The sequence below is a fragment of the Sutcliffiella horikoshii genome, from assembly GCF_021991925.1.
GTDB lineage: Bacteria > Bacillota > Bacilli > Bacillales > Bacillaceae_I > Sutcliffiella_A > Sutcliffiella_A horikoshii_F.
On the sequence record NZ_RXZI01000002.1, the window covers coordinates 749729 to 858856 of the forward strand.

Genomic DNA, 109128 nt, shown 5'->3' on the forward strand with positions numbered 1-109128 from the left:
GTTAACGAGGATAACGAGCTTGTCCTTACTGAAGGAAGAATCAATTACTTCGATTATGCAAAAGAATTACGTGATAAAGACTTGACTGCATTTGCTCCAGAATGGTCTCCTGCATGGTTTGCAGCAATGGATGAGCCAATCAACTACAATGCGGGATGGGAAGAAGTAGACGAGAACAGCTCTGATCAAACAGAAGTATTTGCATATGCACTACCAACTTGGGGGCTTCACAGTGTTTTGAAAACGAATACAGAAGAAACAGTTGGAGACTGGGCAGTAACAAATGGTCCAAACCCTTACTTCTGGGGCGGAACTTGGTTAGGTATTTATAAAGGTTCTGAAAACAAAGATCTTGCATGGAAGTTTGTTCAAATGATGACACATGATGAAGAGTTCTTGACTGATTGGGCTACAGAAACTGGGGATGTTCTTTCTTACTTACCAGTTACAGAAAAAATCAAGGGTGAGTTCCAAGAGCCATTCCTAGGCGGACAAAATAACTATACGTTCTTCTTAGAAGAAGCTGCAAACATCAACCCAGGTACTGTAACAAGATATGACCAACAGATTGATGGATTCTTTGGATCCATGGTTGGGGAGTATGTGGAAGGAACCAAAACGAAAGAAGAAGCAATTGAAGAGTTCTATCGTTTAGTGAAAAATGCATACCCGGATATTAAGACACCTGAATAATGCATCAAGGGATGTGGTGGGAGCTGAAATTTGGCTCCCACCCATCATTTAAAGTAAGCTCTGTTAACCGCCGCTTCGGATATACGCACTTGGCTTCGCTTATCCAGAGAGCGTGTGCTTGAGCCTCCTCGCAATGCTTCAGGAGTTTCAACCTACCGCTATCTCCCGCCGGAGTCTTCGCCATGTGCTCCAATCCAAAGCTAGATTATTTATATAACACATCATCTCTTTTATTAACAGAGTTATAAGAAAGAAGGCGATTGATTTGAAGAAAAAAGATCATTATGGATACCTGTTCATCCTCCCATTTTTTATCGTCTTTGGAATATTTAGCATTTATCCAATACTCTTAACCTTCTATTATAGTTTTACAAATTACTCCGGTATGGGAGTACCTGAGGTTGTTGGATTGGCTAACTATACAAGACTATTGACGGACAGCTACTTTCTACAGGCATTTTTTAATACTTGGTACATATGGGGAGTCAATTTCTTCTTTCAGATGCTAATTGCATTGGGGCTTGCCATTTTGTTCTCCGATATTCGCCTCAAGATGAAGGGACTAGGTTTCTTCCGTGCAGTACTTTATTTACCAAACTTGATTACCATCGCTTCGGTAGCCTTGTTGTTTGGTATTTTACTAGGATGGCATCATGGTACATTGAATCACTTATTAATGGATTTAGGACTCATTTCCAAGCCAATCAATTGGCTAAATGATCCGACGACAGCCAAGTGGTCGGTAGCACTTATAGGAGCCTGGATGTGGTTCGGTCATACGTTTATCGTTTTAATGGCTGGTATTTCAGGAATTTCGAAAGATTATTATGAAGCGGCACTTATTGATGGAGCCAATCGCTGGAAAACATTGTTCCATATTACTTTGCCTCTATTAAAGCCGATCATGTTATACATCATGATCACTTCTTTAATCGGGGGGTTGCAGATTTTCGAATTGCCGATGTTATTGACAGATGGCATGGGTGCACCGCAAGGATCTTTAAACACAATGGTTTTATATATGTATAATCAGGCATTTAAATTTAACAACTATGGATACGCCGCAGCGGTCGCATACGGATTATTCTTGATCACTTTAATTTTCTCGTTTGCAACATTTAAAGCTATGTACCGCAAAAGCATGGATTAGGAGTGAGGTAGTGTGAATAAAAGGATTTTTGTAAAAAGCATCCTATACGGGCTTTTAATATTGCTTGCGATTATTAGCTTTATCCCATTTTATATGATGATCATCAATGCAACCAGGTCTAATTCGGAAATCCTTCGTCAAGGATTTACCATGCTTCCTGGGACTTCCATCATGGAAAACTATGAGAGATTAATTAGCTTCGTCAATATTTGGCAAGGTTTCGGAAATAGTGTATTCATCGCAATTTGTGTAACGTTATTAAGTTCATACTTTTCCGCCCTGACGGCGTATGGGTTTGCAATCTATAACTTTAAAGGAAAGAATTTTCTATTCGTTTCCGTTCTAATCTTGATGATGGTACCAGGTCAGCTGGGACTGATAGGTTTTTATGACCTTAACAAAACATTAGGTACACTGGACAGCTATATTCCTTTAATCATTCCGGCAATAGCAAGTCCATTCGTTGTTTTCTTCCTACGACAATTTCTTGTCTCCACCCTGCATCCTACATTATTGGAAGCAGCCAGAATGGATGGAGCAAGTGAAATAAGAATTTTCCATACGATAGGGTTACCTATCATGATGCCTGCAGTAGCAACAATGGGTATCTTCACTTTTATCGGATCTTGGAACAACTACATTGTTCCATTGGTAGTTCTATTCAGTCCCGAAAAGTACACGTTACCTGTCATGATGGGCTTCTTGAGAGGGTCAAAGGTAGCAGAAAACCTTGGTTCCATGTATTTAGGGATTGCGATATCAGTCGTACCAATCATGATCATCTTCTTGTTCCTATCGAAATATATCATTAGCAGTATCTCAGCAGGTTCCGTAAAAGAATAACAAGTAGCAACTAGATTAATAGAAGAGGTGATCGGCATGTTAAATTTCTCAAAGGATTTTATTTTTGGAACAGCAACATCCTCCTACCAAATTGAGGGGGCGCATGATGAGGGAGGTCGTACTCCTTCCATTTGGGATACTTTTTCAAGAACACCAGGAAAAGTGTGGAATGGGGACACGGGAGATGTGGCTTGTGACCATTACCATCGTTACGAAGAAGATATCAATATCATCAAAAGCCTTGGTGTTGATTCTTATCGTCTTTCTATCGCGTGGCCGAGAATTTTCCCACAACAAGGCGTCTATAACCAAGAAGGAATGGACTTTTATAAAAAATTGGTTCAAGGATTATTGGATGCAGGCATCAAGCCGATGGTTACGCTATACCACTGGGACCTGCCAATGTGGGCGCATGAACAAGGCGGATGGGTAAACCGCGAATCTGTATCATGGTTCTTGGAGTTTGCAGAGAAGTGTTATGAAGAGTTAGATGACTTAGTTTACTCCTGGATTACGCACAATGAGCCATGGTGTGCAAGTTTCTTGAGCTACCACCTTGGCCATCATGCACCTGGACATACAAACCTTGAAGAGGGAGTAAAGGCAGCCCACCATATCCTACTTTCACATGGTGAAGCGGTAAAATTATTAAAAGGTAAATTAGGATCTTCTACACCGATTGGAATTACACTTAATCTTGCACCGGCATATGCTCCTACAGATTCAATCAATGACCAGATTGCAAGAAATAATTCTGATGGCTATGCCAATCGTTGGTTCCTAGATCCAATCTTCAAAGGCTCTTACCCGATGGATATGATCAACCTGTTTTCCAAATTGATTCATAACTTTGATTTCATTCAAAAAGGAGACTTGGAATCGATCTCAACACCATGTGACTTCTTTGGAATCAACTATTACGCAAGATCATTGGTTGAGTTTGATCCAAGCTCCCCAATGTTAAATAAAGGTGCATACTCTGATTATCCGAAAACTGGAATGGGCTGGGATATCTCTCCAAAAGAGTTCAAGGAACTGATCAGAGGACTTCGGGAGAACTATACGGACCTGCCAATCTACATTACCGAAAATGGTGCGGCATATGACGATTTGGTTGTGGATGGTTGTGTACATGATAATGAGCGTAAGGATTACGTGGAGAAGCATATCACCGCTGTGGCTGAATTGAATGAAGAAGGAATGAATATCGCAGGTTATTTCCTTTGGTCTTTATTTGATAACTTTGAATGGGCGTTTGGGTATGACAAGCGTTTCGGCATGGTATATGTGGATTTTGAAACGCAGGAGAGAATTTTGAAAGATAGCGCGAAGAGATATCAGGAGATTATTAGTTCAAGAAGTATATAATCGCGCCTTTCTCTGCGGTCAACTTGGTAACTTTTATGACTAAATCTACACACAGAACCACTCAGGATTGAGTGGTTTTTTTGAAAGGGAAATTGATTTGGCATGAACTTGGGATGATTTGGCACGAACTCGGACTGATTCGGCATCATGCCCCATTTTGGCACGAACTCAACTAAAAGGAGGTCATTTTATGAAGAATATTTCAGTTATTCAAACGAGAAAAGATGGAGATAGACCTTGGAACGAAGTAAGTGAGGTTGCTTGGAAGCAGAATGTAGATAATAACGACTCCTCGGTGGAACTTTTTCCTGAAAAACAACATCAAGAATGGTTAGGTTTCGGGGGAGCTTTTACGGAAGCGGCTGCTTATAACTGGTCGCAACTATCAGAAGCCAACAAAGATGCTATCATCAACGCCTATTTCAACAAAGAAACAGGACTTGGATATAATCTTGGTCGCACAGCGATTCACAGCAGTGATTTTGCCCTAGGGAACTATACATACGTGGAAGATGGAGATGTGACCCTGGAGTCCTTTAACATAGAGCGGGAACAAAAGTACGTTCTTCCATTTATCAAAGCAGCAGAGTCAGAAGCGAAAGAAACAATAACAATACTAGCTTCGCCTTGGAGTCCACCGGCATGGATGAAGACAAATGGGGAGATGAATAACGGCGGTAAATTATTGGACGATTACAGGGAAGCATGGGCCAATTATTATGTGAAATATGTAAAGGCAATGGAAGCGGAAGGGGTTCCGATTTGGGGGATCTCGGTGCAAAACGAACCGGAAGCAACACAAGTGTGGGATTCCTGCATTTATACAGCAGAGGAAGAACGAGATTTTGTGAAAAACTTTTTAGGTCCAATCATGGAAAAGAACGGCCTTGGCGGTAAAGAGATCATTATCTGGGACCACAACCGTGATGTGATCGTGGAGCGGGCGAAAACCGTTTTATCCGATCCTGAGGCGGCAAAATATGTGTGGGGAACAGGTAACCACTGGTATGTATCGGAGGAGTTTGAAAATTTATCAAAAGTACACGAGGCATTTCCAGACAAGCATCTATTGTTCACAGAAGGCTGTATTGAAGGTGGAGTGAAGCTTGGCGCATGGCATACAGGGGAACGTTATGCAAGGAACATCATCGGAGATATGAATAATTGGCTAGAAGGATTCATCGATTGGAATCTTGTGCTAGACACTTCAAGGTGGACCGAACCATGTAGGAAACTATTGCGATGCTCCGATAATAGCAGATACAGAAAAAGACGAGGTCCATTTTAACAGTTCTTACTATTATATTGGACATTTCAGTAAGTTCATCAAGCCAGGTGCCAAGAGGATTGCTCATGAAACGAAGCTTACAGATGTATCACTTGTGGCATTTCAAAATAAAGATGAAAGCATAGCTGTCGTTCTTTTGAATGAAACAGAAGCGACAAAAGAAACGACGATAGAGCTTGAAGGGGAGGTACTGGAGCTAGCTGTACCTGGAAGATCCATCACGACGGTTGTATTTAACTAATTACTATAGGGAGGTGATGAATTAACTCTTGAGTAAGGTAAAAAAAAATGGGGATGAGGAGGAAATAGTGTGTTAAAAAAAGGATTCACGGTCATGTTGGCAGCATACTTACTTACAACGGGATACTCTCACGTCTATTCCAATGATGCTGTAGGGGAAGGAGAGGGTAATCAAACAATGGCAGATGGAGAAAGAGATTGGCAGCTTGTGTGGGAAGATAATTTTGATGGATCTGAGTTGGATTCATCCAAGTGGTCCTATGATACCGGAAATGGATTTGTGCAGCCAGATGGCAATTACGTACCAGGCTGGGGAAATGAGGAGCTTCAATATTATCAAGAAGGTAATGTAACAATTGAGGATGGAAAGCTTGTCCTTACTGGGAAAAATGAAACGGCATCAGATGAGCGCGGAACGTACAATTACACGTCAGGCAAAGTGCATACGCAAGGTAAATTCAGTCAAAAGTACGGAAAGTTTGAGGCGAGGATCAAGCTTCCTGCGGGACAAGGCTATTGGCCTGCTTTTTGGATGATGCCAGAGAAAGACAAGTATGGCGGCTGGGCTGCATCAGGGGAAATAGATATTATGGAAGCAGCTGGTGCACGATTAAATAAAATTGGTGGTGCCATCCACTATGGTAGCCAGTGGCCTAATAATACGTACACAGCCAAGGATTACTATTTTGGCGAAGGCTCTGACATCACGGATTTTAACGTTTACTCTGTAGAGTGGGAACCTGGAGAAATCAGATGGTATGTAAATGGGGAACTATTTCAAACGTTGAATAACTGGACAAGTTTAAATGCAGAAAATGGAACGAAATTTGCTTATCCTGCACCTTTTGATCAGGAGTTCTACATTATCCTTAACCTGGCAGTTGGTGGTTGGTATGGAGGCAATCCAGATGATTCCACTGAATTTCCGGGGAAAATGGAAGTGGATTATGTAAAAGTATATGAACTGGACGAAGATCAATACCGTGAGCCTGTGGAACCTGTTTTTGAAAAAGAAGAATTACCAGATGGATCGAAGAAACCAGTGGATGGTAACTATATCTATGACACTAACTTCGAAAATGGATTTACCGAAATTAAGGATGGAACGGAAGCATTCAGTGAGGAAGGATGGAATTTTGTTCATTTGAATCAGTTTGGTGGAAATGGAAGCGCTTCAGTAGAAGATGGATTTGCCAAAATTGATATCAGTCAAGCTGGTTCCCAGCCCCATTCCATTCAGTTGATTCAGCATGTACCTGCTGGAGTAGGCAGAACGTACAAAATTAGCTTTGATGCGAAAGCTGCTTCTAACAGGAATATGAATGTTAAAGTCAGCGGTGGAGAAGCACGGGGTTGGTCACTTTATTCACCCAATTATGAAGTAGCGTTGACACCTGATCTACAAAGCTATGAATATACGTTTCAAATGCAAGCAGAGTCCGATGCCAAAGCCCGCCTGGAGTTTAATATGGGGTTGAATGCAAGTTCTGTTTCGGTTGGAAATGTGAAAGTTGAGGAAGTGGTTGCCATCGATCCATACAACGAAGACGCAGCGAAGCCACCGCTACGTAATGGCAACCATATTTATAATGGGACCTTTGACCAGGGTCGAATGGATCGGATGACATATTGGAATCTTATACTAAATGGAGCAGATGCACAAGCATATGTTGCAGAAGATACGAGAGCATTAAAAGTGGAAGTGAAAGAGAACGGATCACCTGAGTCTGTTCAACTTGTTCAAAGAGGAATTTCCATTAAAAGCAACAATGAATATACCCTTTCCTTTGATGCTAGTGCAGTGGAAGAAAGAGATATTCAGGTTGCTGTTGTAAGTAAAGATGGCAGTGAAAATTATTCCGGCTGGGAGACAATTTCCCTTTCTACATCGGGAGAGAACAAAAACTTTACTTTTCAACCAGATGCTGTAGATGATCCGGAGGCCAAGCTAGTATTCTTATTAGGCGGAAATCCTGGATCTATGACATTAGATAATGTTTCTATGTTTGCTAAGAAACTACGTGCGGATGAATTATCTTATGAAGATATTTTCCCATTGAAAAATGGAATGTTCAACTTCGGTCTTGATCATTGGAATAGCCATGTACAAGGGGTTTATGATGGACCTTCTGATGCTCAATTCGAGGTGAAAGATGGAAAAGCGGTATCAACGATTAGAAATGTAGGATGGAATCCATGGGATGTCATCTTCATGCAGGAAGGCTTGCAGATGAAGGGAGGAAATACTTATCTTGTTTCCTTTGCTGCTTCTTCCAGCTTAGAACGAAATATGGAAGTTGTTTTAGAAGACAGTTCGTATAACCGCTCTTTGTCTGAGGTGATTTCTCTTACTTCGGAGCCGACTACCCACACCTTTGAGATAACATTAGATGAAGATAAGCAACTCGGTCTTAAATATTTGCTCGGAAACGTTGCGGGGAACGAAATGGTGGATGAAGAACACCAAGTGTTCATTGATAATGTAAGAGTGGAAGTTTCAGGGGAAAGGGAGAAGCTGTTCCCTCTTAAGAATGGCGATCTTAATAAAAGCATCGAACATTGGAATTTACATGTGCAAGGTGAGTATGATGGAACTTTCAAAGCAAATGTGAAAGCGAAGGACGAACATGCCACCGTTACTGTGGAAAACCTGGGTGCTAATCCATGGGACATCATATTTTTCCAAGAAAACCTTGAGCTCTCTGGTGGTATGACTTATGAGCTACAATTGGAAACAAGATCAAATCATCCTAGAAACCTGGAAGTGGTAGTGGATAATGGAGACCCTTACTACCATAGATATTTTGAAGATGTAGTGAAAATAGGTCCAAAACCACAAACCTTTCAATTCGAATGGAAACAGCCGGAAGACGCGGAGCTGGGGCTTAAGTTCTTATTAGGAAAGATGGATGGCGTTTCTAAGAAAAAACATCACATCGACTTCCGAGAAGTGAAACTTGAAGCAAAAGGTGCCAGAGCCTTTCTTGACCAACTAGAAGGTACAGATGAATAAAAGATAACAACAAAAAGGATTACAGACACTCTGTAATCCTTTTTGTCATCCCCACCTCAAGGTGATGGTAAGATGGCAACAATCCTTCCCCTCTACTTCCGATGTCATATTAAGGTTGATACCATCTGGATTAAAACCTACTTCCACACCGGAATGCACCCCTGTTGATTCTAGTAGCTGGGCAACTTTTTCTTTATTACCTTCTTGTGCGGCGCTCATCACTTCCGAAGCGAACTCCTTGGATTCCGCTAGTTTTTGCAAGATGATGCTGGCTTCTTTCATTAATTGCTGCATGGATTCTGCCGACTCTGTGAATAGCGTGGCATCAACTTCGGGATAAACACGAACAAGGCGTCTAGGAATGATGGGGGTGTAAACCGGAAAATAAACATTTGTGGGATAATAAACAGGTCGGTGGTAAGAGCTACGATAATAAAACATGACGAACCCTCCATTTTTCAATCGGTAATGTACTATATGTACAAAGAAGGGGAATGGAGAGTTGTCATGTGAATATTTACTTTTTATCCTGACGCAATTGAGTTAGCACTATCTTCTCCCACATCTTCCAAGGCAGTATCCGTTTTGCTAATAGGGAGAGCTTCACTCCCTTACCGACCGTGTAGCGTAGGGAAGGAGTGTTTTTCATGGACGCTATCTTTAATACCAAAGCGCCCACATCGCTAGGATCTCCATAGGTTTCTCGGTCCTTTTGGAGTCTTTTATTCATGTTGGTGAAAAGCTCAAGATAGGGAGAATTATGTTTCCCTGCTTTCGAAGACATATATGTGCCTGTGGACCAAATATTGGTTTGAAAGGAGCCTGGTTCTATGAGTACCACATCTATCCCAAACTCCCTTAGTTCCAACCGAAGGCTCTCGCTGTAGCCTTCTAATGCATACTTGGAGGAAGCATAAGGGGAAAGGCCAGGAAAACCAATTAATCCACTGATCGAGCTTATATTAATGATTCTGCCCACTCCCTGTTGCCTCATTTTAGGTAGGGCCATGTTAGTGACCCTCATCACTCCAAAAAGATTTGTTTCAAGCTGATACAGGTATTCTTCATCTGTCAACTCTTCTGCAAAACCTGCTACAGCGAAACCTGCGTTGTTGATAAGCACATCAATCCGTTCGAGGGAAGGGAGGTATTGGCCGAATCTAGTCACAGACTCTTTGTCTGCAACATCCAATAGAGCAATGGATAGATGCTCTACTTCTTTTTCCGATAACCCTTCCATTAAGCCAGGCTTTTTTGCTTCATCTCTGATGGTCGCGACAACATGATACCCCGCTTTTAGGAATCTTTTGGTAAATTCTTTTCCGAAGCCCCCGGATGCTCCGGTGATAATTACAGTTTTTTTCTTCATGGGAATAAGTCTCCATTCTTCTGAGTTTAATTGGCAGCAAGTTTGCTAGTTTACCTTTTTGAAATAAAAGGAATAAAACCTATACATCGAGAATGTAATAATTATGTCTTTCTTGGGATTAGGAAGTTAAATGGGCTTCATGCAGAAAGAAGGGATCACATGGACCTGACCATTATTTTAGATATCATAAAAGATTACGGATATATAGGGTTATTTTTATGGCTTTGGTTAGGCATGTTTGGCATTCCTGTGCCGAACGAAGTGTTCGTAAGCTCCATTGGCATTGTTGCTCAGAAAGGCATCCTACAGACAACACCAGCTTTATTGACCATTTACCTTGGGGTGATAGCTAGTTTGACCACCTGTTACCTCTTGGGGCGGTGTCTCGGGGAAGGTGTGTACTCGAAACTTGAGAAGAACGAAAAGATTGAAGCCTCCTTTGCCAAAGGGGAGGAACTTTTGAATAGATATCATGTCTTTGCATTATGTATTTCCTATTTCTTGCCTGGTGTCAGAAATGTTGTCCCTTTCTTGGCCGGGTTTATGAAACTGCCATACTATCAGTTTGCCATAGCTGCCTATACTTCGGCAATTGTATGGGTCACGACGTTTTTCTTTATGGGAAGGTTGGTATGGAATCATGCACAACTCCTTGTCCTTTACAGGGTCGAACTCCTGATTAGTGCATCTATATTCCTTATCCTGTACTTTGCTTATGATTGGTATAAGAAGCAAACCGACCCAAGCTTTATTTTCCAAAAATATCGTTAACGTATATGTTAGACTGTCCCCTCATAGACTATCAATAAAAGGGTATTGGGGATGGTGGTCATCTTGCAACGAACGATGCTTGTTCAGGGAACCGCGAAGAAGGAAGTGCAACCGGATATCGCGTATCTTCAATTGGGAGTGGTGACAACCAATTCCGATGTACAACGTGCACAAGAAGAAAATAGATTGATCGCGAACAGAATGATTCAGGCACTAATCGCAGCAGGCATTCCTCAAGGAGACATTGAAACATCCTCTTATACTACTTTTCCGCGTTATGAAACAGATCCATCAGGTGAATCTGTGGTATCTGCCTATGAAGTCCGCCATATTTTCCGCATAGCAGTCAGGGATATTACAAAAGCAGGTGCCATTTTGGATGTTGCATTTGAAAATGGAGCCAATGTATCTGAGAGTGTATCTTTTGAAGTCTCCAATTATAACGAAATCTACCGTCATGTCCTGCAGCTTGCGGTTGTGGATGGTGCGAAGAAAGCACAGGCCATGGCTGTATCGCTACAAGTGTGCCTCTCTCCTGTGCCTATCAAGGTGGAAGAGGTTATTCAGCAGGTCTTTGTAGGGCCTCGTTATGCATCTTTCGCCGTTCAAGAAAAAGCGAGTACACCTATCGAGCCTCAAGAAATTACTATAACTGCGTCCGTAAATCTGGAGTATATATACTAAAAAAACAGACCGTTTCAGTTTCCATATGGGAAACAGGCGGTCTGTTTTTTACACAATGCAGTACATGAAATATTAACGGAAAATGCAACATAACTCTTCAGATAGCAGATTATCGACTTCCTTCTGATTCAACGAATAATAGCTCCACGTTCCCCGTGTTTCTTTGACGATGATTTCCGCATCCAACAAAATCTTCAGGTGGTACGAAAGTTTGGATTGGGGCATCCCGATCAGCGGAACTATATCACACACACACATGGCACCTTGCTGACATAGGATGTTCATAATGTGAAGGCGCTTCTTGTCAGCAACCGCTTTGTATTTCGATTCATATTTCTCAAACATCTTTTCCAAGGACACGTCTTGTAGAGGGACTTCTTTTTTCACTTTGTTTCACCTCTAGTACTCTCTGAAATTAATTATGTTCATTATATGCGATAGGTTAAAGGGACTCAACCAAAGAGAGTTCGCTTTCTGCAAAAAGGGGGGAAATCCATGATTAATTGGTCAGCTATGATTCCTGTTTTTATATTATTCTCTGTGTATTTTCTCTTTGCAGTAGTATTATTAAGAAATAAGCAATAAACAAGGGAGGAAATGGGAGTGGAACTAAAAGACACACTAATAGACCTACTAGGGATTGAGATTGTGGAGCTGTCAGAAGAAAGGGCGGTAGCCACGATGCCTGTGGATAAGCGGACACACCAACCATTCGGCTTGCTTCATGGTGGCGCGTCGGTTGCGCTGGCAGAGACGATTGCAAGTATCGGCACGTTCCATCTGATCGATAAGGAAACAGAAATCTGTGTAGGATTAGAAATTAACGCTAATCACTTGAAGGGTAAAAAGGAAGGAATCGTGACCGCGATTGGCACTCCGCTGCACCGTGGGAAATCGACGATGGTGTGGGACATTAAGATAGTTGATGAGGACGATGCCTTGATTTGTATTTCTCGTTGTACGATGGCAATTTTGAAGAAAAGGTAAGGGAAGAGTGACTGTATGGCTGAATGGTAGTTCCAACAAGGCATTCACCATCAATTAGGGGTACAAAGAAGAGTGCTGGGTACCCCATCTCAACTTTTTCATCAGATTGAGGTAATAATAGAGGCTTTCTATGGGACCTCTGGCTCAACAGTGGGCCTATGAAGCCGGATTTCATTGTGCTTCCAAATCTGGGACTCATAGAAGAGCTATGAACTTCGGATTTCCATACCGGCTCCACATCCGGGGCTCATAGAAAAGCTATGCCCCCGGATTTTTCTCCGGTTCCCATTCCGCGGCTCATCCGGCTTAATACTCTTGAAATAATTCCAGCTCTAACTATAACTATTCAACTTCTTCCTTTCCAAGTGTTTCAACCCTTCCCTGCGACTGAGTGGGGCCAAATCTTCCGTAGAGTTAATAAAGCGTAACACTTCCTCTGGAGCGGTTTTGGAATATTCCCTTAACGCCCAGCCAATCGCCTTCTGGATAAAAAACTCCTTAGACCCTTTTGTTGCCTCTATGTAAGAAAACAACTTCTCTTCATCTGTCTTTTCTTTGTACTTTAATTGAAAAAGAAGAGCCGATCTTTGAAGCCAGAAATTATCCGATTCTATCCATCTATCTGGATAATCGATAATACCCGTCTTCTCCCTCAGAAGGACTGCCCCGACGTGATGAGGTGCAATATGATCCACTGTGTCCCACCAGGATTTTTTAACAATCAATTCTTCCAATAAGGGAAGCCACTCAACTCCCGATTTTTTGATATGAACATCGATCATCGCTAGGGCGGAATAATGGAATTCCCGCTCAGGCTGCTCATATAGAAATGCTACTAGTGGACTGATCCATTCCAGTTCTGGTTTGCCATAGTCCCTGAAAAATTCTTTTAAGATCATTTTTCGCTTAGGGGACTTTATCCCCAAGAATGAGAAATGATTGCGCATATAATTTTCCATCGGCTTTCTGTTTGATGCATCCCCATTTGAGCGGAACAAATCCACTAACTCTTTTTGGTACCTTTCCAAGGTAATGGCTGACATACTAAAAAACCTCCCATATATCCTGTCCTTCTATTAGTAGAATACAGGATATTGGAAGGTGATGAAACCATGCCTTTTTATGATTCTGCTGTCTTCTTCGCGCTTTCCGGATGAAGGATGCTGTAAAGAAGCATTACTCCTGAGCAGAGAAAAATAAGGCTAGTGATATAAAATACGGTGGAGATCCCGTAGAATCCAGCTATTACTCCCCCCATGACCGGACCGATGACATTGCCTAAGAATCGGAAACTGACGTTGTATCCAAGTACTTCTCCTTGCATGGATAGAGGAGCGACATTCCGAATATATGCTGTCATACATGGAATCAGTCCACCCACAACCATTCCAAATAGGAACCGGAATAGAACAAGCTGCCAAAGCGAGGTGGCAAGTGCCTGTGGAATAAAGAGAATAGAGCTTGCCAACATCAAGATCACGATGACCTTATCATGGCCGATGTTATCCCCAAGTTTTCCCCAATTACGGGATGCCAATAGATTACCAAAGCCTGTGGCTGAAAAGGCGAATCCTGCAAGCAAGGCGATGTTTGCTGCAGTGCCTCCAGTCAACTCATTGACATATAAGGCAAGTAGCGGTTGGATGCTGAAATTGGCGGCTTGGATGAACATGGATAAGAACATGATCTTCAGTAACATAGGCTTTTGGATGATATATTGCAGTACTTCTTTTCGAGTGTACTGTTTTTCTTTCCTATCAGTAGAACTCTTTTTCTTTTCTTTAATACCGAATGCCACTAGAATTACTGCCAGATAAATAAGAGCTGATGTAAGGAAAAATGTGTAGGCAAAGCCGAATGAGTCTGCAAGCATCCCGCCTATCAAAGGGCCAAGGAGACCACCTGAAACCGTACCGGTCTGCAGGGTTCCTAGTGTCTTTCCTGCAATCTCTTTTGGAGCTTGTGAGGAAATCAATGCCATGGAAGTGGGAATGAAGCCGGTTGCGAGTCCCATCACCATCCGTAAAATAAACAGTCCATGAACAGAATCCACTACACTCATTAAAAGGATGCTGGTTGCAATTCCTGATCCTGTTAATAACAGGATTGGCTTATAACCATATTTATCCCCGATTCGTCCCCAGATCGGTGAAACGAAGAACGCCGTAAGGAAAGTAATTCCGAAAATGAATCCGGACCAGCGCTGTACATAGGAATCCGAGTAATTCCCAAACGTTTCAATGAATAAAGATAAGAAAGGGAGAATCATGGTAGCACTAGCAGCAACGAAAAAGTTCGCAATCCACATTATGAACAAGTTTCGTCCTGATGTTGAAATGATCGTCACCTTCTTTAAAATTTCGGATTTTAAATATTTCGTATAACTAAATAATAACCTATCCAATTAAAAAATCAACAGAACAGGCTGTATTTTTCAAAAAACGGGAAATTTGCGTGCTAAAAGTATTATTCACCATGATATAATATAGTAATAAAATTCTGAAAATTAAATAGATGAAAGGAGGGGAACGATGAAGCAAACTCCTATATACTTATTTATCGACTTTGAATTTACCATGCCGGAGAACAGAAATTACCCGAAGAATTTCTTTCCGGAAATCATCGAAGCGGGAATTGTCGTGGTGGAAAAGGATAAGATTATCGACCAATATTCGAACTACATTCGTCCCAAAGCGTTTCCGACGTTGACAAATAGATGTAAGTCCTTCTTGCATATCAGTCAAAGGGATGTTCAGGAAGGAGCATATTTCACAGAACTGATAGAGGTTTTGAACTCCTACAAGGCTCAGGAAAGAGGAACGGTTGTCACGTGGGGGAATATGGACATGAAGGTGTTGAAAAATAACTGCAAGTATCATGGGGTTTCCTTCCCGTTATCTTGTAAGCATGTTGACCTTTCCATGGAATATAAAAAATTCTTCGGTGACCAAAATCAGACTGGGTTATGGAAAGCGGTTCAAGAATATGGTAAGGAAGGAACCGGAAAACATCATCGGGCATTGGACGATGCTTTGACGACTTATAATATTTTCCGACTGGTGGAAAAGGATAAAAGTTATTTGGAAAAGCCGGAACCGACGACGATCGGGGACCGTATCGATCTTTCAAAAATAATGAATAAATACGCTCTATAAAAAGCCAAATCCCTAAGTTAGGAGATTTGGCTTTTAGTTTGCTATCAGGAAAGCTTATAGTCTCTTTTTAATGTGGAGAAGTTTTCGAGGCTTTTTTTGGCCCATAGGCTGTCATCTTCATTTAAGGCCTCTGTGGCTGCATTTATGGCCATCTTGAGTGACTCTTTATAGTCTATCACTTCTCCTGCGTAAGGTTTTACCATGTTCTTTGGAATGTTTGTTTGTTCCTGAAAGGCCAAGGCACGGCGCTCATGAAAGAGCGGAACTTCCACTTCTTTCGGTGCATGAAGGTCCCCTTGCCGAGGGTGTTTCAATACCGATTTGATTTTGACTAAATAATGCATGGGGCGGATATCCGTCACCTCCCCAATATATTTTCCAGTCTTATAAATCCCGGTTACGATGGTTCCAACCTTAATTTCCTCCATCATTAGACCCCTTTCTTCATTTATTGATGATTTTTTTTGTTATATTTAGTAATATCTTGTTAAAGCAAATAAAATAGTGGAGTGTGAAAGTTGTGAAAAAGATTATCATAATGATGATTGCGCTACTTCTTATTGTAGCAGGTTGTGGAGCAAGTACAAATGAAGAAAATGCAGGCAGTGGAAATAATGCCGGCAATGAGCAACAACAAACAGATGAAAACAATGAAGAACAGGAAAGTGAAGAGGTAGAGGTTGGCGAGTTCCAACAATTCACCAATACAAGTGAAACAATTCGTACAGTAGAAATGGAGACAACAAAAGGGAAAATTGTCATAAACCTTTATCCTGATGCTGCTCCCAAAGCAGTAGAGAATTTCATCACGCATGCAGAAAACGGTTATTATGATGGGTTGATCTTTCACCGTGTCATCGAAGATTTTATGATACAAGGCGGTGATCCGGAAGGGACAGGCAGAGGTGGAGAGAGCATTTGGGGGCAACCTTTTGAAGATGAGTTCAGTCGTGAAATGCTTCATTTCAAAGGTGCTCTTTCTATGGCAAATTCAGGTGCAAACACGAACGGCAGCCAGTTCTTCATCGTCCATGCAGATGAAGTGGCAGAGGATATGATGGAATCCATGATGAAGTCAGGTTACCCTGAGGAAGTAATTGAAATGTATGAGCAACATGGAGGGACGCCTTTCCTGGACTTCCGCCATACTGTGTTCGGACAAGTGGTGGAAGGGATGGATGTAGTGGATGCCATCGCAACAGTAGAAACTGAAAAACCCGGGGAATTAGACAAACCGGTGGAGGATGTTGTCATTGAAAAGATAACCGTAGTAAAATAAGGAAACGGACGTTAGGATTGGTCTGTGCCATGAACTTTTGTTATAATAGACAGGTTCATAACATGCGAAAGGTCGTGTGGATACGATGCTTACATCCTTTATGCTACAACTATTCTTATATTTTCCTGAAGATAAGACAGAATACATTCCAGCTGGTATTACGTTTGCGATTTTCTTCATAGCAGCCATATTCGTTTTTCGATATATATTGAAAATTTCCAAAAGAGAAAGCCAAAAGGCAAAGGCACTTGAAGAACAGCTTAGAAGAGACAAGGTAATTGAAGATTAAGCTATTTGTTTATGTTAAGGCTTGCTTGCCATTATTGGCGGGTAAGCCTATTTGTTTTGGCACCCCTTGAGGACCGCTGTTGATTTCCACCATAAAACTCTGTGATATCAACAATATCCTTTTCTCTAACATATTCCCTCCCACTTTCGGAAAAACTTTAGAAAAACGAACATATGGAGGAGTATGAGCACATGAGATTTTCCAAAACATTATCTTTTATGAGCATCCTTACTTGCCTAATGCTGGCTGGATGCTTGGAGAAGGAGATCACCGGACTTGATGTGGAAATCTTCAATGCAACTGGTGATAGCCTTGGAGTAGCCAAAGTTTCCGAAGAGCCTGACGGTGTCATGGTCAAGTTAAATCTTGAAGGGTTGCCACCCGGGGAACATGGGGTTCATATACACGAAAAAGGAGTATGTGACGCGCCGGACTTTAAGACAGCGGGTAATCACTTTAATCCAGATGACAAGCAGCATGGGCTGATGCATCCTGAAGGAGCGCATGTTGGAGATCTCCCGAATATCATCGTGGAAGATGATGGGACCGTTATAGCTGAACTGATGGCGCCTCAGGCAACGTTGGAAGATGGCAAGACCTCTCTGTTCGGTAAAGACGGGACAGCGATAATCATAACAGAAAGCTTGGATGATGGGATGACACAACCTGCTGGGGACTCAGGTGAGAGAATCGCATGTGGAGCAATTACAAAGGAAGTTGCGGAAAAAGGGAAAGTCGTAGAAGAGCCTGTGGATGAGGAAGAAAAGGAATAGAATAGGCTTTTAGGCTAGGGGCTGTCCAAAGGGATGTTGGATAGCCTTTTTTTATTGATTCTTAAAAAAACACTGTATTATTTTAGAAATATTCGTAATCATATTGACATAGTTTGTACTTTTAAGATAATTTTAAATTTATAGATAAATGAGGGGGTTGCATCTTTGGAGATACTATTAATTCGACATGGTCAGTCGGAAGCGGATATCCTCCATGTTCATGAGGGGAGAGCGGACTATCCTTTGACAGACCTGGGAAGGGAACAGGCAAAAAGGTTGGCATGTCGGTTGAATGAACATTGTCCTCCGGATATTATTTGGACGAGTACGTTAAAAAGGGCATCTGAAACGGCAACAATATTAGCGGAAGAAGTTGGATGCATGCTAATGAAGGAGCCAAACTTGATGGAATTCAATAATGGTGTTTTAGCCGGGCTTCCAAGGGAAGTCGCAGCGACCAAGTATCCATTGCCGCCTGGTGGGAGAAAGCCACATGAAAGGATTCAAAATGGAGAATCAGAAATAGAGTTCCGGATGAGGGTGGAAATGGCATTATCGAAAATCTTAGCGGAAAGCTCCGCAGTGGTCCGAATTGCGATTGTATCACACGGTGGCACGATTTCCAATTTGTTACGGGCCATATTGCAGTTGCCTGTACCTACTGATGTGAAATTTGCGACTGGTGATACAGGTATGCATATAGTAAGGAAAAATGATAATGGATTACAAATTATATCTTTGAATAATACAGAGCACTTATACAATCAATAAAGGGGCTATGCAGCAGAAATGTGCATAACCCTTATTTTTTTATTGAAGGGCCTTTTTCAGGCGCTCTAGGCCTTCCTGCAAGGTTGCCCTCGTACAGGCAACATTCATACGTACGAAACCATCCGCTTCTTTCCCAAACTTTTTTCCGGAGTCGAGGGCAAGCTTTCCTTTATGAAGAAGGCGTCGTGTCAATTCCTCATCTTCCAACCCCAGTTTCCTGCAATCAATCCAGAGGAGATAAGTTCCCTCGGGTTTAAAGGCGATAACTTCCGGAATTTCATTTTGTATGAAGGAAACGGCGATATCCATGTTTTCCTCGATATATTCCATCACTTCTTCCAGCCATTGCCCTCCATGGCGATAAGCAGCTTCCATGGCCGAAATGCCGAAAATGTTTAAGGTGAAGTGCCCTTGTCTTTTCATAAAAAACTGCAACTTTTCCCGCATGATTTGATTTGGAGTTACCATGACGGATGCTTGTAAACCAGCGATGTTAAAGGTTTTGGTAGGTGCAAGACATGTGACGGTCTGTAGGGCAATTTCTTCTGATATGGAGGCAAAGGGGGTATAGCTATTCCCTTTTAAAACGAGGTCTGCATGTATTTCATCAGCTACCACGATTATGCCATGCTCTACGCAGATTTCACCAAGTTGTTTAAGCTCTTCTTGCGTCCAAACCGTTCCACCAGGGTTATGAGGATTGCACAAAAGCAGCATCTTCACTGTACCGTCCAGCTGGGACTCAAAGTGTGCCAAATCCATATGGTAGCGGCCATCCTTATACTGCATGGGGCTAATAAGAACCTTTCGATCATTATGCTTGATCATGTCGTAAAACGGGTAATAGACGGGAGAAAAGAGGATAATCTTATCACCGGGATCAGAAAAGGCTTGAATGGTAGCACTCAGTGCCGGCACCACTCCTGAAATATAAGTGAACCATTCAGTGTTCAAGTCCCATCCGTGCCGGCCCAGAAACCAACTTTTTACTGCATCGTCCACAGAAGTAGAGATGGTCGTATAACCATAAATTCCGTGTTTTGCCTTTTCCATTATTGCCTGGGTGACTTCAATAGGTGCCTGAAAGTCCATATCGGCCACCCACATTGGTAACACATCTCCTCTACCGAAAATGTGAACCGTTTCATCCCACTTTACACTTGATGTATTCTTTCTGTTTATGTATTCATCAAAATTATAGGTTTTCATTTGTCCACTACTCCTCCATAAAGTATTCTCATCCAACACTAAACAATCTAAAGGAAACAAGGTATAATATGCAGTAATAGTTTTTGAAAGCAAGGTGATTTTTTCCATGATAAAAGCAAGTGTAAATGTCAGGTTGATGGAAAACCTATTGCAATGGGACCCGCTAGGGTATGGTGTTGACGCTTATGATACGGAATGTGTCGATGTGGTGCAAGCGGTACATGAACTTGACGATAGTAATAAGTTAGCGAAAAAAATCCAGGATATCTATGAGTTTTCCTTTGAAGAATTCATTCCTCTTACCAAATGTAAAGAGAAGGCTCTCGAGCTTATGGTCATAAAAAATTCAGAGGATTCTTGTTCTTTATAATAAGCTTCTTAGACAAAAATGTCATGAAAGAAATCTCAACACGAAAAGAGAAAAGCTATCCCGAGCTTTTCTCTTTTATTTGGATTGCGCACACCTGCTTTTTCCTATCCGCTATTTATGGAGATGTTTGCAAAAAGTCGAGGATATTGTCATGAACGTGTTGTGGCTTTTCCTCAGGTAAAAGGTGTCCGGTCTTTTTATAAGTAATTAAACTTGAGTTTGGTAAGTCTTTATGAAGGCGCCGCCCGATTTCAACCGGTACCACTTTGTCCTCTTCTCCCCATATCAAAAGACTTGGAGTTTCAATTTCCCTTAATATCTCTGCTGCCAAGTCACCTTCCCGATCACGGATCATTCTCGTTAACGCGACAAAAATTTGATCATCATAGAATGGCTCTGTATACCCTGCAATCATCTCATCATCTATCAAGGAATGGTCATATACGACATTCAACAAGTTTTTTATGGGTCCCTGTCTTGCCAGCCAATATTTTAACCATAAGTAGAAGTAGGGAATCCTTGATGAGTAGATGATGGAACGGTGCATCCTTTTCAAGTACCCGGAACTGCAAAGCAATACGACTTTTTCAACAAGTTCTGGTTTTTGATGGCTGATATTCAAGGAAATCTGGCCGCCCATGGAATGACCAACAAGCACCGTGCGATGGACTCTAAGCTTTTCTAAAAGAGCGATGACCACTTTGGCCATATTCTCATAAGAATACACAAATTTCTTCGATTTTTCGCTTTTCCCAAATGGAGGAAGATCTATTGCCAAAACCGTATATTCCTTTGTAAGTAATGGAATTAGCCGGCGAAAGCTGAAAGAAGATGAAAGAAATCCATGAATGAGTACTAGGGTGGGTTTATTGGCAAAAGGAGAATGAGAGTCATGATGAAATTCATAAAACACATTGATTCCGGCTATGTTGGCAGTGAATTGATTTGTTTTCATCCTTAATCTTATCCTCCTCATTTTATTGGTTATAGGTATTTTATCCTCTCCTTGCCATTTCAAACCTGTGTATTTTTAAGAATGTGTTCTGTAAAATAATCGTAATACTTTTCGGTTGAATTTTTGCTATAATGAGTCAATGTTTAAAATGAAGGAGTTGTCAGAAAGCGTATGCAATTAACTGAAAAAGAATTGGACTTGCTACAAATTATTGAAGAAAACGGAAGAATGGAGATAGATGTCCTATCTAAAATGGTAGAACTGTCTGCATCAGAAACAGAGAAGATCCTCCAGCAGTTGGAGGAACAACGAATCATTGTGGAATACGGTGCCGTCATTGACTGGCGCAAGGTCGACAATTTTGAGGGTGTGACGGCCATGATTGATGTAAAAGTGACGCCAAAGCGCGAAGTGGGCTTTGATGAAATTGCAAAGAACATCTATAGATTTCCAGAGGTCAAATCTGTGTATCTTATGTCTGGGGCCTATGATTTATCTGTGGTAGTGGAAGGCAGATCGCTTTCACAGGTAGCCAACTTTGTTTCAGAGAAGCTATCTACCCTGGATTCAGTGATTTCCACGACCACCCACTTCATCATGAAAAAATACAAACATGACGGGACCATTTTTGATCAGGGAGAAGATGACCGCCGCATAGTGGTGTCTCCATGAGAAATAGAATAGCTGATCATGTACAAAAACTTCAGCCTTCCGGTATTCGCCGTTTTTTCGATTTGGCGGCAAATATGGAAGGAGTCATTTCCCTTGGAGTGGGGGAACCCGACTTTGTAACATCTTGGGGAGTCAGGGAAGCGTGCATAGCATCCCTGCATAACGGTCATACCTCCTATACAGCAAATGCTGGTTTGATGGAACTTCGGAAGGAAATAAGCCGCTATTTGGCTCAGGAGTTTGAAGTCGAATATAGTGCAGCAAGTGACATCATCGTGACAGTCGGAGCCAGTCAGGCCCTGGATCTTTCCATCCGTGCTATCGTTGACCCTGGTGATGAAGTGATTGTAATTGAACCGAGCTTCGTTTCCTATGCCCCGTTGGTTGAACTGGTAGGGGGAACAGCAGTCAGAGTGGGTGCAGATGCGGAAAGAGGGTTCAGCATTAATTTTTCTGACCTGGAAGCAGCCATTACAGAAAGAACAAAGGCGATCCTTCTTTGTTTCCCAAATAACCCGACAGGTACGATGCTAACCAAGGATGAACTTATCCAAGTAAGCCGATTGGTAGAAAAGCATGACCTGCTTGTATTGTCCGATGAAATTTACGCAGAGCTTTCCTTTGACGAAAAGTTCACAAGCTTTCCTACTCTGCCCAATATGAAGGACAGAACCATTCTGATTTCCGGCTTTTCAAAAGGTTTTGCGATGACAGGCTGGAGATTGGGGTTTGTGGCTGGACCGACAGATATTATTGAAGCGATGCTGAAAATCCATCAGTATGCCATGATGTGTGCCTCCACCATGGCACAGTACGGTGCAATAGAAGCGTTGAAAAACGGCAGGCAGGATATTGAAGCGATGAAAAAGAGCTATAAAAGACGCCGTAACTATTTTGTTGCATCTCTTAATGAAATAGGATTGCCTTGTCATAACCCAGGAGGAGCCTTTTATGCCTTCCCATCTATAAAACAAACAGGTCTTAGCTCCCAGGAATTTGCGGAGAGGCTATTACTGGAGGAGAAAGTGGCAGTGGTCCCAGGGGATGTGTTTGGTGAGACAGGTGAGGGATATGTTAGGTGTTCTTATGCATCCTCCCTTGAGCAGTTGCAGGAAGCTATAAAAAGGATGGAGCGGTTTGTAAAGCAGTTCAGATGATGATAGCAAAGCCTTTACAAAGCCTAGATAAAAAAAGAGGACCAAATCCACCGTGGATTTGGTCCTAACAAAAGGGGGAATACTAGAAAGCCTTGATGGTATAGGTATTCCCATGATTTTTACTTTTAAAACCTAATTTAGAAAATTCTTTTTATTGAGCGCTATATTTTTTTTCGTACAACACTTGCATTACATTCAGGAAGTCTTCATCGGTATATTCTTTGGCTTTGCGCAGGATTAATTTTGCTCTTTTTACCCCTACTTCTTCAATCAATTGTTCGAGTTCCGGATCTAACCCTGTGGAATTACCTGTGGAAGTGACGGATTCCAATAGCTCAGAAGCTGGAACGTCCAAAACAGTTGAGATTTTTAGGATCGTCTGCATGTCAGGATTTTGAAGCCCTGCTTCATATTTTTCAATCGTACCTGTACCAACTCGGATCTTTAACGCAAGCTCAGCGGCGGTAAGTTTTGCACGCTCCCTGTAAAAGCGGATGTTTTCCCCGATTTTTCTCATCCCAATAACCTCCAATGTAAGCATTTTCTTACTATTATCATACCATGATTAAGTATAAAAAAGTTTGAACATATTTTTACTTTTTCCGTGATTCTAAAATATTTCCCATATTGGGATATAAAAGGTAGAAAGCACAAATAATAGATCCGACATAGTTATAGAAGAAAAAGTATTTTTGATTAATTAGCGGATATGTGGTATAATCTTTTATTGCGTTCAATGTGTATAAAAATTAAATTATTTAGGAGTGTTTTCATGTCTGATAAATTCGAAATCGGTAGTGTTTTAACAGGTAAAGTCACAGGTATCCAACCTTATGGAGCGTTCGTTGCGCTTGACGAAGAAACGCAAGGTTTGGTTCATATTTCCGAAATTACTCACGGTTACGTGAAAGATGTTAATGAACATTTAAAAATGGGCGATGAGGTTCAAGTAAAGGTTCTGTCTGTTGACGAAAAGTCTAACAAAATCAGCTTGTCCATCAAAGCGACTCAAGAAGCTCCTGCTGAAGCTCCAGCAGCTGCACCAAGAAAGCCTAAAAAGCGTCAAGCGACTGTAGTGAAAAACCACACAGAAGCAGCACCAGGCGGATTCAACACATTAAAAGACAAATTAGAAGAGTGGATCGAGCAATCCAACCGTAACGACCTAATCAAGAAGTAATCTTGATGAAGGGAGAGAGAGGCATCCTGTGAGGGGTGTCTTTTTTTATGGATGAGAGGATAATTCTTTTGATTTCCATTCCATGGGCTTCGCTTTCCTACAGGCGGTCCGTGAGCCTCCATACCCTGTTGCGGCTTTTCGCCTGTCCTTTCCTCCGGCGGAAAGCAAAGCCATTTGCGGAAAGTGCCGAACAACCAAGTTTTTCTTTCGGGTGCCGAATTATCACAATAACTTATGTAAAAGTCACAATCAAAGCCGAATTAGTTACAATACCAAGCTAATTAGTTACAATCGACCTCCGAAAAGTCACAATCCACTCACCTACATCAAATTTTCCCCTAAAAAAAGAAACCGCCTCTTTTAGTGAGGCGGTTCCAGACCGTAGAAAAACCCTAATTACTTAGATTTGCATTTAACAGTTGATCTTCATTCCAGGCGCTTAGCTTTCCTGCGGGCGGTCCGGAAGCCTCCTCGGGCTGCGCCCTGCGGGGTCTTCCCTGTCCCTTCCTCCCGCGGAAGTCTTCGCGCCTTCCACTACGATCAACTTGAAAATTGCTATGAAATTTACTTTGTCTACAAGCTGAAACCGCCTCTTTTAGTGAGGCGGTTCCCCTGTTACTTATCGAGTTGTTCTTGGTTCTACTTCTCTTTCATGCTGTTCAGATGGGACAAAAAGAAGCCCAAGGTTGATTAGACCGGCAATTCCTACAAGACCGTAGATAATGCGGGATAAAGCTGCGCTTTGGCCGCCGAATATAGCTGCTACAAGATCAAATTGGAAGAAACCAATTAATCCCCAGTTAATAGCTCCAACAATAGTCAGTACTAACGCAATACGTTGTATAGTGCTCATAACATTCCCTCCTTGAGAATATAAGTGCTTTCCTCCATATAATTTGTTACAGAGCGAAAATTATTCATCGTTAAAAAAATTTTCAGGAAGCATGATATAAGGGTACTAACTTTTAACCAAGCTAATTCTTTGCAAGCAATAAAAAAATAATCCATAATCGATGCAAAAGGGAGGTAAGGGAAAATGGACAATTTTATATTCTATAATCCAACAAAGTTGATTTTTGGGAAAGGGCAACTTGAAACACTGCCACAGGAAATGGAGGCATATGGTAAGAACGTGCTTCTTGTATATGGTGGTGGAAGCATCAAGAGAAGTGGACTTTATGACGATGTGGTGAATACTTTACATAAAGCGGGTGCAACAGTAACCGAGCTAGCAGGAGTAGAGCCAAATCCGAGATTATCCACTGTGAGAAAAGGAATCGAACTTTGCAAGGAAAATAACATCGATTTTCTGTTGGCGGTTGGTGGCGGAAGTGTCATTGACTGTACAAAAGCAATCGCTGCAGGAGCTAAGTATGATGGCGATGTATGGGATATTGTTCTTAAAAAGCATATTGCCACAGAAGCCTTGCCATTCGGTACAGTGTTGACACTGGCTGCTACGGGTTCAGAAATGAATGCGGGATCTGTCATCACAAATTGGGAAACTAATGAGAAGTATGGTTGGGGTAGCCCGGTGACATACCCTAAATTCTCTATCCTCGATCCTGTGAACACCTTCACGGTTCCAAAGGACCATACGGTATATGGGATTGTTGATATGATGTCACATGTGTTGGAACAATACTTCCACCAAACAAGCAACACGCCACTTCAAGATCGCATGTGTGAGGCTGTTTTGACCACCGTGATGGAAACGGCACCTCAATTGTTGGAAAACCTGGAAAGCTATGAGCATCGCGAGACAATCCTATACAACGGTACGATTGCGCTAAACGGTATGCTGCAAATGGGCTATCGTGGCGATTGGGCGACACACGGCATTGAGCATGCGGTTTCGGCAATCTACGATATTCCTCATGCAGGTGGACTGGCTATTCTATTCCCGAATTGGATGGAACATGTCTTGGATGCGAATGTTGGACGCTTCAAGCAACTTGCAGTCCGTGTGTTTGGAGTGCAGGATAAAGGTTCTTCAGACAGGGAAGTTGCCCTTGAAGGTATCCGAAGACTTCGCGAGTTCTGGACTAGTCTGGGAGCACCGACTCGATTAGCAGACTATGACATTGATGCTAAGAATATTGATAAAATGGCGGAGCACGTCATGTCACACGGAGCGGTTGGTAATTTTAAGTCGTTATCCTATGATGATGTGGTTTCGATCTTAAAAGCATCCTTATAAACGAAAAAACAGTTGACGGATTTTACCCCGTCAGCTGTTTTTCATTTCACGTACCGTTTCCGGTTTTTCTTTTGTTTTCAAATCATCCTGTACGGAATTTTCCCATAAAGGCACATCTGTATAATAGGCCGCACGTGTAATAAGATGACCTGCCACGGGAGCAGTTACGAAGACGAATATGATTCCAAGGACCAATCTGGCACTGAAATAACCATCTTCAAACCAAAAATGCAAAAGTGCAGCAATCAATATGAATAACACACCAAGTGTGGCGCTCTTGGAGGCTGCGTGACTGCGGCAATACACATCAGGAAGCCTGATTAGCCCGATGGTCGTTACTAAGCTTAGAAGAGAACCTAGTAGGACGACAACGCCGATAAAAATACTAATTGTCTCTGTCATACTCGATTATCTCTCCTTTTTGCAGAAACTTGGAAAATGCGACTGTACCTACAAATGCAATGACCCCAATTAAAAGAATGACTTCCAGGAAAGCGTCGGTTCTTAAAATGATGGAAGTGATCGCGGTAATGGCAATTAAATTGATTCCGATAGAATCTAGTGCCATGACTCTGTCAGGAATAGAGGGACCTTTAATAACACGATAGACGAGCCCCAAGGTCGAGACGGATATGATGAATAAGCTGATGGCCAACAAGGCATCGAATGTACTCTCAAACTCTAACACGTTATCTGGTCACCTCCATGATCGCTTTTTCAAAGGTATTCTTAATTTCAGCTACTGCCTGGTCGGAATCAGGAATGTTCATGGCATGGATGTAAAGCACTTTATTGTCATCTGAAACATCCATGACCAGCGTCCCAGGAGTCAAACTGATGAGAAGGGAGAGTAAAGTGATCTCCCATTCACTCTCAAGTTCCGTAGGCATGGCGAAAATGCCGGGTTCTATTTTTAGTTTTGGACGAAGGATGTCACGAATCACTTGGACATTTGCCAATACCAGCTCTCGTAAGAAAAGGAATAACAGTTTACCAGCAGCCAAAACCCTTTCAAAATAGAAGCGTCCGGGAATGAAGCGGCGCATGGTGAAAATGATCACGAGCCCCCAGAAATACCCTACAAAAAAGTCAGCAAAGGCCCATTCGTTCTTCAGAAACATCCAACTGAATGCAATGATTAAATTAATTAAAATTTGAAAAGCCATGAGAAACTACTCCTTTAAAACTGCTTGGATATAGATGGATGGGTCCATCAATGTTTCTGCCGCCTCGTATATATACGGATATACGAATTCTGCCCCTAAACCGAGAAATGCAGAAATGGCGATAAGTACGACGCTTGGATATATCAATCCTTTTGTGGAACCTTTTTCTTCTTCCACTGTTAATACCTCTTCTCTAAAGAAGCAATTCATAAATATCTTCATAACAGAATACAGTACCAACAAGCTGGAAAAGAGCATGACCCCTACAAACACATAATGTCCTGTATCCAGACCACCTTGAACCAATAGAACCTTTCCAACAAATCCACTTAGTGGCGGAATTCCAGCCAGGGCCAGACAAGCTGCAAAGAACATCCAACCAAGAAGTGGATGGCGTTTAATAAGGCCGCCCATTTTTTTGATATTATCTGTACCAGTGATGGTGAACATAGCACCTGCCAACAGGAACAATGCCCCTTTGATTACCATATCGTGAACCAGATAATAGATTCCACCGGCATAACCAGTTTCAGTAGCGATGGCAACTCCGTAAATGATGACGCCCACTGCGGTTACAATGTTATAAATCAAGATTTTCTTAACATCCCAGTAAGCGATTGCCCCGATTGCCCCGATCAGGATGGTGATCCCAGCGAGTACCGCAATGATCTGATGGGTAATTTGAGGCTCATGATAGAAAATGAGACTGAATGTACGATAGATGGCATAGATCCCAACTTTCGTTAACAATGCTCCAAACAGGGCAGTTACGGCATATGGAGGTGCCTGGTAGGATCCAGGTAACCAAAAGTATAGTGGGAAAATCCCACCTTTCAGACCAAACACTACTAAGAACAAGATAGCTACTACAGTAAGAATATCCTGTTGACCAGCTTGGGCAATTTTATTAGAGACGTCTGCCATATTCAATGTTCCGACCAACCCGTATAAATAAGCCAAGGCTATAACGAATAGGGCAGATGAGATTACATTGACCAAAACATACTTCAAGGATTCCCGCAATTGCACTTTTGTGCCGCCGATCACAATCAGCACGTAGGAAGCCATTAGGAAAACCTCAAAGAATACAAACAGGTTGAATAGGTCACCTGTCAAAAATGCCCCCATAACACCAGCGATGAGGAACTGGGTAAACGCATAGTAGTAAAAGTTTTCGCGATCCTTTCCGATAGAACGGAAGGCAAAAAGTATACAAGTGAAGCTGACGATGACGCCTGTCAATACAAGGAGTGCGGCGAACATATCTGCAACCAATACGATCCCAAATGGAGGACGCCAGCTTCCAACCTCCAATGTTTGAATTCCCTCTGTATAGACCACATGTACAAGCACGGCAGAGGCAATGGTTGTAAGCGTTAAACTGATGACACTAATCACTTTCTGTAGCTTTATCTTCTTTGGTATCAATAATAAAAGTGTAGCTGCAATTAAAGGGATCAGTATCGGTATTATAACTAAGTTATTCATGATTTTCATTTCCCCTTAATTTATCCATATCGTCTGTCTTCAGCTCCTGATATGCTCTATATGCCAGAACCAGGAAGAAGGAGGTCACCCCGAAGCTGATAACAATCGCTGTTAAAATCAATGCTTGGGGAAGCGGGTCTGTATAAGCTTCCGCTTCTTGACCAAGAAGCGGTGCCATCCCTCTCTTTAACCCGCCCATCGTCAGAAGCAGTAGGTGGGCACCATGTGCGAGGAGACCTGTTCCAACAATGATACGTAAAATACTCTTAGATAATATTAGGTAGGTGGCACAAGCGATAAGCACACCTGCTACAATCGTCATAATTATTTCCATTATTCACTCTCTCCTATCGTTTGAATAATGGTCATCGCAATACCGACAACAACTAGATAAACACCTAAATCAAATATCAATGTGGAGGCAAGGGCCGTTTCACCAAGAATCGGCAGTTCCACATAATCAAAGGTATGTGTCAAATATGGAACATCAAAGAACAATGCCCCGACTCCAGTAAGGACGGAAATCAACAGTCCAGCTGCCGCAACCGTCATGAAATTGAACGGGAAAATGGTATTGATCGTTTTTATATCAAATGCAAGCAATAATAGTACAAGTGCTGCGGAAGTCATCAACCCCCCGATAAATCCTCCACCTGGTGTATAGTGCCCGGCAAAGAAGAGGTACACGGAAAAGATGATGATGATAAAAGATAAAAGGGTGGTAACAGTCTGTAAAATCAAATCATTAACTTTCACCTTTTACCCCTCCCTTCTTATCGGTAAGGCGCAGCTTGATCATGGCATAGATACCAAAGGCTGCGATAGTCAGAACCGCAATTTCAAACAGGGTGTCTAGTCCTCGGAAGTCGACAAGGATAACGTTAACCATGTTCTTTCCTCCGGCCTCTTCATAGGATGCCGCTTCAAAATAGCTTGAAATGGACTCAAACAGTCGTGAACTATTTACGGAAAGGCCGATAAAGATGACAATCAACCCTATACTTACCGAAATGATGAAGTTGGTCAAACGGAAACGTAATTTCCCGATTTCTTTTGACAACTCTGGTAAGTGATAGAAGCATAGAAGGAACAATGCCACCGAAACAGTTTCGACTATCAACTGAGTGAGTGCAAGATCTGGAGCACGGAACAGGACAAAGAACAATGCCATGGAATATCCGACTACTCCAAGAGAGATAATCGCTGTAAGCCTGGATTTGGTAAACAGGATGGTAAGGGCGGAAACGACCATTACCAATGCAAGGATGACTTCATAAATCCCCACTTCCTCCACATTTGTCAAGTTGACTTTAAATGCTCCTGTGGAGAACAATACTAACCCTAACAAGAACACCATAAATGCAAAGATCATGACAAGATAATCGCGGATGAATCCAGTCATATGTGACTTTGTAAACGCGGAAGAACCACGGTCCAGTGCCACAAGCCCACCATCGTACAGTTTGTTGAGAGTAAGCCTTTGTGGGAACCACTCGTAGATTTTCCCCCATTTTGCCACCGTTAAATATAATAGGACCCCAGCAAGGATAACCCCTATTGTCATAAACAATTCGGTGTTGAACCCATGCCAGTGATATATCTTCACTTCCACCGATAGGACATTGGATGGAAGGATGGAATAGAGGGCAGGTTCTATCACACCTTTTAATAACATCGGGAAGAACCCGAAAATGACAACCAAAGAAGCTAGAATGATTGGAGGAATCAACATCCCAATCGGTGCTTCATGCGGTTTTTTATCAAGTTTTTCAGGTTGATACTTCCCTGTAAAGGTCTTGAAAACAAGGATCATGCTGTAGATGAACGTGAACACACTAGCCACCCAAGCAAGAACAGGAAAGATCATACCGAGCGTTTCCATATTCCATGCGCTGATCTCTGTCGCCTGCAACATTCCGGTAAAGAACATCTCCTTACTCAAGAATCCGTTAAAAGGAGGTAAACCTGCCATGGAAAATGCTCCAATGATGGCTAAGGTAAAGGTAATGGGCATAAGGTTCATCAGACCGCCGAGTTTTCTGATATCTCTTGTGCCAGTTTCGTGATCGACAATCCCGACTACCATGAACAGGCTTCCTTTGAAGGTCGCATGGTTAATCAGGTGGAACACAGCTGCAAGTGTTGCGATCGTATATGCATTTTCATCGATGTAATCATAATAGGCCGCAGCACTACCAACACCTAGTAAGGACATGATCAATCCCAGTTGACTGACTGTGGAGAAAGCCAGTATTGATTTTAGGTCCGTTTGCTTTACGGCAGAGAATGACCCCCAGAATAATGTCACGATACCGAATCCTGATACAAGCCAGAACCATTCCGGTGCACCTGCAAAAACAGGACTCATGCGTGCCACCAAGTAAATACCAGCTTTAACCATGGTTGCGGAGTGGAGGTAGGCACTGACAGGTGTCGGAGCTTCCATCGCATCCGGTAACCAAATATGGAAAGGGAATTGAGCAGATTTTGTAAAAGCACCAAGTAAAAATAAAAGAAGTGCAGGAACAAAAAACTCATGACTTGTTACTATATCGACATTCGCGATGGTTTCACGAACGCTGAAGGTACCGGTGATCAAGTAAAGGAGGATGATACCCGCAAGCATGGCCAATCCACCAAACACTGTAATCAACATGGACTTTTGTGCACCATAGCGGGATTTTTCCCGGTGGTACCAATAGCTAATCAGCAAGAAAGAAGAGATACTTGTCAATTCCCAGAAGGAATACATAACAAGAAGGTTGTCCGAAAGCACAACCCCAAGCATCGCACCCATAAACATAAGTAGATAAACATAGAACGTATTAAGCGCTTCTTTCTCTTTAGATAGGTAATAAATGGAGTAAAGAACGACTAAGGCACCAATACCTGTTATCAACAGGGCAAAGAGCAGTCCTAGTCCATCCAGATAAACGACAAAATCTATCCCAATGGAAGGAATCCATTTCATGGTGCTAGTGTACGTTTCCCCGCTCATGGTGGTGCTCAAGAATTGGAGAAAGTAAATGAACAAAACGAGTGGCAATACGAAAACAAACCACCCTGTATGTATGCTTTTGAAATACTTATGCGCAAAAGGCACAAGAATCGCCAACAAGAAAGGCGATAAAATCACTAAATGAATCAGTGACAAGACACAAACCTCCTCTGTTTCTTCTATAAATAATAGTATTCCCTTATAAACATAAGAAAACAACGCCAAATACCATTTTTTTCTAGTGGTTATACTCTAACCGGTTTGGTACCTGCCTTGTTACATGTAAAAGGAATAATTATTTGTAAAGAAAAATTACTAAATCAAATTATATACTAAATCATAACCGCTTGCATCCTTGCTGTTTGTTAGTATGGACCGATTTTGTCCTGCATATTAAATATGATAGAAACTAGTCAAAAAGCCTCTGAAAAAAATTTTTCCAGTTGCATAAAATGTCGAATATTTAGCCATGCTAGTCATAGGTGGTGGTAAATATGGTGAAAAGAAAAGCAGCTGTTGCCCTATCCATATTTTCTACTTTATTTGCTGGAGCATGGTGGTTAAATGTGGAGCAAAAAAGGGATTATGTGGAGCATTACCATAATGAGGATTCCTCCATTGTGTTAATCGGTTCCAATCAAGGCAATATAGATGTCATCCAGCCATTTAAGCCACGTGAATATATACGGATAGTAGTGGCGAAAAAGGAAAAAGAAGAAGAAGTGGAACCAACCTGATAGAGGGTTGATTTGGAAAAAAGAAAACGGTTATACACTACGTATAGCCGTTTTCTTATGGAAGTAAGCCGAATTTAAATATTTTTTACAAGAATACGCTTTCATAAGTGGGCCGTCCTTGAATTATCGAACAGGATTCTGTAAAGTGAAAATTGGCATGCAAATATGTTTTTGGAGGTTATCATATGACACATATTCGCTTCGATTATAGCAAAGCACTATCGTTTTTCGGCGAACATGAAATTACATACTTACGAGATGCGGTGAAGGTTGCCCATCATTCCTTACATGAAAAAACAGGTGCAGGAAATGATTATCTTGGTTGGATCGACCTGCCTACCGATTATGACAAAGAAGAATTTGCGCGTATTGTTAAAAGCGCAGAAAAAATTAAAAATGATTCCGACATCCTTTTAGTAGTAGGAATCGGTGGTTCTTACCTAGGTGCCCGTGCGGCTCTTGAGATGTTGAATCATTCCTTCTACAATGCTTTAACAAAGGAGCAACGAAAAACTCCTCAAGTGGTTTTTGTTGGGAACAACATCAGTTCTACGTACATGAGAGATTTAATGGATCTTTTAGAAGGTAAGGATTTCTCCATCAATGTGATTTCAAAGTCAGGGACTACTACAGAACCTGCCCTTGCATTCCGCATTTTCCGTAAGCTTCTAGAAGAAAAGTACGGAAAAGAAGAAGCGCGCAAACGTATCTATGCTACTACGGACAAAGCGCGTGGCGCATTAAAAACACTAGCTACGGAAGAAGGCTATGAGTCCTTTATCATTCCTGATGATGTTGGTGGCCGTTATTCTGTTCTAACTGCAGTGGGATTATTGCCGATTGCTGTGTCTGGAGCGGACATTGAAGCGATGATGAAAGGTGCGGCTGATGCGAGTCGTGACTTCTCCAAGTCAGAATTGGAAGAAAATCCAGCCTATCAATATGCGGCTGTTCGAAATCTCCTTTATAATAAAGGAAAAACAATTGAAATGCTGATCAACTATGAACCAGGACTTCAATACTTCTCTGAATGGTGGAAGCAACTATTCGGTGAAAGTGAAGGGAAGGACCAGAAAGGAATCTTCCCTGCGTCTGCCAATTTCTCAACAGATTTACACTCCATGGGCCAATATGTGCAAGAAGGACGCCGTGATTTGTTTGAAACAATCATCAAAGTGGAAACGCCTCGCCATGAACTGAAAGTGGAAGAAGAAGCATCCGATCTTGATGGATTAAACTATCTTGCAGGTGAGACAGTGGACTTTGTCAATACGAAAGCTTACGAAGGAACACTTCTTGCTCATACAGATGGAGGAGTGCCGAACCTTGTGGTCAACATTCCTGCGATGGATGCATACACGTTCGGGTACCTTGTGTACTTCTTTGAAAAAGCATGTGCGATGAGCGGATACCTTCTTGGGGTAAATCCATTTGACCAACCTGGAGTGGAAGCATACAAAGTGAATATGTTCGCTCTTCTGGGCAAACCAGGATTTGAAGAAATCAAAGCGGAATTAGAGAAACGATTGAAGTAAATGACACTCGCGCGGAAATTGGTGCAGAATAAGTACCGATGCCGTGGATAATAAAGATATGCATACCACGCTTTTTTGAGTAGTGGGTGCATATCTTTTTTATAGCGGCGGAAAATGGGCATAGGTTAATGGTAGAAGCATTTCAATGATTCGGACATCTTGGGGGGGGGCGAAAGCTCTGTATTCCGTATATGTCCGAACGAAAATTTGAAATGTCCAAACATCGTAAGATATTGTCCAAACACCCCCGGTCTTTTGTCCGAGCACCCGCGCAAATGCTTCCTGAAATGTCCAAACCAAATAGAAACATGTCCGAATAGATTTGAACCCACCAAAAAATCGTTAATTTCCCCCTTTCTTATTAAAATGGTCGACATTTTAAACACTACCTTGTCGTCCATTTCATTTTGGAGGAAACCAACTGTGGCGTCTTCAGCATCCAAACATAAAGAGTTCCTTCGACCCCAAGGTTGGAGGGGACAATACCTTTTTCATCATGCATGAAAAGCCCTCCTCAGGGAAACCTACCCTTATAAAAGGAGGGATTGCCATGATTCCTATTCCTTCAAAAATAGAAGGTGCGGAGTTTCAGTTATATAAACTAGAACAAGAACTTAAAGCCATCGGTTATTCCATCGGAGGGAACTGGGACTATGACCACGGCTATTTTGATTACAAAATAGATGACAAAGTGGGATACCAATTCTTAAGGGTGCCTTTTCAATCTGTGGACGGTCAGTTGGATTCACAAGGGACAACCGTAGAGCTTGGAAGACCGTTCCTGTTATCCCACAAGTATCAAGTAGGGTTAGACGACCATGTCCATGTCTGGAACAAAACGGCGTCCATTAATCAGTTCTCGGAACCGGAAGACCCGGATGCATCGTTTCCAAAGGAGTTCCTGGAGCTTGGGCATACTCTTGTTCACGAACTTGAAGCGGTACTTGGAAGGGATTAGTCTTTTATTACTAGTAGACAATCATCTTCTTGTATAAGTGTGTAAAGGGGAGGATTGACCATGGTGTCCCCTCTCCTTTTTACTCCAATCAATAGAATTTTATTTTGCAGCAGCTGGTTACTAATCTTTTCAAATGTTTCTCCTATATAGCCCTTTTCCGCCTCTAAATACTTTAATTTGCTCCCTTTCAATTGGTCCAACATACTCAACAATGTACTAGACATCCCATTGGACATCATGCTATTAGTCATCACATAGCTTGTAAACATGTTTGTCTGGATTACTTCATCAGCACCTGCCCGCTTGGCATTCTTCACTTGCAAAGAAGTAAGAATTTCTACAATGGTATAGACATCTGGATTCAATCCTTTAACAGCAAGCAGTGTTAGAACTGAGTTCATGTCTGCTTGCACTTCTGTTTTACTTTGATCCGCAGAAATGACTACAAAGGCCGCAACCTTTACATTTGCTGCCAATAACGTTTGGTCATAACACGGGTTCCCTTTAATGAAATGAACGTTCTGATCATGAAGTGGATTCTTTTCCAGTGTTTGATCAATTAAAACAATAGACAAGGGTTTATTGCTCATGGAGTTAATCTGTCTCAACGTTTCCCTGACCCGCTCATTCCAGCCTATAACGATGATATGTTCTGATCCTTTATAATCCACTTTGCCCTCCAAGTAATTACTTTGTGTTGCAATGGCGCTTGCTGCCAAAGATACAAAATATGTAGTAACAAAACCTGTTCCAAATAGAATCAGTACTATGCCCAATAATCTCCCTGTTACAGTGACCGGCACAAAATCTCCATATCCAAGAGTTGCAGTTGTGACGATTGCCCACCAGACACCATCAAAGAATGTAGGAAACTCATCGGGTTCAATGAAATGTATCAGCATACCAAATGTAATATTAATAATGAAAATGATGATGAGAATCCTGGCAATTAGTGGCCAGTGTACAAATTTGAAAACAAGGGAGGTTTGTTCTTTTATCTTTTCCATTTACTTTTCATCCTCAGTTGAAATGAAAGTAAGGACTTCTTTTACGATGGCGTTAATTTTATTATTCAGTGCCTCTTCCCCAAATTTATCCTTCCCGGCTTCAATCAGTTTAATGACTTCATCATGGAACGATATGATGGGCTTGTCGTCTTCAGACTCATTATAAAATTCAATAAAACGATCTAAGCTTTCGTTCATTTTATCGATTGCATCACTAAGTTGCTCTTTTTCTTCCTGCCTTAACTTCATGTCGTTCACCTCTTCTCCCATTGTTGACAAAATAGTGTAAAGGTTAAACTTCCAAAGGAATAAAATGGCTTCTATAAGGGAAAATAATTGAGAATGTGTGAGGAAGTATCATTATGAGATCAGGAGTGACAAACATGGAAGAAAGACGTGCTAGACAAATATTATCCTCATCTGCAACGATTGAGGTCACCTTTGAAGGAACAAAAGTATGGATTGATTCATTAAGTGAGGACGGTAAGACTGCCACGGTTCACCTTCGTGGACCTGGTGAAGAACGTACGCAAGTAGCTGTTTCCGATTTAGTGGAAACAGGAGAATAATGGTAGTGGAGGGAGGCTCATTAGTGGGTCTTCTTTTTTTGGGAGGAGACATTCAATGTGCTCCATCTGGTTTGCTACCCATAAAAGGCGGGTATCACCTACTATCAATAAGTGAGGTGATGAGAAATGACATCCTTTAATGAAACTGCCATTATTTCTTATGTGGAGTCCAGAATAAAAGAGTATTGCAAGGAGATGGAGCAAAGCCCTACAGGAAGCCTTGACCATGATATTTTACTAGGGAAAATTGAAGCATTTAATGAATTCCTTGAACAGTTTGGATATGATAGAATGCACTGTACAGTAAGCGGAAACTAATAAAGGTGGCCATAATAGGCCACCTTAGACTTTTGACAAACACAACATATTTTTAGAATTGCATATAATTGTTGATCTACGTTTCAGAGGCTTCGCTTTCCGCGGGCAGTCCGGAAGCCTCCTGGGGCTACGCCCAGGCCACTGAAAAAGTTCATGATTTTAGTAATCTGTTTCCATACCGCTGTTGATTTCCGCAATCGGCTTCGCTTTCCGCGGGGCGACCTTGAGCCTCCTCGGGCATACGCCCTGCGGGGTCTCAAGAATGTCGCTATCCCCCCGCAGGAGTCTTCGCCTATTGCTCCAATCAACAGCTAGGAATCGCAATAATGATAAGTTATCGGGTTTTTCAGTGGCCTTGGCTACGGCCTGCGGGGTCTCCCATGTCCCTTCCTCCCGCATGAGTCTGCGCGTCTTCCACTACAATCAACAGGGTTATTGCATACCTTGAAGATTAAATAACTTTGTCTACACACCAAAGGTGGCCATATAGGCCACCTTTATTATCTAGATTGAGTTAGTTTGTCTACCGCATTTGCAATAGCACCGTCACCAGTTACATTGCAGGCTGTACCGAAGCTGTCTTGCGCCAAGTACAGGGCGATCATCAAGGAAACCATCGTGGAATCGAAGCCCAGCATGGTTTGTAAAAGCCCGATCGCAGCCATTACTGCCCCACCAGGTACACCAGGTGCAGCGATCATTGTCACTCCAAGCATCATGATGAAAGGCAGGACGATTAAGAAGGAATAATCCATGCCATTGATGAACATGATGGCCATCGCACAGGAAACAATTGTGATCGTACTTCCAGATAGATGGATGTTCGCAAGCAATGGAACGGTGAAGTCAGCCGTTTTCTCCCTCACTCCCATGTTTTTTGTACGTTGAAGAGTAACAGGGATCGTAGAAGCGGAAGATTGTGTCCCAAGAGCTGTGAAGTAGGCAGCCATCATGGATTTTAGCATCGTAAACGGGTTCTTTTTCGATAAAGCTCCGCTTGCAGAGTATTGTAAAAGTAACATGGTAATGTGTAAAAGTATGATAAGGACAAAAACTTTGGCAAAAACACTGATAATTGTCTGGACTTGTCCACCGTATGTCATATTCGCAAAAATCCCCAAAATATGAATAGGTAGAAGTGGAATGATAACTTTAGAAATAACCAGTTCGATGATACTTCTGAACTCTATCATTGCTGTCTTTAATGTCTCGCCTTTAATCACCGACATTCCAAGTCCTAGAGTGAAAGCGATGATAAGTGCGGTCATCACCTCAAATGGTGCAGGAATTTGAAGCTCCAGGAAGGGGTTCAGCAAAGCTTCCTCTGGATTGTCCATCGCACCAGAAAGGCTGGCATTTTTTAAAAGCGATGGATATAAGGAACTTGCCGCAAAGTAGGCCAATGCTCCTGCTGCGATTGTAGAAAGGTAGGCAATGGAAGCGGTGAGACCTAAAAATTTCCCTGCTCCCTTCCCGATTTCCCCAATACCAGGTGCAATGAATGCAATAATGATAAGCGGTATGGCGAATCCTAAGAAGTTACCGAATATCTCATTAAAGGTGACAAATATTCTTACAAACCAATCAGGGGCAAAACTCCCGATTGCCACTCCTAATAGAATGGCTACAATAATCCTTGGTAAAAGTCCGAATTTCCTCATGGTGTCCTCCCTATAAATACAGTTGTCTATACTATGTTGAATATTGTACTATCTTACATAATCCCCAGGTAAAAAGAAAGATAAAATTGTCCTCATTTTAAAAAACTTTTTTCCAATAACTTTTTTCGTGGGGGAGAGTTTTGATCATACAAGTATAAAAAAATGATGGATGGGTACAATACTACAGAAATTCACCATCGTTGCAGCAAATCTTATAAGTCTTCACCCGTAACAAGTATGACTTTTCAAATGGAAGTTACTAGCAAAACCAAATAAGACTTGATTTTTCGTTACATAACCTCTATGATTAAGTTAATTGTTTTTGTTCGGTAAGGCTGATAGAAGGAATTTACTTCAATGTTTTTCGTCTTGAAAGATTATGCAGAGCAAGAATGGTAATACAATTGTGGAATGTTCCACTGTAGGAGGAAACATAATGTTAGAAGGTAAAGTAAAATGGTTCAACGCTGAAAAAGGTTTCGGTTTCATCGAAGTAGAAGGACAAGACGATGTATTCGTACACTTCTCTGCTATCCAAGGCGAAGGTTTCAAATCTTTAGAAGAAGGTCAAACAGTAACTTTTGAAATCGAGCAAGGCGCTCGTGGACCTCAAGCAACTAACGTTCAAAAGTAATTTTTGACGTCAGGTAAAAAGGCTCTCCATCTGGAGGGCCTTTTTTGCGTTGTTTTTTGATCGAATAGTTATAAGTAGCAACCCAACTCTTCCATATATCAATCAAGTTTGAAAAATATCAAATAAGTCCTTAATATAATCTCCTAACTTCCACAACACCTCTTCATACATAGTACAAACTTCCGCCTCCACTAATTCATCAATTTAGACACCTCTACAGTGCTTCTCTACTATACTATATGGAATCTATTAAATATTACTAGTTTTGTATTGGAAAGACGCAAAACATCAGAGGGGGAACAAAAATGGAAGTAAGGGACTTATTCAATCTGGAAAATAAAACAGCCATTGTGACAGGTGGAGGCAAAGGGCTTGGTGCTCAGATAGCGACGGCACTTGCTGAGGCGGGAGCGAATGTCATTGTATGCTCGCGTGATTTGGCCTCCTGCCAAAAAGTCAGTGAGGAGTTGAGAAAGAAGGGTGTTAAGTCGATGGCTTTTGCCTGCGATGTTACCGAAGAAGAAGAGATTCAGCATGTTATCGACGAAACGGTGAAGCAATTTGGTTCTTTGGATATCCTAGTGAACAACAGTGGAACATCGTGGATGGCTCCGACACTGGATTTACCGTCAGACAAGTGGGATAAAGTCATGAATGTGAACCTTAAGGGGCTTTTTTTATTCAGCCAAAAGGCAGCAAGAGTCATGGTGAAACAAGGTGGAGGCAAAATAGTCAATATTGCTTCCGTTTCAGGGCTTGGAGGGACAGACCCAAGTTTAATGGACACCATTGCGTACAATACGAGCAAAGGGGGAGTCATCACCTTTACGAAAGACCTTGCAGTGAAGCTTGCTCCACATAACATTCAAGTGAATGCCATTGCCCCGGGGATGTTCCCAACAAAAATCACTAAAAGCATCATTGAACATTCCGCTCCAACATTGAAAGAACAAATTCCCGCAAAACGATTTGGAGGAGAACACGACTTGAAGGGGGCGGCTGTATTCTTGTCTTCTGGAGCATCGGATTATTGTGTAGGGCACATTTTAATTGTGGATGGAGGGATGACCAGCTTAATTTAGTTAAAGAAGTCAAAATTGAAAAGGATGAAAGGGTGAACCAACCATGTTGGGTTCCAATGAAAATAGAAAAGAAAGGAACAAAAGATTAAAAGTCAAAGCAATTCAACTGGAAAACCAATTGAATCAGATGATAAAAGATGGGCTCAATCGCGAGTCAATTTTGCCTATCCTTGAGATGGAAAGTGAGTGGAAAGCTGAAAAAATACGCAGGATTAGAGAGGAAGTAGAAGTCCTGTCTTTGCAATATAATTTCCCTACTAAAAATGATGTGGCAAACATAGCGAGATTGCTTATTCAAATAGAAGAAAAAATTGATCGTTTGGAAGAGAATATGCAAAAGTCGAATTACCAAGTAGTTCAATCGGAAGTACAGAGCCCAAAGCCCAAGAAAAATATGGTGAAAGTAATAGTGGAAGACATGATGCAACGTCAAGCGATTGTATCCCAGCGCCCAGGAATCAATGAGAAAGTTGTCCGCCCGAAAGACGGTGAGCGCATTGAGTGACTATAAGATGGATACTTGGAAGAAGAAAATGATTCATTATAACGAGACGCCTTATAAGGATGGAGTTACCCCAAGAGAGTCCATTTGGAAAAAGAATAAAGCGACCCTTTGGTATTACAAGGCACCCGAAAAAAAATACAACATCCCCATTTTTATCATCTACTCCTTGATCAACCAACCCTTTATACTAGATCTGCAAACTGGCGGCAGTACCATTGAAGCACTTGTCCAGAGTGGGTTTGAAGTCTATATGATTGATTATGGCAAGCCGGGTTTAGAGGATAAGGATATGACCCTTAGTGACTATATTACCTATTATATACAGCCAGGCATGAAAGTGGCGCTCAATCACTCCAGAGCAAACGAGATGACGATTATGGGGTACTGCTTGGGGGGGACGCTTGCAGCAATCTATGCCTCTGTTGCGGAAGAACCAATAAAAAATCTTATCTTGTTTGTTACACCAATGGACTTCGAAACCCCTGCATACCTTGACAAATGGGTAAAAGCTTTACGAGAAGGAGAAGTTGATAGGTTCAAATATGTGGAGGAACTAGGGGTCATCCCTGCTTCTCATGTAGAAGCTGGAATAAGAGTGATCACTTCTCCTATATATCTCACTCCATACCTTTCGCTCCTTTTAAATCGGCAAGATAAAGCATACGTGGATAAATGGCTACGCTTCAATACATGGACAAAAGGGCATATTCCCTTAACAAGCGGGGTTGCCAAGCAGATAACGGAGGACTTGACAAAAGAAAACAAGGTCATTAGAAACCTTATGGAAGTGGACGGAAAAAAGGCAAGGCTTTCTAATATTACTGCGAATTTATTGGTGGTTGGCACGGAAGGCGACCGTCTTGTTCCACTTGATCACATACTGCCAATTATGGAAAAGGTATCTAGTGTGGATAAGCAAACTCATATTCTCAAGGGGGGGCATACTGGAACTTCTGTACGTAATGGCAAACTTCCAGCCTATTTGGATCACTGGTTAGATGAACGTTCAAGTCCCATAGAACAAAAGTAAGGGAGGAGTCAAAATGGATTTTTTATATCAGAATACAAAATTGGAATTGGATCCTTATGTGGAATACATGGGCATAGGAGCTACGGTTTTTAAGATGTTTCTAACTTATTTAAAAGAAAACCAATAGATAAGCTTTTTTAAGCTTCTCTCAGACTGTATACAAACCATGCATAATTATTAGACAGTATGTACTGTTGATCCTCGTTACAGCCGATCCGTTTTCGGCGGGAGGTGCGGGAGTCTTCGCTTCCAATTTCGATCAACAGCTGAATAATAATTAACATCACTATACAATGAGAGAAGCTTTTTGAAGCATTTTACTGCTTGTAATATTCTTTTAACAAGGTAAATAATGTTAAGTTTGAAGGGGTCAAACATTATTCCAGTAAAGGAGTAAAGATTTTGCCTCGTATTATTAAAAAGTAGTAAAAAGCTTGTGAAATAAGGGTGTTTAGGCTTGAAAAGAGGAAAATCGCTACATGAAAAGTTTGGTTTTGGGTGGTTGTTCAATAGTGTTTAGTTGTAAAATAGCAAAGCATACATATGGAGTATAAGAAACAGACGGTTCAAATAATCGATTATAAAAGCTATAATGCTTATAGTACAAGTATCAATGTGCTATCTTTACAAAAAAGTTCACGCATGTACGGCCATATAACATCACCTACCTTTTACTTTTTCTTATTATTAGGTAAGTCATGCATGATACGAGGAATTACTTGTCTCTTATATGATGATTATGAAATACATCCTTTGATAAGTGAAGGGAAGGGGTTGAAGATAATCGGTATAAATAGTTTGCCTACCTTAAAAACTGATGCTGAAAAAGCACTGGATATAACTAAAGGGTTTATCTTGTTTGATTCTGACCTAAAAGTCAGTTCGATTGATAATGGTGCCAAGCAAATCCTTGGACTATCCAATCAAGCTGTAATAGGTCATTTTCTTCCTAATTTATTAGATAAAGATGTATTCGAGATATTACTTAATAATATATACAGTGTAATACAAGAAGATCTATTTGTACAACAGGATTTTAAAGTTTCAGATCATCCAGTTCAATGGTACAACACAACCATTTTCCCTATTTCTAAAAATCGCTATTCGATCCTATTAGTGGATAACACCAAGCAAAAAATAATGGAAAAATCGCATATAAACAACAATGAAAAGCTGAAAGTTCTTTATGATACAGCTTCAAAGCTGACCACGATGAAGAATCCGAAGGAATTGCTCGATTCATTATTTGATAGCTTAGCACAAGTATTGGACTTGGATATTTATATCAATTATATATGGGATAAAGAGCAGGAACGCCTTGAATTGGCAAACCACAAAGGTATCTGTAATGAGAAAACCGAATACATGCGTTTTATTGAAAAAGGTTCTGCTGTCTGTGGGACTGTTGCACAGAATATGAAGAAAATGGTTGTGGAGAATGTAGAATACTGCCCTAACCCCAAAGTTGATCTCATTCGTTCTTTTGGAATAAAGGCATATGTGTGCGAGCCGTTAATATCATTTGGAGAGCTTGTCGGGACGATTTCTTTCGGTTCCAAGAAACGCACCACTTTTAAATCAGAAGAACTTGATTTAATTCATTCCATTTGTCATCAGGTTACCATCGTATTGGACCGCATGACAAAGGTGGAAGAATTGACTCAAAATACGGAAACGTTGGAAGTGGCAAATCTGCATCTGATGAAAAATGAGAGAAAGTTCCGGGATATCTTTGAAGGAGCTCAGGTTGGAATCCTCATTATTGATAATGATGGGAAAATCATCGAGTTGAACCCTGCTGCTGGATACATTTTAGGGGTTCATAGTGAAAGGCTCAATGGGGTAAAGGTCACCACTTTCGTCAGTGAAACGAACAAAGTTTCCTTGAGGGAACACGGGGCTCATCTTCTTAAATACGGGAAAGCGCAAGACAATGAATACATAATCATCAGACCAGATGAGTCAGAGCGGATCATCAGTTTTTCTGCTTCAAAGAATATTTCTTATGGGCATCACCTTATCATATTCCATGATTTGACGCTGCAAAAAAATATTCAAAACTCCCTGATTATAGAGAGAAATGAAGCGGAAAGGGCCAGTAAAACGAAGACGAATTTCCTGGCAATGATTGGTCATGAGTTAAGAACACCTCTCAATTCCATTATAGGTTTTAGTCAGGTGCTTGAAGAAGATCAGAAGGATCCGCTGACAGAAAAGCAAAAAAAACGGCTTGCAAAAATTTTATCTTCAAGCAGGCATCTGTTGCAATTAATCAACAATATCCTTGAGTTGATCAGAATAGATACAAAGCCCGAAACCATTAAAGCAAATGTAAAGACGGTACGTATAAAAAACGCGATATGGGATTGTTTACAGGCCAATAAAAATAATGCAGCTGATAATGGAGTGACTCTTCATATTGAAAAAGATGTAGAGGATATTTCCATAAAAATTGATCCGATACGTTTTCAACAGGTATTGGTCAATCTTTTAAATAACGCCATCAAGTACAATAAGAAAAATGGAACGGTCACTCTGTATTGGAGAGTTGATGGTAGTTATCTAGCCATTTTTGTAAAGGATACAGGAATTGGTATACCAGTGGAACACCAAGAAAACATTTTTGAACCATTTTATCGAATCAATCATCCTGCATATCATATTGAAGGTACAGGAATAGGTTTAACTCTAGTTAAACAGAACGTATTCGAAATGAAAGGGACCGTAGGCGTTTCAAGTATAGAGGGAACAGGGAGTACCTTTTGGATAAAGGTACCGCTATAATACATCGAAAGAAAGGGGTTTTCTTCGATTGAAACCAATAAATGTTGTTATTGTTGATGACAATCAAGATTCTCTTGAAATACTAGAATTTTTTATCGGAGAGCTTAAGGAATTTACTATAGTCGATACGTGCAGGACCGGTGAAGAGCTGATTGATAGTGTGATGAAAAATGAGGTGGCTCTTGTCATTGCAGACATTAATATGCCGGGGAAAAATGGTATGGTTGCAATTAAAGAGTGTCTCGAGTTCTCACCTAGTTTAAAGTTCATTTTTGTTACAGGGTATAATGAATTTGCGGTGGAGGCTTTCGCTATTTCAGCAGTGGATTATATTGTAAAGCCCATAGAGAAAATAAGGTTATACAAAGCATTGGAGAGAGCGAAAACACAGCTGGTCAGCGACAGGATGGAATCAGAGGAAAAGTCTTCAAACAAAAGATTATCTGTCCGTTCAAACAGCTCCTTCTACTATATACCTTTTGAGGATATCATTTTCATCGAAAAGTCGGGCAAAAAATGTATTATCTACACAACCAGCCAAGCAGTTGAAACCTATGAAAATATCAGTGATATCTTTGAGCAGTTAGATCAAACTTTTTACCGAACTCACCGCTCCTATATAGTGAATTTACGAATGATATCACATATCACACCAAAAAATGAAACGTATTTCGCCTATTTTAGTAATTTAGAGAAATATGCACATATCTCCAAATTGAAGATTAATGAAGTACAGGAACTATTAGCTCAAATCACGAAAACTTAAATCATTCGTGGTTTGAGTTTTTCTTCTTTCAATAGAATCGAGGGGAAAATACGAATTTTCATAATAATTCCAATAATGTTCTATAATGCAGTTATTATACAGTTGAAATGACAGTGTGGAGCATTGAAAAGCAATAATATTCAGCTAAAAGGTCCGGTGAACATTGGACAAAAACAGGGGATGTTCGTTAGAATACTTATTATAGAGAGAGTGTAATAGAATATTCATCCATCGAATCCTTTCACTTCACATGTAACAATATGGAGCTTGTTTAAAAAGATGAGGCTATCTTACTTAAAATTTTCACAAGCAGTCTATTTTTGTTAGGAAGCTCTTTTTGAAAATTTAATAAAGGTGGCAACATCAAATAAAGAGATATTCGTTATATGGGAGGGGATAGTATGGATTCACTAAGCGATGAATCTTTGCTGGAAGTATATGAAGTAGCTAGGATAAATGACCTGAATGACGACTTCATAAAACTGATATTAGATGAATTAAAGAGAAGGAATATTGAAATTCCCGTCTCTCAAATATAAATAAAATGATAATCTCCAATAAAAGATGTGAGCGAAAAGCCGGCATCTTTTTTTCTGCAGTCTTTTTCGTAAGCTTTTGTGGTTTTTCGTACTTCTGTATCAATCGTTCTTTTCCATACTGTCGTGCTCTTTTCCCTATGTACTAAAACAACTACCTGCATATTTTCGATATATAAGCAGCAAAAAGTCCAATTGCCGACTTTTTGCTCGTGATTAGCAACAATTTTTTAAAAAAAGAGCTTTTCTGCATAAAAATTCTTTGCACCCAGAAAGGGGTCACATATTATGTACATTGTTCACTCTACATTCCAGGTTCCACCTGAAAAGGCTGATGAGGTTATTTCGATTTATCATAATCGTTCCAGATTGGTAGAGAAAGCGGCAGGATTTCAACGCTTTCTACTTCTGCAAAACGAAAAGAAAAGTGGAGAACTCACCGTTTTTATGGAGTGGGATTCCAAAGAAGATTTCCTTGCTTGGGTAAGCAGTGAAGATTATAAGCGCATCCATGAGCTTGAAAAGAAATATCCTGATCAAGAATTGGCTGCAATCATCCCAACCATCACTAGATATAAGGTGGTGTCCACATGACAGACCTGATATTGACACCTACCGTCCAAAAAATAAAAGCGGATATTGGAGATTTAGATGTGACTCCTATCGTTAATAAAGTGGTGAGTACCATGTACCGGGACTTTCCTTACTTGGAGGAAAGGTTTGGAGCCAAAGGCAAGGAGAGAACAATTGAAGATAATTTTTACCATTTCCTATACCTCCATACAGCATACAAACTGAAGGACACGCAAACCTTTGTTGAATACACCTTATGGCTTAACAGTGTGCTCGTAAGCAGAGGTTTGAAAACGGACATGATCATTTATAATTTCGAGAAAATCCAGGAAAGCATGCCAGGACTGTTGGATAGAGAAGTGGAAGAAAGTTTTCTAACCTATCTGAATGAAGGTATCCTTGCACTAAAGGAATATAAGCACCATAACGAGATCAAATAAGCGGAAAGGACAGTGTTGAGGGGAGAACACTGTCTTTCTTATGACTGGAGGTGCTTTGATGTGAAAAGGTATAAGGTGTTCTTTTATGGGATTGGTATTGGTTTCCTTCTATGCACGCTTTATTCGCTTTCTATTTATTTTTCGGATCCAACATGGGGAGATCTAACCTCCCTAGCGTCTTTCATGGTGCTTTTCCCCACAACAATCCTATTGTCATTGATTATACAGGTTACGGTTCTATTACTTTCCAATAGAAAAAAATGACGGGGAAATTCACAGGATTGTCATGGGTACGTGGAAGGGATATGCATGAACTACTTTATAATAGAGGATATATTGTATGGCAAAGGATGGCTGATAGAAAATGACAAACTCTACAATGGGTAGGTTTCGTATGATGGGATTAATAGAAGGCGGTTCGTTGCTTGTCCTTCTTTTCATCGCAATGCCTTTGAAATATGGTTTTGATATCCCGCAAGCAGTAAGTGTCGTCGGGGCCTTACACGGCTTTTTGTTTATCACATATATTCTTTTCATTGCATATATCACGTTTAAAATAAGATGGTCTCTACTGTGGGCTGTAGGCGCTGTGGCGGTTGCGTTCATCCCGTTTGGCAATTTTGTATTTGACAACTATTTGAAGAAATCTTCTCTTGTAAACTGACTCCTCTGGATGGGAGTCAGTTTTTTTGAATGTGAGATTAACCTGTTGCTTACCGTTTCAGGCGCTTCGCTTTGACGCCACTATTCGCTATAATAAATAGAATCTAGTTATCGTATAAAAGGAGTAGTTGCTTTCGTGAAGGTTGGTCGGGTATTATCGATCGTTGCATTTTTTTCATTGTATAATATTTTGATGTTTTATCTGGGGTGGAATGCGTTGATATGGGTAAAGGTAGCATTCTCATTCAAGCATGATGCTTTGTATTGGTTAGCCATCGTCATTTTTTCCTATGCTTATATTTTAGGAAGAATGGTAAAGTGGCTCTCCTCGCTATCCATCCTGGGTTCCATATGGTTTGGGTTCATCCAATATGGGTTGCTTTTGTTCCCGGTAGCTAACTTTGCTGTCTGGCTACTTGGTTTATCGGGAGTTGAAAATGAGATTGCTATTGTCTGGGTTGGGACAGTCACCGCTACCTTGCTTACTGGTATTTTTGCCTTTGGGTTATATAATGCTTATAGCCCGGTCATCAGAAAACACGAAGTGAGCATCCCGAAAAAGAATAAAGTGGAAAAACTTCATATAGCTGTAGCCTCAGATATGCATTTTGGTAAGTTATCAGGTGTTGCTCATGCCAAAAGGCTTGTAAAAACGATAGAACATATTAAGCCCGATATCATTCTTTTGCCTGGAGATATCATTGATGATGAGCCGGAGTATTTTCAAAAGAAGAATATGGGAGCTATCATGAAACAACTCCATGCTCCACTGGGCATTTATGGTGTCCTAGGGAACCATGAATACTACGGAAGAGAAATCCCGGAGTTTCTAAATGAAATGAAGAAGGTGGATATCCGAATATTGATGGACGAGGTAATCAAGGTAGGGGACAGCTTTTATTTACTCGGAAGGAAAGATAAAACGGATTCACGGAGAAAGTCGTTCAAACAACTAATAAAAGAAGTGGAATTAGACAGCTCTATACCCCTGATTGCGATGGATCACCAGCCTGCAGAGTTGAAGGAAGCACAGGAGAGTGGCGTGGACCTCATCGTATCCGGCCATACCCACCGAGGACAAATGGCACCCAACCACCTGATTACTAGCAGGCTTTTTGAATTGGATTGGGGCTATTTGAAAAAAGGTCAGTTGCATGCATTTGTTTCATCCGGTTTCGGCTTTTGGGGGCCACCCTTGCGTATAGGAAGCAGATCGGAAGTAATGCAAATCATCATAAAATTTGAAGAAAAAGAAGGGTTTTCAAATCATGGATAAAACTTTCCAGAAATTTATGCTTGGTGAAGAGATCATTAAGGCATTGACAAGTCTTAACTATATAGAGCCCACCAATGTTCAAAAAGAAGTAATCCCCATCGCACTGAAGAAAAGGGATATTATTGTAAAATCACAGACAGGGACAGGGAAAACGGCTTCTTTTGCTGTCCCTCTTTGTGAGCTTGTCCAATGGGAGGAAAACAAGCCACAGGCTTTGGTGCTCACTCCAACCAGGGAGCTTGCTGCCCAGGTGAAGGACGATATAACGAATATCGGCCGCTACAAGCGGGTCAAGGCCACCGCTATTTTTGGAAAGCAATCCTTTCATAAGCAAAAGCTTGAATTGAAGCAAAAGTCTCATATAGTGGTAGGTACACCTGGTCGAGTGCTGGACCATCTTGAAAAAGGTACGCTTGAGGTGGATAAACTGATGTATCTTGTCATTGATGAAGCGGATGAGATGTTAAACATGGGGTTTATCGATCAAGTGGAGGCAATCATACAAAAGCTTCCAGCGAAAAGGGTAACCATGTTATTTTCCGCGACCTTGCCGGATGACATCTCCCATTTATCCAAAGAATACATGACAGATCCTGCTTTCATAGATATAAAAGCCGAGGCTATTACATCACATAGGATCAAGAATGTTGTGTATGAAGCAGAAGAAGAAAAGAAATTTGCCATATTGAAGGACATTACAGTAGTGGAAAATCCTGATAGCTGTATCATTTTCTGCGCAACACAAGAAGAAGTGGAAAGGGTTTTCCGTAAACTGCACCGTTCCGGTTATCCTTGTGGTAAATTGCATGGCGGCCTTGTCCAGGAAGACAGGTTTTCAGTGATGAATGCTTTCAAACGGGGAGAGTTCCGCTATCTTATCGCAACGGATGTGGCGTCAAGAGGAATAGATATTGAAGATATAAGTCTGGTTATAAACTATGATATCCCTTCCGACAAAGAGCGATATGTACACCGTATCGGCCGCACAGCGAGAGCCGGAAAATCAGGCAAGGCTATCACGTTAGTGACAGAGCGGGAAACAGCTCATCTGTTGGAAATCGAGCGTTTCATCGGTGCTAGATTTTCAAAAGCTGATGCGCCAAATCGGGAGCTTGTCGCAAAGTCTGAAAGGTCTTTTTTAGAAAAGATAGAGAATAGACCAACCAGGAAACAAGAAAGAGCCGCTAAATTGGAGCAGGATATCATGAAGCTCTATTTTAACGGCGGTAAGAAAAAGAAAATCAGAGCGGTGGACTTTGTAGGTACCATTTGCCAAATTGAGGGCCTGACATCAGAAGATATAGGGATCATATCCATTCAGGACAATCAAACCTATGTGGATATTTTAAATGGAAAGGGTCCTGTGGTATTAAAAGAGATGAAGACCCGCACAATTAAAGGAAAACAGTTGAAGGTGCATGAGGCACGACAATAAAAAGTTGCTTTTCAATCAAAAAAGCTCGCCTATTTCCCTAATCGGAAAGGGCGAGCTTTTTAATTTTTACAGCTGTTGCTTGTAGCGACAATGTTCCGTCCCCTCAAGTTTTTTGGAGGTTTGCAACGGTTGGCTTCGAGATATGGCTAAAATAATGTTTTGGCAACTCGCCTTGTTTCGGCACGAACTCGGCATATTTCCGCGTCAACTCGCCTTTCACACCAGTACGAAGGTTTCCACCTAGCATCAAGGTCGCCCCACGTAGATCTTAGAAAAAGAACAAATGAGCCATAAGTGCTGCAACAGGCAATGTAATGATCGTTCGTTGCAGGAAGATGATAAAAAGTTCCCATATGGATAGCGGAATTTTGGATTTAATTAAAAGAATTCCGATCTCCGACATATATATTAACTGAGTCAATGACATTACAGCAATGACAAACCTGGTAAGCTCCGATTCAATCCCACTTCCGATGACTGCCGGAAGGAACATATCTGCAAACCCCACAATCATGGCCGGTGCGGCAGCCTGGGCTTCAGGAATCTGCAAGAGTTGAAGGAAAGGGATGAATGGGTAAGATAGAATATTAAAGACTTCTGTAAATTCCGCGACGACTAGGGCGATTGTCCCTAGGGCCATCACAAGTGGAATAAGTGCCATCCAAATATCAACTACATTGAAAACCCCTTTTTTCACTACTTGCTTTGCGCTTTTTACTTGTCCCGCTTTATCGACAGCCTGCTGTAGTCCCCATTGGAAACTCGACACTCCGCTTGGAACTTTTTCATCGATTTTTTGTCCAACAGGCTCATAATAAGTATTCTTTTTGCGGGAGAGCGGCGGTATTCTAGGGCAGATGACTGCCGCAATGATTCCAGTTACCACTACTGTAAAGTAAAAAGGTACAAACATATGATCAATCCCAATAAACTTGGCTATGACCAAACTGAAGGCAATCGAAGCAATGGAGAAGTTGGTGGCAACAACAGCCGCTTCCCTTTTCGTATAATAGCCGGATTCATATTGCTGTGTGGTCAACAGAACCCCGACAGTCCCACTTCCCATCCATGAGGCCATGGCATCAATGGAGGAACGTCCCGGAAGTTTGAAGAGAGGATGCATGACTTTTCTGACAAGCGTTCCAATGAAATCCATTAAACCGAACTCTAAGAGGAGTGGCATGAAGAGACTTGCAAATAGAAACCACACCGTCAGAACAGGGATAAGGTCATATAGAACAATGACACCCGTAAATTCGGATGTGATAAAACCAGGGCCAATTTCTGTTAACGTCATTACAGCAAATGCGGCTCCTAATACACGCAGTGCAAGCCATATTGCGCCTACGTTCAGTAAGGAGTCAAGAAAACCATCTTTTTTCAGGAATGGTACGGGAATGACTTTCACTAGTAAACTGCTAATTGCGGAAACTACTAGAACGACTGTCATGAAGGTGGGAATCGCCCCACCAAAGGTAGTCAATACCCAGTCCGCCATGATGCCAAGCCCAATGGTCACATTTCCATTAAAAGATACCGGTATCAGGAAAAGAAGTATTCCAATAAAAGAAGGAATGGCAAATTTCAGGACTTGGGAAGTCGAATAGGTAGGTGCCCCTGTTTCCTTGGGGTAAGACGTTTGTTTGGCAGATTGTGTACTCATAGGCTTTGTCCCCTTTAAAATGATTAAAATGATAGATTATAATATTAATAAAAATAACATTTTACGTATTTTTATACAACCCTGAAAAAGAAGTAACTAGATTTATCTTTCATTTTGGTCCCTACTCCGGACTTTATGTGGGGCGCTGTCATATGCTAGAACATGATGACTGGAAAATAATGCGGCCGAATGTGGTGGTAAGTGATGTAAAGGCGGAATGGTTTATGGGTGATAACTCCAAACAATTGATAGGTGCTTGGACACAAGCGTTAGGAACGGTGGTTGTAGCGATCGGCAGTACCCCTTCCCTTCCCATCCATACAAGTGGTAGAAGAGGGCTTGGTGTAATTGGAAATGTTCTTCAAGCTACAGGAAACGGACTTGAAGCGGAATCACAAAGAAAACTGACTTACGGAAAGCTAGGAAACATCATTCAAGCAACTGGGAATATAACAGTCACTACAGGTCTTGCAATTGATTTTCCTACTGACACAGGGGAAAGGTTAGTGATAAGTGGTGATCTCATTCAAGCACTGGGGGCGGTAACGGCTCTTGGAAGCGCAAATCGGTCCTATGTGGTTATTGGGAATAGCCTTCAGGCGATTGGTAACTCTTTGCAGGCTTTTGGAGGAGTGCGTATTTTAAAAGAAAACGCACATACAATGTGGCAGCCGGGGGACGGTAATGAATTCCTAATTGCTAAAGGTAGCTGGATTCAAGCATTCGGTGCCATCCTATTGGCGATAGGTTTAACATCAGAATGGACATAGTAATTCCCCGATCCTTTTTTACATCATTTGGACCGGGGAATTTTCATATTCTTATACTTTCACTGTTACACGCCAATGCTTTCTGCGATATTGGTTTGTCGCAAATAGTCGGCCAAAAGCTGTGGAGTTGTCAAATAGAGGAGCCCATTTCCTTCCAAGCTTTTTGGATAACCAAGGGGAATGGTTCTTTTAATTAGTTGGGCATAAAGCTCAGGCTCAGAGAGTACGCGTCCAAACTCCTTTTCTGTAAGCTTCTTTATTAAGGCGAGCGCTCCAGCAACATGTGGGGCTGACATGGATGTACCACTGAAAACGGCATATCTTCCTCCTGGTATAGTGGAAATGATTTTCTCACCAGGCGCGACAAGATCAATTTCGTTATTCGAGTTAGTAAAGTAAGAGGATTTACGTTGAAGATTGATAGAACCGACAGAGATTACTTCTGTATAGGCTGCAGGATAGGAAAATTCTTCTGTATGTTGATCTCCATCTCCCTCATTGCCGGCAGCGCATACGACGAGAATGTTATTAGAAATGGCTGCTTTGATTGCATCGTGAAGTTCCGTTACATCGATAGGTCCGCCGAGCGACATAGAGATAATATCTACATTTTGAGAGGCGGCATAATTGATTGCGTTGATAATCCATTCATATTCGCCTGATCCATTTTTGCCTCCAAGCGCCTTGAGAATGAGTAGCTTTGCTTCCGGGGCTACCCCAATAACACCTGAGCCCGGATTTATTGCAGCAATCGTGCCTGCAACGTGGGTTCCATGCCCATTATAATCGGTAAAGTTTTCTGGATCGCCATTATCGTCATCTGTAAAGTTTCTTCCCCCGATAATTCTGCCTTCAAGATCAGGGTGCTGGGCATCACAGCCAGTGTCAATGACGGCTACCACCATATCTTCCCCTTTATATCCAGCCTGCCAAATTGCCGGGGCTTGGATTAGTTCAATGCCTTCAGGGATTTGATGAGTTTCAAATAGCTGGTTTTCCAGTTTATAAGGAATTAAATGGACCAACTTCTCTTTTTGCATACAAAAACGCCTCCTAATCATTATTTTCAAACAGTGTGAAAAAGAAAGAAGGTGTTGCGTGTTAAAGTGTAGCTTTCAGAAGATTCTATCAATAAATGGATAGAATTTCAAGAGGATAATAGACTATGTGCTGGTTATGGATGTTGCAGATGCAGGGAATTCCACTCAGTCCTATTCCCACTAAGCCCCAAGTCTTATCTCAAAATATGGCTAAGGCTCATTATACGAAACCTTTTAGGAAGGTAAGATAAAAACATAGAAGGGAGGAACAAAATATGAAAAAATTTGGATTGTTTTTAGTAGGTGTCATCGCATTCTTTGTTTTGCTTGCCAACATAGGTCCACTATTAGGCTTGGCTGTCAGTTTGGTGGTCACCTACTATGCAGTAAAAGAATTCATTCGTACAGATTCAACGGGTACGAAATTCCTATGGGGATTCATCGCTTTCATCGCCATTGCTTTTTCCATCGCCAATGTCCCTGCAGTCCTAGCGGTTGTAGCAGCGTACATCTTATATGTCGTTTATAAAAATTGGAACAAAGAAAAAGAAAGTAATGACATCATTGAAGCAGGAGACCCATTCACGAACTTTGAAAGACAATGGAATTCTTTAAACAAATAACCAGTTAGGAGAGATGAACAGTGACAAATTTATTTTCAAGAATCAGACAAACGATATCTGCAGATTTCCATGAGGTATTAGATAAAAAGGAACAGAAAAATCCGATAGCGATGCTGAATCAATATTTGCGGGACTGTGAAAGAGAAGTAGAAAAAGTACGTAAACTAGTGGAGAGGCAGAACTTACTTAAAGAAGAGTTTGTGCGCGAGTACCACCAGGCAAGCAACTTTGCTGAGAAGCGTAAAACCCAGGCTGCTATCGCAGAGAAAGCAGGAGAGGCGGAATTGCTCGAGTTTGCAAACCGCGAATATCAGCAATACCAAGATCGAGCTGCCAATTTAAAAGTATCTTTAGAAAAAGTTACAGAGGACTTATCGAACCTTGAGCAGAAGTACGAAGAAATGAAGCATCGTTTGAAGGATATGTATATTAAACGGATGGAATTGATGGGAAGGGAAAATGTAGCTCGTGCCACTCATCGTATGAATCAGGTGGTGGATTCAAGCAAAGGGGAGCATTCCTACACAAAATTCAATGAAATGGAAAGTTATTTAGACCGTTTGGAGCATCAAGTGAACTCAGCTTATCACCGCAATACCATTGATGCCCGCATTGCGGTACTTGAAAAAGAAATGAGTCAAACAGAGGAAAAAACGCATTCTCTTTCTCAGTAAAAACTGCTATTCTAAAAAGGCGTGCATGTTACGCCTTTTTAGGCTGCATAGATCATACACCATACAAAGGGAGGTGCAAGGCGCATGTTAAATAGGATGAAATCGGATTATCTTAGTTTTATCATTTTTATGGGGGCATTCATATTTATTTTGGAGATCCTTTTCTTTAATACGGGCCTTGTATTTTCCTTCCTCTTTTCAGGTTTCCTGATGTATATCGGAAAAAGAAAATGGCATTGGTTGATCGGCAAAGCCCTATTTGTGATTGGCTTGTTATCCATCCTGATATCTATCTTTAATACGATGACCTTCCATTTTCTAATCGTTGCAACGGTACTCTATGTACTATATCAATACCTCCAGGCAAAAAAGCATCCTGTAATGATAAATCCGGTAATTGGACCAGAACATCAAGAGACTGTCATGAGACAACCACAAAAATGGTTTCAAAACAAATTGTTCGGATCGCAGAAAACACCAGATCATTCCTATACTTGGGATGATGTCAATATTCAATGCGGGATCAGCGACACGACCATCGATTTAAGCTATACAGTACTGCCAAAAGGGGAAGCCACCATTTTCATCAGGAATGTGGTCGGTAATGTTCAAATCCTGGTCCCCTATGAAGTAGAACTGAGCGTCCAGCATTCCGTAATGGTCGGCTCCACAAACATACTGGAGCATGAGGAAAAAAGCATTATTAACCAGACGGTGCATTTCCATACAGAAAACTATAAAGAAGCCACACAGAAAGTGAAAATTGTAACCTCTATTTTTGTCGGAAGTCTAGAGGTGAAAAGAATATGAGTGTATTAACAAGACATGTTCTGTATTCATCGCTTATTTCGTTCACTAGCTTTCTTGTACTTGCTGTGGTGACCTTCTTCTTCTTTCCTGTAATCAGTTTGGAGGCATTATGGATTGTAAAAGTATGGGATCTTCCATTTATTTTATTCACGACTATCGTTAGTATTGGGCTAGGCATTATCTTTGGTCTATTATCTGGGCTCTTCTGGAAAAAGCAATGGAACATGGTTTTTGATGAATTAAAAGCCGTTGAACAAGGACGTAGTTTGTCGGAAGCCCCTGGAAGTAGTGTACAAGAGGTCGCCTACATTGAAGAAATAGTTTGGAAGCTACACGGTCAAATTCAGGAACAAACAAAGCTCTCCCAAAAAATCGCAAATGAAAAGGCGGAAGACCTTGAAAATCGGATCCAGGAAATTGTCTCACAGGAAAGAAACCGACTAGCGAGAGAACTTCATGATTCTGTTAGTCAGCAGCTTTTTGCCGCCTCTATGCTCATGTCTGCTTTGACAGAATCGAGTGAGGCCAAGGATAAGGACGAATCAATACAGCTCCGGTTGGTAGAAGAAATGATTCATCAATCCCAACTGGAAATGCGTGCTTTACTTCTGCATTTACGCCCAATTGCTTTAAAAGGCAAAACATTGCAGGAGGGAGCCGAAGAGCTGTTAATGGAACTTATCCAAAAAGTTCCCATGAGTATAAAGTGGAAGATAGAGAATTTTACTATTGATAAAGGGGTCGAGGACCATCTTTTTAGAATTCTACAGGAGACACTTTCCAATATATTGAGGCATTCAAAAGCAAATACGGTGGAGGTTTTGCTCATTCAAAGGGAAAACCTCATCATACTTCGTGTAGTGGATGATGGAATTGGTTTTGATGTTGAGCAAGCCAAAGTCGGCTCCTATGGATTGCAAAATATGCATGAACGGGCAGTGGAACTTGGAGGTACATTAAAGATCGTCAGTGTGGAAAAGGAAGGAACAAGACTTGAAGTCAAAGTTCCAAAATTGGATGTAGAGGGGGCTTGATCAAAATGATTAGAGTATTGTTTGTAGATGATCATGAGATGGTAAGGATTGGTGTAACCGCTTATCTGTCTGCTCAACCTGATATTGAAGTAATTGCAGAAGCAGATGATGGTTCGACTGCCGTGGGTCTTGCCCTGGAGCATAGGCCAGATATCATCTTGATGGATCTTGTCATGAAAGAAATGGACGGAATCGAGGCAACCAAGAGAATCATGGAACAATGGCCAGAGGCAAAAATCATCATCGTCACAAGCTTCTTGGACGATGAAAAAGTATATCCTGCCCTTGAAGCAGGGGCAACCAGCTATATGCTGAAAACTTCCAAAGCAAGTGAAATAGCCAATGCGGTCCGTTCCACCTATAAGGGACAGTCCATCCTTGAACCGGAAGTGGCGGGGAAAATGATGCAGAAGATGCGAAGGAAGACCGAGATCCTTCCTCATGAAGAACTCACCAATAGGGAGATGGAGATTTTACTGCTCATGACACAGGGAAAATCAAATCAAGAAATAGCGGATGAGCTATTCATTGCCCTTAAGACAGTTAAAGTTCATGTAAGCAATATCCTAGCAAAATTACAAGTGCAGGACCGTACTCAGGCGGTTATTTATGCTTTTAAACATTCATTAGTCCAATAATGGGTGTTTTTTTATGTTTTCCTCATTGCCTAAGAAAATGATTATTAAGCTATCTATCTTCTTCTTATATAATGATTGATAAATTCAAGATTATGGAGGTAGATGATGAATAGTAATGGTGGAGATGTCAAAGCAGTAACTATAATATTTCGGGATGTAGAATATGACATTCGTGAATATGGTGCAATTGGTGATGGAAAAACAAGTAACACGATAGCAATCAACCAAGCTATAGAGGAGTGTGCCGCAGAGGGTGGAGGAACCGTCAAAATACCGGCTGGGATTTGGTTGACGGGTCCTATTCGTTTGAAAAGTAATATAACTCTATACCTTGAGGATGGAGCCACGATTTTATTCAGCAAAAATATAGAAGAGTATCCTCTGATTTATTCTTCATTCGAAGGAAAGCAAGTGGTGAGGTGCCAATCCCCTTTAGATGCGGAAGATGTTGTAAACGTTTCCATTATAGGGAATGGGATATTCGATGGGTCAGGGGATGCATGGAGGCCCGTGAAAAAATTCAAAATGACGGATTTCCAATGGAGCCAATTGATTCAATCCTCAGGTGTTATAGATAAAGAACAGGAGATTTGGTGGCCTTCTGAAGGGGCGCTGGAAGGGTCGAAGGCTGTTGCTAGATTGGAACAAAAAGGCTCTAAAGATATCGAGGAGTACCAGAAGTACAAACATTTCTTACGGCCAAATATGGTCAGTTTCAGGAAAAGTAAAGACATCTTGATTGATGGGCCGACCTTCCAAAACTCGCCAGCCTGGTGCATTCATCCTTGGCTATGTGAAAATGTGACCATCCGTAATATAGTCGTGAAAAATCCATGGTACTCACAAAATGGTGATGGTCTGGATTTGGAGTCTTGCAAAGGTGCCAATGTAGAAAATTGTACATTCGATGTAGGGGATGATGCCATCTGCTTGAAATCCGGGAAGGATGAAGAGGGGAGGAGGCTTGCAACCCCTTGCGAGAATATTACCATCAAGAACTGTAAAGTCTATAGTGGTCATGGTGGCTTTGTCATCGGTAGTGAAATGAGTGGCGGTGTAAGGAATGTGAAAATAACTGATTGTACTTTTTTTGGGACAGACACCGGTTTGCGTTTTAAAAGTACAAGAGGACGTGGTGGCATAGTGGAAGATATCGTGGTGGATAACATTAAAATGGTCGGAATTAAAAATGAAGCGATTGTCTTTCATATGTTTTATGAATTAACCGAGGATGAAATAAAGAAAAACATAGCTTTTTCTGATGAAACGCCTATATTTAGGGATATCACCATTCAGAACATCACCTGTTCAGGGGCAAAAAGGGCGATTTTACTGAAAGGACTTCCCGAAAAGCCTTTACAAAATCTTTTGTTTAAAGATATCTATATTAAGGCTAAATATGGTATATATGGTTCCAATGTTCACAATACCGATTTTTCCAATGTTGAAGTGGATGTTCTATTAGGAAACCCTTTTGAATTAGAGGACTGTCAAGGAGTAACGAGAAGATAATTTTTATTACTGGAGGCGGCAAACGGTATGAAAAAAATTGTATTACTCGGTGGAAACGGGACAATAGGGAAAATATTAGTAGAGGGGCTTCGTCAAAACTATGAGGTCATAGTCTGTGATAAGCAAGAACAAAAGGATAGGGCAAATTATCTTCAACTTGATGCTACGAATTATGAGGAGCTTCTGGAGAAAATTCCCCATGATACAGACGTATTGGTGAATTTACTCGCTACAGAAACCAGTCAACACATCGAGGATATCGAACAGTTCAATCAAATGACAGAGGTCTTTTTCAAAGCAGGATACTATCTGTTGGATGTGGCGACTAAACGGAATATTCCAAAGGTCATTATTGCGAGCAGCAACCATGTTACAGATGGATATGAGGAACAAGGCGAATCCTTATTAGGTAGAAAGATCACCACCGAGGATTATCCTTACTCTAAGGGATTATACGGAGTATTGAAGCTTGCTTCGGAGAATGTAGGAAGGTTGTTTGCAGATGAACAAGATGTTTCGGTGATCAATTTAAGGATAGCATCTGTCCCAAAGGATGAAGTACAAGGTATAGAGGAAAATGACAGACTAGTACATACACTGCTCACTAGGGAAGATGTCGTTAATCTATTTGAAGCCGCGGTAAAAGCAGAAGTGAAGTATGGGACTTACTATGGTGTTTCAGACAATCCTGGTGCACCATGGGATACCAGTAATGCTAAGAAAGAGCTCGGATTCAAATCTGAGCAGAATTCCATAGATGTCATGGATGAAAGCTGACGGTAATCGTCAGCTTTTTTTTGGATCACGTTGCTGATTAACTCTTTTATAGGGAGTACAGTATATATATTCAAAAAGTGTAATAGTGTAATCATTTTATAAGTTCCCGTCAAAGAATGCCTATGATATCAATGATTTTTAAGCATAACATGAGTAATTGATTATATTCTAATTGAAAATTCTGAATTAAATTTATCTTAGACGATTTAAGATGACGCTTGCAATCGATAAGCGTTGGTCTCAATTTGAACAGAGAGGGGGAGTCCATACTCCAATAAGTGAAAGCGCATTCTTCTAACTAATTAATTGAAATTTTCGCCAAAGAGAAACTAGATGTGTACAAAAGTGACTTTTTTAATCTATCATTAAAGTAGCCAGAATTTAACGTGGGGGGTATTCAAATATGAAAGCAACTAAAAAAACTTTCGCTCTTCTTCTTTTTTCATTGGTCCTAGTGTTTATAAGTGCTTGTAATAATGAAAGCGCTTCAAATACAGAGATTGACAGTGATAAACCATATTCCATATCTATCATGGCAAATCTTCATACACCAGAAGTACCACAGGATAAAATCAAAGATCTATTGGAAGAAAAGACAAACACAAAATTAGAGTTCCAATGGGTACCGGATAACAACTATGAGGAGAGATTAAATACTGCGTTTGCCACTGGATCTCTTCCACAAGCGGTATTTATGAAAAATCAGACAACCTTCAACCAGTTCAAGGATGCAATTCGAGATGATCAATTTTGGGAAATTGGACCATATCTTGATGAGTATGAAAACTTAAGTAAACTAAAGGATCAGATTATCGAAAATACAATGGTGGATGATAAGATATATTCCCTTTATCAAGGCAGACCACTCTCCCGCCAAGGTATTATCTATCGTAAAGACTGGGCGGACAACTTAGGCTTATCAGCTCCTACTACTACGGAAGAATTTTTTGAAATGGCCAAGCAATTCACAGAAAACGATCCAAACAAGAGTGGCAAAAAGGATACAATCGGTGTAACAGACCGCAGTGACTTAGTATATGGCGCATTTTATACAGTGGCATCATGGTTCGGAACGCCCAATGAATGGGGCGAAGGAGAAGATGGAAAGTTAAAACCAGCTTTCATGTTCCCAGAGTACATGCAGACTTTGGATTATTTCAAGGACCTGCATGAAAATGGCTATATGAACCAGGATTTCCCTGTAACAAGTAAGAATGATCAGCAAGCCTTATTCATCAATGGAACTGCTGGAATCTATGTAGGTTCAATGGGGGATGTACAGAGTCTCTATACGGACTTGGCGAAGGTACACCCTGATGCGGAACTTGCTGTTCACAACTATGTTGAAGGACCACATGGTGAATACGGTATTTGGAGTTTGCCGGGTTACGGAAATGTTGTTATGTTCCCGAAATCCTCCGTTAAAACGGAAGCGGAATTAAAAAGAATTCTAGCGTTTTTCAATGATTTAATGAGTCCTGAAGTCTCTAACTTGATTTTCTGGGGAATTGAAGGGGAGCATTATTCAGTGGTCGATGGAATGGGGCAACCAGCAGAGGATACGGCTAAGAATGACCGGGAAGTGAAACCATTCCAGGCTATTGAAATCGGGGAACCGGAAACAAACGGACGTTACGAAGGATACCATACGTATGAACCGAAAGCCAAGTCTGAGGAGTTATTTGTAGAGAATGAGAAGTACTTGATCGCGGATCCAACATTGACGCTTGACTCTGATGCATTCTTGGCAAATGGGGAAAGATTGAGAACCATCATCCAGGATGCGACCTATCAATATATTCTCCGCCAAATCGATAAGGATGGATTTGAAAAAGCGGTACAGAGATGGTTAGATCAAGGTGGTCAAACTATCATCGATGAATTTAACGAATCAGCTGGTAACTAAACAAAAGAAAGGACTGTCAGGAAGAGCTGACAGTCCTTTTTCCGTTGTTCTATAGAAAGATAGAGACACTTACCAGCTTGGGTAATCAGGAAACACACTTTCCACTGTTAAGGGTAAATCCTCTTTGTTTGATAGGTCAATTGCCCATTCAACCCGCTTATTGTCATCGGATTGGGAGCCTGACCCTGAACATTCATATTCTCCGTATCTGGCGGTTTCTTCATTGGCTTGGTCTCTCCAATTATCCCAGCCCTCTTTCTTAATATGTGGTCCCATGTAGGTATGGATGAAATACGTGTGGGCATAAGGACGCCAAGGTCTGCCAAGGTAAACACTATCCTCCTTGGCCGATCCGGTGATCTTGCATTCCAGGAACACATACCCGTACTTTTGGTCTTTTGGGGTGGAAGCGGCAGTTATGTATCCTCTGCGTAAACTATGTATTTCACATTGGAGGAATACGGCGGTAGCCGCACCAAAAATAAAGTCGATATCCCCTTCAATATAGCAATTTTGAAAAAGCTGACTTCCGTGGGAGGTATAAAGGGTATCTTGGTAGCCTGATAGCCTTACATTATAAAATTGATTTCGTCTGCCTGAAACATAGAGAGAGACAGCTTGTCCAACTACTTCGCCAAAACCAGCGGTATTTTTGATGGTTAGGTTCTCCAGTCGAATGTTGTCTGCAAAAATGGAAAAAACGGGTGTTCGGAACGTCCCCAATGGTTTGCCGGATGAGTCCTTCATCGTTGCCGAATCATTATAGGAAATGGTAGTTTTTCCTTCACCATCTCCTACAATCTTGATAAAAGGTTTGTTATCAGGAATGGTTACTTTCTCTACATAGATTCCTTCTTTTAGGAAAATGGTGACAGGCTGCAGGGGATGTACTCTTACATGATCGATGGCATCTTGTATCCTGGAGAAATCTCCAGTGCCGTCTTTAGTGACTACTATCTTTTGTCTCATGAGGTGACCTCCTTGGTAAGAATAGCTGACTACCAAAATTATAAAGTAATTTTCAGTATTTTCGAATAATCAATTTGTTAGGTATTAAGTATCAAACGCAAGTATTACGAGACTTTGCCATCCCAATGTACTGTATTGATTATAGACGTAATGTAAGCGCTTTTCTAAGATTTGAGTAATGAATGAATTTTTTCAATCCGCTTAGAAGGGTGAAAGGACTATATGAATAATAGGGGAGAGGTAGAGAGGAATGAAAACGGAAAACGATTTAGCATTAAATAGTAATCCTGTACCACCTAAGGTAGACAGACGAGCAGAATTAAAAAAGCAAATTTGGAAAAATAGAATGATATATTTGATGATTTTACCTGGGTTATTATATTTTTTCATCTATAAATATATCCCGATGTATGGATTGATTATCTCCTTTCAAGATTACAAACCGTACTTGGGGATCTTGGGGAGCCAGTGGGTTGGATTTGAACACTTCACCCGTCTGTTCTCTGATCCGGATTTTTGGAATATTTTCCGTAATACATTGATTTTATTTGCTTTAAATCTATTTATCTTCTTTCCCATTCCGATCATTATAGCTCTTATGTTGAATGAGGTGAGAATCGAACTTTTTAAACGGGGAGTCCAAACACTGATTTATATTCCTCATTTCATGTCATGGGTTGTCATTGTTTCCATCAGCTTTGTCATGCTGACGTTGGACGGCGGATTAGTGAATGGCATCATTGAATGGCTTGGTTTTAATAAGATTAATTTCCTTTTGAATCCTGATTGGTTCCGACCAATGTATATTCTCCAAGTCATATGGAGAGAAGCTGGCTGGGGGACAATCATTTTCCTTGCTGCCATCGCAGCGGTGAATCCTCAGCTGTATGAAGCGGCAAGAATCGATGGGGCAAGCCGTCTTCAAATGATGTGGCACATAACACTTCCTGCAATAAAAGGCGTCATCGTTGTATTGCTAATCTTGAAAATCGGGGATGTTTTGGAGTTAGGGTTTGAACATGTTTATTTGCTACTTAATGCTTCCAATCGTGAAGTCGGGGAGATTTTCGATACGTATGTGTATCGGGTGGGACTCCAACAGGGACAGTTCAGTTATAGTACTGCAATTGGATTCTTTAAAGGGATAGTCGGCCTGATTCTGGTGATCGTAGCTAACTGGTTAGCGAAGAAGGCAGGAGAAGAAGGCGTATATTAATGATCAATGGAGGCGTAAAAAATGGTGGATGATAAAACTTTAGGAGGTCGTCTCTTTAATTACACGAACCTCTTTCTACTTGGGCTCATAGCAATAATTACCGTATTACCATTTCTTCATGTTATCGCAGCATCCTTTGCCACCAATGCGGAGCTGGCAGAGAAAAAGTTTCTCCTGTTTCCAACGGTTTTCAGCTTGGATGCTTATCGATACATTTTCTCAACAGATACCATTTTCAAAGCGATGGGCGTTTCCATCGGTGTGACCATCCTTGGAACAGCTTGGAGTATGTTCTTTTCCATCCTAACGGCCTATGGGTTATCGAAAAAGGATCTGGTTGGTAGAAGATTTCTATTATTCTTTGTCGTATTTACGATGCTTTTTAACGGCGGGATGATTCCTACATTCCTCGTCGTTAAGTATACAGGTCTACTTGATACGTTAGCGGCTTTGGTCATTCCGGTGACATTGAATGCTTTTAACCTTATCATTTTAAAGAGCTTCTTCCAAAATATTCCTGATTCTTTAGAAGAAGCGGCAAGAATTGATGGATGTAGTGATTTTGGGACGTTATTCCGAATTGTCATTCCGTGCTCGATGCCAGCAATTGCAACCATTTCATTATTCTATGCTGTCACCTATTGGAATACGTATATGCATGCAATTCTGTATCTCAATGATGCATCAAAATGGCCGGTCCAGGTCCTGCTGCGTCAAATTGTCGTCCTGGCAACGGGGATTAACTACGATGGTTCAGAAATGATGGATGTGGCGCCACCTGAAATCACGGTGAAGATGGCAGTTATAGTGGTAGCGACCATTCCTGTTTTGCTAGTATATCCATTCCTACAGAAACATTTCACGAAGGGGGCCTTGCTTGGATCCGTTAAGGAGTAAGAAAATAAATTTTAAAAATGGGGAGTGTTTGAAATGACTACTAGCACAGGGGTTTGGGAGGGGCTCGAAAAGATAGATATCTTGTTTGAAGGTTTTTTTCCATGGTTGGCAGGACAGTATGACCCTGAAAAAGGAGGGTTCTATTATGCCAGGAGTTCCATTCCAAACAGACTTTATGAGCCGGATATTGAATCGACCTCCCAAGCATTGAATATTCTAATTCGAAACAATCTGCTGAAGGATATACCATCACAAATGGCAGATAAAATGATTGCTTTTTATCAACAAAAGCAGGATTCGGTGACAGGCTACTTCTTAGATGAGAATCCATCAATGAAAAAGGACGAAGTGATGGTGCACAGGGCATTAAGTTATTCATTGGGGGCATTGGGGAAGCTTGGCAGTAAACCACGCTATCCTCTCCCCCTGATGGCAAAAACGGCGCCTGATTATGTAAAGACACCAGAGAACTATTTGGAGAAATGGAAAAGCATTGATATGCGAAACAGCTGGCGCGGTTGCGATTTATTGGGATCTTCTTGTGTGTATATCGGCGAGATGAACGAAGCGGACAGGCGTCCTTTCTTGGAAGAGGCACAGAGATACCTTAAGAGTATTCAGGACCCAGTGACTGGCTTATGGGGGAAAGGCAGTTTATACGTGAGGATATCAGGCACATTCAAGTTACATGGCTTTTATAGCAGGTTCAATCTGCCGATGCCAAATACAGAAAAAATCTATCAAAGTTTGTTGACTTGCCTTCGTACCGAAGAAGCATATGATATGTGCTATATTCGGAATCCTATTAATCTTTTATCCTATATAAAGCAAGATATTCCACAGCGGGAACTGGAAGAAATCATCCGAATTACAGCTGAGAACATGAAAAAACTCAAAAGACCTGATGGGGGATTTTCCAGGGAGTCAGGAAGATCCCCTTCCGCCCCGAATGTGGCACAAGTGAAAGGTGAATATTACCCTGATATGCCTGAGGCCGTTCATTTGAGTGAGGGTTTGTTTGAAGGGGATATGAACGCAAGTACACAAGCAGTTTTAATAAGACAGCAATGCAATGAGTTGGCAGGGGAAAACTATGGACCGATTTATGGGTCTAGTAATTTTTATAAACTCTTAAAGTGAGAGAAGTGTTCAGATGATCTTGGATAGATTTAAAGTACCGAAGGAAAAAAGATTTTCAGAACAAGCGGTCATTACTCTGATGAACCAAAGCATCTTTCAATTTGGGAATGCATTATCGATGATATTCATCAATCTGTATCTTTGGCGGTTAACGAACAGCCTATTGATTAACGGCCTCTTTAACCTGACCGCCATCCTTTCACAAGGAGTTATGACCATATTCCTCGGGAAAGTGGCGAAAAGGCGCGACAGGTTGACCATGTATCGATATGGTATTTTCTTAACCGCATTTTTCTATTTGTGTATTGTGGTAACCCAGGAATGGATGGTCGATTATTTCTACTTATTTGCCCTCTTGAAAGGGATATCCCAAGCAGCCTATTGGATTGGTTATTTCACCCTTGTTTATGATGTTTCCAATAATGAAAATAGACATCGTTATTTGGGTTGGAACCAAATTTCCATGAGTGGTGCGAATCTTTTAGGCCCTGCCATGGCGGGCTTCATCATTAGTTTATATACAGAGTTGACTGGCTATATCATGGTCTTTTCCTTTGCCTTTATCATGTTTCTAGTTGCTGCGATGGGAAGTCTAAGGATGAAAAAAGAAACCACTCATCATAAAGCCTATTACATGAAATTTCTCCCACTATTATTGACAAAGAAGCCGGGTTTTGGACTTGTGCTTCTAGGGTGGTTCATCATTGGATTCCCGCAAGGCGTGCTGATGTATATCCCACATATACTTTTGTATGATATTTTTCCTGATGAAAGTTTCGTAGGCTATATGAACATGTTGTTTTTGATGCTTTCCATACTTGCAAGCTATGTCATTTCGCGCTTTGCGAGACTTAATGCGACAAAGACTTATCTGTTTGTAGCTGCTTTTGGGATGACCTTCTCCACGGTTTTTCTATTATGGGATATTTCCATCTGGACTGTTGTCCTGTTCATGTCCATAGGATCAATCTTTAAGCCATTACAGGCAAATACATATGCCGCACATTATTATAGATGGCTGGACCATCTGCCATTGAAAGAAAACTTCCGAGTGGAATCGGTGGTGTTGAGAGAATCCATTATAAATATTGGTCGAGGATTGGGCATTGTCATATTCATGATTTTCTCTGCAGAAATCAATCCAACAACCATTCCTTGGGTCATAGTATCTCTCATGGCAGTGCAGCTATTGATACCATGGATGGCAAAAGAATCTTAATAAAAGGAGTGAGGAAGATGGTTGGAACATGGGAAAACGTAGATTTTGGGGTAAAAAGAAAAATTTATCCGCCGGGCAAAACGCTGATGATGATGGAGGTTCACTTTGAAACAGGGGCAATCGGAGCGGAGCACAGTCATCCGCACGAGCAATTCACCTATTGTCTTAAGGGAAAGCTGGAATTTAATTTAGGCGGAGAGAAAGTGCTTCTTCAACAAGGGGAATCGCTTTTCATTCCAGGGAATGTTGTACATGGGGTGAAAGCATTGGAAGCCAGTGCTTTATTAGATACATTCACTCCCTTGCGTGAAGATTTATTGGTTTGAATGGAAGGAAGAGGCATGTTTTTCACCTTGTTGACAGGTAAAACGGCCTCTTTTATTTAGATTTCTATTAATTAGGAGGGATGATAAGTGGTTGTATATGATATTACCACCTATGGAGCAAAAGGAGATAACCAGACTGATAACACAAAAGCAATAGCTAAAGCCATAACAGATTGTGCAGGGAATGGGGGAGGTACGGTATTTATTCCCGCGGGTGACTATCTGACAGGTCCCTTCGTGATGAAAAGCAATATTACTCTTTATCTTGATGCAGGCTCAACAGTAATTTTCAGAGATGATTTCGATGTTTATCCAAGCATCAAGACAAGATGGTCTGGATATGAGTGCTATGGTTTTTCTCCGCTGATCTTTGGGAGATCCTTGAAGAATGTGAGTATTAAAGGGCATGGTGTAATAGATGGCCAAGGTAAAGCTTGGTGGGAAATAAACAAACGTCTTAAAGAAGGAGAAACGGTTAGCACCTCTGTAACGAAGGAAATTCGTCGGTATAACGAGGCTATGCTTGAACCCCTCTCTACCAATTTAGTAGAGTGGGATTCTCAATTCCTTCGGCCGCCGCTTCTTCAGCTTATGGATTGTGAACACGTCACCATAGAAGGTGTCACCCTTCAAAATTCCCCCTTTTGGAATACCCATCTTGTCTACTGCCGGGATGTTCAAGTCAGGGGAGTAACATTTAAGAATCCTTCTGATACTCCAAACGGAGATGGATTTGATATTGATTCTTGTTCCAATGTGAGGGTATCTGACTGTCATTTTGATGTCGGGGATGATTGCCTTTGCTTGAAGTCTGGAATCAATGAAGACGGGAGAAGGGTAGGAAGGCCGACGGAAAATGTCACAGTATCCAATTGTACGATGCTCCGTGGTCATGGAGGAGTGGTGATGGGAAGTGAAAACTCCGGTGGGATCCGTAATGTAACAGTTTCCAATTGTATTTTTATCGGGACTGACAGGGGGATACGAATCAAAACGAATCGCGCACGAGGTGCTTATATTGAAAATATTCTTGTAAACAACATTTATATGGAGGATGTTTTTTGTCCGTTTTCAATCAACTCCTTCTATCGCTATGGGGTGGATGAGAATGATCCAACCATGAATTCATTGGAAGCAATTCCAGTCAGTGAGAAAACACCAAAGGTGAAACATATCAGATTAAGTAATGTTACAGCGAAGAAATGTCGGGCGGCAGCGGGATTCGTTCATGGACTGCCAGAAATGCCTGTTCAGGATATCTCTTTATCTAATGTTCACATTGAGATGACGAACGATGCAAATGAGGCAGGTGGAGAGCCTGATATGGTAAAAGAAGTCATCATCATGGCCGGAGAAGGGCTGTATGGAAAATTCATCGATGGAATGGAGTTGAATCAGGTTCGAATTGAAACAAGACAAGGGCCAGCTTTATATTTAGAAGAATCATCAGATGTGGAAATCCAAAACCTACAGATGAAAAACCTGCATGAGAATACACCAGTCGTCATGATGAAAAATGCACTGGATATCTATATATCAGGCAGGCAATACGAAAAATTAATGGATAGCTATGCCGAACACACAAACAGTCAAATAAATGCTGCTCAAGTACGATGAAGGGAGGAAGAAGTTCTATGTGGAATCCAGATGGCTTCCTTCAAGCTTTGTACGAAGAAAGGCTTCAAGATCATACCCATGATTTTGATGTCGGATGGCAATCAAAGAAAATAAAGCAATTTCAGCTACTATTGGGAGATTTCCCACCATTCGCACCGGACATGAAACCAACTACAATAGAAGTCCGTGAAAACGAAGAATACACAAGGCTTCACCTTCAGATCACAACCTATCCACACTTGAAAATGCCATTTTACCTCCTCATTCCAAAGAGAGGGATAGATTCTAAAAGTAAACGTCCCGTTGTTATGGCCATACATGGTCATGGTTATGGAAGCAAGGAAGCTATCGGGTTGGATCCAGCTGGAATAGAGAGAAGCGAACCTGGCATTCATAATAATTTTGCAGTGGAGCTGGTTAAGAAAGGGGTACTGGTGGCAGTACCGGAACTCATTGGATTTGGGGATAGACGGATGATGAAAGATCAGCAATATGAACCCACAGAAAGAAACTCATGCTTTCAACTTGCAAGTAGTTTATTGATGATGGGGAAAACATTGGCAGGGCTAAGAATCAATGAATGTAGAAGACTATTAGACTATCTACTCACAAGGGAGGATATCGATGGCGAGCAGATAGGTATCATGGGCCTTTCAGGTGGAGGTCTTGTAGGTGCTTATACAGCTGTTCTGGATGAACGGATCAAGGCAACAGTTGTCAGTGGTTATGCCAATACGTTTAAAGGAAGCATCATGGATAGGAATCATTGTCTTGATAATTATATTCCGAACATTTTGGAGGTTGCAGAGATGCCGGACCTTCTGGGACTTATGGTACCAAGACCACTATTCATTGAGTCTGGAAAAGAAGATAAGGTCTTCCCAATCAAGCATGCAAAGGAAGCATACAGCAGAATCAAAGAAATCTATCGGGCATTTGATGCCCATGCAGCATTAGAGGTTGAATTTTTCGATGGTGGCCATGAGATAAATGGGAAAAAGTCCTATGATTGGCTAATCCGACAATTAACGTAAAAAGGACGTGTAGCTAGTGGGAAAAAAACTGCAAGATGCAAATAAGGTAGAAGGGGTATGGAATCCAGATTTAGGAAATGGTACTTATCAGAATCCAATCATCCATGCGGATTACTCAGATCCCGATGTAATTAGAGTAGGAGAAGACTTCTTTATGGTTGCCTCAAGCTTCAATATGTCCCCATGTCTGCCCGTTTTGCATTCGAAGGATCTTATAAACTGGGAAATTATTAACCATGTTAGTAGAACGTTCCCCTATCCGCGTTATGAGATGCCTCAGCACGGAGATGGCGTTTGGGCACCAAGCATACGATATCACGATGGATATTACTGGGTTTTCTTTGGTGCTCCAGATGAAGGGATTTTCATGAGTAAAACAAAAGATCCGTTCGGTGAATGGACTCCATTTCATCTTGTGAAGCAAGTAAAAGGCTGGATTGACCCTTGCCCATTTTGGGATGAAGATGGCAATGCCTATTTGGTCCATGCATTTGCTAAGAGCAGGATTGGTTTTAAAAGCATGTTGCAGATCATAAAAATGAAAGCTGATGGGACTAAATTGATAGGGGAGGGAGCGATAGTGTTTGATGGCAGCATCAACCATCCAACCATTGAAGGGCCAAAAATGCATAAGCGGAATGGCTATTACTATATATTCGCCCCAGCAGGTGGAGTTGCCACTGGCTGGCAAACTGTCCTTCGCTCTAAAGATATTTTCGGACCATATGAAGATAAGATAGTACTTGCCCAGGGAGATACGGATATAAATGGTCCACATCAGGGCGCATGGGTAGAGCTGGAGAACAACGAGTCATGGTTCATCCACTTTCAGGATAAAGAAGCATACGGACGGATTGCACATCTACAGCCAATGGGTTGGAAGGACGATTGGCCATGGATGGGGAATGATCCCCACTCTAAAGGTGTAGGGGAGCCAGTGAAAAGATGGAAAAAACCTTCCGTAGGTAAGTCGAACTCCCCCCGGGTGCCACAAACAAGTGATGAGTTCAATAAGGTAGAGCTAGGTCTGCAATGGCAATGGAAAGCAAACTGGAGGGATGAATGGTTTTCCTTGAAGGCAAGGCAGGGATGGCTCCGACTATATCCTGCTAAAAAGGAGACATTCATTCATCATCAACCAAATGTCCTTACTCAAAAGCTCCCTGCAGAAACGTTTAGTGTCACGATCAAGTTTGACTTCCGTGCTGCCTCTCATGGGGAAGCATTTGGATTCTTGCTTTGCGGGAAAAAATACGAGGGGTTATTGCTGACAAAAAAGCACGAAGGCTACAGCTTATCTTCTTTGACAAATGAAAAGCAGGAAGATGGGATTCTACTAAAAGAGGGATCAGGGTATTTTAGAATAGAAGTAAAGGGTAGAGCTGTTTGTCGCTTTGCCTTTTCTATTGACGGCAATGATTTCAGTTGGATAAAAAGTGAAGTGAAAGCCTTACCAGGAAGATGGGTTGGTGCACAGATTGGCATGTACTGTGTAAGCGAAAAGGATGGCGATGGATATGTAGACATCGACTGGATTAGATTTGAACCCTTGCATTACACAAAGAGGGAGGAAATACTCAATGAAAAAACTATTTGATAATCCCATTTTGCCTGGGTTTTATCCAGATCCCTCTATTTGCAGGGTGGGGGAGGACTATTATTTAGTGACATCCACTTTTGAATACTTTCCGGGCATCCCGATTTTTCATAGTAAGGATTTGGTGAATTGGCAGCAGATTGGACACGTACTTGACAGGGAATCTCAGTTGGATTTGGACAGGATTCCAGCATCAAAAGGCATCTATGCAGCCACCATTCGTTATCATGAAGGGCTCTTTTATGTGATTACTACCTTTGTAGTAAGTAAGACAGGTGCAAGAAGGAATTTCTTCGTCACGGCTTCAAATCCTAAAGGGCCATGGTCTGATCCTTATTGGTTGGAAGGTGCACCGGGAATCGATCCTTCATTGTTTTTTGATGATGATGGAAAAGCCTACTACACTGGAAATCGCGTTCCTCCATCCGGACAAAACTATGCTAAGCACATGGAAATTTGGATGCAGGAATTAGACTTAGACACCAAGCAATTGATTGGTCCCACCTTCAGCCTCTGGGACGGTGCATTGAAAAATGCCCACGCCCAGGAGGCCCCTCATTTATATAAAATAAATGGTTTCTATTATTTAATCATTGCAGAAGGTGGGACTGGATTCACGCATTCGGTGACGATTGCAAGAAGCGAAAACCTTACTGGTCCCTATGAGAGTTGTAAAATGAATCCGATCCTTACCCATCGCCACTTGGGGCGCGATCATGCTATCACTAGTATCGGACATGCAGATATCGTGGAAACACAAAACGGTGAATGGTGGATGGTTTGTCTTGGTACTAGACCATATGGAGGGGGATATCGAAACCTTGGAAGAGAAACCTTCCTTGTCCCATTCACCTGGGAATCAGGATGGCCGGTGGTAAATCCCGGTAAGGGGCTGGTGGAAGAAAAGATGCGATTCCCGGATTTAAAGGAGCATTCCTTTCCCGCTATACCAGATAAAGATCACTTTCAGGATATTATGCTTGCTATGCAGTGGAATTTTATACGCACCCCCCGAAATGAATTTTGGTCCCTGAAGGAACGAAAGAGCCATCTTAGGTTAAAGCTTAAGCCCGAGAAAATAACGGAGGAAGTAAACCCTTCCTTTGTCGGCAGGAGACAGCAGCATAAGAGCTTTGAAGCTTCCATCCTTATGGATTTCACACCTGAAAAGGAGAAGGAAGTGGCAGGATTGGTCCTTCTTCAAAGCCATGACTTTCAGCTGCGTGTAGAAAAAAGCTTAACCTGTGATAAAGGGGAAATCGTGCGGCTAATAGAAAGAAAGGAAGGCATGGATAGAACCGTTGTGGAACAGCCGATAAAAAGAAGGGTTCTACTATTGAAAGTAGAGGCAATGGATCAGGAATATAGCTTCTATTATCGTGAAGAGGATGAGGAATGGCAGGAATTAGCTTTAAGTCTGAATGGAAGAATCTTAAGTACTGATATGGCTGGAGGGTTTGTGGGGGCTTATATCGGGATGTATGCGAGCAGCAATGGAGTGGAAAGTGACAACCATGTGGACTTTGATTGGTTTGAATACATCGGGAAGTAAGGGGATTTGAAAAAATCGGGCAAAAACGCCCGGCCCCCTCATGCCAAATATGGGTTAAGTACTGTTTGGAGAACGAAGAAAATGCTCGGATTGTCTAGGAGCCGTTGCTATTTACTCTTCCGCAGCTTAAAGCTATTTCCTTTTATCGGTAGTTTTATTCCTTTTGTTGAATGTGATCCACATGTTGATTGGAGTGGAAAGCGCTAGACTCCGTTGGAGCAAGGGATGGAAAAGACCCTCGCTTCCAGGAGGCTTACGGACCGCCCCCCGGATATGCGAAGCACCTAAAAGATTTTTTCCTATTTATTGGGCTCTTTTTAGATCACGATACTTCCCGGGTGTAGTGCCTTCCACTTTTTTGAATGAGCGTATGAAGTTTTGTGAATTTGTGTATTTTAGTTTTTCAGAGATTTCCCTGACGGACATATTTGTTTCCTCGAGCCACTGTTTTGCAGTTGTAAGACGGTAAAGGGATAAATATTCACTAAAGGACATATTCGTCTCCTTCCTGAAGATACTGCTTAAATAGTTGGGATTATAATGGAGCCTGGTCGCGATGGACTCCAGCGTAATGTCTGAATCGAATTCCTGTTGAACGATATGGATGATTTTATCCGAGAGGTTTTTATATTGTGAATTGGTCCTCTCTTCCACGTTGTCAATTAAGGGATAAATGATCATATCCTTAAACCAGTTCTCGATTTCCTGTAAGGTTTTCAATTCATATATTTGATCGAACATGGACACCTTGTACTCTTTTTTCAATACATCGATTCCAAGTGTTTGCATTAATTCAAGAAGATTGTTAAGGAAGCGGACGATGGAAATGTGATATTGGGTATGATTCAGATTTTTTTCCAAGATGACCCTCAACAATTGATTCAGTTCCTCATCGACTTTTTCTTTGTCACATATTTTGATTGCATCAAACACCACATTTTCCAGTTGTTTTGGATAGTAGGTATGAAACGCTGTTCCACGCTCCAAGTTTTCAAAGAATATGATAGCTTCATTCTCAAATTTAATCCTATATTTTAGGGCTTCTATCCCCTCTTTATAAGCGATATTGGTCTTGATGATAGATTCATAAGGTAAGCTGATGCCGATGCTGATCGGCAGGTTTAGTTCCTCTTTGACTTTTACTTGTATTTCTTGTGCAACTTCGTTTACGTAGTGCGTATACTCTTCATCCGTTTTATGGTTGGTCATCATCACTGTGACCTGCGTTTGATTCATGACAATAGGAGTCAGCCTGTTTTGGTTAGGTATCATGTCTTCTATCATAGTATTGATCGCAAATAACAATAGGTCTTCCTCTTTTACATTGAACATGGACTCATCCAACGAGTCGATTTGAACGGTGAACACACAGAGTCGATTCCAATCATTGTTATAACCGTAAGATATCATTTTAGAGTGAACTTCGTGTTCACTTACTTTCGCTTGTAGTAGCTTTACCATAAAGAACTGTTTCAATTGGGTAACTTGTCCCTGTAGTTTGCTTTCAAGCTGATCATTTTGATCCAGCATATCGTGGATGCGCTGTTCGATTAGCTCAAATTCATTTTTATGCTTTGCTCCGGTAGGAACTTTGCCGCTAGAAGATACGATTTCCTGCAATCGGTGGACTGGTTTGTATATTCTCCGTGACCCGATCAGAGATACTATCAGAGATAGAGAAAGGAGAATACAGCATGCAATTAAGGTGAACCACCCGATGGAACTGGATTGTTGGTTTAGATCGCTGATACTTATCAATGAAACATAGGTCCAATTGTTATAATCAGACTTTCTATAGGTTATTTTGTAAACGGTTCCATTTATATCGATATTAAATTGTCCAGATTTCTCTTCTGTTGCTTTCAATTCATTTAAATAGCCTAATTCAGAAAAGTCATCCGAAATTTTATTAAAACTGCTATGCCCTACAACCTGATATTTGTCGTCCAATACTATAGTAGTTTCTGTTTCAGGCTTTTGGCCCATAATCTCATTGAAGGTGCATGCAGGTATTCTTGCTACTGCTAGTCCCGTTTTATTGGAGCTTGTAAAAGGAAGGTGTTTTACTAGATTGATGTTATAGCTGCATGAGCTTCTGCTATTTGTAAAGACGTTCTGATTATTCTCCTCTAATACCCAGGCGGCCCCTTGTGGATTCGCTATATAGGTTTGGTGAATCTTTTCACTCTCCTCAAGTGTCAATCTTTGCAGTCCTTGATTGTTGATTGCCCATTTCTCTTGCAAGCTTACAAGTATGATATCTTCAACACCGGTTTCTTTTGTTTGTAGACTGCTTAATTCCTGTTTGGCTTGATTATAAAGTTGAAATTGATAGGGAGTCAGCGGCTCTCTTAATATTTGATTGAGGTGATTGGTTGAAACAAAGTAAGTCAGAGAATGATCGACTGTCTTTAAAACCTGTTCTATGTTTGTTTGAACCTGAAAAATACTTTGTTGCTTTTCTTGTGCAACATTTTCCTGAATGACTTCTGAGGACCTCAGGTAAGAAAATAACCCGACAATAATTACTGGTATCGTAGCCAATAAAAGGGTAAAGGTTATTATTTTGTAGTAATAATTTTTTGACGTGCTAGACATAACAATCCCCCATTAATAATCTGAAAATTTAATAATTATAAACTATTATAAGCTATTTACTCTATAAATCTACATAATCATTTTCTAACATCGGGTTCATTATGCCATATTATTTCATAGAAACCGCATGATATCGCTGTTTTATAACATTATCATTTTATGATTGTATCGGTAATGAAGAAAAAAAGATAAATTAAAATTAATAAAAGGCAGAAATATCAAAATATAAACGCCTTGCATTTTTTACACCGGCAAAAATGATATCGCTTACAAAAAGAGGAGGAGAATGAATCATGTCTGAGGTCATTAAAGTCAAAACACCTTTATATTATGCAGAAAGAATAAGCAAAACGCTGATGAATCGTTATGCTGCACCAGAACTACCGCCCGCTTATCGCTGGCATTATCACCAAGGAGTCTTTCTATGTGGGATGCAACGCATTTGGGAGCACACTGGAGAGGAACAGTATTATGAGTATGTAAAATCATATGTCGATCATCTAATAGATGAATATGGGAACTTCTACTTTGCCCGGGATGAATTAGATTCCATTCAAGCAGGACTTCTCCTATTCTCCATTTATCAACGCACCGGAGAAAAAAAATATGAATTGGCAGCAAAAAAACTTCGAGATCTTTACCCTACTTTGAATGTGACGAGTGAGGGAGGATTTTGGCATAAAGATAAATATCCTTATCAGATGTGGTTGGATGGCTTGTACATGGGAGGTCCATATGCTCTGACCTATGCCCGGACATTCGGAGAGCCAGGGCTTGTAGATATGGTCCTTCACCAAGAAGAGCTGATGCGAAAATATACAAAGGATGATAAAACCGGGCTCTATTATCATGGATGGGATGAAAAGGGTGTACAGTCATGGGTGAATAAAGAAAATTATTGTGCACCTGAATTCTGGGGCCGGGCGCTTGGGTGGTATGGCCTTGCTGTCATTGACATGATAGACCTTTTGCCGGACGGACATGCAAAGCGTGACGAATGGATCCGCGTCGTTCAAGACTATGTGAAAGCAGTCTCTACCTATCAGGATCAAAACAGCGGATTATGGTATCAGATAGTGGATAAAGGGCACTTGGAGGATAACTGGCTGGAAACATCGTGCTCAAGCCTATTCGTCTATACCATTGCCAAAGCTGTTACAAAAGGATATGTAGGCAAGGAATATGCAGAAATCGCCAAAAAAGGATTCGAAGGAATAATCGTGCACAAATTGGAAGTAACGGAGAGCGAAGAAGTGGTATTAAAAGACATTTGTATCGGAACTTCCATTGGAACGTACGACTATTATGTGAATCGCGAATGTAGCCAAAACGATTTACATGGTGCAGGCTCCTTTATCTTCGCCTGTATGGAAATGGAGAGGCTGATCGGATAAACAAATTGTTGGGGGGAGAGCAATGAATATCATGGAGAATAAGCCTTTCTTATTCAAGGGGCTACTGGCAGCAATCCTTCTCCTTATGCTTTCAGCTTGTCAGGGGAAGGATGATGGATTTCAAATCTTGGTTTATACAGATCTCCCTCAAGATGCTGTTTTGACTGGAAAAAATAAGTTGATTGATGGCAATTTCGTTGATCAGGAGGTTCAACTCCAATTATATCCGGGAATGCTGGAAAGGCTCATGGTGGATATCGTCAGTCATACGGGGGATATCCTGATTATAGAAAAAGAAATGCTTCCTTCCATTCTAGACCCGATCGGTCTTGAGGCACTTGATGTGGTAGTGGACGAGGATGGGGAGGAGATCGAAAGCGAGCTGTGGGCAGAGGATGAAGATGGAATGGAACGTATTTATGCTATCCCCATTCCAATGGAGCATCCAATTTTTAACGGGGTGCCGTTCCAGAATGAGTTGGTGGCAGTCATCCCCAAATATGGTGATGATCGAGAAAAAGCTTTCACCATACTCCGTCAATTTATAGTGGATACAAGTCTGGTGCAACCATGAAAAGATATGCTGTTTGCGGAATCAGTAATCGTGCATTGAACATGTATATAAAACCTTTGCTATCAACTTTTTCATCCACGAATAAAATCGTTGGACTCCTTGATAGCGATCCATTGCGTTTTGAAGTGTGTAGGAAACAGTTTCCGGAACTGGTTAATCATTCTTGCTATGAACCAAGCGCCTTCCGTCAGATGGTGGAGGAAACAAAACCCGATGCAATCCTTGTTGCTGGCAGAGATGATACCCACATTAATTATATTGACCTTGGTCTTCAACATGATCTAGAAGTCATAACAGAAAAGCCGATGGTAACAACCTTGGATGATGCAAAGCGAGTTTTAGCTGCGGAACGAAACAGCAAAGGGAAAGTGATTGTCACCTTTAACTATCGCTACAGCCCCATACACAGGAAAATCAAGGAGTTGATTTTAGAGGGAAAGTTGGGGAGGGTGACGTCCATTGACTTGAACTGGACCATCGATACCTACCATGGAGCTAGCTATTTTAAAAGATGGAACCGGAAAAGGGAATTTTCAGGTGGACTATCCATTCATAAATCATCTCATCACTTTGATCTTGTGAATTGGTGGCTTGACCAAGTACCAGTTCAAGTCTTTGCATACGGTACCCTTCATTATTATGGAAAGGAAGGGGAGTATAATCCATCTAAGGTCGATGGGAGAAACTGCCTTACCTGTCCAGAAAAACATAACTGTGCGTATTATTCTCGCTGGAATTCTAGAAGCAGGAACAACGAGGTGAAAGATGATCACCTTCAGCAAAACATAGAGTCACATAAGCTTTATACAGACTACCGACCAGATGCTTGCATCTTTGACTCAGAAATAAATATAGAAGATACGTATACTGCGATGGTGAAGTATAACCAAGGAGGCTTGCTCAGTTATTCTGTTAACTTTTCGGCACCATATGAAGGATATAAGTTAGCGGTCAATGGCACAAAAGGAAGGCTCGAAACAACTGAGTTCCATGAACCAAACCGCATTCCTTTCCCAATACCAGCGCAGCAGACGATCGACTATTATCCCCTTTTCGGTTCAAAAGAAATCATTCATGTCGTACATACTGATGGCGGGCATGGAGGAGGAGATCCTTTGCTACTGGAAGACATATTTTTAGGTCCGGATCCGTCCAGACCTTATGCAATCCTGGCCGGGGCAGAGGCTGGAGCCTATTCCATCGCCGTAGGAGAAGGAGTGTGGCGGTCTTCTCTAGAAAACAAGCCAATCGATATTAGTGGAATTTGTTATAAAAAGTAGGAAAGGGTGAGCAATGGTGGATATGGGTGGCCTTTGGGGAGGATTTTATTCAATTAGTCAAGTCATAGCCAGGTTGGCATACATCAATATGTTATGGATTGGGTTTACATTGCTTGGGGGTATCGTATTCGGGATCATGCCTGCAACCATCACGGTCTTTGCAATCATCAGAAAATGGAGGCAAGGGGAAAAGGATCTGCCTATTGTAAAGACATTTTGGCGTTTTTATAAAAGGGAGTTTGTGAAAGCGAATCTCCTTGGTTTGGTACTTGCGATTTTTGCATATCTTCTTTATTTGAATCTATCCCTACTTCAAGGAGGAGCGGTACTTTTCCTAATCCTTAGATATATTTTGCTTTTCAGCTGCATTTTGTTCTTTATGATGGCCCTGATGATCTTCCAATTATATGTGAATTATAACCTATCATTCTTGCAATATTTCAAATCTGCACTGTTGATAGGGTTGACCTATCCGCATTTCTTATTGCTGATGGTGGTGGGAATGATCATCTTGCAATATGTATTCATGCTTATTCCTGGAATCATTCCGTTTTTCAGTGTCAGCTTATTGGCTTATATGATGACAGTAGTTGCGGATATCATTTTCAACAAAATAGATAGGAAGGATACATCAAAGGAAAAACACAATGAAGTAGTTCCAACTTAAGTAAAGGGAGGGTGCAAGGTGAGTAACATAAATGAATGGTTTTCTTTAAAGGATAAAACAGCCCTTGTTACAGGGGCAAGGACAGGTATTGGGCAAGCGATCGCGATTGGCTTAGCGAAAGCAGGAGCCGAGGTGGTTCTTGTCGGTCACCGGGATAATATGCAAGAGACCGAGTCGAAAATAGAACAGTTCGATGGTAGATATGAAACACACTTAATGGATTTGTCCAAGGTGGAGGAAGTAAAAGGGAAGTGTGAGGAGATACTTTCCTCCCATAGCATTGATATAGTCGTGAACAATGCGGGTGTCATCAGAAGGGAACCAGCTGCTACGCATTCTTTAAAGGATTGGCAGGCGGTATTGGATACCAATATCAATTCCGTATTTCTTCTCTGTCAAGCATTTGCAAAGCCGATGCTGGAGCGAAAAAATGGAAAGATCATTAATATTGCCTCCCTCTTATCGTTTCAGGGGGGAATTACCGTACCTGGATATGCCGCAAGTAAACATGCCATTGCCGGGTTGACAAAAGCATTGGCAAATGAGTGGGCGTCCTCGGGGATACAGGTAAATGCGATAGCACCTGGATATATTGCAACCAATAACACAGAAGCACTTAGAAATAACGAGGAACGAAATGCCTCCATCCTTTCCAGGATCCCAGCTCAACGTTGGGGGAAGCCGGATGATTTAGTCGGTGCGGCAATTTTCCTGGCGTCAGATGCTTCTGATTATGTGAATGGGCATGTACTGACAGTAGATGGCGGATGGATGGCAAGGTAAAAATAAATTTTAATCAAAAGGAGAGATGAGGAATGGAAGTAAGATATGCAGGTAGTCCAATAGAAGCAAAAACGTATACAACGGAGCGTCTAAGAGAGGAATTCTTAATAGAATCATTGTTTGTACAAGGAGAACTCAATATGGTCTATTCCCATTATGATCGTGTCGTAATGGGAGGAGCAATTCCAACGAACGCACCATTGAAGCTGGAAGGAAGCCAAACGCTTCAAACGGAATATTTTCTGGAACGAAGAGAAGTGGGCATCATCAATATAGGGGCAAAAGGAAAAGTCGTGGTGAATGGCGAGGAGTATGAATTAAATAAGCGTGACTGTCTATATATCGGACTTGGGAAAGAAGAGGTGACTTTTCATAGTTCAGATAGCCTCGAACCTGCGAAATTCTACATTGTATCATCTTTGGCGCACAAGGAATATCCTACCCGGATATTACCAATTGAAGAAGCGGAGCCGGTAAGACTAGGTTCTGACAGTGAATCTAATAAAAGGACTATTTATAAATATATCCATGAAGAAGGAATACAAAGCTGTCAATTAATGATGGGGATGACATTGCTTGAGCCGAATAATATGTGGAATACGATGCCGGCACATATCCATGACCGCCGTATGGAGGTATATCTATATTTTGATATGGATGAGGATTCTAGGGTCTTTCATTTAATGGGTGAACCAAGTGAAACGCGTCACCTTGTGGTGAAAAATGAACAGGCAGTCATATCTCCTCCATGGTCCATCCATTCTGGTATGGGTACGAACAATTATACGTTCATCTGGGCAATGGCAGGCGAAAACTATACCTTCAAAGATATGGAATTTGTCAAAATGGAGGACTTAAAATAATTGCCTGAAAAGGAGATCGAGAAGCATGCTCTCGATCTCTACTACTATCCAAATTGATTGAAATAGGAAGGGGTAGGCGAATGGATGTTGTGACAATTGGAGAAACGATGGTGCTTTTCACACCAGACTCTTCTCCACTGATGAGGTACTCCCATACATTCTCCAGGAAATTTGGCGGAGCGGAATCCAATGTAGCAATCGGGCTTGCAAGGCTGGGGCATCATTGTGGTTGGATCAGTAAAGTGGGAAATGATGAATTCGGAAAAGCGATGGTAGGCTTTATCCGCGGGGAAGGTGTGGATGTGAGTCAGGTCACCTATAGCGATGAGGCTTCTACAGGATTATATTTTAAAGAAGTTCGCCGCGCAAGCGATGTAAGAGTGGAGTACTACAGAAAAGGTTCGGCAGCTAGTACCCTGTTGCCAAAGGAAATAGATCCATCCTATATTGCTTCTGCTAAATACCTTCATCTAACAGGTATTACGCCTGCATTGAGTGATTCTTGTTATGAAACGGTGAAAAAGACGATTGAAATGGCCAAACAGCATGGAGTGAAAGTTGTCTTTGATCCGAATCTTCGCAGAAAGCTTTGGTCAGAAGAGAAAGCAAGAAGGGTGTTGTTGGAGCTTTCCTCCCTTTCTGATATTATTCTGCCAGGTTTAGATGAGGGGAAATTCATTTTCGGCGTAGATGATCCAGAGAGACTCGGGAAGTTATTCCTTCAAAAAGGCAATGAACTTGTCATTTTAAAGGTTGGTGCAAAAGGTGCGTATTATTTTACCGAAAAAGAGAGCGTTCTCATCCCAGGGTACCCTGTGGAAGAAGTGATTGATCCAGTCGGTGCTGGGGATGGATTTGCTGCGGGGGTGTTGTCTGGCCTATTGGATGGACTTTCTGTGGGGGATTCGGTAGCAAGAGGTAATGCTGTCGGAGCGATGGCGACATTGGTACAGGGTGATTATGAAGGGTTACCGGAAAAGGGAGAAATGGAAAGATTCACACAACAAACTGTCCTAGAGGATGTCCGTCGATAAAAAAGTAGGAGGTCAGTATGAAACAGGATTACATTGCCATACACAAAGAAGACAATGTGTTAATCACATTAAAAGAATTTAAAGCCGGGGAACAGGTGGAAGTCTCGGAGGAATTAATTACCTTGAGGGAAGATGTGCCTAAAGGGCATAAAATCGCTACAAGGGGCATCCAAGCCGGGGAACATATTGTGAAATACGGCTATCCAATCGGTCATGCCAGTGAAAATATTGAAGCAGGTATGTGGGTTCATACACATAATACAAAGACAAATCTTTCTGGAACTTTGGAGTATGAATATGCTCCTGCAAAAGGGGAATTGGAGAATGCTTATGTGAAGGAGAGAACGTTCCAAGGATATGTCAGGGCAAATGGAGAGGTTGGTATACGCAATGAGATTTGGATCATCAATACGGTAGGTTGCATTAATAAAACGGCTGAACTGTTGGCCAAAATGGGAGATACCCATCTTAAGGATGAGGGAATTGAGGGTTTTTATCATTATGCACACCTATTTGGTTGTTCCCAATTAGGGGATGATTTGCACAATACTCAAAAAATATTAAGTAACCTCGTTCATCATCCCAATGCCGGGGGTGTATTGGTACTTGGTCTGGGGTGTGAAAACAACCACCTTGCCGAATTCAAAAGAGTACTTGGAGATGTCGATTTGAACAGGGTGAAGTTCCTTGGGGTTCAAGATGCCGAGGATGAAATGGAAGAAGGATTTGCCCTGCTTGAAGAGCTTGCAGCCTATGCCAAAAGCTTCAAAAGACAGCCTGTACCTGTTTCCAAATTAAAGGTAGGGTTGAAATGTGGTGGATCTGACGGATTTTCAGGAATTACCGGGAATCCTCTGGTTGGGGCTTTCTCTGATAAATTGATCTCCTATGGAGGCACAACAATCTTGACCGAAGTGCCCGAGATGTTCGGAGCCGAAACTATTCTGATGGAGAGAGCAAAAGACGAAGAAGTTTTTAACAAAATAGTAGAATTGGTCAATGATTTCAAAGAGTACTTCCTAAAGCATGATCAGGTTGTCTATGAAAACCCTTCACCAGGAAATAAGGCAGGTGGCATTACCACCCTTGAGGAGAAATCACTAGGGTGTGTACAAAAAGGTGGATTTGCAACCATCGAGGACGTCCATCCATACGGGGGTAGAGTAACAAAGCCGGGATTGAATTTATTGCAGGGTCCAGGAAACGACCTTGTGTCTGTTACAGCATTATCAGCTGCGGGGGCGCATGTCGTATTGTTTACTACTGGAAGGGGAACACCGTTTGGCGGCCCTGTACCGACGGTGAAAATCTCCACAAATTCAGACCTTTACGAGAAAAAACGAAATTGGATTGATTTTAATGCCGGGGAGCTTGTTCAAGGTAAAGACATGGGATATCTAACAGACGAATTATTTGATTATGTAGTAGACCTGGCTTCTGGAGTTGAGCGTACCCATAATGAAAAAAACGGTTTCAAGGAGATTTCCATCTTTAAAGACGGCGTCATTTTATAAAGGAGGGATGAAGATGAAGCAAATCAGTTTGGGGAGAGCGCTACATCCAAAAGATCTGAATTCTATCGTTACGGATGAAAGGAAGGGACACTTGCCTGAAAAAATCATTCAATTCGGGGAAGGGAATTTCCTTCGCGGATTTATCGATTGGATGGTCCATGAGATGAACAAACAAGGGGTGTTTAACGGAAAGGTGGTTGCGATCCAGCCGACTCCTCATGGAAAGGTCGTACCAAAGTTAAATGCCCAAGATGGATTATATACGCTAACCCTCAGAGGAGTGGTCAATGGAGAGAAAGTGGATAAGCATGAAATCATCTCTTCTATCTCCAGGGGGATCAATCCATATTCCGACTGGCAGAAAGTATTGAAAGTGGCTGAATCCAAAGAGATTGAATTTGTATTCTCCAACACTACGGAAGCTGGACTTACTTATTTGGAAGAATCCTACGATGGAGAGACTTCCCCTCTTTCTTTTCCAGGTAAATTAGCTGCATTTCTGAAGCATCGTTATGAAGTGATGGGCGAAGTGGAAGGATCAGGACTTACCATCATTCCTTGTGAGCTTGTAGAAAGTAATGGGGATGTCCTGAAGAGTTTAGTGCTCCGATATGCTGCAGAGTGGGGATTCTCAAAAAAGTGTGTGGAATGGATAGAAGGGCAGAATAGATTTTGCAACACACTTGTAGATCGTATCGTAACCGGTTACCCGCGGGACAATGCAGATGAGTTTCGTGAAAAGCTCGGTTATGAAGATGTCTTGATGACCGTAGGGGAACCATACCACCTTTTCGCCATCGAGGCAGGGGAAAACATAGCGGCTCGCCTGCCCTTTACACAAGCAGGATTGAATGTGAAGTGGGGGGATGTGACCCCACATCGGAATATGAAGGTGAGGCTTTTAAACGGTCCGCACACCATGATGTTTGCAGTATGCTATCTTGCTGGAACGGATACGGTTTTGGAAGCGATGACAGATACCGATTTAAGAGAATTCGTCGAGAAAGGACTCTATCAAGAGATTCTCCCTTTTGTTCAAATGGAGGAAGGGGAGAAACGGGAATTTGCTGATTCCGTGGTAGAAAGGTTTCTAAATCCTTTTACAAAGCATTACCTTCATGATATAGGGATGAATGCGGTTTATAAATTCAAATCAAGGCTTATCCCTTCCCTACTAGATTTTGTTAAGGACCGGAACGAGCTTCCTGCTGCCATTACATATTCATTGGCTGCCTTGATTTTTTACTATAAACCATTCAGGGTAGAGGGAGATTTTCTAATCGGGAAAAGGGGAGAAACGGAGTATGTCATTCGTGACAATCAAGCAGTTCTTTCCCTATTTAAAACCAAATGGGATCAGCTTCTTGAAGAAGAGGTGGAATTAAAGGAATTCATCTCCTCTATCTTGAAAAATAGCAATCTGTGGGGGATGGATTTGCGCAAGCTTCCTCGTTTAGAAGATGAGGTATCCTTCCATCTTGGTCAAATGCTAACTGTAGGGATGAAGCAAAGTAACAAACAGCTTCTGCAAAAAATAAAGAAATAGGAGGAAATGAAGATGAAAATCACAAATTATGATTCCCTGGTAGAAACAGTAAAAGAGGTAGTGCAAAATCAACGCGTAACAGATATGCATACACACCTTTATTCCCCTAACTTTGGTGACATCCTATTATGGGATATTGATGAGCTATTAACCTATCATTATCTTGTTGCAGAAGTAATGCGTTGGTCAGATCTTTCTGTAGAAGAATTCTGGAAGCTTTCCAAGCAAGAACAAGCTGATCACATCTGGCAGAAGTTGTTTGTGGAACATTCCCCTGTCAGTGAAGCGTGCCGCGGTGTCCTGACATGCCTGAAAGGGTTTGGTCTGGATCCTTCAACAAGAAGCTTAGAGAGTTATAGGGAATATTTTGCATCCAAAACAAGTGAACAGCATGTGGATAAAGTATTAGAATTAGCTAAAGTTGATCATGTGGTAATGACTAATGACCCATTTGATGATATAGAACGGGAAGTCTGGTTAAGTGGAGTTAAACCGAACGAACGTTTTCATGCGGCCTTAAGGATTGATCCATTGCTAAATGACTATACAAATGCAAAAAAACGCCTAGTGGAATGGGGCTACAAGGTAGAAGAAGAATGGAATGAACAGTCAGTAAATGAAGTGAAACGCTTTTTGTCTGATTGGATGGACAGAATGAATCCACTATATATGGCTGTTTCTCTGCCGCCATCTTTTGCGTTCCCTGAGGATTCCGATCGGGGTAGGATCATCAAGGATTGTATCCTGCCATTGTGTGAGCAGGCGGGTATTCCATTTGCCATGATGATCGGCGTTAAGAAAAGAGTAAATCCATCCCTTGGTGATGCAGGCGACTATGTCGGCAAAGCGGGAATGGAAGGGGTGGAATATCTGTTAGCAAATTATCCGAACAACAAATTCTTCTGTACGATGCTTGCACGTGAAAATCAACATGAGCTGGTAGTGCTTGCTAGGAAGTTCCGCAATTTAATGGTGTTTGGTTGCTGGTGGTTCACCAATAATCCGGTACTGATCAATGAGATGACTCGCATGCGTTTGGAGATGCTTGGTACAAGTATGATTCCGCAACACTCAGATGCACGTGTGCTGGATCAATTAATCTATAAATGGGATCATTCTAAAGAAATCATTGCCACTATATTAATTGAGAAATACAATGATTTGCTAAAAACAGGCTGGGAGCTAGAACGGTCTGAAATAGAGCGGGATGTTGCGGACATGTTTTACAATAACTTCTGGGAATTTATAGGGAAGAAGGAGCTGGCACTCACAAAATAAAATCTTGACTGCACGATATAAAGGAGGGTCATGATGAGTCTAGTGAAAGAAATACAAGATATCGGTGTGGTAGCGGTAATACGGGGGGCCGATGAATCAAACATCCTCACAATCGCAAAATCACTTCAAGCGGGTGGTGTAACCGCACTTGAAATTACAATGGAAACCCCAAAGGTTTTATCATTGATTGAAAAGGTCGCATCGGAAATGCCGGATGTGATGGTAGGTGCTGGAACGGTATTAGATCCTGAAACAGCTAGGGCTGCCATCATGGCTGGCTCCAAATTCATCTTCTCCCCTACAGTGAGTATAGACACGATTAGAATGACAAAGCGTTATGGTGCAGTAAGCATCCCTGGTGCCATGACCCCGACAGAGATTTTAACGGCATATGAACAAGGAGCAGATATGATCAAGGTGTTTCCAGCAAACATTGTTGGCCCTGGTTACTTTAAAGATATTCGTGGTCCGCTTCCACATATCCCGCTTATGGCGACAGGAGGGATATCCTTGGATAATGTTGGCGACTTTATTCGTGCAGGGGCGGTAGCGGTAGGGGCCGGAAGTACCCTGATCAATACGAAAGTAGAATTGACGGAGGATCATTGTCGTCACGTAACAGAAACTGCGACCAGCTTTATCCGCCGGGTGGAGCAAGCAAGAGGGGGACATTATGAAAAAGTGTAAATTCTATCTTGCGGGTGACTCCACGATGAGCGACTATCAAGAGGATGTTGCTCCCAGAGCGGGGTGGGGGCAGGTGTTATACAAACACTTGCCTCCATCCATAGAGGTGGTGAATAAAGCGGCAAGTGGGAGAAGTTCCAAAAGCTTTATCGCAGAAGGAAGATTGGAAGAGATAGCTACTCAAATAGCGGAAGGGGACTATCTTTTCATTCAATTCGGTCACAATGACCAAAAAGAAGACGAAGAGCGTCGGACCTTACCTTTTACCACCTACCAGTCTTATTTGCTTGAGTACATCGAAATTGCATTACGTAAGGGGGCTACACCGATCCTCATCACCCCTGTGCAAAGGAGAAGTTTTGACAAACAAGGGGAATTTTATGAAACACATGGTGATTATCCACAAGCAATGAAGGATCTAGCCTTAGATAAGAATGTTAAGCTGGTGGATTTATCCACAATATCCAAAGACTTATTCACTAGCTTGGGTAGCGAGGAAACGAAAAAATTATTTCTTTGGCTTAAAGCCTCCGAGCATCCTAACTATCCAGATGGAGTGAAAGATGACACCCATTTTTCCAAGCATGGGGCCGAAGTGGTGGCAGAACTGGTTGCAAAGGCAATTCCTGTCTCTGATATATTAAAGTAAGATTATAATCTCCTTAGACGATCGGTAAAAGTTGCCGATTGTCTTTTTTAAAGGATATGGATTTAAGTCCGTTGAATTCTTTTTCTTGTTCCTCGAAATTCTATCTACTCTCTGAAATTCCCACAATGTAAAGATTCTTCGCTGTCGGTTTTCCAAATCTTTTATAGGATATGATAAGATTTAAGAAGAAACGGATTATCAAACTAGAGGGAGGCACATCGATGAACAAACAACTCATCGTCTACTCAGCACCAGGATGCAGGGACTGTGAACTCGTAAAGGAGTTCCTTAAAGAAAATCAGGTAACTTTTGAGGTCAGAGACCTACTGGCAAACAGAGAATACCAACAGGAAGTGGAGAAGTTCGGCTTCATGGGAATACCTGTGACAGCTGTGGGTGACCAGGCAGTAAAAGGGTTTAACCCAGGTGAACTAAATAGGCTGATAGATCTTGTAAAGTGAAGGTCGAGTCAGAATAGAGGAGCAAAATGATTGATAGAGCATAACAATCCGGCATTTATATATACTTACGCATATAGCAAGGAAGAGCAATCCCTTTGCCATTTGGAGATGCGTTCTTTCTTTGGCAAAGATACAGACGATAACATTATCAAAAGCTCCAAAAATATCGATCCAAGCAGAAGTCCCTTTATCCGTGAAAGAATAGATGTGGTCTATGAAGGGGAAACATTGCAGGATATTTTGGATCAAGTGAAGGAAATAAAGATGGGGGACCAAACTTTCAAGGTCATTTTTTCAAAAATAAATGACCGGAAAGCTCCTTATACCATTGAATATCAGGAGCGTCGAGAGATTGAACGTGCTGTGGGATGGGTTATTGAAGGGGAAGCTGATGTCCATCATCCTGATCATATCTTTGGGATGGCTACAGTCGACAACCGCTGGTATTTCGGTCATTACAGGAAGAGCGAGGCAGTTTGGCTCAAGCATACGAAGAAACCGAGGGAGTATTCAACAGCCTTGAGCACCCGAGTGGCAAGGGCTGTAGCAAATATCGCCGTTCCGGATTCTCAAGGAGTCACGTCCATTGATCCATGTTGTGGGATTGGAACAGTACTTGTGGAAGCTTTATCTATGGGTATTAATATGGAAGGAAGAGACATTAATCCATTGGTGGTACAAGGTTCAAGGGAGAATATTGAACATTTTCATCTCCAGGGTACGGTTACGCTAGGACCTATCTCGGATGTAATGGAATGCTATGATGTGGCAGTCATCGATATGCCCTATAACCTTTATACCCACGCCACACCTGGAGATCAATTATCCATTTTGAAGCATGCACGCCGATTTGCAAAAAAAGTTGTCGTTATTACGATAGAGACGATGGATACTATGGTGGAAGAAGCCGGGTTCTGTATAACGGATCGCTGTGAGACGCAAAAGGGATACTTTACCAGAGAGATATTGGTTTGTGAATAATGGAAAAAGAGACCGGGGCATAGTGGTGCGCCCGGTCTCTTTTTGCTTAGAATCCTATTTTTGACCAATCAAATAGTTCCCCAGGATCGCTTTTACGGACGGGGGCGTATTCGTTGTGACCGATGATATGCTCTCGGTCATTTTTTATGCCTGGGTTTCGAGATAAAATATCGTCCAATAGTTTTTTTAAAGCGGTATATTGCTCTTCGGTGTACCCCACATCCAACGTATCGATAGACTCATAGATCTCTTCAGGTATTGTCGCCATCATCTCTTCTTTTGAGCCAATTGCCAGTAGTTCGATTCCAATCGAATAATCGTTGAAGCCGTTCCCATATTCCTGATAGTTTAAGTGACGCCCTTTTCCGGCGTGAAAGGCCGCACGTCCTTCCGGTACCAAAAGGTAGATTTCGCCTTCCCTGTCTATCATATAATGAGCAGACACCTCGTACTCTTCAAAAAGTGCATATACCTCTTCCATATTATAGGGGGATTGAGGTGAACGCAGCGCATTATTGGTAAAATGAAGCATGACGTGAGTGATCGGGGCACCTCTTACCCTTGAGTTTTTTTTGGGAAGTAGCCATTCTTTCATTTCTAAGTTTGATGGTTTGGGTGGGATCACTACCATAGACTCTGTAGTTGGATGTACCTTTTCATGTTGTTCTTCTGTTTGAACTGGCGTGTTTGAGCATCCTATTAATAAAAATAATACGATAGGTATAAAGGTAGTTTTTAACATCGTGTCTCCTCTTTATGTCGCTTCTATTATTTTAATTCTTCTCAGGAAGGGGAAATCCTCTTTTTTTGTCGGCTCTTTTCCCCGCCGTACTTAAGATACTAATTGCACCTTATAGAGTATGAAAGCAGTAAAAAGTCCAATTGCCGACTTTTTACAACTAAATAGCAACAATCTTTGAGAAAAGAGACTTTTCCGTTTAATTGATTGGGGATGGGGTATTCAACAATAATAAATTGAAAAAGGAGGAGTATGAGATGCCCTATGATTCTCTAAAAGATTTGCCGGATGGAGTCAGGGATAATCTCCCTAAACATGCGCAGGAAATCTACAAGGAAGCATTCAATTCTGCCTCAGATCAGTATGATAAAGAGGAAACAGCACATAAAGTTGCATGGAGTGCGGTGAAGGAGAAATATGAGAAAAATGATAAAGATAATTGGGTGAAGAAATAGATCTGGTTGGCTACCAGGTCTTTTTTTAAGGCTCATTTCTCAAAGATTGTTGATATCCAATAGTAAAAAGTAGGCAGTTGGACTTTTTACTGTTTAGATACATTGGACGACAATAAGGGATTCATAAGTACGTAAAAGGAACAAAGTTTACAAAAAGAACCTTTTTATGGAGTAAAATATCATTCTAAATTTTCTGAATAGTATAAAAGTCGCATATGACCCCGACAAAATACTACTTTAACAGGACTTATGTGGTATAGACATCTATACGTTTTATTCCATAAACTAGAATAGTAGATAAATGAAAGCCTTTACAAAAAATAATGACAAAATGTTAGGAGGAACTATGAAAAAGAAGACGGTTTCCATCGCGTTAACAGCTGTATTAACTACCTCACTATTAGGAGGACCATTAAACACTACCATTTTTGCAGAAGGAGGAAAGAGCAAGACGGAAATGAAAGACTCAAAGATTAATAGCTCAGCGGTACATCCTGTCTTTACCTGGAACAATCCTGCTCCTTCCTCCCCGGTGCTTCATCCAGGTTCCGCAAAAGGTGCTGGCATGGTACAAGCTACCTTGGATAAAATCGATCCGTTGATGGAAGAGATGATCCAAGATCGTGTCATGCCGGGTGCAGTAGCGCTGGTTGCCAGAAGTGGCCACATCGTGAAGCATGAAGCGTATGGAGATGCTTATCGCTATACGGATAATCAATTCACAGAATCAGATTCCCCTGTTGCGATGGAGAAAGACACCATTTTTGACCTTGCATCCATCAGCAAGATTTTCACCACCACAGCTGCCATGATTTTGTATGAACAGGGTTTATTTGAATTGGATGACACTGTAGCCTCACACCTTCCTGAATTTGCAGCAAACGGAAAGGAAGAGGTTACGATTGAACAACTTATGACACATACATCCGGTTTTACAGCATGGGTTCCTTTATATTCCCAGGGAGAAAGCAGAGAGGATAGATTAGATATTGTCCTTCATCACCGATTGGCGAATGCACCAGGATCAACCTATACATACAGTGATTTAAACATGATAACATTGGGGATCCTCATTGAAAGGTTGTCGGGTCAACGTTTAGATGAGTTTGTAAGAGAACACTTAACAGAACCACTTGGCATGGATGAAACGATGTACAATCCACCAGCTTCCTTGAAGCACAGGATTGCAGCGACCGAATATCAGCCTGCAATCGGACGAGGTCTGGTATGGGGAGAAGTACATGATGAAAATGCCTGGTCATTGGACGGTGTGGCTGGACACGCAGGTGTCTTTTCCACAGCGGAAGATCTTGCGAAGCTTGCACATATGTTCATTAAAGAGGGACGGTATGGCGGGGAGCAAATTTTGCAGCCGGAAACAATCAAACTTCTTACAGAAAATAAAATTCCAGAGTTCCCTGGCAATGACCATGGACTCGGCTGGGAATTGAACCAGGGCTGGTTTATGGATGCCTTATCAAATGAAGGTTCACTTGGGCATACTGGTTACACAGGAACTTCCATCGTCATCAATCAGGAGAATGATACGATCGCCATCCTTCTCACAAACAGGGTTCATCCTTCAAGGACAACGGTGACCACCAATATTGTACGAAGACCTTTTGCCAGACTTGTGGCAGACTCCATCCCAGTGAAGATGGACCGAAAGGAGGAGGCCTGGTTCTCCGGTTATGGTGACAGACTACAACGGAGCCTAGTTGCAGAAGTAAATTTAAACGATGCCGCCACACTATCTTTTGATACGTGGTACCATATCGAGAATCAATCCGATTACGGCCAAGTACAAGTATCAAAGGATGGCGAGACTTGGACAGACGCACTTCCATCCCTGACAGGAGCCCAAGAGGAATGGACGCAAACAGAAGTGCACATTCCAGCAGATACAAAATTCATTCAATTTCTATATAAAACAGACGCCACCGTTAATGGTCGCGGCTGGTATGTAAAGGATCTCAAGTTGCTTTCGCAAAATGGAGAAAAGCTGCAAGCAGACTTCACTGGAGAAGGATGGTTACAGCGAAATCATTAAAAAGTACTGGAGGTAACAAGAATGAAGAAGACCTTGAAGATTTTTGGTTTATCGGTACTAGTCCTGGCAATTATCATTTCTGGGATCCCAATGAAAACCGTGAAAGCTGAAAAGGAAATGAAAGATTTAGTTCTTTATCAAAATGCCCCCCAAGTCGAATGGAATGGTGTCGGGGAAGAGTTCCAATTACGAGCATTGAAGGTAATGGAAGAAGGGCACTTTCTATTTACTAACGAGAACTTAAGTTGGAATTCATCCAATAAGAACGTCGCAAAAGTAGATGAAGATGGAAACGTAACACTTACAGGGAAGCGAGGAAGAACGTTCATAACAGTGACGGATGGGACATATTCCGACCGAATTGCTGTCGATTTCAAAGTATCCCCTGAAGATAAAGGAAAGAAAGAACCAAAGGCTTCCCTTGTAAAGGAAACTGGAGAACGTTATGACCTGGTTGGACACGCTATAAGCAAAATGACCATTGAAGAAAAAATTGGACAAATGCTGATGCCAGACTTCAGAAATTGGAAGGGGCAAAACGTAACGAAAATGCTTCCGGAAATTGAACAGCTCGTAAAAGACTATCATCTTGGGGGTGTGATTCTTTTCCGTGAAAATGTGGTTACTACTGAACAAACGACAAGACTTGTTTCAGACTATCAGGAAGCCTCAGAAAAATATGGCCTTCTTATGACCATTGACCAGGAAGGCGGAATTGTAACAAGGCTTCAATCTGGTACAGATATGCCTGGGAACATGGCTCTTGGAGCTACAAGGTCTCCGGAAATCGCCCACAATGTCGGGAAGGCAATCGGGGAGGAGCTTCACTCTCTTGGTATCAATATGAACTTTGCACCCGTTATGGATGTTAATAATAATCCGGACAACCCGGTAATCGGTGTTCGCTCCTTTGGGGAAGACCCTGAATTAGTGGCACAAATGGGGGTTGCCTATACAGAAGGACTTCAATCTACAGGTGTGGCGGCAACGGCAAAGCACTTCCCTGGACATGGAGATACAGCGGTGGATTCCCACTTAGGTCTTCCCGAAGTCCCGCATGATAAGGAACGTTTGATGGAAGTGGAGCTTTATCCGTTCCAACAAGGAATGGAGGCAGGCATTGATGCCATCATGACGGCTCATGTTACCTTCCCGAAAATTGATGGATCAAAAGCCATCTCCAGAAAAACGGGAGAAGAGATTGCGATCCCTGCTACTCTTTCCCATACCGTGTTAACGGAATTAATGCGAAACGAGATGGGATATGAGGGAGTCATCACAACCGATGCGATGAACATGGCTGCCATCGCCGATCACTTCGGTCCTGTGGATGCAGCTGTCAGAGCGGTCCAAGCTGGAACGGATATCGTCCTTATGCCGGTAGGTCTTAGTGAAGTAAGGCAGGGGCTATTGCAAGCTGTAGATAATGGTGACCTGACAGTGGAAAGAATTGAAGCTTCTGTAGAGAGGCTCCTATCACTGAAAATCAAGCGTGGAGTAATTAAAGAGGAAACACCAAAGCCGATCGAAGAAAAAATCGCGAACGCCCAAGCTGTTGTAGGTTCTGCTGAACACAAGCAAATAGAAAGAGAAGCGGCAGAACGCTCCATCACACTTGTGAAAAACGACCAGGCGCTTCCATTAAATCCAAGCGCGGAAGAAAATATTGTGGTTGTGGGGAGAACAAATCTTGCGGATTTAAGTCAAGCCATTAAGCAACAACATGAAAATACAACAGTTGTGGAAGTTGCAGCAAATTTCCTTTTAACAGAAGCACAACTAGAACAGGTAAGGAATGCGACAGCGGTTATTGTGGGAACTAGTACATTTAATGTTTCTGGAAGATCTCCAGGAAATGCACAAATGCAGCTTGTTCAAACGTTAGCAGCTGAAACGGAAGCACCTGTCATTGCTGTGGGTATCCGTAATCCTTATGACATCATGGCCTACAATCAAGTGGATGCTTATCTTGCACAATACGGTTTCAGACCGGCGAGCTTTGAGGCCACTGCAGCTACAATCTTTGGAGCGAATGCGCCAGGAGGAAAACTTCCGGTTACGATTCCAGGATTTGATGGCGGTGTGTTATACGAATATGGCCATGGGCTGACTTATTAAGTTTATTCTCTGTTAGAGAATATCTTATATTTCGGTCGATTCTACAGCTGTTGATTGAAGGGCGAAGACTCCGGGGGATAGCGACAATCTTGAGACTCCGCAGGGCGTAGCCCGAGGAGGCTCAAGGTCGCCATCTGTATAAGCGAAGCCGTTTGCGGAAATCAACAGCGGTGTCTAACAAGACCTAAGATAAAAAAACGGGAGGGGAAAAGATTGAAAAAATGGCTGATCACTTTATTGACAACGGTATTGGTTCTATCATCATTGTCCGCGGTATTTGCCGATAATGGAAATGGAAAAAGCAATGGTAAGGGTAAAGGGAAGGGAAAGAAATTTGAGCTTGGAGTAGAAGTCCTTCTAAATGAAGAAAAGCACCTCATTGAAGGGAAACGTGTGGGCCTCATCACAAACCCGACTGGAGTAGATCAGGAGCTGAACAGTATTGTGGATACGCTTCATAATGATCCTGATACAGAATTAACGGCCCTTTATGGACCGGAACATGGAGTGCGTGGGGATGCCCAAGCAGGACAATATGTGGACTTCTATATTGATGAAAAAACAGGACTTCCAGTATACAGCTTATATGGGCCGACAAGAAAGCCATCACCGGAAATGTTAGAGGATATCGATGTGTTGCTATTTGACATTCAAGATGTCGGGACACGCTTCTACACATATATCTACACCATGGCATATGCAATGGAAGCTGCACAGGAAAACGACATTCCTTTCGTTGTCTTGGATAGACCGAATCCACTAAGCGGGTTAAAAGTAGAAGGACCAGTGCTTGATATGAAATATGCATCCTTTGTGGGGAACTATGCCATTCCATTGAGACACGGAATGACAGTGGGAGAACTAGCGAAATTGTTCAATGAAGAATTCGAAATCGGAGCAGATTTAACAGTAGTAGAAATGAATGGTTGGAAAAGAAACATGTACTACGATGATACGCCGCTTGAATTCGTTATGCCTTCACCAAACATGCCGACACTTGATACGGCACTAGTGTATCCTGGTGGAGCCCTTATTGAAGGGACGAACGTATCCGAAGGCCGCGGGACGACAAAGCCGTTTGAATTGATTGGTGCACCATTCATGAATGCCGACGATGTTGCCAGAGCATTAAATGATTTGAATTTATCTGGAGTAACCTTCAGAGCAGCTTCCTTCACCCCAACATTTTCAAAACATGCAGGAAAACTGTCACATGGAATTCAAATCCATATCACAGATAGAGACACGTTTAAACCTGTAGAAACAGGATTGCATATTGTAAAAACAATTCATGATATGTATCCGGAAGATTTTCAGTTCCGTGCAGAAAATAGCGCGGGTATCTCTTTCTTTGACAACCTGATCGGAAACAGCTGGATTCGTAAAGGAATCGAAGAAGGAAGATCTGTGGAAGACTTAGTCTCCCAATGGCAGGGTGACTTGAGCGAATTCAATAACGTTAGAAAGCAATACCTAATCTATAAATAATAGCTGGAAGGAACTTGAGGCCGAATAAGCCTCGAGTTCTTTTCCCTTAATTAAAAAGTAACCTAGCTGTCGATTGGAGCAAATGGCGAAGACTCCTGCGGGGGAGTAGCGGCAATGTTGAGATCCGCAAGCGTTGTGAGGAGGCTCAACGTCGCCCCGCGGAAAGCGAAGCCATTTGCGGAAATCAACAGCGGAGCTCAATAAAATCAAAAAATAGATAACTAGACCACTAGGCATGTACTAATGTTGTTAGCGATTACATAAGTTTTATTAAACCATAAGAAAAGAGGTGCTTGTTCATGTTAGGTTTTTTACAGAAAATCGGTAAATCCCTGATGCTTCCGATCGCAATTATGCCTGCTGCTGCCTTGCTACTACGTTTAGGGCAAGAGGACTTATTAAATATCCCTTTCATATCCGCAGCAGGAAATGCTGTATTTGGAAATCTTGCATTATTATTTGCCATCGGAGTTGCCATCGGGTTTTCAAGGGATGGTAGTGGGGCAGCGGCACTTGCTGGAGCAGTTGGTTACTTCGTACTGACCAATGGCGCGGCAGCCATCAATGAATCTATCAATATGGGAGTGCTTGGAGGAATCATCTCAGGGATTATAGCGGGTCTCCTCTATAATAAATACTATAATATCAAACTTCCGGACTGGCTTGGGTTCTTTGGTGGTAGGCGCTTTGTACCGATCATCACCTCTCTTGCCATGTTACTTCTTGCCTTTTTATTCGGGTATCTATGGCCACCAGTTCAATCGTTCATCGATGGTATCGGGGAATGGATCATTGGTGCAGGGGCTACGGGAGTAGGGATTTTTGGTTTCTTAAACAGATTGTTGATTCCACTAGGGCTTCACCATATCCTAAATACCATTGTATGGTTTGAGTTTGGCTCCTTTACTAATGCAGCTGGAGAGGTGGTCAAAGGAGATCTATGGCGATTCCTTGCAGGTGATGCATCTGCAGGTATCTTTATGGCCGGCTTCTTCCTTATCATGATGTTCGGACTGCCAGGGGCAGCCCTTGCAATGATAGCAGCAGCCAAAAAAGAACGGAGAAAGGCAATGGCCGGTGCCCTGATCGGATTGGCTTTTACTTCTTTCTTAACAGGGATTACGGAGCCAATCGAGTTTTCATTCATGTTCCTATCTCCAATTCTCTACCTGATACACGCCTTCCTGACAGGAACAGCCATGTCAGTCGCCTACTTGCTTGATATCCATCACGGATTCGGTTTCTCGGCAGGTGCCATTGACTATCTATTAAACTTTGGAATTGCCCAAAAGCCTATTCTTCTTGCAGGTGTAGGTCTGGTGTACGGAGGATTGTATTTCGTTATCTTCTACTTCCTGATCAAGAAGCTTGATCTGAAGACGCCTGGACGCGAAGATGAAGTAGCAGGAGAATTCACACAAAGTGCTGATAAAGGAAACTACGCGGAACTAGCAGATGGCTATCTGGCGGCACTTGGAGGAAAAGAAAATGTCTTGGAGATCGATAATTGTGTCACAAGACTTCGACTGAAAGTGAACGACACTTCAGTTATAGATGAAGCAAAGCTGAAAGAGCTTGGGGCAAAAGGAATCGTCAAACTGAGCAAAACAAACATGCAGGTCATCGTCGGAACAGATGTAGAGTTCCTTGGAGATGAGCTGAGGAAGAAGTAAAGGGAAGTTTTTCCTTGATAACTTTATATGCTTGTTGAAAATACCTAGACGGGGATATCTCGTTTAGGTATTTTTATGTTACTGATGGATTACATATAATTTTATTTTCCTCCTCTATTTTCTGTTAATATAGTAGAAATGAAACTCCGGGAGGATTTACATATGTTGAAGAAATTGAGATTGAGGCCTCTCATTATATTATTGGTATGTCTGGTAGTCGTGCTATCCCTTTTAATAACGGATATCTTGATAAGCCAGCACGTAACGAAAACGATCAAGGAAGACCAAGAAGAGAAAGCCAAGACAATTGCAAGGATTGTTGCGAAGGATGATAAAGTTAGACAGGGATTGATAGTGGAAGAAAAAACGCCAGATATTCAGTCCTATACACAAGATATTTTGGAAACGGCAGATGTTTTATTTATTGTCGTAATGGATATGGACGGGATCAGAAAGTCGCATCCAAATGAAGAAAATATAGGTCTTCCATTTGAAGGTGGGGATGAAAAAGCGGTTCTTGAAGGTGAGGAGAGTACATCCATATCCAAAGGGACAATGGTGACCTCTTTGCGTACCTTCACCCCTGTTTATGATCAACAAGGGAACCAGATTGGAGCCGTTGCAGTAGGGATATCCCTTGATAAGGTAGAAGATACTGTATTTGCTAGCCACTTAAAGCTACTTATCGGTTCATTATTCGGCTTGATTGCAGGCTTAATTGGTGCGATTTTGATCGCTGCCTATATTAAAAAGACGTTGTATGGCTTAGAGCCTTTTGCCATTGCTAAAATCCTGCAGGAGAGGGACACGATGCTCCAGTCTGTGCGGGAGGGAATTATTGCGGTTGATAAAGAAGCCAGGATAGTGCTTGTAAATAAATCCGCACTTGCTATTTTCCAAAAGGCAGGACTTGAGGGCAATCCCGTGGGAATGAAAGTAAGTGAGTATATGCCTAGTTCCCGTCTGGACAGAGTACTGACCTCTGGAACGCCGGAATTGGACGAAGAACTTGAGATCAACGGGATGTCCTGTCTCGTCAATAGGGTTCCGCTCCAAGTGGATGGTCATGTGGTAGGAGCGATCTCGACCTTTCGTGATAAAACGGAAGTGGATATATTGGCAGAACAGCTGACAGGTGTTAAATCATATGCAGAAGCTTTAAGGGCTCAATCTCATGAATTTATGAATAAACTTCAAGTCATTTTGGGAATGGTCAGGCTGAAGAATTATGATCAACTCTCAAGTTTTATAAATGAAACGGTCCAAAATCGTCACAAAGAAATAGGCGTCGTCACGACGAAAATAGAAAATCCGGTTCTATCAGGCTTCATTTTGGGCAAATTGAGTGTTGCCAGGGAGTCAGGAGTACAACTGTCAATCAACACGAAAACGGTGATTCCCGAATCTGTTCCATCCAATACCGTTCATGAACTGATCACTATACTAGGAAACTTGATTGATAATGGCATGGAAGCAGTAAAATATAGGGAGATTAAAGAGGTCAATATCACAATATCTAAAAATGAAGACGTGCTTACCATTGTGGTAGAAGATTCCGGTAGCGGGATCAAGGACGTGGTTCTTAAAAATATATTCTCCAAAGGGTACTCTACAAAAGGTCCCAACCGTGGATACGGGTTATTCCTCGTGAAAAAAAGTGTGGATAAACTTGGAGGGACACTAGTAGTGGATACATTTCAAAACAAAGGGACCACTTTTCAAATAGATATCCCATATGGAGGTGAACAACCATGATTAAAGTCTTGATTCTAGATGATGATCCTATGGTAGCAGAATTCAATAAACGGTACCTTGAAGAGTTGGACGGATTTACTTTGGTAGATATTGTTCATACCCCTGATGCCGCCCAAGATATTCTGCAGAAAAAAGAAGTGGACCTTTTTCTACTTGACAATTTTATGCCAGGAAAAACAGGTCTTGAACTAATGAGGAATTTAAGAACAGTACAAGCCCGTTTGGACGTCATTTTTATTACAGCTGCATCTGATTCCCAAACCATTCAAGCAGCTTTAAGCTATGGGGCTTTTGATTATCTTATCAAACCTTTTGAATTTGATAGATTTAAGCAGTCACTCCTAAGATATAAAGATAAATGGACCCTGTTATCCAATCAACAGGTCTTTAACCAAAAAGAACTAGATCAACGGATACTTCATCAGCAACATCAAGCAATGGAAGCAGAAAGTCTACCTAAAGGATTGACAAAAGCGACCTTGAAAGTGGTAATGGACGCAATACAACTGAAAAAATCCGACTCCTTTTCCACAGAGGATATTGCAGAAATCACTCAAATATCCAGAGTATCCATCAGAAAGTATTTAAAATTCCTGAAGAGTATCGGCGTACTAGGGGAAAGGATGACGTACGGAACAATCGGCAGGCCCATTTATCAATACGTCTATAAAGAAATGAACGTGGATGTACTTTCGAAGTACTATTAAAAAAGTGACCAGTCTTGGTCACTTTTTTTAGTTACAAAACTCGTATATTACTTTATTAATCTATGAAAATTCCATCTATCCAAGTAGGATGAAAAAAAGTGAAAGCGATTTCTTTAAAGGAGAGATGGATATGAAAGGAACGAATTTGAAAGAGAAAGCTTTGAATCTTCATCGGGAGAATGCTGGAAAGATTGCTATCGTCAGCAAGATTGATATACAAACGGAAGATGATTTAAGTCTAGCTTATACCCCTGGTGTAGCGGATGTCTGCAAAGAGATTGCCAAAGACTCAAATAAGGTTAATTCCTTAACATCAAGAGGCAATATGGTGGCGGTTGTGACAGATGGTACCGCAGTGCTGGGTCTTGGAGATATCGGCCCTAAAGCAGCGATGCCTGTCATGGAAGGAAAGAGTATCCTCTTCAAGCAGTTTGCAGATATAGATGCATTTCCGATTTGTCTTGATACCACAGATGTGGATGAAATTGTATCCATTGTCAAAGCGCTTCAGCCAACCTTTGCGGGGATCAATTTAGAAGATATTGCTGCACCAAGGTGTTTCGAAATAGAAGAGCGATTAAAAAATGATTTGGACATCCCGGTGTTCCATGATGACCAGCATGGGACGGCAATTGTTATATTGGGTGCATTGATCAATGCATTAAAGCTGATAAAGAAACCGATGGAGACGACTAAAATCGTCATCAACGGAGCAGGGGCTGCAGGAATTTCCATTGCGAAGCTTCTTTTGACGGCGGGCTTTGCGGATATTTCACTTGTCAGCCTCGAAGGTATAGTTTGTGAAGGACTGGATTGGATGAATGCCTCTCAAGCAGAGATAGCGAAAAGAACGAATCTACACCAGATTAATGGAACACTTAATGAAGCTATCTCCGGTGCAGATGTATTCATCGGCGTTTCCGGCCCGGCCGCTTTGAAGCAGAGTCATATCATGAAAATGGCAAAAGATCCAATCGTCTTTGCACTTGCAAATCCTATCCCAGAGATTTATCCGGAAGAGGCCTTGGCCGCTGGGGCAGCAGTGGTTGGAACGGGTCGCTCCGATTATCCAAACCAAATCAATAATCTATTGGCTTTCCCAGGAATATTCAGGGGAGCCCTTGATTCCGGAGCAACCGATATCACAGAAGAAATGAAAATCGCTGCTGCTTATGCCATTGCAAAAATGGTAGGCGAAAAAGAGCTGAGTGCAAATTATATCATTCCAAGCGCATTGGACAAGCAGGTGGCTGTGGAAGTAGCCAAAGCTGTCGCAAGTAATGCTAAAAAGAAATCCATCCAATCAAGTTCTGTATCTTAAAAGATGCAGAACTTGGTGCTCAATATTTTTAGAAAAGGGAGTTGTTCTACATGGAGCAAGCTGTAAAAAAGAACACAGACACTCTACCTTCCAACAAAAAAACAAAAATTTATTCTATTCCCAATCAACAAGGTGTAAGCATTTTTAATATACCAGTAGTATGGTTTGCCGTATTCCTTGTTTTGACAGCGCTGGCTGTATACACGGACAATCTGCCAACTGGTATGATAGGTGCGCTCCTTGTCATGGTAGTATTTGGGGAAGCATTAGGTTGGATAGGCGACCGTTTACCTATCATCAAGACCTTTCTCGGCGGAGGAGCCATTGTCGCAATTTTTGGTTCCGCTTACATGGTGTATAGTGGGATGTTACCAGAGAGTGTTTCAACCTCCATCAACGACTTTATGACAACGGGAGGCTTCCTTGATTTTTATATTGCAGCCTTGATCACAGGCAGTATTTTAGGGATGAACTCCCAAATGCTTGTAAAAGTAGGCGTCCGATTCTTCTTGCCGATCATGGGTGCGGTGCTCGGTGCAATGGCTATCGCTGCTATTGTCGGTATGCTGGTCGGATTCACACTCCAGGAAGCGGTATTAGTCATTACCCTGCCGATACTTGGTGGTGGAATGGGTGCCGGTGCAGTACCTATGAGTCAAATCTATTCGGAACTTTTAGGAAACAGTCCTAGCTATTATATATCTATCTTGGTGCCGGCATTGGCCCTTGGAAATGTATTTGCGATTGTCCTTGCAAGCGCATTGAATGTGTTGGGGAACAAGATGCCAAGCCTCTCAGGAAATGGAGTCTTAATGAAAGGTTTTACGTATGAAAAAACAGTACAAAAATACGAAATAGGAAAAATGGGTGCCGGGATGGCAGCGGCGTTAACTTTCTTTACTATCGGTTTCTTATTGGATGGATTGATGCCGTTGCATCCATATGCCATCATGATCATTTTGATTGCCATTGTAAAAATAGCTAACCTTCTGCCATCATCAGTCGTGGAAGGAGCGAGCCAGTGGTATCAGTTCGTTGCGAAAAACTGGACGTTGGCATTACTGTTTGGAATCGGTGTCGCATATACCGACCTAGAAGCAGTGTTGAATGCACTGAGCGTACAGTACATCCTTATTGTTGCTGGTGTGGTAGTAGGAGCTGTAATCGGTGCGGGTCTTCTAGGAAAGCTTGTAGGTTTTTATCCGATCGAATCAGCCATCACAGCAGGACTATGCATGGCAAATATGGGTGGAACAGGGGATGTTGCCGTATTATCTGCCGCAAAGAGAATGGAATTGATGCCATTTGCCCAGATTTCTTCAAGATTAGGTGGAGCATTAATTCTGCTGGGAGCAGGATTGATCATTCCTTTGTTCTTATAAAGAACCATGCTGAGATTTGACGTAACAGGGAGGGCACTAACTGCCCATTAACAATCACAACACCTACTATAATAATTACACCACCGAATACACTGGTGACATTTATTCTTTCATGTAATAAGGTTAAAGCTGCAAGTAAAGTTGTAATAGGTTCTAAATATAAAAACATGGAAACCTTTGATGCTACCATTACTTCATGCGCTTTCCCCCAATACCAATAAGCAATACCAGACACAAATATTCCAAGAAACAATAGGTGGGCCCATTCCCCGGCGTTAAGCAGGAGTAGGGATTCCCACCCTTTGTTTTTTATAAAAAAAGGAGTAGTTAGGATGAAACCTATAAAGCTCATATAAAAGGTTATGACTAGCGCGGGATAAGGGATACGGAGCCCTCTTAAAAGAATGGAATAGATAGCCCAGTTTAAGGTACTTAAAATCATCAAAATAAACCCAATGTTCAAGGTAAGAGTGAAAGGCTGGCCACTTCTTGCGGAAGTAATCATAAATACACCAACTACAGCCAGAATCATTCCAATCGCTCTTGAAAGGGTCATTTTCTCGTGTAAGAAAAGCATAGATAGAAAAACAGTGAAAATAGGGGATAAAGAAATAAGCCATCCAGCAGCAGAGGCATCTATCGTCAACAAGGCAGTCGCTTGCAATACTTGATGAACAAATACGCCTAAGATTCCCAACACTAGTAGATGGGGAATATACTTTAGAGAAATGGTTAATCGTTCGCGTGTTAGTACTAATAGAATCATTAAAAACAATGCTCCTATGCCAAACCTCGTTACCAATAAGGTGAAAGGATCAAGCTTATGCAAAACAGCCTTTGTGGACACAAATGAAATTCCCCAAAAACTGATGGCCATGGTAGCATACATGGAGGCAGTAAAAGTTTTTTTCATGGAGGTCATCATCGCGCTATCTTCCTTTCCAATGAATATCTTTTACCATCGTATGCTTGTCCGGTTTTAAGATATTCTATTGAATGGAAAATAGTTTAAGGGAATTACTTAATTAGAAGATCAAAAAAAGGCATCACTACAATGTAGTGGTGCCTTTGATATGGAGCGGATGGGATTCGAACCCACGACCCCTTCGCTGCCAGCGAAGTATTCTCCCACTGAACTACCGCCCCGATGCGACTGAATTTATTTTACCAAAAAATCAGCCTTTTGCAAACATTATTCGAAAAAAATTATTAGTCCAAGTTTTCTACTTCAGCTTGGATGACACCGGTCAATGATTTCAATTCATAATAGACATCTGTTGTGTATACTATCTTCTTGGTTGTGATGATACAGTTTAATACAATATCGTCTTTTTCTTCTTTTACTTTCACTCGCTTAATCGATAAGTTTTTATGATGAATCTCTTTCATGACCATGGTCAGGTCAACATCCTTTTCAAGGTAGATTTTCACTTTTATTTCTTTTTCCTTTAGTTTCTTTGGTCCTATCTTTTCAAAAAGGGAAGGAATGACCTTCACACCCAAGATGATAAAGATAACGCCAAAAGCACCTTCAATAAAAAATCCTGCACCTATTGTAATCCCCAATGCTGCAGAGGCCAATACCAATGCTGCTGTAGTCAAGCCGGAGATTGCTTCATTGCTTCTACGAAGTATCACGCCCGCTCCCAAAAATCCGATACCGCTAATTACATAGGAAGGAATACGTCCCGGATCCATGGGTCTCGAATACTCCTTTGAATAAAGAAAGGCGGATTCATAGGAGACGATGGTTAAGAGGCAAGCCATCACGGATACAATCACACATGTCTTTAATCCAAGTGGTTTTCCTTTTAATTCACGCTCTAGACCAATGATTATACCTGCAAAGGTTGCAAAGATAAGCTTTACAACAAAGTCGTACTCGTCGATATATTCGAAAAATAATTCCATATGGCACCTCCTGTATAAAATGCTGTATGATTCTTGTATAGGTTTCTTTCCATCGTTGCATGACAACTTTGGAAGCAACCTTTATAAATAACAAATGGTTAGAGAATTATAACAATATTCTGTACAATTAGAAAGTATAATTTAAGATGGAAATGGTTTGGGTGAAAGTGTATGAATAAGTGGTTTAATCCTTATGTGGCTCTCGCGGTGGGAGTGATAACTGTCTCCACCTCAGCCATATTTGTCAAACTGGCGGAAGCGCCAGCTGGAGTGGTGGCCTTCTATCGGTTATTCTTTTCTGTGTTATTTTTACTTCCCGTTTTTCTATATAAATATGTAGGGGAATTAAAGAGAATTAGAAGAAGAGACTGGCTTTTTTCTGTTCTTGCCGGAGTATTTTTGGCTTTTCATTTTATCTTATGGTTTGAATCCTTGAACTATACCAGTGTGGCTAGTTCTACAGTACTCGTCACACTTCAACCATTGTTTGCCTTTATAGGGACATACCTGTTTTTCCAGGAAAGGCTCAGTAAAAAAGCGATTATCAGTGGCATCATCGCCATTCTCGGGAGTGTTGTGATCAGCTGGGGAGATTTTAGAATAAGTGGAATGGCTCTTTTCGGAGATATCCTTGCGTTAATGGCATGTGCGCTGGTTACGGCCTACCTTCTATTCGGTCAGGATGTCAGAAAAAGACTATCGCTGGTTACCTATACATTCATTGTCTATGGATTTAGCACTGTTACATTGTTATTTTATGTGCTGTTTACAGGTGATTCATTCACAGGCTATCCTGCATCAGATTGGGGATGGTTCATCCTGCTTGCCATCTTCCCCACACTGTTGGGACACTCTTTATTTAACTGGGCAGTACGATATATCAGTACCAATGTGATATCCATGAGTATTCTCTTTGAGCCCATTGGTGCTGCAATTCTTGCATACTACGTATTAAACGAATCGGTAACATGGTCTCAATTCTTGGGAGGATCCCTAGTAATGTTAAGTGTAGGTTATTTTCTAAGAGAGAATAGAAAGAAAAATCACACCAATGTGTTAACCTCGGACTAAAAAAGGGGGAGAGGAAATGGAAGTAAGAATGGCGAAGCCAGGCGATGAATATGCAATTGCCGAGGTTCATGTGGAAAGTTGGAAAACCACCTATCAGGGTATTGTTGATGAAAACTATTTGCAAACATTATCTAAGAGCAGTCGAGCAGAGATGTGGAAAGGGGCTATTGCGCGGGGGTTCAGAGATAGTTGTTTATTCGTTGCATTAATAGAGGGGAAAATTGTGGGTTTTGCAAGCGGGGGACCTGAGCGTACGAAGAAATACGGAATAGACACGGAGTTGTATGCCATCTATTTGCTCAAAGAGATCCAGGGGAGAGGAATAGGTAAAAAACTCATTCAAGAAGTAGCAAGGTTCTTAAAGAAAAAGGACCATTCTTCCATGCTTGTATGGGTTCTAACAGAGAACCCTTGTAAGCATTTCTACCTTTCCTTCTTACCCGAAAAACTAGATACCGAACAAATAAAAATTGGTGAAAACAGTTACGAGGAAACGGCATACGTTTGGAAAGATTTGCAGAAGCTTTTATAGCGAAGAAAAAAAGCCGACATTGTCGGCTTTTAGTATGATTTTCTATCTGAATATGTAAAGTTTAACTTAACCGAGTGGCCATAATGGCAAAAAAAAGCGCAAGTGAAAAGCTCATAATCATGTTCTCTCCCCGTACTTTCCCCTCTGATTCGCTTAATCGCACCCCCTCAAAGTAAGCAAATAAAAACAACCCGATTGAAGTTAACAAAGCTATCAAAAATGCTGTGAATTTTATGAGATCCATATCTAATCCCCCTGATCTATCAATTATTCCATTAGTTACTCCATTATATGTAGGAAGCAAACGTAACATTCTAGTAATTTTTCTATCATCCCTTGTAAAAGCTCAGGCTTCATCAATCCAACCATTCGTTTAAATTAAGCAAATAAAAAAAGCTGATCTAATTGATCAGCTCAGACTGTTGACAAACTATAGTTAGGTTATCTGTTGGAAGAGTTGATCTTCGTTGCAGGAGCTTCGCTTTCCGCGGGCGGTCCGGAAGCCTCCTCGGGCTACGCCCTGCGGGGTCTTCCATGTCCCTTCCTCCCGCAGGAGTCTTCGCTCCTTCCACTGCGATCAACTAGAGATTTTTATCATTTTTGAACTTTGTCTACACACTGAGCTGATCTAATTGATCAGCTTAGGCAATGGACTTATTGAATCTAAAAATACGTGGAACCGTTTTGATTAACAATACTGTGACAACGGTTGTAACAACAAAGCTTGGTAACATATAAGAACCGTTGTAAATTAGAGAATAAAGCCACACAGGCTGACCTTCCGGAGCAAAGTGACCAAAGAATATCATGCCTGCCACGAAGTGTGCGGAGAACCGAAGTAGACATGCAAGGAAAATCGCAACTGCTACGAAAAGAATTAACTTCTTTAAATTATCTTCCTTAGAGGCATTCACCACTTGTTTTGCCACAACACCAGCAAATCCTAATACGACAAAAGCTACAATGTAATCTAAGAAAATTTGTACAGGATCTACTCCATAAAAGTTACCTGTTACTATTTGTAATAAACCCAGAACAAAGCCTGAAAGGATACCACCTTTCAATCCCCATCGAAACGCCATGATAAATATTGGTACCATTGAAATTGCTATAGATCCACCTTGGGGCCATACCTGTGATAAGGCTCCAGATAATAAATCTAGCATATAAGCCAAGGCACTAAAAATGGCAACCTCAACAAGAAACAAGGTATTATTTTTCTTCATATTATTCCTCCTTAAGATAACGGTACTGACATTAAGTTGTTGGTAAGCAGCCTAAAAGGCATCATCGTGCTCATTTAACCGCTATTATCATCAACTTAATGAAGTTACAGAACCATGGAAATAAAAAAAGCAATAAAGGAGGGCTCCTTTATTGCTTAGATAACGTTAAGAAATAAAATGCGCCACATCCCTACGATAGTACTAACTAACAGGTTCAAAGGGTCAGAACATAATAGTTCACTCTCAGCCACTGTGGCCCCCCTCGTGGAATTATTTAATTAATACTTATCATCATACATAACCTTCTAGAAAACGACAAGCTTTTTCCATCTGTCGAATGATCTCACTAAGTTTTGTAGATGATACGTTTCTTCTATAAGTATTATATGATGACAAAATTAAGTTGAAAATATTTCAGAAAAAGTATTGCAATATAGTTGTGAGGATGGTATATTTAATCTCGTCGCTTCGAGCAGGCGATATTGATATAGCAATAAAGCGCTTGAAAAATAATCAAAAAACAGCTTGACTTTAAATGTACAAGTTGTTATGATTAGGAAGTCGCTTTTGAGCGAAAAATGTAAGAAAATGATCTTTGAAAACTAAACAAAACAACAGCGTCATAACGTCGGTTCTACGGAACACGACAAAATGATTTTTAGTAAGACAAGCTAGCAAATTTTGAGCAAAAGCTCAGACTCTTTATTGGAGAGTTTGATCCTGGCTCAGGACGAACGCTGGCGGCGTGCCTAATACATGCAAGTCGAGCGGACCTTTTAAAAGCTTGCTTTTGAAAGGTC

At 41.5% G+C, this 109128-nt stretch carries 107 protein-coding genes, 1 tRNA gene, 1 rRNA gene, 1 pseudogene and 1 riboswitch (1 of these 111 running past the window's edge); of the genes and pseudogenes, 80 read left to right on the plus strand and 30 right to left on the minus strand.

Annotated elements, in window-relative coordinates; genetic code table 11:
* From EKQ44_RS09000 to EKQ44_RS09025, 6 genes and pseudogenes are all read left to right on the plus strand, one after another.
* Window positions 1–693, plus strand: the 3' portion of a protein-coding gene (locus EKQ44_RS09000) for an ABC transporter substrate-binding protein (RefSeq protein WP_237663201.1). The gene continues 618 nt to the left of window position 1, outside the view; only the last 693 of its 1311 coding nucleotides appear in the window; its start codon lies beyond the left edge, outside the window; the stop codon is at window positions 691–693.
* A 265-nt stretch (window positions 694–958) separates the two neighbouring features.
* Complete coding sequence (locus EKQ44_RS09005) at window positions 959–1843, plus strand: carbohydrate ABC transporter permease (RefSeq protein WP_237663202.1); 885 nt, start codon at window positions 959–961, stop codon at window positions 1841–1843.
* A 12-nt stretch (window positions 1844–1855) separates the two neighbouring features.
* Window positions 1856–2686 carry a carbohydrate ABC transporter permease gene (locus EKQ44_RS09010; RefSeq protein ID WP_237663203.1) on the plus strand — a complete coding sequence of 277 codons (831 nt, stop codon included), beginning with the start codon at window positions 1856–1858 and terminating at the stop codon, window positions 2684–2686.
* Window positions 2687–2722: 36 nt separating this feature from the next.
* Complete coding sequence (locus tag EKQ44_RS09015; RefSeq protein ID WP_237663204.1) at window positions 2723–4054, plus strand: GH1 family beta-glucosidase; 1332 nt, start codon at window positions 2723–2725, stop codon at window positions 4052–4054.
* Between the two features lie 190 nt (window positions 4055–4244).
* A pseudogene (locus EKQ44_RS09020) lies at window positions 4245–5583 on the plus strand (glycoside hydrolase family 30 protein).
* 69 nt (window positions 5584–5652) lie between these two features.
* Window positions 5653–8595 (plus strand): carbohydrate binding domain-containing protein, encoded by a 2943-nt coding sequence (locus EKQ44_RS09025; protein ID WP_237663205.1) that lies wholly within the window; start codon window positions 5653–5655, stop codon window positions 8593–8595.
* 45 nt (window positions 8596–8640) lie between these two features.
* On the opposite strand, the gene EKQ44_RS09030 is transcribed toward EKQ44_RS09025, so the two are convergent.
* The gene (locus EKQ44_RS09030; RefSeq protein WP_237663206.1) at window positions 8641–9036 is read right to left on the minus strand and encodes a hypothetical protein; all 396 of its coding nucleotides are present in this window, start codon (window positions 9034–9036) and stop codon (window positions 8641–8643) included.
* Window positions 9037–9112: 76 nt separating this feature from the next.
* Entirely contained in the window at window positions 9113–9964 is an 852-nt protein-coding gene (locus tag EKQ44_RS09035; protein WP_237663207.1) for an SDR family oxidoreductase, read from the minus strand.
* Between the two features lie 159 nt (window positions 9965–10123).
* On the opposite strand from EKQ44_RS09035, the gene EKQ44_RS09040 reads away from it, so the two are divergent.
* The gene (locus EKQ44_RS09040) at window positions 10124–10735 is read left to right on the plus strand and encodes a DedA family protein (RefSeq protein ID WP_237663208.1); all 612 of its coding nucleotides are present in this window, start codon (window positions 10124–10126) and stop codon (window positions 10733–10735) included.
* A 51-nt stretch (window positions 10736–10786) separates the two neighbouring features.
* Window positions 10787–11419, plus strand: coding sequence for an SIMPL domain-containing protein (locus EKQ44_RS09045; RefSeq protein ID WP_237663209.1), 633 nt, complete (start codon window positions 10787–10789; stop codon window positions 11417–11419).
* A gap of 72 nt (window positions 11420–11491) precedes the next feature.
* Here EKQ44_RS09045 and EKQ44_RS09050 read toward each other — a convergent pair whose 3' ends face one another.
* Entirely contained in the window at window positions 11492–11764 is a 273-nt protein-coding gene (locus EKQ44_RS09050) for an ArsR/SmtB family transcription factor (RefSeq protein WP_269151614.1), read from the minus strand.
* Window positions 11765–12016: 252 nt separating this feature from the next.
* Here EKQ44_RS09050 and EKQ44_RS09055 point away from each other — a divergent pair, with 252 nt between their 5' ends.
* The gene (locus tag EKQ44_RS09055) at window positions 12017–12406 is read left to right on the plus strand and encodes a hotdog fold thioesterase (protein ID WP_237663210.1); all 390 of its coding nucleotides are present in this window, start codon (window positions 12017–12019) and stop codon (window positions 12404–12406) included.
* Between the two features lie 332 nt (window positions 12407–12738).
* On the opposite strand, the gene EKQ44_RS09060 is transcribed toward EKQ44_RS09055, so the two are convergent.
* On the minus strand, window positions 12739–13449 hold the full coding sequence (locus EKQ44_RS09060; protein WP_237663211.1) for a DNA alkylation repair protein: 711 nt from the start codon (window positions 13447–13449) through the stop codon (window positions 12739–12741).
* Between the two features lie 77 nt (window positions 13450–13526).
* A complete protein-coding gene (locus tag EKQ44_RS09065; protein WP_269151615.1) occupies window positions 13527–14714 on the minus strand; it encodes an MFS transporter in 1188 nt (395 codons plus the stop codon).
* A gap of 223 nt (window positions 14715–14937) precedes the next feature.
* Between EKQ44_RS09065 and kapD the strand changes: the two genes are divergently transcribed.
* The gene (gene kapD / locus EKQ44_RS09070; protein ID WP_237663212.1) at window positions 14938–15561 is read left to right on the plus strand and encodes a 3'-5' exonuclease KapD; all 624 of its coding nucleotides are present in this window, start codon (window positions 14938–14940) and stop codon (window positions 15559–15561) included.
* Window positions 15562–15605: 44 nt separating this feature from the next.
* Here the strand turns inward: kapD and kapB are convergent, their stop codons facing one another.
* Window positions 15606–15989: a kinase-associated lipoprotein KapB gene (gene kapB / locus EKQ44_RS09075; RefSeq protein WP_237663336.1), complete on the minus strand. Its 384-nt coding sequence runs from the start codon at window positions 15987–15989 to the stop codon at window positions 15606–15608.
* A gap of 92 nt (window positions 15990–16081) precedes the next feature.
* On the opposite strand from kapB, the gene EKQ44_RS09080 reads away from it, so the two are divergent.
* The 4 genes from EKQ44_RS09080 to EKQ44_RS09095 all read left to right on the plus strand — a co-directional run bounded on the left by EKQ44_RS09080 (window position 16082) and on the right by EKQ44_RS09095 (window position 18673).
* The gene (locus tag EKQ44_RS09080; protein ID WP_237663213.1) at window positions 16082–16840 is read left to right on the plus strand and encodes a peptidylprolyl isomerase; all 759 of its coding nucleotides are present in this window, start codon (window positions 16082–16084) and stop codon (window positions 16838–16840) included.
* An 85-nt stretch (window positions 16841–16925) separates the two neighbouring features.
* Window positions 16926–17129 (plus strand): hypothetical protein, encoded by a 204-nt coding sequence (locus EKQ44_RS09085; protein ID WP_237663214.1) that lies wholly within the window; start codon window positions 16926–16928, stop codon window positions 17127–17129.
* 191 nt (window positions 17130–17320) lie between these two features.
* On the plus strand, window positions 17321–17902 hold the full coding sequence (locus EKQ44_RS09090) for a superoxide dismutase family protein (protein WP_237663215.1): 582 nt from the start codon (window positions 17321–17323) through the stop codon (window positions 17900–17902).
* Between the two features lie 165 nt (window positions 17903–18067).
* Entirely contained in the window at window positions 18068–18673 is a 606-nt protein-coding gene (locus tag EKQ44_RS09095) for a histidine phosphatase family protein (protein WP_237663216.1), read from the plus strand.
* 39 nt (window positions 18674–18712) lie between these two features.
* Here the strand turns inward: EKQ44_RS09095 and EKQ44_RS09100 are convergent, their stop codons facing one another.
* Window positions 18713–19882, minus strand: coding sequence for a MalY/PatB family protein (locus tag EKQ44_RS09100; RefSeq protein ID WP_237663217.1), 1170 nt, complete (start codon window positions 19880–19882; stop codon window positions 18713–18715).
* A 106-nt stretch (window positions 19883–19988) separates the two neighbouring features.
* Here EKQ44_RS09100 and EKQ44_RS09105 point away from each other — a divergent pair, with 106 nt between their 5' ends.
* Window positions 19989–20252, plus strand: coding sequence for a DUF1871 family protein (locus tag EKQ44_RS09105; protein WP_237663218.1), 264 nt, complete (start codon window positions 19989–19991; stop codon window positions 20250–20252).
* 115 nt (window positions 20253–20367) lie between these two features.
* Here EKQ44_RS09105 and EKQ44_RS09110 read toward each other — a convergent pair whose 3' ends face one another.
* Window positions 20368–21207 (minus strand): alpha/beta fold hydrolase, encoded by an 840-nt coding sequence (locus EKQ44_RS09110; protein ID WP_237663219.1) that lies wholly within the window; start codon window positions 21205–21207, stop codon window positions 20368–20370.
* Window positions 21208–21378: 171 nt separating this feature from the next.
* Between EKQ44_RS09110 and EKQ44_RS09115 the strand changes: the two genes are divergently transcribed.
* Together EKQ44_RS09115 and EKQ44_RS09120 are read left to right on the plus strand one after the other, a co-directional pair.
* Window positions 21379–21879, plus strand: coding sequence for an Lrp/AsnC family transcriptional regulator (locus EKQ44_RS09115; protein ID WP_237663220.1), 501 nt, complete (start codon window positions 21379–21381; stop codon window positions 21877–21879).
* Window positions 21876–23036, plus strand: coding sequence for an aminotransferase (locus EKQ44_RS09120; RefSeq protein ID WP_237663221.1), 1161 nt, complete (start codon window positions 21876–21878; stop codon window positions 23034–23036). Before EKQ44_RS09115 ends, EKQ44_RS09120 begins: the two co-directional genes overlap by 4 nt.
* A 151-nt stretch (window positions 23037–23187) precedes the next feature.
* Here EKQ44_RS09120 and EKQ44_RS09125 read toward each other — a convergent pair whose 3' ends face one another.
* Complete coding sequence (locus tag EKQ44_RS09125; RefSeq protein ID WP_237663222.1) at window positions 23188–23553, minus strand: helix-turn-helix domain-containing protein; 366 nt, start codon at window positions 23551–23553, stop codon at window positions 23188–23190.
* A 255-nt stretch (window positions 23554–23808) separates the two neighbouring features.
* Between EKQ44_RS09125 and yugI the strand changes: the two genes are divergently transcribed.
* A complete protein-coding gene (gene yugI, locus EKQ44_RS09130; RefSeq protein WP_010196422.1) occupies window positions 23809–24216 on the plus strand; it encodes a S1 domain-containing post-transcriptional regulator GSP13 in 408 nt (135 codons plus the stop codon).
* A gap of 619 nt (window positions 24217–24835) precedes the next feature.
* On the opposite strand, the gene EKQ44_RS09135 is transcribed toward yugI, so the two are convergent.
* On the minus strand, window positions 24836–25069 hold the full coding sequence (locus EKQ44_RS09135; RefSeq protein ID WP_064098762.1) for a DUF378 domain-containing protein: 234 nt from the start codon (window positions 25067–25069) through the stop codon (window positions 24836–24838).
* 183 nt (window positions 25070–25252) lie between these two features.
* Here EKQ44_RS09135 and EKQ44_RS09140 point away from each other — a divergent pair, with 183 nt between their 5' ends.
* The gene (locus tag EKQ44_RS09140; protein ID WP_237663223.1) at window positions 25253–26416 is read left to right on the plus strand and encodes an iron-containing alcohol dehydrogenase; all 1164 of its coding nucleotides are present in this window, start codon (window positions 25253–25255) and stop codon (window positions 26414–26416) included.
* A 30-nt stretch (window positions 26417–26446) separates the two neighbouring features.
* On the opposite strand, the gene mnhG is transcribed toward EKQ44_RS09140, so the two are convergent.
* The 7 genes from mnhG to EKQ44_RS09175 are packed head-to-tail and all read right to left on the minus strand — an operon-like array spanning window position 26447 to window position 32224.
* On the minus strand, window positions 26447–26818 hold the full coding sequence (gene mnhG / locus EKQ44_RS09145) for a monovalent cation/H(+) antiporter subunit G (RefSeq protein WP_237663224.1): 372 nt from the start codon (window positions 26816–26818) through the stop codon (window positions 26447–26449).
* A complete protein-coding gene (locus EKQ44_RS09150; protein WP_237663225.1) occupies window positions 26802–27104 on the minus strand; it encodes a Na(+)/H(+) antiporter subunit F1 in 303 nt (100 codons plus the stop codon). The genes mnhG and EKQ44_RS09150 overlap by 17 nt, the downstream gene beginning before the upstream one ends.
* 1 nt (window position 27105) lies before the next feature.
* Entirely contained in the window at window positions 27106–27582 is a 477-nt protein-coding gene (locus EKQ44_RS09155; protein ID WP_237663226.1) for a Na+/H+ antiporter subunit E, read from the minus strand.
* Window positions 27583–27588: 6 nt separating this feature from the next.
* Window positions 27589–29070 carry a Na+/H+ antiporter subunit D gene (locus EKQ44_RS09160; protein WP_237663227.1) on the minus strand — a complete coding sequence of 494 codons (1482 nt, stop codon included), beginning with the start codon at window positions 29068–29070 and terminating at the stop codon, window positions 27589–27591.
* Window positions 29063–29404, minus strand: a complete 342-nt coding sequence (locus tag EKQ44_RS09165; RefSeq protein WP_063559712.1) for a Na(+)/H(+) antiporter subunit C — start codon at window positions 29402–29404, stop codon at window positions 29063–29065. The genes EKQ44_RS09160 and EKQ44_RS09165 overlap by 8 nt, the downstream gene beginning before the upstream one ends.
* Entirely contained in the window at window positions 29404–29826 is a 423-nt protein-coding gene (locus tag EKQ44_RS09170; protein ID WP_237663228.1) for a Na(+)/H(+) antiporter subunit B, read from the minus strand. The genes EKQ44_RS09165 and EKQ44_RS09170 overlap by 1 nt, the downstream gene beginning before the upstream one ends.
* A complete protein-coding gene (locus EKQ44_RS09175; RefSeq protein ID WP_237663229.1) occupies window positions 29816–32224 on the minus strand; it encodes a Na+/H+ antiporter subunit A in 2409 nt (802 codons plus the stop codon). The genes EKQ44_RS09170 and EKQ44_RS09175 overlap by 11 nt, the downstream gene beginning before the upstream one ends.
* A gap of 338 nt (window positions 32225–32562) precedes the next feature.
* On the opposite strand from EKQ44_RS09175, the gene EKQ44_RS09180 reads away from it, so the two are divergent.
* The 3 genes from EKQ44_RS09180 (at window position 32563) to EKQ44_RS09190 (ending at window position 35298) form a co-directional block, all read left to right on the plus strand.
* Complete coding sequence (locus EKQ44_RS09180; RefSeq protein ID WP_237663230.1) at window positions 32563–32805, plus strand: hypothetical protein; 243 nt, start codon at window positions 32563–32565, stop codon at window positions 32803–32805.
* A gap of 185 nt (window positions 32806–32990) precedes the next feature.
* The gene (locus EKQ44_RS09185) at window positions 32991–34340 is read left to right on the plus strand and encodes a glucose-6-phosphate isomerase (RefSeq protein ID WP_237663231.1); all 1350 of its coding nucleotides are present in this window, start codon (window positions 32991–32993) and stop codon (window positions 34338–34340) included.
* A gap of 550 nt (window positions 34341–34890) precedes the next feature.
* Window positions 34891–35298 carry a YugN-like family protein gene (locus tag EKQ44_RS09190; RefSeq protein ID WP_237663232.1) on the plus strand — a complete coding sequence of 136 codons (408 nt, stop codon included), beginning with the start codon at window positions 34891–34893 and terminating at the stop codon, window positions 35296–35298.
* Here EKQ44_RS09190 and EKQ44_RS09195 read toward each other — a convergent pair.
* Both EKQ44_RS09195 and EKQ44_RS09200 read right to left on the minus strand, forming a co-directional pair.
* Entirely contained in the window at window positions 35295–36305 is a 1011-nt protein-coding gene (locus EKQ44_RS09195; RefSeq protein ID WP_237663233.1) for a potassium channel family protein, read from the minus strand. The two genes, EKQ44_RS09190 and EKQ44_RS09195, sit on opposite strands and share 4 nt — an antisense overlap.
* Window positions 36306–36554, minus strand: coding sequence for an atypical membrane-integrating protein (Mistic protein) (locus EKQ44_RS09200; RefSeq protein ID WP_237663234.1), 249 nt, complete (start codon window positions 36552–36554; stop codon window positions 36306–36308).
* Between the two features lie 134 nt (window positions 36555–36688).
* On the opposite strand from EKQ44_RS09200, the gene EKQ44_RS09205 reads away from it, so the two are divergent.
* Complete coding sequence (locus tag EKQ44_RS09205) at window positions 36689–36874, plus strand: H-type small acid-soluble spore protein (protein WP_237663235.1); 186 nt, start codon at window positions 36689–36691, stop codon at window positions 36872–36874.
* 126 nt (window positions 36875–37000) lie between these two features.
* A complete protein-coding gene (locus EKQ44_RS09210) occupies window positions 37001–37192 on the plus strand; it encodes a hypothetical protein (protein ID WP_237663236.1) in 192 nt (63 codons plus the stop codon).
* 500 nt (window positions 37193–37692) lie between these two features.
* Here EKQ44_RS09210 and EKQ44_RS09215 read toward each other — a convergent pair whose 3' ends face one another.
* A complete protein-coding gene (locus EKQ44_RS09215; RefSeq protein WP_237663237.1) occupies window positions 37693–38853 on the minus strand; it encodes a dicarboxylate/amino acid:cation symporter in 1161 nt (386 codons plus the stop codon).
* 436 nt (window positions 38854–39289) lie between these two features.
* On the opposite strand from EKQ44_RS09215, the gene EKQ44_RS09220 reads away from it, so the two are divergent.
* The 12 genes from EKQ44_RS09220 (at window position 39290) to EKQ44_RS09275 (ending at window position 50577) form a co-directional block, all read left to right on the plus strand.
* Window positions 39290–39487 carry a cold-shock protein gene (locus EKQ44_RS09220; RefSeq protein ID WP_060665583.1) on the plus strand — a complete coding sequence of 66 codons (198 nt, stop codon included), beginning with the start codon at window positions 39290–39292 and terminating at the stop codon, window positions 39485–39487.
* Window positions 39488–39792: 305 nt separating this feature from the next.
* On the plus strand, window positions 39793–40569 hold the full coding sequence (locus EKQ44_RS09225) for an SDR family oxidoreductase (RefSeq protein ID WP_237663238.1): 777 nt from the start codon (window positions 39793–39795) through the stop codon (window positions 40567–40569).
* Window positions 40570–40612: 43 nt separating this feature from the next.
* Entirely contained in the window at window positions 40613–41074 is a 462-nt protein-coding gene (locus tag EKQ44_RS09230) for a hypothetical protein (protein WP_237663239.1), read from the plus strand.
* 7 nt (window positions 41075–41081) lie between these two features.
* The gene (locus EKQ44_RS09235) at window positions 41082–42104 is read left to right on the plus strand and encodes an alpha/beta fold hydrolase (RefSeq protein ID WP_237663240.1); all 1023 of its coding nucleotides are present in this window, start codon (window positions 41082–41084) and stop codon (window positions 42102–42104) included.
* A gap of 702 nt (window positions 42105–42806) precedes the next feature.
* Window positions 42807–44888, plus strand: coding sequence for an ATP-binding protein (locus tag EKQ44_RS09240; RefSeq protein WP_237663241.1), 2082 nt, complete (start codon window positions 42807–42809; stop codon window positions 44886–44888).
* Between the two features lie 28 nt (window positions 44889–44916).
* On the plus strand, window positions 44917–45654 hold the full coding sequence (locus EKQ44_RS09245; protein ID WP_237663242.1) for a LytR/AlgR family response regulator transcription factor: 738 nt from the start codon (window positions 44917–44919) through the stop codon (window positions 45652–45654).
* 401 nt (window positions 45655–46055) lie between these two features.
* A complete protein-coding gene (locus tag EKQ44_RS09250) occupies window positions 46056–46193 on the plus strand; it encodes a sporulation histidine kinase inhibitor Sda (protein WP_237663243.1) in 138 nt (45 codons plus the stop codon).
* A gap of 285 nt (window positions 46194–46478) precedes the next feature.
* The gene (locus EKQ44_RS09255) at window positions 46479–46784 is read left to right on the plus strand and encodes an antibiotic biosynthesis monooxygenase family protein (protein ID WP_237663244.1); all 306 of its coding nucleotides are present in this window, start codon (window positions 46479–46481) and stop codon (window positions 46782–46784) included.
* Window positions 46781–47203, plus strand: coding sequence for a hypothetical protein (locus EKQ44_RS09260; RefSeq protein ID WP_237663245.1), 423 nt, complete (start codon window positions 46781–46783; stop codon window positions 47201–47203). Before EKQ44_RS09255 ends, EKQ44_RS09260 begins: the two co-directional genes overlap by 4 nt.
* A 364-nt stretch (window positions 47204–47567) precedes the next feature.
* A complete protein-coding gene (locus EKQ44_RS09265) occupies window positions 47568–47867 on the plus strand; it encodes a DUF3817 domain-containing protein (protein ID WP_237663246.1) in 300 nt (99 codons plus the stop codon).
* 135 nt (window positions 47868–48002) lie between these two features.
* Window positions 48003–49142 carry a metallophosphoesterase gene (locus tag EKQ44_RS09270; RefSeq protein ID WP_414491278.1) on the plus strand — a complete coding sequence of 380 codons (1140 nt, stop codon included), beginning with the start codon at window positions 48003–48005 and terminating at the stop codon, window positions 49140–49142.
* Window positions 49132–50577: a DEAD/DEAH box helicase gene (locus EKQ44_RS09275; RefSeq protein WP_237663338.1), complete on the plus strand. Its 1446-nt coding sequence runs from the start codon at window positions 49132–49134 to the stop codon at window positions 50575–50577. Before EKQ44_RS09270 ends, EKQ44_RS09275 begins: the two co-directional genes overlap by 11 nt.
* A gap of 268 nt (window positions 50578–50845) precedes the next feature.
* Here the strand turns inward: EKQ44_RS09275 and EKQ44_RS09280 are convergent, their stop codons facing one another.
* Window positions 50846–52240, minus strand: coding sequence for a YjiH family protein (locus tag EKQ44_RS09280; RefSeq protein ID WP_237663247.1), 1395 nt, complete (start codon window positions 52238–52240; stop codon window positions 50846–50848).
* Window positions 52241–52392: 152 nt separating this feature from the next.
* On the opposite strand from EKQ44_RS09280, the gene EKQ44_RS09285 reads away from it, so the two are divergent.
* Window positions 52393–53010, plus strand: a complete 618-nt coding sequence (locus EKQ44_RS09285) for a DUF6944 family repetitive protein (protein ID WP_237663248.1) — start codon at window positions 52393–52395, stop codon at window positions 53008–53010.
* A gap of 65 nt (window positions 53011–53075) precedes the next feature.
* Here the strand turns inward: EKQ44_RS09285 and EKQ44_RS09290 are convergent, their stop codons facing one another.
* Window positions 53076–54050 carry a S8 family peptidase gene (locus EKQ44_RS09290; RefSeq protein ID WP_237663249.1) on the minus strand — a complete coding sequence of 325 codons (975 nt, stop codon included), beginning with the start codon at window positions 54048–54050 and terminating at the stop codon, window positions 53076–53078.
* Window positions 54051–54325: 275 nt separating this feature from the next.
* Between EKQ44_RS09290 and EKQ44_RS09295 the strand changes: the two genes are divergently transcribed.
* The 8 genes from EKQ44_RS09295 (at window position 54326) to EKQ44_RS09330 (ending at window position 62024) form a co-directional block, all read left to right on the plus strand.
* A complete protein-coding gene (locus EKQ44_RS09295) occupies window positions 54326–54673 on the plus strand; it encodes a lmo0954 family membrane protein (RefSeq protein ID WP_237663250.1) in 348 nt (115 codons plus the stop codon).
* 20 nt (window positions 54674–54693) lie between these two features.
* Window positions 54694–55347: a PspA/IM30 family protein gene (locus tag EKQ44_RS09300; protein ID WP_237663251.1), complete on the plus strand. Its 654-nt coding sequence runs from the start codon at window positions 54694–54696 to the stop codon at window positions 55345–55347.
* An 84-nt stretch (window positions 55348–55431) separates the two neighbouring features.
* Entirely contained in the window at window positions 55432–56157 is a 726-nt protein-coding gene (liaF, locus tag EKQ44_RS09305; protein WP_237663252.1) for a cell wall-active antibiotics response protein LiaF, read from the plus strand.
* Window positions 56154–57191, plus strand: a complete 1038-nt coding sequence (locus EKQ44_RS09310) for a sensor histidine kinase (protein WP_237663253.1) — start codon at window positions 56154–56156, stop codon at window positions 57189–57191. Before liaF ends, EKQ44_RS09310 begins: the two co-directional genes overlap by 4 nt.
* Before the next feature lie 5 nt (window positions 57192–57196).
* On the plus strand, window positions 57197–57829 hold the full coding sequence (locus tag EKQ44_RS09315; protein ID WP_237663254.1) for a response regulator transcription factor: 633 nt from the start codon (window positions 57197–57199) through the stop codon (window positions 57827–57829).
* A 102-nt stretch (window positions 57830–57931) separates the two neighbouring features.
* Entirely contained in the window at window positions 57932–59341 is a 1410-nt protein-coding gene (locus EKQ44_RS09320) for a glycoside hydrolase family 28 protein (RefSeq protein WP_237663255.1), read from the plus strand.
* Window positions 59342–59368: 27 nt separating this feature from the next.
* Window positions 59369–60118 (plus strand): NAD-dependent epimerase/dehydratase family protein, encoded by a 750-nt coding sequence (locus EKQ44_RS09325; protein ID WP_237663256.1) that lies wholly within the window; start codon window positions 59369–59371, stop codon window positions 60116–60118.
* A gap of 403 nt (window positions 60119–60521) precedes the next feature.
* Window positions 60522–62024 (plus strand): extracellular solute-binding protein, encoded by a 1503-nt coding sequence (locus EKQ44_RS09330; protein ID WP_237663257.1) that lies wholly within the window; start codon window positions 60522–60524, stop codon window positions 62022–62024.
* Between the two features lie 69 nt (window positions 62025–62093).
* On the opposite strand, the gene EKQ44_RS09335 is transcribed toward EKQ44_RS09330, so the two are convergent.
* Window positions 62094–62993, minus strand: coding sequence for a pectinesterase family protein (locus EKQ44_RS09335; RefSeq protein ID WP_237663258.1), 900 nt, complete (start codon window positions 62991–62993; stop codon window positions 62094–62096).
* Window positions 62994–63243: 250 nt separating this feature from the next.
* Here EKQ44_RS09335 and EKQ44_RS09340 point away from each other — a divergent pair, with 250 nt between their 5' ends.
* The 9 genes from EKQ44_RS09340 to EKQ44_RS09380 all read left to right on the plus strand — a co-directional run bounded on the left by EKQ44_RS09340 (window position 63244) and on the right by EKQ44_RS09380 (window position 73591).
* On the plus strand, window positions 63244–64209 hold the full coding sequence (locus EKQ44_RS09340) for an ABC transporter permease (protein WP_237663259.1): 966 nt from the start codon (window positions 63244–63246) through the stop codon (window positions 64207–64209).
* 21 nt (window positions 64210–64230) lie between these two features.
* On the plus strand, window positions 64231–65106 hold the full coding sequence (locus EKQ44_RS09345; RefSeq protein WP_237663260.1) for a carbohydrate ABC transporter permease: 876 nt from the start codon (window positions 64231–64233) through the stop codon (window positions 65104–65106).
* Window positions 65107–65139: 33 nt separating this feature from the next.
* Complete coding sequence (locus tag EKQ44_RS09350) at window positions 65140–66246, plus strand: hypothetical protein (RefSeq protein ID WP_237663261.1); 1107 nt, start codon at window positions 65140–65142, stop codon at window positions 66244–66246.
* A 13-nt stretch (window positions 66247–66259) separates the two neighbouring features.
* Window positions 66260–67465, plus strand: coding sequence for an MFS transporter (locus EKQ44_RS09355; protein WP_237663262.1), 1206 nt, complete (start codon window positions 66260–66262; stop codon window positions 67463–67465).
* A 17-nt stretch (window positions 67466–67482) separates the two neighbouring features.
* Complete coding sequence (locus tag EKQ44_RS09360; protein ID WP_237663263.1) at window positions 67483–67791, plus strand: cupin domain-containing protein; 309 nt, start codon at window positions 67483–67485, stop codon at window positions 67789–67791.
* A gap of 87 nt (window positions 67792–67878) precedes the next feature.
* Window positions 67879–69408: a glycoside hydrolase family 28 protein gene (locus tag EKQ44_RS09365; protein ID WP_237663264.1), complete on the plus strand. Its 1530-nt coding sequence runs from the start codon at window positions 67879–67881 to the stop codon at window positions 69406–69408.
* A gap of 17 nt (window positions 69409–69425) precedes the next feature.
* Window positions 69426–70442, plus strand: coding sequence for an alpha/beta hydrolase family protein (locus tag EKQ44_RS09370; RefSeq protein WP_237663265.1), 1017 nt, complete (start codon window positions 69426–69428; stop codon window positions 70440–70442).
* A gap of 16 nt (window positions 70443–70458) precedes the next feature.
* Complete coding sequence (locus tag EKQ44_RS09375) at window positions 70459–72039, plus strand: glycoside hydrolase family 43 protein (RefSeq protein ID WP_237663266.1); 1581 nt, start codon at window positions 70459–70461, stop codon at window positions 72037–72039.
* A complete protein-coding gene (locus EKQ44_RS09380) occupies window positions 72023–73591 on the plus strand; it encodes a glycoside hydrolase family 43 protein (RefSeq protein WP_237663267.1) in 1569 nt (522 codons plus the stop codon). Before EKQ44_RS09375 ends, EKQ44_RS09380 begins: the two co-directional genes overlap by 17 nt.
* Before the next feature lie 303 nt (window positions 73592–73894).
* Here the strand turns inward: EKQ44_RS09380 and EKQ44_RS09385 are convergent, their stop codons facing one another.
* Window positions 73895–76189: a helix-turn-helix domain-containing protein gene (locus EKQ44_RS09385; protein WP_237663268.1), complete on the minus strand. Its 2295-nt coding sequence runs from the start codon at window positions 76187–76189 to the stop codon at window positions 73895–73897.
* Window positions 76190–76482: 293 nt separating this feature from the next.
* On the opposite strand from EKQ44_RS09385, the gene EKQ44_RS09390 reads away from it, so the two are divergent.
* From EKQ44_RS09390 to EKQ44_RS09455, 14 genes are all read left to right on the plus strand, one after another.
* Window positions 76483–77583: a glycoside hydrolase family 88/105 protein gene (locus EKQ44_RS09390; RefSeq protein ID WP_237663269.1), complete on the plus strand. Its 1101-nt coding sequence runs from the start codon at window positions 76483–76485 to the stop codon at window positions 77581–77583.
* Between the two features lie 22 nt (window positions 77584–77605).
* Window positions 77606–78157, plus strand: a complete 552-nt coding sequence (locus tag EKQ44_RS09395; protein WP_237663270.1) for a hypothetical protein — start codon at window positions 77606–77608, stop codon at window positions 78155–78157.
* Window positions 78154–79437 (plus strand): Gfo/Idh/MocA family protein, encoded by a 1284-nt coding sequence (locus EKQ44_RS09400; RefSeq protein WP_237663271.1) that lies wholly within the window; start codon window positions 78154–78156, stop codon window positions 79435–79437. The genes EKQ44_RS09395 and EKQ44_RS09400 overlap by 4 nt, the downstream gene beginning before the upstream one ends.
* Before the next feature lie 13 nt (window positions 79438–79450).
* Window positions 79451–80104, plus strand: coding sequence for a YesL family protein (locus EKQ44_RS09405; RefSeq protein WP_237663272.1), 654 nt, complete (start codon window positions 79451–79453; stop codon window positions 80102–80104).
* Window positions 80105–80122: 18 nt separating this feature from the next.
* Window positions 80123–80887, plus strand: a complete 765-nt coding sequence (gene kduD / locus EKQ44_RS09410; protein WP_331254649.1) for a 2-dehydro-3-deoxy-D-gluconate 5-dehydrogenase KduD — start codon at window positions 80123–80125, stop codon at window positions 80885–80887.
* 32 nt (window positions 80888–80919) lie between these two features.
* The gene (gene kduI, locus EKQ44_RS09415; protein ID WP_237663273.1) at window positions 80920–81750 is read left to right on the plus strand and encodes a 5-dehydro-4-deoxy-D-glucuronate isomerase; all 831 of its coding nucleotides are present in this window, start codon (window positions 80920–80922) and stop codon (window positions 81748–81750) included.
* A gap of 80 nt (window positions 81751–81830) precedes the next feature.
* Entirely contained in the window at window positions 81831–82784 is a 954-nt protein-coding gene (locus EKQ44_RS09420; RefSeq protein ID WP_237663274.1) for a sugar kinase, read from the plus strand.
* A gap of 17 nt (window positions 82785–82801) precedes the next feature.
* Window positions 82802–84298 (plus strand): UxaA family hydrolase, encoded by a 1497-nt coding sequence (locus EKQ44_RS09425; protein WP_237663275.1) that lies wholly within the window; start codon window positions 82802–82804, stop codon window positions 84296–84298.
* 13 nt (window positions 84299–84311) lie between these two features.
* The gene (locus EKQ44_RS09430; protein WP_237663276.1) at window positions 84312–85844 is read left to right on the plus strand and encodes a tagaturonate reductase; all 1533 of its coding nucleotides are present in this window, start codon (window positions 84312–84314) and stop codon (window positions 85842–85844) included.
* A gap of 12 nt (window positions 85845–85856) precedes the next feature.
* Window positions 85857–87122, plus strand: coding sequence for a glucuronate isomerase (locus EKQ44_RS09435; protein WP_237663277.1), 1266 nt, complete (start codon window positions 85857–85859; stop codon window positions 87120–87122).
* A gap of 33 nt (window positions 87123–87155) precedes the next feature.
* A complete protein-coding gene (locus EKQ44_RS09440; protein ID WP_237663340.1) occupies window positions 87156–87809 on the plus strand; it encodes a bifunctional 4-hydroxy-2-oxoglutarate aldolase/2-dehydro-3-deoxy-phosphogluconate aldolase in 654 nt (217 codons plus the stop codon).
* On the plus strand, window positions 87796–88458 hold the full coding sequence (locus EKQ44_RS09445; protein ID WP_237663278.1) for a rhamnogalacturonan acetylesterase: 663 nt from the start codon (window positions 87796–87798) through the stop codon (window positions 88456–88458). Before EKQ44_RS09440 ends, EKQ44_RS09445 begins: the two co-directional genes overlap by 14 nt.
* A 221-nt stretch (window positions 88459–88679) precedes the next feature.
* Complete coding sequence (locus tag EKQ44_RS09450) at window positions 88680–88919, plus strand: glutaredoxin family protein (RefSeq protein ID WP_237663279.1); 240 nt, start codon at window positions 88680–88682, stop codon at window positions 88917–88919.
* A 30-nt stretch (window positions 88920–88949) separates the two neighbouring features.
* The gene (locus EKQ44_RS09455) at window positions 88950–89900 is read left to right on the plus strand and encodes a TRM11 family SAM-dependent methyltransferase (protein WP_237663280.1); all 951 of its coding nucleotides are present in this window, start codon (window positions 88950–88952) and stop codon (window positions 89898–89900) included.
* A gap of 46 nt (window positions 89901–89946) precedes the next feature.
* Here EKQ44_RS09455 and EKQ44_RS09460 read toward each other — a convergent pair whose 3' ends face one another.
* Window positions 89947–90642 carry an N-acetylmuramoyl-L-alanine amidase gene (locus tag EKQ44_RS09460; RefSeq protein WP_237663281.1) on the minus strand — a complete coding sequence of 232 codons (696 nt, stop codon included), beginning with the start codon at window positions 90640–90642 and terminating at the stop codon, window positions 89947–89949.
* A gap of 254 nt (window positions 90643–90896) precedes the next feature.
* Between EKQ44_RS09460 and EKQ44_RS09465 the strand changes: the two genes are divergently transcribed.
* The 9 genes from EKQ44_RS09465 (at window position 90897) to EKQ44_RS09505 (ending at window position 103588) form a co-directional block, all read left to right on the plus strand.
* Window positions 90897–91094, plus strand: a complete 198-nt coding sequence (locus EKQ44_RS09465; protein WP_064097565.1) for a ChaB family protein — start codon at window positions 90897–90899, stop codon at window positions 91092–91094.
* 346 nt (window positions 91095–91440) lie between these two features.
* Entirely contained in the window at window positions 91441–93144 is a 1704-nt protein-coding gene (locus EKQ44_RS09470) for a serine hydrolase domain-containing protein (RefSeq protein ID WP_237663282.1), read from the plus strand.
* Window positions 93145–93165: 21 nt separating this feature from the next.
* A complete protein-coding gene (locus EKQ44_RS09475; protein ID WP_237663283.1) occupies window positions 93166–95262 on the plus strand; it encodes a glycoside hydrolase family 3 protein in 2097 nt (698 codons plus the stop codon).
* 213 nt (window positions 95263–95475) lie between these two features.
* Window positions 95476–96750, plus strand: coding sequence for an exo-beta-N-acetylmuramidase NamZ family protein (locus EKQ44_RS09480; RefSeq protein WP_237663284.1), 1275 nt, complete (start codon window positions 95476–95478; stop codon window positions 96748–96750).
* Between the two features lie 299 nt (window positions 96751–97049).
* Window positions 97050–98423, plus strand: a complete 1374-nt coding sequence (gene nagE, locus EKQ44_RS09485) for an N-acetylglucosamine-specific PTS transporter subunit IIBC (protein ID WP_237663285.1) — start codon at window positions 97050–97052, stop codon at window positions 98421–98423.
* Window positions 98424–98585: 162 nt separating this feature from the next.
* Complete coding sequence (gene dcuS, locus EKQ44_RS09490; protein WP_237663286.1) at window positions 98586–100178, plus strand: DcuS/MalK family sensor histidine kinase; 1593 nt, start codon at window positions 98586–98588, stop codon at window positions 100176–100178.
* Window positions 100175–100885: a response regulator gene (locus EKQ44_RS09495; RefSeq protein ID WP_237663287.1), complete on the plus strand. Its 711-nt coding sequence runs from the start codon at window positions 100175–100177 to the stop codon at window positions 100883–100885. The genes dcuS and EKQ44_RS09495 overlap by 4 nt, the downstream gene beginning before the upstream one ends.
* A 130-nt stretch (window positions 100886–101015) precedes the next feature.
* Entirely contained in the window at window positions 101016–102206 is a 1191-nt protein-coding gene (locus EKQ44_RS09500; protein WP_237663288.1) for an NAD(P)-dependent malic enzyme, read from the plus strand.
* Window positions 102207–102256: 50 nt separating this feature from the next.
* Window positions 102257–103588 carry a 2-hydroxycarboxylate transporter family protein gene (locus tag EKQ44_RS09505; RefSeq protein WP_237663289.1) on the plus strand — a complete coding sequence of 444 codons (1332 nt, stop codon included), beginning with the start codon at window positions 102257–102259 and terminating at the stop codon, window positions 103586–103588.
* Here the strand turns inward: EKQ44_RS09505 and EKQ44_RS09510 are convergent.
* From EKQ44_RS09510 to EKQ44_RS09520, 3 genes are all read right to left on the minus strand, one after another.
* A complete protein-coding gene (locus tag EKQ44_RS09510; protein ID WP_237663290.1) occupies window positions 103569–104513 on the minus strand; it encodes a DMT family transporter in 945 nt (314 codons plus the stop codon). The two genes, EKQ44_RS09505 and EKQ44_RS09510, sit on opposite strands and share 20 nt — an antisense overlap.
* A gap of 149 nt (window positions 104514–104662) precedes the next feature.
* Window positions 104663–104734, minus strand: a tRNA-Ala gene (locus EKQ44_RS09515).
* Window positions 104735–104797: 63 nt separating this feature from the next.
* Complete coding sequence (locus EKQ44_RS09520) at window positions 104798–105499, minus strand: MgtC/SapB family protein (RefSeq protein ID WP_237663291.1); 702 nt, start codon at window positions 105497–105499, stop codon at window positions 104798–104800.
* A gap of 171 nt (window positions 105500–105670) precedes the next feature.
* On the opposite strand from EKQ44_RS09520, the gene EKQ44_RS09525 reads away from it, so the two are divergent.
* Window positions 105671–106570, plus strand: coding sequence for a DMT family transporter (locus EKQ44_RS09525; protein ID WP_237663292.1), 900 nt, complete (start codon window positions 105671–105673; stop codon window positions 106568–106570).
* A 16-nt stretch (window positions 106571–106586) separates the two neighbouring features.
* Window positions 106587–107102, plus strand: coding sequence for a GNAT family N-acetyltransferase (locus EKQ44_RS09530; protein ID WP_237663293.1), 516 nt, complete (start codon window positions 106587–106589; stop codon window positions 107100–107102).
* Between the two features lie 61 nt (window positions 107103–107163).
* Here EKQ44_RS09530 and EKQ44_RS09535 read toward each other — a convergent pair whose 3' ends face one another.
* Together EKQ44_RS09535 and thiT are read right to left on the minus strand one after the other, a co-directional pair.
* Window positions 107164–107346, minus strand: coding sequence for a hypothetical protein (locus tag EKQ44_RS09535; RefSeq protein ID WP_237663294.1), 183 nt, complete (start codon window positions 107344–107346; stop codon window positions 107164–107166).
* 397 nt (window positions 107347–107743) lie between these two features.
* A complete protein-coding gene (thiT, locus tag EKQ44_RS09540) occupies window positions 107744–108328 on the minus strand; it encodes an energy-coupled thiamine transporter ThiT (protein ID WP_237663295.1) in 585 nt (194 codons plus the stop codon).
* A 170-nt stretch (window positions 108329–108498) separates the two neighbouring features.
* A riboswitch (TPP riboswitch) is annotated at window positions 108499–108601 on the minus strand.
* 429 nt (window positions 108602–109030) lie between these two features.
* Here thiT and EKQ44_RS09545 point away from each other — a divergent pair.
* A 16S ribosomal RNA gene (locus EKQ44_RS09545) occupies window positions 109031–109128 on the plus strand; the annotation flags it as partial.

Bases quoted from the DNA above. Each gene is read 5' to 3' on its own strand.
- EKQ44_RS09015 (WP_237663204.1), top strand. From the start codon at position 2,723: ATGTTAAATTTCTCAAAGGATTTTATTTTTGGAACAGCAACATCCTCC.
- EKQ44_RS09030 (WP_237663206.1), bottom strand. From the start codon at position 9,036: ATGTTTTATTATCGTAGCTCTTACCACCGACCTGTTTATTATCCCACA.
- EKQ44_RS09035 (WP_237663207.1), bottom strand. From the start codon at position 9,964: ATGAAGAAAAAAACTGTAATTATCACCGGAGCATCCGGGGGCTTCGGA.
- EKQ44_RS09040 (WP_237663208.1), top strand. From the start codon at position 10,124: ATGGACCTGACCATTATTTTAGATATCATAAAAGATTACGGATATATA.
- EKQ44_RS09045 (WP_237663209.1), top strand. From the start codon at position 10,787: ATGGTGGTCATCTTGCAACGAACGATGCTTGTTCAGGGAACCGCGAAG.
- EKQ44_RS09050 (WP_269151614.1), bottom strand. From the start codon at position 11,764: ATGTTTGAGAAATATGAATCGAAATACAAAGCGGTTGCTGACAAGAAG.
- EKQ44_RS09055 (WP_237663210.1), top strand. From the start codon at position 12,017: ATGGGAGTGGAACTAAAAGACACACTAATAGACCTACTAGGGATTGAG.
- EKQ44_RS09060 (WP_237663211.1), bottom strand. From the start codon at position 13,449: ATGTCAGCCATTACCTTGGAAAGGTACCAAAAAGAGTTAGTGGATTTG.
- EKQ44_RS09065 (WP_269151615.1), bottom strand. From the start codon at position 14,714: ATGTGGATTGCGAACTTTTTCGTTGCTGCTAGTGCTACCATGATTCTC.
- kapD (WP_237663212.1), top strand. From the start codon at position 14,938: ATGAAGCAAACTCCTATATACTTATTTATCGACTTTGAATTTACCATG.
- kapB (WP_237663336.1), bottom strand. From the start codon at position 15,989: ATGGAGGAAATTAAGGTTGGAACCATCGTAACCGGGATTTATAAGACT.
- EKQ44_RS09085 (WP_237663214.1), top strand. From the start codon at position 16,926: ATGCTTACATCCTTTATGCTACAACTATTCTTATATTTTCCTGAAGAT.
- EKQ44_RS09090 (WP_237663215.1), top strand. From the start codon at position 17,321: ATGAGATTTTCCAAAACATTATCTTTTATGAGCATCCTTACTTGCCTA.
- EKQ44_RS09100 (WP_237663217.1), bottom strand. From the start codon at position 19,882: ATGAAAACCTATAATTTTGATGAATACATAAACAGAAAGAATACATCA.
- EKQ44_RS09105 (WP_237663218.1), top strand. From the start codon at position 19,989: ATGATAAAAGCAAGTGTAAATGTCAGGTTGATGGAAAACCTATTGCAA.
- EKQ44_RS09110 (WP_237663219.1), bottom strand. From the start codon at position 21,207: ATGAAAACAAATCAATTCACTGCCAACATAGCCGGAATCAATGTGTTT.
- EKQ44_RS09115 (WP_237663220.1), top strand. From the start codon at position 21,379: ATGCAATTAACTGAAAAAGAATTGGACTTGCTACAAATTATTGAAGAA.
- EKQ44_RS09120 (WP_237663221.1), top strand. From the start codon at position 21,876: ATGAGAAATAGAATAGCTGATCATGTACAAAAACTTCAGCCTTCCGGT.
- EKQ44_RS09125 (WP_237663222.1), bottom strand. From the start codon at position 23,553: ATGAGAAAAATCGGGGAAAACATCCGCTTTTACAGGGAGCGTGCAAAA.
- yugI (WP_010196422.1), top strand. From the start codon at position 23,809: ATGTCTGATAAATTCGAAATCGGTAGTGTTTTAACAGGTAAAGTCACA.
- EKQ44_RS09135 (WP_064098762.1), bottom strand. From the start codon at position 25,069: ATGAGCACTATACAACGTATTGCGTTAGTACTGACTATTGTTGGAGCT.
- EKQ44_RS09140 (WP_237663223.1), top strand. From the start codon at position 25,253: ATGGACAATTTTATATTCTATAATCCAACAAAGTTGATTTTTGGGAAA.
- mnhG (WP_237663224.1), bottom strand. From the start codon at position 26,818: ATGACAGAGACAATTAGTATTTTTATCGGCGTTGTCGTCCTACTAGGT.
- EKQ44_RS09155 (WP_237663226.1), bottom strand. From the start codon at position 27,582: ATGGCTTTTCAAATTTTAATTAATTTAATCATTGCATTCAGTTGGATG.
- EKQ44_RS09160 (WP_237663227.1), bottom strand. From the start codon at position 29,070: ATGAATAACTTAGTTATAATACCGATACTGATCCCTTTAATTGCAGCT.
- EKQ44_RS09165 (WP_063559712.1), bottom strand. From the start codon at position 29,404: ATGGAAATAATTATGACGATTGTAGCAGGTGTGCTTATCGCTTGTGCC.
- EKQ44_RS09180 (WP_237663230.1), top strand. From the start codon at position 32,563: ATGGTGAAAAGAAAAGCAGCTGTTGCCCTATCCATATTTTCTACTTTA.
- EKQ44_RS09185 (WP_237663231.1), top strand. From the start codon at position 32,991: ATGACACATATTCGCTTCGATTATAGCAAAGCACTATCGTTTTTCGGC.
- EKQ44_RS09190 (WP_237663232.1), top strand. From the start codon at position 34,891: ATGATTCCTATTCCTTCAAAAATAGAAGGTGCGGAGTTTCAGTTATAT.
- EKQ44_RS09195 (WP_237663233.1), bottom strand. From the start codon at position 36,305: ATGGAAAAGATAAAAGAACAAACCTCCCTTGTTTTCAAATTTGTACAC.
- EKQ44_RS09200 (WP_237663234.1), bottom strand. From the start codon at position 36,554: ATGAAGTTAAGGCAGGAAGAAAAAGAGCAACTTAGTGATGCAATCGAT.
- EKQ44_RS09205 (WP_237663235.1), top strand. From the start codon at position 36,689: ATGGAAGAAAGACGTGCTAGACAAATATTATCCTCATCTGCAACGATT.
- EKQ44_RS09210 (WP_237663236.1), top strand. From the start codon at position 37,001: ATGACATCCTTTAATGAAACTGCCATTATTTCTTATGTGGAGTCCAGA.
- EKQ44_RS09215 (WP_237663237.1), bottom strand. From the start codon at position 38,853: ATGAGGAAATTCGGACTTTTACCAAGGATTATTGTAGCCATTCTATTA.
- EKQ44_RS09220 (WP_060665583.1), top strand. From the start codon at position 39,290: ATGTTAGAAGGTAAAGTAAAATGGTTCAACGCTGAAAAAGGTTTCGGT.
- EKQ44_RS09225 (WP_237663238.1), top strand. From the start codon at position 39,793: ATGGAAGTAAGGGACTTATTCAATCTGGAAAATAAAACAGCCATTGTG.
- EKQ44_RS09230 (WP_237663239.1), top strand. From the start codon at position 40,613: ATGTTGGGTTCCAATGAAAATAGAAAAGAAAGGAACAAAAGATTAAAA.
- EKQ44_RS09235 (WP_237663240.1), top strand. From the start codon at position 41,082: ATGGATACTTGGAAGAAGAAAATGATTCATTATAACGAGACGCCTTAT.
- EKQ44_RS09240 (WP_237663241.1), top strand. From the start codon at position 42,807: ATGATACGAGGAATTACTTGTCTCTTATATGATGATTATGAAATACAT.
- EKQ44_RS09250 (WP_237663243.1), top strand. From the start codon at position 46,056: ATGGATTCACTAAGCGATGAATCTTTGCTGGAAGTATATGAAGTAGCT.
- EKQ44_RS09255 (WP_237663244.1), top strand. From the start codon at position 46,479: ATGTACATTGTTCACTCTACATTCCAGGTTCCACCTGAAAAGGCTGAT.
- EKQ44_RS09260 (WP_237663245.1), top strand. From the start codon at position 46,781: ATGACAGACCTGATATTGACACCTACCGTCCAAAAAATAAAAGCGGAT.
- EKQ44_RS09265 (WP_237663246.1), top strand. From the start codon at position 47,568: ATGACAAACTCTACAATGGGTAGGTTTCGTATGATGGGATTAATAGAA.
- EKQ44_RS09280 (WP_237663247.1), bottom strand. From the start codon at position 52,240: ATGAGTACACAATCTGCCAAACAAACGTCTTACCCCAAGGAAACAGGG.
- EKQ44_RS09285 (WP_237663248.1), top strand. From the start codon at position 52,393: ATGCTAGAACATGATGACTGGAAAATAATGCGGCCGAATGTGGTGGTA.
- EKQ44_RS09290 (WP_237663249.1), bottom strand. From the start codon at position 54,050: ATGCAAAAAGAGAAGTTGGTCCATTTAATTCCTTATAAACTGGAAAAC.
- EKQ44_RS09295 (WP_237663250.1), top strand. From the start codon at position 54,326: ATGAAAAAATTTGGATTGTTTTTAGTAGGTGTCATCGCATTCTTTGTT.
- liaF (WP_237663252.1), top strand. From the start codon at position 55,432: ATGTTAAATAGGATGAAATCGGATTATCTTAGTTTTATCATTTTTATG.
- EKQ44_RS09310 (WP_237663253.1), top strand. From the start codon at position 56,154: ATGAGTGTATTAACAAGACATGTTCTGTATTCATCGCTTATTTCGTTC.
- EKQ44_RS09315 (WP_237663254.1), top strand. From the start codon at position 57,197: ATGATTAGAGTATTGTTTGTAGATGATCATGAGATGGTAAGGATTGGT.
- EKQ44_RS09320 (WP_237663255.1), top strand. From the start codon at position 57,932: ATGATGAATAGTAATGGTGGAGATGTCAAAGCAGTAACTATAATATTT.
- EKQ44_RS09325 (WP_237663256.1), top strand. From the start codon at position 59,369: ATGAAAAAAATTGTATTACTCGGTGGAAACGGGACAATAGGGAAAATA.
- EKQ44_RS09330 (WP_237663257.1), top strand. From the start codon at position 60,522: ATGAAAGCAACTAAAAAAACTTTCGCTCTTCTTCTTTTTTCATTGGTC.
- EKQ44_RS09335 (WP_237663258.1), bottom strand. From the start codon at position 62,993: ATGAGACAAAAGATAGTAGTCACTAAAGACGGCACTGGAGATTTCTCC.
- EKQ44_RS09340 (WP_237663259.1), top strand. From the start codon at position 63,244: ATGAAAACGGAAAACGATTTAGCATTAAATAGTAATCCTGTACCACCT.
- EKQ44_RS09345 (WP_237663260.1), top strand. From the start codon at position 64,231: ATGGTGGATGATAAAACTTTAGGAGGTCGTCTCTTTAATTACACGAAC.
- EKQ44_RS09350 (WP_237663261.1), top strand. From the start codon at position 65,140: ATGACTACTAGCACAGGGGTTTGGGAGGGGCTCGAAAAGATAGATATC.
- EKQ44_RS09355 (WP_237663262.1), top strand. From the start codon at position 66,260: ATGATCTTGGATAGATTTAAAGTACCGAAGGAAAAAAGATTTTCAGAA.
- EKQ44_RS09360 (WP_237663263.1), top strand. From the start codon at position 67,483: ATGGTTGGAACATGGGAAAACGTAGATTTTGGGGTAAAAAGAAAAATT.
- EKQ44_RS09370 (WP_237663265.1), top strand. From the start codon at position 69,426: ATGTGGAATCCAGATGGCTTCCTTCAAGCTTTGTACGAAGAAAGGCTT.
- EKQ44_RS09380 (WP_237663267.1), top strand. From the start codon at position 72,023: ATGAAAAAACTATTTGATAATCCCATTTTGCCTGGGTTTTATCCAGAT.
- EKQ44_RS09385 (WP_237663268.1), bottom strand. From the start codon at position 76,189: ATGTCTAGCACGTCAAAAAATTATTACTACAAAATAATAACCTTTACC.
- EKQ44_RS09390 (WP_237663269.1), top strand. From the start codon at position 76,483: ATGTCTGAGGTCATTAAAGTCAAAACACCTTTATATTATGCAGAAAGA.
- EKQ44_RS09395 (WP_237663270.1), top strand. From the start codon at position 77,606: ATGAATATCATGGAGAATAAGCCTTTCTTATTCAAGGGGCTACTGGCA.
- EKQ44_RS09400 (WP_237663271.1), top strand. From the start codon at position 78,154: ATGAAAAGATATGCTGTTTGCGGAATCAGTAATCGTGCATTGAACATG.
- EKQ44_RS09405 (WP_237663272.1), top strand. From the start codon at position 79,451: ATGGTGGATATGGGTGGCCTTTGGGGAGGATTTTATTCAATTAGTCAA.
- kduI (WP_237663273.1), top strand. From the start codon at position 80,920: ATGGAAGTAAGATATGCAGGTAGTCCAATAGAAGCAAAAACGTATACA.
- EKQ44_RS09420 (WP_237663274.1), top strand. From the start codon at position 81,831: ATGGATGTTGTGACAATTGGAGAAACGATGGTGCTTTTCACACCAGAC.
- EKQ44_RS09425 (WP_237663275.1), top strand. From the start codon at position 82,802: ATGAAACAGGATTACATTGCCATACACAAAGAAGACAATGTGTTAATC.
- EKQ44_RS09430 (WP_237663276.1), top strand. From the start codon at position 84,312: ATGAAGCAAATCAGTTTGGGGAGAGCGCTACATCCAAAAGATCTGAAT.
- EKQ44_RS09435 (WP_237663277.1), top strand. From the start codon at position 85,857: ATGAAAATCACAAATTATGATTCCCTGGTAGAAACAGTAAAAGAGGTA.
- EKQ44_RS09440 (WP_237663340.1), top strand. From the start codon at position 87,156: ATGAGTCTAGTGAAAGAAATACAAGATATCGGTGTGGTAGCGGTAATA.
- EKQ44_RS09445 (WP_237663278.1), top strand. From the start codon at position 87,796: ATGAAAAAGTGTAAATTCTATCTTGCGGGTGACTCCACGATGAGCGAC.
- EKQ44_RS09450 (WP_237663279.1), top strand. From the start codon at position 88,680: ATGAACAAACAACTCATCGTCTACTCAGCACCAGGATGCAGGGACTGT.
- EKQ44_RS09460 (WP_237663281.1), bottom strand. From the start codon at position 90,642: ATGTTAAAAACTACCTTTATACCTATCGTATTATTTTTATTAATAGGA.
- EKQ44_RS09465 (WP_064097565.1), top strand. From the start codon at position 90,897: ATGCCCTATGATTCTCTAAAAGATTTGCCGGATGGAGTCAGGGATAAT.
- EKQ44_RS09470 (WP_237663282.1), top strand. From the start codon at position 91,441: ATGAAAAAGAAGACGGTTTCCATCGCGTTAACAGCTGTATTAACTACC.
- EKQ44_RS09475 (WP_237663283.1), top strand. From the start codon at position 93,166: ATGAAGAAGACCTTGAAGATTTTTGGTTTATCGGTACTAGTCCTGGCA.
- nagE (WP_237663285.1), top strand. From the start codon at position 97,050: ATGTTAGGTTTTTTACAGAAAATCGGTAAATCCCTGATGCTTCCGATC.
- dcuS (WP_237663286.1), top strand. From the start codon at position 98,586: ATGTTGAAGAAATTGAGATTGAGGCCTCTCATTATATTATTGGTATGT.
- EKQ44_RS09495 (WP_237663287.1), top strand. From the start codon at position 100,175: ATGATTAAAGTCTTGATTCTAGATGATGATCCTATGGTAGCAGAATTC.
- EKQ44_RS09500 (WP_237663288.1), top strand. From the start codon at position 101,016: ATGAAAGGAACGAATTTGAAAGAGAAAGCTTTGAATCTTCATCGGGAG.
- EKQ44_RS09505 (WP_237663289.1), top strand. From the start codon at position 102,257: ATGGAGCAAGCTGTAAAAAAGAACACAGACACTCTACCTTCCAACAAA.
- EKQ44_RS09510 (WP_237663290.1), bottom strand. From the start codon at position 104,513: ATGATGACCTCCATGAAAAAAACTTTTACTGCCTCCATGTATGCTACC.
- EKQ44_RS09520 (WP_237663291.1), bottom strand. From the start codon at position 105,499: ATGGAATTATTTTTCGAATATATCGACGAGTACGACTTTGTTGTAAAG.
- EKQ44_RS09525 (WP_237663292.1), top strand. From the start codon at position 105,671: ATGAATAAGTGGTTTAATCCTTATGTGGCTCTCGCGGTGGGAGTGATA.
- EKQ44_RS09530 (WP_237663293.1), top strand. From the start codon at position 106,587: ATGGAAGTAAGAATGGCGAAGCCAGGCGATGAATATGCAATTGCCGAG.
- EKQ44_RS09535 (WP_237663294.1), bottom strand. From the start codon at position 107,346: ATGGATCTCATAAAATTCACAGCATTTTTGATAGCTTTGTTAACTTCA.
- thiT (WP_237663295.1), bottom strand. From the start codon at position 108,328: ATGAAGAAAAATAATACCTTGTTTCTTGTTGAGGTTGCCATTTTTAGT.